This window comes from Pseudomonas asgharzadehiana, from assembly GCF_019139815.1.
Classification (GTDB): Bacteria; Pseudomonadota; Gammaproteobacteria; order Pseudomonadales; family Pseudomonadaceae; genus Aquipseudomonas; species Aquipseudomonas asgharzadehiana.
Genome location: NZ_CP077079.1, coordinates 3,777,966 through 3,889,827, shown reverse-complemented (window position 1 = coordinate 3,889,827; position 111,862 = coordinate 3,777,966). Strand labels below are relative to the sequence as shown.

The 111,862-nt window shown below is 60.5% G+C and carries 111 protein-coding genes and 3 pseudogenes (2 of these 114 only partly in view); 66 read left to right on the top strand and 48 right to left on the bottom strand.

Features of this window, described 5'->3' with window-relative positions:
* From tnpC (KSS96_RS17525) to KSS96_RS17505, 4 genes and pseudogenes are all read left to right on the top strand, one after another.
* Positions 1 to 309: pseudogene (gene tnpC / locus KSS96_RS17525) on the top strand (IS66 family transposase); its annotated part reaches 351 nt to the left of the window's first position; the annotation flags it as partial.
* Between the two features lie 138 nt (positions 310 to 447).
* Positions 448 to 1,036: pseudogene (locus KSS96_RS17520) on the top strand (B3/B4 domain-containing protein); the annotation flags it as partial.
* A 483-nt stretch (positions 1,037 to 1,519) separates the two neighbouring features.
* Positions 1,520 to 4,093 carry a YobI family P-loop NTPase gene (locus KSS96_RS17510; RefSeq protein ID WP_217855153.1) on the top strand — a complete coding sequence of 858 codons (2,574 nt, stop codon included), beginning with the start codon at positions 1,520 to 1,522 and terminating at the stop codon, positions 4,091 to 4,093.
* A 51-nt stretch (positions 4,094 to 4,144) separates the two neighbouring features.
* Positions 4,145 to 5,307, top strand: a protein-coding gene (locus tag KSS96_RS17505; RefSeq protein ID WP_217854995.1) for an IS3 family transposase whose coding sequence is annotated in 2 segments (ribosomal slippage) — positions 4,145 to 4,400 and positions 4,400 to 5,307 — 1,164 coding nt in all. Because the reading frame shifts where the segments join, the coding sequence is not laid out codon by codon here.
* Between the two features lie 57 nt (positions 5,308 to 5,364).
* Here KSS96_RS17505 and KSS96_RS17500 read toward each other — a convergent pair.
* From KSS96_RS17500 to KSS96_RS17485, 4 genes are all read right to left on the bottom strand, one after another.
* The gene (locus KSS96_RS17500; RefSeq protein ID WP_217855151.1) at positions 5,365 to 5,958 is read right to left on the bottom strand and encodes a flavin reductase family protein; all 594 of its coding nucleotides are present in this window, start codon (positions 5,956 to 5,958) and stop codon (positions 5,365 to 5,367) included.
* Positions 5,936 to 6,901, bottom strand: coding sequence for a dCTP deaminase domain-containing protein (locus KSS96_RS17495; RefSeq protein WP_217855149.1), 966 nt, complete (start codon positions 6,899 to 6,901; stop codon positions 5,936 to 5,938). The genes KSS96_RS17500 and KSS96_RS17495 overlap by 23 nt, the downstream gene beginning before the upstream one ends.
* Positions 6,902 to 7,459: 558 nt before the next feature.
* Positions 7,460 to 8,152 carry a hypothetical protein gene (locus KSS96_RS17490; RefSeq protein ID WP_217855147.1) on the bottom strand — a complete coding sequence of 231 codons (693 nt, stop codon included), beginning with the start codon at positions 8,150 to 8,152 and terminating at the stop codon, positions 7,460 to 7,462.
* 581 nt (positions 8,153 to 8,733) lie between these two features.
* Entirely contained in the window at positions 8,734 to 9,621 is an 888-nt protein-coding gene (locus KSS96_RS17485) for a hypothetical protein (RefSeq protein ID WP_068937025.1), read from the bottom strand.
* Between the two features lie 903 nt (positions 9,622 to 10,524).
* On the opposite strand from KSS96_RS17485, the gene KSS96_RS17480 reads away from it, so the two are divergent.
* Positions 10,525 to 11,157: an ABC transporter permease gene (locus KSS96_RS17480; protein WP_065877392.1), complete on the top strand. Its 633-nt coding sequence runs from the start codon at positions 10,525 to 10,527 to the stop codon at positions 11,155 to 11,157.
* Between the two features lie 724 nt (positions 11,158 to 11,881).
* The gene (locus KSS96_RS17475) at positions 11,882 to 12,898 is read left to right on the top strand and encodes a hypothetical protein (protein WP_068937024.1); all 1,017 of its coding nucleotides are present in this window, start codon (positions 11,882 to 11,884) and stop codon (positions 12,896 to 12,898) included.
* 119 nt (positions 12,899 to 13,017) lie between these two features.
* Here the strand turns inward: KSS96_RS17475 and KSS96_RS17470 are convergent, their stop codons facing one another.
* Positions 13,018 to 13,263: a hypothetical protein gene (locus tag KSS96_RS17470; RefSeq protein WP_017527230.1), complete on the bottom strand. Its 246-nt coding sequence runs from the start codon at positions 13,261 to 13,263 to the stop codon at positions 13,018 to 13,020.
* Between the two features lie 394 nt (positions 13,264 to 13,657).
* Between KSS96_RS17470 and KSS96_RS17465 the strand changes: the two genes are divergently transcribed.
* The 7 genes from KSS96_RS17465 (at position 13,658) to KSS96_RS17435 (ending at position 21,189) form a co-directional block, all read left to right on the top strand.
* Positions 13,658 to 14,287 (top strand): hypothetical protein, encoded by a 630-nt coding sequence (locus KSS96_RS17465; protein WP_017527231.1) that lies wholly within the window; start codon positions 13,658 to 13,660, stop codon positions 14,285 to 14,287.
* Positions 14,288 to 14,687: 400 nt separating this feature from the next.
* Positions 14,688 to 15,437, top strand: a complete 750-nt coding sequence (locus KSS96_RS17460; protein WP_217855145.1) for a hypothetical protein — start codon at positions 14,688 to 14,690, stop codon at positions 15,435 to 15,437.
* Between the two features lie 155 nt (positions 15,438 to 15,592).
* Positions 15,593 to 15,859 (top strand): hypothetical protein, encoded by a 267-nt coding sequence (locus KSS96_RS17455; protein ID WP_065877386.1) that lies wholly within the window; start codon positions 15,593 to 15,595, stop codon positions 15,857 to 15,859.
* A gap of 108 nt (positions 15,860 to 15,967) precedes the next feature.
* The gene (locus KSS96_RS17450; protein WP_068937022.1) at positions 15,968 to 17,281 is read left to right on the top strand and encodes a methyl-accepting chemotaxis protein; all 1,314 of its coding nucleotides are present in this window, start codon (positions 15,968 to 15,970) and stop codon (positions 17,279 to 17,281) included.
* Positions 17,282 to 17,526: 245 nt separating this feature from the next.
* The gene (locus tag KSS96_RS17445; protein ID WP_217856489.1) at positions 17,527 to 19,638 is read left to right on the top strand and encodes a TonB-dependent receptor family protein; all 2,112 of its coding nucleotides are present in this window, start codon (positions 17,527 to 17,529) and stop codon (positions 19,636 to 19,638) included.
* A 79-nt stretch (positions 19,639 to 19,717) separates the two neighbouring features.
* Positions 19,718 to 20,257, top strand: a complete 540-nt coding sequence (locus KSS96_RS17440) for a sigma-70 family RNA polymerase sigma factor (RefSeq protein ID WP_017527236.1) — start codon at positions 19,718 to 19,720, stop codon at positions 20,255 to 20,257.
* Positions 20,257 to 21,189, top strand: a complete 933-nt coding sequence (locus tag KSS96_RS17435; RefSeq protein WP_217855143.1) for a FecR family protein — start codon at positions 20,257 to 20,259, stop codon at positions 21,187 to 21,189. The genes KSS96_RS17440 and KSS96_RS17435 overlap by 1 nt, the downstream gene beginning before the upstream one ends.
* On the opposite strand, the gene KSS96_RS17430 is transcribed toward KSS96_RS17435, so the two are convergent.
* Entirely contained in the window at positions 21,186 to 22,997 is a 1,812-nt protein-coding gene (locus tag KSS96_RS17430; RefSeq protein WP_017527238.1) for a sigma-54-dependent Fis family transcriptional regulator, read from the bottom strand. The two genes, KSS96_RS17435 and KSS96_RS17430, sit on opposite strands and share 4 nt — an antisense overlap.
* Before the next feature lie 268 nt (positions 22,998 to 23,265).
* Here KSS96_RS17430 and KSS96_RS17425 point away from each other — a divergent pair, with 268 nt between their 5' ends.
* The 11 genes and pseudogenes from KSS96_RS17425 (at position 23,266) to tnpC (KSS96_RS17375) (ending at position 33,742) form a co-directional block, all read left to right on the top strand.
* Positions 23,266 to 24,360, top strand: a complete 1,095-nt coding sequence (locus tag KSS96_RS17425) for an ABC transporter ATP-binding protein (RefSeq protein ID WP_065877376.1) — start codon at positions 23,266 to 23,268, stop codon at positions 24,358 to 24,360.
* A complete protein-coding gene (locus KSS96_RS17420; RefSeq protein WP_017527240.1) occupies positions 24,360 to 25,457 on the top strand; it encodes an ABC transporter ATP-binding protein in 1,098 nt (365 codons plus the stop codon). The genes KSS96_RS17425 and KSS96_RS17420 overlap by 1 nt, the downstream gene beginning before the upstream one ends.
* On the top strand, positions 25,454 to 26,320 hold the full coding sequence (locus KSS96_RS17415) for a carbohydrate ABC transporter permease (protein WP_017527241.1): 867 nt from the start codon (positions 25,454 to 25,456) through the stop codon (positions 26,318 to 26,320). The genes KSS96_RS17420 and KSS96_RS17415 overlap by 4 nt, the downstream gene beginning before the upstream one ends.
* Positions 26,321 to 26,330: 10 nt before the next feature.
* On the top strand, positions 26,331 to 27,131 hold the full coding sequence (locus KSS96_RS17410) for a carbohydrate ABC transporter permease (protein WP_017527242.1): 801 nt from the start codon (positions 26,331 to 26,333) through the stop codon (positions 27,129 to 27,131).
* 10 nt (positions 27,132 to 27,141) lie between these two features.
* The gene (locus tag KSS96_RS17405; protein WP_003232363.1) at positions 27,142 to 27,414 is read left to right on the top strand and encodes a DUF2160 domain-containing protein; all 273 of its coding nucleotides are present in this window, start codon (positions 27,142 to 27,144) and stop codon (positions 27,412 to 27,414) included.
* 32 nt (positions 27,415 to 27,446) lie between these two features.
* Positions 27,447 to 29,189 (top strand): ABC transporter substrate-binding protein, encoded by a 1,743-nt coding sequence (locus tag KSS96_RS17400; RefSeq protein ID WP_065877374.1) that lies wholly within the window; start codon positions 27,447 to 27,449, stop codon positions 29,187 to 29,189.
* 624 nt (positions 29,190 to 29,813) lie between these two features.
* A pseudogene (locus tag KSS96_RS17395) lies at positions 29,814 to 30,113 on the top strand (isocitrate lyase/phosphoenolpyruvate mutase family protein); the annotation flags it as partial.
* A 32-nt stretch (positions 30,114 to 30,145) separates the two neighbouring features.
* Positions 30,146 to 31,237, top strand: a complete 1,092-nt coding sequence (locus tag KSS96_RS17390) for a bifunctional transcriptional activator/DNA repair enzyme AdaA (RefSeq protein WP_217855141.1) — start codon at positions 30,146 to 30,148, stop codon at positions 31,235 to 31,237.
* A 229-nt stretch (positions 31,238 to 31,466) separates the two neighbouring features.
* A complete protein-coding gene (tnpA, locus tag KSS96_RS17385) occupies positions 31,467 to 31,799 on the top strand; it encodes an IS66-like element accessory protein TnpA (protein WP_003173944.1) in 333 nt (110 codons plus the stop codon).
* A complete protein-coding gene (gene tnpB / locus KSS96_RS28040; protein WP_003177794.1) occupies positions 31,796 to 32,131 on the top strand; it encodes an IS66 family insertion sequence element accessory protein TnpB in 336 nt (111 codons plus the stop codon). The genes tnpA and tnpB overlap by 4 nt, the downstream gene beginning before the upstream one ends.
* An 81-nt stretch (positions 32,132 to 32,212) precedes the next feature.
* A complete protein-coding gene (gene tnpC, locus KSS96_RS17375) occupies positions 32,213 to 33,742 on the top strand; it encodes an IS66 family transposase (protein ID WP_065877371.1) in 1,530 nt (509 codons plus the stop codon).
* Between the two features lie 17 nt (positions 33,743 to 33,759).
* Here tnpC (KSS96_RS17375) and KSS96_RS17370 read toward each other — a convergent pair whose 3' ends face one another.
* Positions 33,760 to 34,218, bottom strand: a complete 459-nt coding sequence (locus KSS96_RS17370) for a winged helix-turn-helix transcriptional regulator (RefSeq protein WP_003429427.1) — start codon at positions 34,216 to 34,218, stop codon at positions 33,760 to 33,762.
* A 96-nt stretch (positions 34,219 to 34,314) separates the two neighbouring features.
* Here KSS96_RS17370 and KSS96_RS17365 point away from each other — a divergent pair, with 96 nt between their 5' ends.
* The 5 genes from KSS96_RS17365 to KSS96_RS17345 all read left to right on the top strand — a co-directional run bounded on the left by KSS96_RS17365 (position 34,315) and on the right by KSS96_RS17345 (position 41,088).
* On the top strand, positions 34,315 to 35,262 hold the full coding sequence (locus KSS96_RS17365) for an aromatic alcohol reductase (protein ID WP_003173940.1): 948 nt from the start codon (positions 34,315 to 34,317) through the stop codon (positions 35,260 to 35,262).
* A 1,032-nt stretch (positions 35,263 to 36,294) separates the two neighbouring features.
* On the top strand, positions 36,295 to 37,674 hold the full coding sequence (locus KSS96_RS17360; RefSeq protein ID WP_017527247.1) for an iron-containing redox enzyme family protein: 1,380 nt from the start codon (positions 36,295 to 36,297) through the stop codon (positions 37,672 to 37,674).
* Positions 37,675 to 37,685: 11 nt separating this feature from the next.
* Positions 37,686 to 38,630 carry a methyltransferase gene (locus KSS96_RS17355; RefSeq protein ID WP_017527248.1) on the top strand — a complete coding sequence of 315 codons (945 nt, stop codon included), beginning with the start codon at positions 37,686 to 37,688 and terminating at the stop codon, positions 38,628 to 38,630.
* Between the two features lie 6 nt (positions 38,631 to 38,636).
* A complete protein-coding gene (locus tag KSS96_RS17350) occupies positions 38,637 to 39,755 on the top strand; it encodes a carboxylate-amine ligase (protein ID WP_017527249.1) in 1,119 nt (372 codons plus the stop codon).
* An 85-nt stretch (positions 39,756 to 39,840) separates the two neighbouring features.
* Positions 39,841 to 41,088, top strand: coding sequence for a zinc-dependent alcohol dehydrogenase (locus KSS96_RS17345; RefSeq protein ID WP_017527250.1), 1,248 nt, complete (start codon positions 39,841 to 39,843; stop codon positions 41,086 to 41,088).
* 51 nt (positions 41,089 to 41,139) lie between these two features.
* Here the strand turns inward: KSS96_RS17345 and KSS96_RS17340 are convergent, their stop codons facing one another.
* Together KSS96_RS17340 and KSS96_RS17335 are read right to left on the bottom strand one after the other, a co-directional pair.
* Positions 41,140 to 41,571 (bottom strand): hypothetical protein, encoded by a 432-nt coding sequence (locus KSS96_RS17340; RefSeq protein ID WP_217855139.1) that lies wholly within the window; start codon positions 41,569 to 41,571, stop codon positions 41,140 to 41,142.
* 186 nt (positions 41,572 to 41,757) lie between these two features.
* Positions 41,758 to 42,546 carry an AraC family transcriptional regulator gene (locus tag KSS96_RS17335; protein ID WP_017527252.1) on the bottom strand — a complete coding sequence of 263 codons (789 nt, stop codon included), beginning with the start codon at positions 42,544 to 42,546 and terminating at the stop codon, positions 41,758 to 41,760.
* Positions 42,547 to 42,631: 85 nt separating this feature from the next.
* On the opposite strand from KSS96_RS17335, the gene KSS96_RS17330 reads away from it, so the two are divergent.
* The 3 genes from KSS96_RS17330 to KSS96_RS17320 all read left to right on the top strand — a co-directional run bounded on the left by KSS96_RS17330 (position 42,632) and on the right by KSS96_RS17320 (position 45,947).
* Positions 42,632 to 43,630, top strand: coding sequence for a bile acid:sodium symporter family protein (locus tag KSS96_RS17330; RefSeq protein WP_017527253.1), 999 nt, complete (start codon positions 42,632 to 42,634; stop codon positions 43,628 to 43,630).
* A gap of 87 nt (positions 43,631 to 43,717) precedes the next feature.
* Positions 43,718 to 44,902 carry a sugar transporter gene (locus tag KSS96_RS17325; RefSeq protein WP_017527254.1) on the top strand — a complete coding sequence of 395 codons (1,185 nt, stop codon included), beginning with the start codon at positions 43,718 to 43,720 and terminating at the stop codon, positions 44,900 to 44,902.
* A 76-nt stretch (positions 44,903 to 44,978) separates the two neighbouring features.
* Positions 44,979 to 45,947 carry a hypothetical protein gene (locus KSS96_RS17320; RefSeq protein ID WP_217855137.1) on the top strand — a complete coding sequence of 323 codons (969 nt, stop codon included), beginning with the start codon at positions 44,979 to 44,981 and terminating at the stop codon, positions 45,945 to 45,947.
* Here KSS96_RS17320 and tal read toward each other — a convergent pair.
* The 7 genes from tal to KSS96_RS17285 all read right to left on the bottom strand — a co-directional run bounded on the left by tal (position 45,944) and on the right by KSS96_RS17285 (position 53,125).
* Positions 45,944 to 46,867: a transaldolase gene (tal, locus tag KSS96_RS17315; protein ID WP_017527256.1), complete on the bottom strand. Its 924-nt coding sequence runs from the start codon at positions 46,865 to 46,867 to the stop codon at positions 45,944 to 45,946. The genes KSS96_RS17320 and tal overlap by 4 nt on opposite strands.
* A 22-nt stretch (positions 46,868 to 46,889) precedes the next feature.
* A complete protein-coding gene (locus KSS96_RS17310) occupies positions 46,890 to 47,843 on the bottom strand; it encodes a sugar-binding transcriptional regulator (protein WP_017527257.1) in 954 nt (317 codons plus the stop codon).
* Between the two features lie 45 nt (positions 47,844 to 47,888).
* Entirely contained in the window at positions 47,889 to 48,689 is an 801-nt protein-coding gene (locus tag KSS96_RS17305) for an SDR family oxidoreductase (protein ID WP_017527258.1), read from the bottom strand.
* 9 nt (positions 48,690 to 48,698) lie between these two features.
* Entirely contained in the window at positions 48,699 to 49,463 is a 765-nt protein-coding gene (locus tag KSS96_RS17300) for an SDR family oxidoreductase (RefSeq protein WP_068935775.1), read from the bottom strand.
* A gap of 147 nt (positions 49,464 to 49,610) precedes the next feature.
* Positions 49,611 to 51,119 carry a sugar ABC transporter ATP-binding protein gene (locus KSS96_RS17295; RefSeq protein WP_017527260.1) on the bottom strand — a complete coding sequence of 503 codons (1,509 nt, stop codon included), beginning with the start codon at positions 51,117 to 51,119 and terminating at the stop codon, positions 49,611 to 49,613.
* A 15-nt stretch (positions 51,120 to 51,134) separates the two neighbouring features.
* Positions 51,135 to 52,067 (bottom strand): sugar ABC transporter substrate-binding protein, encoded by a 933-nt coding sequence (locus tag KSS96_RS17290; protein ID WP_065878697.1) that lies wholly within the window; start codon positions 52,065 to 52,067, stop codon positions 51,135 to 51,137.
* Between the two features lie 50 nt (positions 52,068 to 52,117).
* Positions 52,118 to 53,125, bottom strand: a complete 1,008-nt coding sequence (locus KSS96_RS17285) for an ABC transporter permease (protein ID WP_017527262.1) — start codon at positions 53,123 to 53,125, stop codon at positions 52,118 to 52,120.
* Positions 53,126 to 53,486: 361 nt separating this feature from the next.
* Here KSS96_RS17285 and KSS96_RS17280 point away from each other — a divergent pair, with 361 nt between their 5' ends.
* From KSS96_RS17280 to KSS96_RS17270, 3 genes are read left to right on the top strand one after another with little or no spacing between them, the layout of a single operon-like run.
* Positions 53,487 to 54,323: a transketolase gene (locus tag KSS96_RS17280; protein ID WP_017527263.1), complete on the top strand. Its 837-nt coding sequence runs from the start codon at positions 53,487 to 53,489 to the stop codon at positions 54,321 to 54,323.
* Positions 54,313 to 55,245: a transketolase family protein gene (locus KSS96_RS17275; protein WP_017527264.1), complete on the top strand. Its 933-nt coding sequence runs from the start codon at positions 54,313 to 54,315 to the stop codon at positions 55,243 to 55,245. Before KSS96_RS17280 ends, KSS96_RS17275 begins: the two co-directional genes overlap by 11 nt.
* A gap of 4 nt (positions 55,246 to 55,249) precedes the next feature.
* A complete protein-coding gene (locus KSS96_RS17270; protein WP_017527265.1) occupies positions 55,250 to 56,725 on the top strand; it encodes an FGGY family carbohydrate kinase in 1,476 nt (491 codons plus the stop codon).
* Between the two features lie 62 nt (positions 56,726 to 56,787).
* Here KSS96_RS17270 and KSS96_RS17265 read toward each other — a convergent pair whose 3' ends face one another.
* Both KSS96_RS17265 and KSS96_RS17260 read right to left on the bottom strand, forming a co-directional pair.
* A complete protein-coding gene (locus KSS96_RS17265) occupies positions 56,788 to 57,732 on the bottom strand; it encodes an aliphatic sulfonate ABC transporter substrate-binding protein (protein WP_065878824.1) in 945 nt (314 codons plus the stop codon).
* 110 nt (positions 57,733 to 57,842) lie between these two features.
* A complete protein-coding gene (locus tag KSS96_RS17260) occupies positions 57,843 to 58,691 on the bottom strand; it encodes an AraC family transcriptional regulator (RefSeq protein ID WP_217855135.1) in 849 nt (282 codons plus the stop codon).
* Positions 58,692 to 58,802: 111 nt separating this feature from the next.
* Here KSS96_RS17260 and KSS96_RS17255 point away from each other — a divergent pair, with 111 nt between their 5' ends.
* Together KSS96_RS17255 and glsB are read left to right on the top strand one after the other, a co-directional pair.
* Complete coding sequence (locus KSS96_RS17255; protein ID WP_065878705.1) at positions 58,803 to 59,213, top strand: hypothetical protein; 411 nt, start codon at positions 58,803 to 58,805, stop codon at positions 59,211 to 59,213.
* A 138-nt stretch (positions 59,214 to 59,351) separates the two neighbouring features.
* Entirely contained in the window at positions 59,352 to 60,260 is a 909-nt protein-coding gene (glsB, locus tag KSS96_RS17250; RefSeq protein WP_017527268.1) for a glutaminase B, read from the top strand.
* Positions 60,261 to 60,308: 48 nt separating this feature from the next.
* Here glsB and KSS96_RS17245 read toward each other — a convergent pair whose 3' ends face one another.
* From KSS96_RS17245 to KSS96_RS17235, 3 genes are all read right to left on the bottom strand, one after another.
* Positions 60,309 to 60,548 carry a DUF6124 family protein gene (locus tag KSS96_RS17245; protein WP_017527269.1) on the bottom strand — a complete coding sequence of 80 codons (240 nt, stop codon included), beginning with the start codon at positions 60,546 to 60,548 and terminating at the stop codon, positions 60,309 to 60,311.
* Positions 60,549 to 61,056: 508 nt separating this feature from the next.
* A complete protein-coding gene (locus tag KSS96_RS17240; protein ID WP_017527270.1) occupies positions 61,057 to 62,301 on the bottom strand; it encodes a saccharopine dehydrogenase family protein in 1,245 nt (414 codons plus the stop codon).
* 29 nt (positions 62,302 to 62,330) lie between these two features.
* Positions 62,331 to 63,428 carry a carboxynorspermidine decarboxylase gene (locus KSS96_RS17235; protein WP_017527271.1) on the bottom strand — a complete coding sequence of 366 codons (1,098 nt, stop codon included), beginning with the start codon at positions 63,426 to 63,428 and terminating at the stop codon, positions 62,331 to 62,333.
* 293 nt (positions 63,429 to 63,721) lie between these two features.
* Between KSS96_RS17235 and KSS96_RS17230 the strand changes: the two genes are divergently transcribed.
* The 7 genes from KSS96_RS17230 to metE all read left to right on the top strand — a co-directional run bounded on the left by KSS96_RS17230 (position 63,722) and on the right by metE (position 71,699).
* Positions 63,722 to 64,741: a LacI family DNA-binding transcriptional regulator gene (locus KSS96_RS17230; RefSeq protein WP_017527272.1), complete on the top strand. Its 1,020-nt coding sequence runs from the start codon at positions 63,722 to 63,724 to the stop codon at positions 64,739 to 64,741.
* Entirely contained in the window at positions 64,725 to 65,729 is a 1,005-nt protein-coding gene (locus KSS96_RS17225; RefSeq protein WP_017527273.1) for an ABC transporter substrate-binding protein, read from the top strand. The genes KSS96_RS17230 and KSS96_RS17225 overlap by 17 nt, the downstream gene beginning before the upstream one ends.
* Entirely contained in the window at positions 65,730 to 66,548 is an 819-nt protein-coding gene (locus KSS96_RS17220) for an ABC transporter permease (protein WP_065878707.1), read from the top strand.
* Positions 66,545 to 67,339, top strand: coding sequence for an ABC transporter permease (locus KSS96_RS17215; protein WP_217855133.1), 795 nt, complete (start codon positions 66,545 to 66,547; stop codon positions 67,337 to 67,339). Before KSS96_RS17220 ends, KSS96_RS17215 begins: the two co-directional genes overlap by 4 nt.
* A complete protein-coding gene (locus KSS96_RS17210; RefSeq protein WP_217855131.1) occupies positions 67,336 to 68,367 on the top strand; it encodes an ABC transporter ATP-binding protein in 1,032 nt (343 codons plus the stop codon). The genes KSS96_RS17215 and KSS96_RS17210 overlap by 4 nt, the downstream gene beginning before the upstream one ends.
* 10 nt (positions 68,368 to 68,377) lie before the next feature.
* Positions 68,378 to 69,211 (top strand): phosphodiesterase, encoded by an 834-nt coding sequence (locus KSS96_RS17205; protein ID WP_026067220.1) that lies wholly within the window; start codon positions 68,378 to 68,380, stop codon positions 69,209 to 69,211.
* A 199-nt stretch (positions 69,212 to 69,410) separates the two neighbouring features.
* Positions 69,411 to 71,699 carry a 5-methyltetrahydropteroyltriglutamate--homocysteine S-methyltransferase gene (metE, locus tag KSS96_RS17200; protein WP_068935783.1) on the top strand — a complete coding sequence of 763 codons (2,289 nt, stop codon included), beginning with the start codon at positions 69,411 to 69,413 and terminating at the stop codon, positions 71,697 to 71,699.
* Positions 71,700 to 71,767: 68 nt separating this feature from the next.
* On the opposite strand, the gene KSS96_RS17195 is transcribed toward metE, so the two are convergent.
* The gene (locus tag KSS96_RS17195) at positions 71,768 to 72,922 is read right to left on the bottom strand and encodes an acetyltransferase domain-containing protein (protein WP_065878714.1); all 1,155 of its coding nucleotides are present in this window, start codon (positions 72,920 to 72,922) and stop codon (positions 71,768 to 71,770) included.
* Positions 72,923 to 73,054: 132 nt separating this feature from the next.
* Between KSS96_RS17195 and KSS96_RS17190 the strand changes: the two genes are divergently transcribed.
* Both KSS96_RS17190 and yfcF read left to right on the top strand, forming a co-directional pair.
* Positions 73,055 to 73,591: a DUF924 family protein gene (locus KSS96_RS17190; RefSeq protein ID WP_217855129.1), complete on the top strand. Its 537-nt coding sequence runs from the start codon at positions 73,055 to 73,057 to the stop codon at positions 73,589 to 73,591.
* A 96-nt stretch (positions 73,592 to 73,687) separates the two neighbouring features.
* Positions 73,688 to 74,320, top strand: a complete 633-nt coding sequence (gene yfcF, locus KSS96_RS17185) for a glutathione transferase (protein ID WP_068935785.1) — start codon at positions 73,688 to 73,690, stop codon at positions 74,318 to 74,320.
* On the opposite strand, the gene KSS96_RS17180 is transcribed toward yfcF, so the two are convergent.
* A complete protein-coding gene (locus tag KSS96_RS17180; protein ID WP_065878721.1) occupies positions 74,295 to 74,567 on the bottom strand; it encodes a hypothetical protein in 273 nt (90 codons plus the stop codon). The genes yfcF and KSS96_RS17180 overlap by 26 nt on opposite strands.
* 130 nt (positions 74,568 to 74,697) lie before the next feature.
* Between KSS96_RS17180 and KSS96_RS17175 the strand changes: the two genes are divergently transcribed.
* The gene (locus KSS96_RS17175) at positions 74,698 to 75,342 is read left to right on the top strand and encodes an ATPase (RefSeq protein WP_065878723.1); all 645 of its coding nucleotides are present in this window, start codon (positions 74,698 to 74,700) and stop codon (positions 75,340 to 75,342) included.
* A gap of 50 nt (positions 75,343 to 75,392) precedes the next feature.
* Entirely contained in the window at positions 75,393 to 75,725 is a 333-nt protein-coding gene (locus tag KSS96_RS17170; protein ID WP_026067221.1) for a hypothetical protein, read from the top strand.
* 56 nt (positions 75,726 to 75,781) lie between these two features.
* Here KSS96_RS17170 and KSS96_RS17165 read toward each other — a convergent pair whose 3' ends face one another.
* Together KSS96_RS17165 and KSS96_RS17160 are read right to left on the bottom strand one after the other, a co-directional pair.
* Entirely contained in the window at positions 75,782 to 76,528 is a 747-nt protein-coding gene (locus KSS96_RS17165) for a creatininase family protein (protein ID WP_017527285.1), read from the bottom strand.
* Between the two features lie 30 nt (positions 76,529 to 76,558).
* Complete coding sequence (locus tag KSS96_RS17160) at positions 76,559 to 77,269, bottom strand: murein L,D-transpeptidase catalytic domain family protein (protein ID WP_017527286.1); 711 nt, start codon at positions 77,267 to 77,269, stop codon at positions 76,559 to 76,561.
* Positions 77,270 to 77,308: 39 nt separating this feature from the next.
* Between KSS96_RS17160 and KSS96_RS17155 the strand changes: the two genes are divergently transcribed.
* The gene (locus KSS96_RS17155; RefSeq protein WP_065878724.1) at positions 77,309 to 78,910 is read left to right on the top strand and encodes a L,D-transpeptidase family protein; all 1,602 of its coding nucleotides are present in this window, start codon (positions 77,309 to 77,311) and stop codon (positions 78,908 to 78,910) included.
* Here KSS96_RS17155 and KSS96_RS17150 read toward each other — a convergent pair.
* The gene (locus KSS96_RS17150) at positions 78,862 to 79,401 is read right to left on the bottom strand and encodes a P-loop nucleotide/nucleoside kinase family protein (RefSeq protein ID WP_217855128.1); all 540 of its coding nucleotides are present in this window, start codon (positions 79,399 to 79,401) and stop codon (positions 78,862 to 78,864) included. The genes KSS96_RS17155 and KSS96_RS17150 overlap by 49 nt on opposite strands.
* Positions 79,402 to 79,478: 77 nt before the next feature.
* Between KSS96_RS17150 and dapF the strand changes: the two genes are divergently transcribed.
* A complete protein-coding gene (gene dapF, locus KSS96_RS17145) occupies positions 79,479 to 80,282 on the top strand; it encodes a diaminopimelate epimerase (RefSeq protein WP_017527289.1) in 804 nt (267 codons plus the stop codon).
* Here dapF and KSS96_RS17140 read toward each other — a convergent pair.
* The gene (locus KSS96_RS17140; protein WP_017527290.1) at positions 80,270 to 81,412 is read right to left on the bottom strand and encodes a PAS domain-containing sensor histidine kinase; all 1,143 of its coding nucleotides are present in this window, start codon (positions 81,410 to 81,412) and stop codon (positions 80,270 to 80,272) included. The two genes, dapF and KSS96_RS17140, sit on opposite strands and share 13 nt — an antisense overlap.
* On the bottom strand, positions 81,402 to 82,217 hold the full coding sequence (locus tag KSS96_RS17135) for an alpha/beta fold hydrolase (protein ID WP_065878727.1): 816 nt from the start codon (positions 82,215 to 82,217) through the stop codon (positions 81,402 to 81,404). The genes KSS96_RS17140 and KSS96_RS17135 overlap by 11 nt, the downstream gene beginning before the upstream one ends.
* Positions 82,218 to 82,345: 128 nt before the next feature.
* On the opposite strand from KSS96_RS17135, the gene KSS96_RS17130 reads away from it, so the two are divergent.
* Positions 82,346 to 83,569, top strand: coding sequence for a TPM domain-containing protein (locus KSS96_RS17130; protein ID WP_065878728.1), 1,224 nt, complete (start codon positions 82,346 to 82,348; stop codon positions 83,567 to 83,569).
* A gap of 22 nt (positions 83,570 to 83,591) precedes the next feature.
* Here the strand turns inward: KSS96_RS17130 and KSS96_RS17125 are convergent, their stop codons facing one another.
* Complete coding sequence (locus KSS96_RS17125) at positions 83,592 to 84,017, bottom strand: GNAT family N-acetyltransferase (protein ID WP_017527293.1); 426 nt, start codon at positions 84,015 to 84,017, stop codon at positions 83,592 to 83,594.
* 17 nt (positions 84,018 to 84,034) lie between these two features.
* Positions 84,035 to 84,526, bottom strand: a complete 492-nt coding sequence (locus KSS96_RS17120) for a GNAT family N-acetyltransferase (protein ID WP_017527294.1) — start codon at positions 84,524 to 84,526, stop codon at positions 84,035 to 84,037.
* Positions 84,527 to 84,607: 81 nt separating this feature from the next.
* Here KSS96_RS17120 and KSS96_RS17115 point away from each other — a divergent pair, with 81 nt between their 5' ends.
* Together KSS96_RS17115 and KSS96_RS17110 are read left to right on the top strand one after the other, a co-directional pair.
* Positions 84,608 to 85,078, top strand: a complete 471-nt coding sequence (locus tag KSS96_RS17115) for a GNAT family N-acetyltransferase (RefSeq protein ID WP_065878731.1) — start codon at positions 84,608 to 84,610, stop codon at positions 85,076 to 85,078.
* 464 nt (positions 85,079 to 85,542) lie between these two features.
* On the top strand, positions 85,543 to 86,049 hold the full coding sequence (locus KSS96_RS17110) for a DUF488 domain-containing protein (RefSeq protein WP_324256287.1): 507 nt from the start codon (positions 85,543 to 85,545) through the stop codon (positions 86,047 to 86,049).
* Here KSS96_RS17110 and KSS96_RS28445 read toward each other — a convergent pair.
* Complete coding sequence (locus KSS96_RS28445) at positions 86,006 to 86,263, bottom strand: DUF8757 domain-containing protein (protein WP_065878733.1); 258 nt, start codon at positions 86,261 to 86,263, stop codon at positions 86,006 to 86,008. The two genes, KSS96_RS17110 and KSS96_RS28445, sit on opposite strands and share 44 nt — an antisense overlap.
* 151 nt (positions 86,264 to 86,414) lie before the next feature.
* Here KSS96_RS28445 and KSS96_RS17105 point away from each other — a divergent pair, with 151 nt between their 5' ends.
* The gene (locus KSS96_RS17105; RefSeq protein ID WP_017527297.1) at positions 86,415 to 86,744 is read left to right on the top strand and encodes a DHCW motif cupin fold protein; all 330 of its coding nucleotides are present in this window, start codon (positions 86,415 to 86,417) and stop codon (positions 86,742 to 86,744) included.
* A 57-nt stretch (positions 86,745 to 86,801) separates the two neighbouring features.
* Here KSS96_RS17105 and KSS96_RS17100 read toward each other — a convergent pair whose 3' ends face one another.
* Together KSS96_RS17100 and KSS96_RS17095 are read right to left on the bottom strand one after the other, a co-directional pair.
* A complete protein-coding gene (locus KSS96_RS17100; RefSeq protein ID WP_017527298.1) occupies positions 86,802 to 87,269 on the bottom strand; it encodes a copper chaperone PCu(A)C in 468 nt (155 codons plus the stop codon).
* A complete protein-coding gene (locus tag KSS96_RS17095; protein WP_003174593.1) occupies positions 87,269 to 87,874 on the bottom strand; it encodes an SCO family protein in 606 nt (201 codons plus the stop codon). The genes KSS96_RS17100 and KSS96_RS17095 overlap by 1 nt, the downstream gene beginning before the upstream one ends.
* A 181-nt stretch (positions 87,875 to 88,055) precedes the next feature.
* Between KSS96_RS17095 and KSS96_RS17090 the strand changes: the two genes are divergently transcribed.
* From KSS96_RS17090 to KSS96_RS17075, 4 genes are all read left to right on the top strand, one after another.
* The gene (locus KSS96_RS17090; protein WP_017527299.1) at positions 88,056 to 88,439 is read left to right on the top strand and encodes a DUF2946 domain-containing protein; all 384 of its coding nucleotides are present in this window, start codon (positions 88,056 to 88,058) and stop codon (positions 88,437 to 88,439) included.
* A gap of 62 nt (positions 88,440 to 88,501) precedes the next feature.
* The gene (locus KSS96_RS17085) at positions 88,502 to 89,047 is read left to right on the top strand and encodes a putative natural product biosynthesis protein (protein ID WP_065878735.1); all 546 of its coding nucleotides are present in this window, start codon (positions 88,502 to 88,504) and stop codon (positions 89,045 to 89,047) included.
* Positions 89,048 to 89,114: 67 nt separating this feature from the next.
* A complete protein-coding gene (locus KSS96_RS17080; protein WP_217855126.1) occupies positions 89,115 to 89,558 on the top strand; it encodes a hypothetical protein in 444 nt (147 codons plus the stop codon).
* Positions 89,559 to 89,635: 77 nt separating this feature from the next.
* Positions 89,636 to 90,892 (top strand): oxygen-independent coproporphyrinogen III oxidase, encoded by a 1,257-nt coding sequence (locus KSS96_RS17075; RefSeq protein WP_065878826.1) that lies wholly within the window; start codon positions 89,636 to 89,638, stop codon positions 90,890 to 90,892.
* Positions 90,893 to 90,965: 73 nt separating this feature from the next.
* On the opposite strand, the gene KSS96_RS17070 is transcribed toward KSS96_RS17075, so the two are convergent.
* From KSS96_RS17070 to KSS96_RS17020, 11 genes are read right to left on the bottom strand one after another with little or no spacing between them, the layout of a single operon-like run.
* Positions 90,966 to 92,420 carry a nitrite reductase gene (locus KSS96_RS17070; RefSeq protein ID WP_065878736.1) on the bottom strand — a complete coding sequence of 485 codons (1,455 nt, stop codon included), beginning with the start codon at positions 92,418 to 92,420 and terminating at the stop codon, positions 90,966 to 90,968.
* Positions 92,417 to 93,241, bottom strand: a complete 825-nt coding sequence (gene cobA / locus KSS96_RS17065) for a uroporphyrinogen-III C-methyltransferase (RefSeq protein ID WP_017527304.1) — start codon at positions 93,239 to 93,241, stop codon at positions 92,417 to 92,419. Before cobA ends, KSS96_RS17070 begins: the two co-directional genes overlap by 4 nt.
* A gap of 45 nt (positions 93,242 to 93,286) precedes the next feature.
* The gene (nirJ, locus tag KSS96_RS17060; RefSeq protein WP_135196932.1) at positions 93,287 to 94,468 is read right to left on the bottom strand and encodes a heme d1 biosynthesis radical SAM protein NirJ; all 1,182 of its coding nucleotides are present in this window, start codon (positions 94,466 to 94,468) and stop codon (positions 93,287 to 93,289) included.
* Positions 94,469 to 94,480: 12 nt separating this feature from the next.
* Complete coding sequence (ahbB, locus tag KSS96_RS17055; protein ID WP_017527306.1) at positions 94,481 to 94,981, bottom strand: siroheme decarboxylase subunit beta; 501 nt, start codon at positions 94,979 to 94,981, stop codon at positions 94,481 to 94,483.
* The gene (locus tag KSS96_RS17050) at positions 94,956 to 95,399 is read right to left on the bottom strand and encodes an Lrp/AsnC family transcriptional regulator (protein WP_017527307.1); all 444 of its coding nucleotides are present in this window, start codon (positions 95,397 to 95,399) and stop codon (positions 94,956 to 94,958) included. The genes ahbB (KSS96_RS17055) and KSS96_RS17050 overlap by 26 nt, the downstream gene beginning before the upstream one ends.
* On the bottom strand, positions 95,392 to 95,880 hold the full coding sequence (gene ahbB / locus KSS96_RS17045; protein ID WP_017527308.1) for a siroheme decarboxylase subunit beta: 489 nt from the start codon (positions 95,878 to 95,880) through the stop codon (positions 95,392 to 95,394). Before ahbB (KSS96_RS17045) ends, KSS96_RS17050 begins: the two co-directional genes overlap by 8 nt.
* Before the next feature lie 23 nt (positions 95,881 to 95,903).
* Complete coding sequence (locus KSS96_RS17040) at positions 95,904 to 96,362, bottom strand: Lrp/AsnC family transcriptional regulator (RefSeq protein WP_017527309.1); 459 nt, start codon at positions 96,360 to 96,362, stop codon at positions 95,904 to 95,906.
* A gap of 1 nt (position 96,363) precedes the next feature.
* Positions 96,364 to 97,533: a cytochrome D1 domain-containing protein gene (locus KSS96_RS17035; protein ID WP_065878742.1), complete on the bottom strand. Its 1,170-nt coding sequence runs from the start codon at positions 97,531 to 97,533 to the stop codon at positions 96,364 to 96,366.
* A complete protein-coding gene (locus tag KSS96_RS17030; protein ID WP_135196930.1) occupies positions 97,530 to 97,847 on the bottom strand; it encodes a c-type cytochrome in 318 nt (105 codons plus the stop codon). Before KSS96_RS17030 ends, KSS96_RS17035 begins: the two co-directional genes overlap by 4 nt.
* 16 nt (positions 97,848 to 97,863) lie before the next feature.
* Complete coding sequence (locus tag KSS96_RS17025; RefSeq protein ID WP_068935796.1) at positions 97,864 to 98,178, bottom strand: c-type cytochrome; 315 nt, start codon at positions 98,176 to 98,178, stop codon at positions 97,864 to 97,866.
* A 24-nt stretch (positions 98,179 to 98,202) separates the two neighbouring features.
* Entirely contained in the window at positions 98,203 to 99,876 is a 1,674-nt protein-coding gene (locus KSS96_RS17020) for a cytochrome D1 domain-containing protein (protein WP_017527313.1), read from the bottom strand.
* Between the two features lie 195 nt (positions 99,877 to 100,071).
* On the opposite strand from KSS96_RS17020, the gene KSS96_RS17015 reads away from it, so the two are divergent.
* From KSS96_RS17015 to KSS96_RS17005, 3 genes are read left to right on the top strand one after another with little or no spacing between them, the layout of a single operon-like run.
* Positions 100,072 to 100,848, top strand: a complete 777-nt coding sequence (locus KSS96_RS17015; protein WP_017527314.1) for a CbbQ/NirQ/NorQ/GpvN family protein — start codon at positions 100,072 to 100,074, stop codon at positions 100,846 to 100,848.
* A complete protein-coding gene (locus KSS96_RS17010) occupies positions 100,832 to 101,395 on the top strand; it encodes a cytochrome c oxidase subunit 3 (protein ID WP_026067224.1) in 564 nt (187 codons plus the stop codon). Before KSS96_RS17015 ends, KSS96_RS17010 begins: the two co-directional genes overlap by 17 nt.
* Positions 101,396 to 101,402: 7 nt before the next feature.
* Positions 101,403 to 101,651, top strand: a complete 249-nt coding sequence (locus KSS96_RS17005; protein WP_017527316.1) for a cytochrome C oxidase subunit IV family protein — start codon at positions 101,403 to 101,405, stop codon at positions 101,649 to 101,651.
* Here the strand turns inward: KSS96_RS17005 and KSS96_RS17000 are convergent.
* Entirely contained in the window at positions 101,628 to 102,308 is a 681-nt protein-coding gene (locus tag KSS96_RS17000; RefSeq protein ID WP_065878749.1) for a Crp/Fnr family transcriptional regulator, read from the bottom strand. The genes KSS96_RS17005 and KSS96_RS17000 overlap by 24 nt on opposite strands.
* 218 nt (positions 102,309 to 102,526) lie before the next feature.
* Here KSS96_RS17000 and KSS96_RS16995 point away from each other — a divergent pair, with 218 nt between their 5' ends.
* A complete protein-coding gene (locus tag KSS96_RS16995) occupies positions 102,527 to 102,964 on the top strand; it encodes a carboxymuconolactone decarboxylase family protein (RefSeq protein WP_068935799.1) in 438 nt (145 codons plus the stop codon).
* Between the two features lie 4 nt (positions 102,965 to 102,968).
* On the opposite strand, the gene KSS96_RS16990 is transcribed toward KSS96_RS16995, so the two are convergent.
* Positions 102,969 to 103,739 (bottom strand): AraC family transcriptional regulator, encoded by a 771-nt coding sequence (locus KSS96_RS16990; RefSeq protein WP_065878751.1) that lies wholly within the window; start codon positions 103,737 to 103,739, stop codon positions 102,969 to 102,971.
* A gap of 98 nt (positions 103,740 to 103,837) precedes the next feature.
* Here KSS96_RS16990 and KSS96_RS16985 point away from each other — a divergent pair, with 98 nt between their 5' ends.
* A complete protein-coding gene (locus tag KSS96_RS16985; protein ID WP_065878753.1) occupies positions 103,838 to 104,968 on the top strand; it encodes an MFS transporter in 1,131 nt (376 codons plus the stop codon).
* Here the strand turns inward: KSS96_RS16985 and KSS96_RS16980 are convergent.
* Positions 104,958 to 107,102, bottom strand: coding sequence for a TonB-dependent siderophore receptor (locus KSS96_RS16980; RefSeq protein WP_065878755.1), 2,145 nt, complete (start codon positions 107,100 to 107,102; stop codon positions 104,958 to 104,960). The two genes, KSS96_RS16985 and KSS96_RS16980, sit on opposite strands and share 11 nt — an antisense overlap.
* A 439-nt stretch (positions 107,103 to 107,541) precedes the next feature.
* Entirely contained in the window at positions 107,542 to 109,404 is a 1,863-nt protein-coding gene (locus KSS96_RS16975) for a sigma-54-dependent Fis family transcriptional regulator (RefSeq protein WP_217855124.1), read from the bottom strand.
* A gap of 308 nt (positions 109,405 to 109,712) precedes the next feature.
* Here KSS96_RS16975 and KSS96_RS16970 point away from each other — a divergent pair, with 308 nt between their 5' ends.
* The 3 genes in view from KSS96_RS16970 to KSS96_RS16960 are tightly spaced (at most 26 nt apart) and all read left to right on the top strand, a layout consistent with a single transcriptional unit that may run on beyond the window.
* Complete coding sequence (locus KSS96_RS16970; protein ID WP_017527322.1) at positions 109,713 to 110,690, top strand: thiamine pyrophosphate-dependent dehydrogenase E1 component subunit alpha; 978 nt, start codon at positions 109,713 to 109,715, stop codon at positions 110,688 to 110,690.
* A 26-nt stretch (positions 110,691 to 110,716) separates the two neighbouring features.
* Positions 110,717 to 111,736, top strand: a complete 1,020-nt coding sequence (locus tag KSS96_RS16965; RefSeq protein ID WP_017527323.1) for an alpha-ketoacid dehydrogenase subunit beta — start codon at positions 110,717 to 110,719, stop codon at positions 111,734 to 111,736.
* Positions 111,733 to 111,862, top strand: the 5' portion of a protein-coding gene (locus KSS96_RS16960; protein WP_065878759.1) for an acetoin dehydrogenase dihydrolipoyllysine-residue acetyltransferase subunit. 974 nt of this gene lie beyond the right edge of the window; 130 of the gene's 1,104 nt are visible here — the first part of the coding sequence; it begins with the start codon at positions 111,733 to 111,735; its stop codon lies off the right edge, out of view. Before KSS96_RS16965 ends, KSS96_RS16960 begins: the two co-directional genes overlap by 4 nt.

The window sequence follows — 111,862 nt, the reverse complement described above, 5'->3', positions numbered from 1 at the left end:
AAGGCTTTGGACTACAGCCTGAAACGCTGGGTAGCGATGATGCGCTATCTGGAGATGGTGCTGTGCCCATCGACAATAACCCGGTCGAAAACACGATCAGGCCATGGGCGCTCGGGCGCTCCAATTGGTTGTTCGCCGGATCTCTGCGCAGTGGCAAACGAGCGGCAGCGATCATGAGCTTGATCCAATCGGCACGCAGGAACTGGGGATGAACCGTATGCCTATCTCAAAGATGTGCTGATGCGGCTACCGACGCAGCGGGCCAGTGAGATCGGACGATTGCTGCCGCATCAGTGGGTACCGGTCTGACCTGTGTTACGTAAGTCAGGCTACAGCTTACAATTTGGTGTCTGCCAAGTCAGATGAAGTACTAGAGTGGCGAACAACGCGAAAGGCAGTCCGATTCCCAGCGATATTTTGTGAGCCAAAGTGCTCCTGCACCACCATGCTCAGGCAGCCCTGGACCGTGCTTGCAAGGCTGTGCAGGAAGGCGGGCCAAGCTGGGGAGAAGCTCACCTGGCCGCATGGGCGGAGACATTCCGAAAGTTCGGCGCCAAGCCGCAGCGTACGCCTTGTTCAGCTGAGGCGCTGCGTAAACGGGTTTTGCGTGACGGAAGCTTGCCTAGCCTGGATCCCATAGTCGATCCCTACAACGCAATCAGTATTGAGTGCGCCATCCCTGTTGGCGGGGAAAACATTGAAGCGTATGTGGGCTCCCCACGGCTGGTAGTCGCAGATGGCACCGAGCCTTTTGACACCATGAAAGAGGGAGCTCCTGCTTTCGAATATCCAGACCCCGGCGAGGTTGTCTGGCGCGATGACAAAGGCGTGACCTGCCGTCGCTGGAATTGGCGGCAAGGTGTCAGAACCCGTCTCGATGCTGACGCGAAGAGCATGTGGTTCATTTTGGAGAGTTTGCCGGCGATGCCGCTTGGAGCCTTGACGGAAGCGGGGGACAAGCTGATCGAAGGGTTGCAGCAAATGATGCCAGGCGTCCAGCATCGAATGCTCACTGATTGGTCCTGGGGCCAAATAGTCGACAAGCCACTGCAAGGAGTGATGACGATGTTCACCGGTCTTAGTGTATTTCCTAGGACGCCTATGGATGAGCAGGGTGTTGACGAAAATGCTATTACCCGTCTTGTGCCGCAACTGGTGGCGGCGAAAGTAGATTCCATCGGGGCGCTTGGGTCCACCGGAGCTTGCAAGGTGTCTAAACAATCCGGGGCGATTCAATGCGAGACGCGTTTGAAGTCAAAGTCGAACTCAGGCTGTTTCATTTCAGTTGCCCTACGCGAGCCGTGGCGTTGATGTCGTCCTTGAGCAGGGGTGGACGAAAAACTGTCATCACTGAGGTCGTGATAATGCTGAATATCTAGGCGTGTAAAGCATTGCTGGCTCAGAGCGTGCTAATTATGGCATATAGCCGCTATAGAAGATGGCGCTGGCCTAGCTGGTGCTCAATTACTTTGCAGATACCCAAGCCTAAAGGTATGGATGTCTAAAGCCAGGATTACCAATGTCACAGGGACTGTCAGCCAGTATCAAACTAAAATATTCCGCTTTTTTGGTTGCTGCTAAAGAAGGGATCCGCATCTTCCAATCTTTGTGCTCCGCGTCTTCGCCACCAGGGTCTTTTGAGCCACTCACACCAGTCCTCATCGATAGTGACCACTTTGATCGCTATGAGCGCGAATTGCTTGGCGCACTGGGAAAGGATGAGGTTCTGAACATCGCACTTACCGGTGGATATGGGGCAGGTAAGAGCAGTGTCCTGAAGACCTTTTTTGAGCGGCATCCAGAATTTCAAACGGCTTATGTTTCACTCGCAACTTTCAGCAAAGATGCACCTCCACCGTTGACGGTTTCGGACGCTGAACGCTCTGAGACTTCAGCCAGAAGCTCCCAGTCAGTAAAGGATTCCGGCGAGAGTAATACCTCAAGCGATTTGATCGCAAGGATCGAGGAAACGATTGTCCAGCAGCTGCTTTACGCCGTGCCAACTGCACGCGTACCCAAAACCAGGCTCAAGCGAATTGTCCAGACATCAGGGCGTAGCATTGCTAGGCGCACGACTTTTTGGGGAGTAATGCTCATTGCGTGCCTGCGGCTTTATGTCCCTACATTGAAGGAGGTACCTACTTTAGATCCTGCTTGGTTGCTGACGAGCCTGTTAATGATCCCGGGTTGGCTGGCAGTCTCGGTAACGGGGCTGGGTGGTTTGTATCTTCTGTACTCGGGACTCAAATTTCTATCTATGTTCAGTATCGACGGCTTAACCTTGAAGGGTGGAAAGCTCGAGGCCGTGAATCACGGATCCGTACTCCACAAGAACGTAGATGAAATTATCTATTGCTTTGAACGAAGCGATGTCCGCGTCGTGGTGATTGAGGATCTGGATCGTTTTGGAACTCAGGAAATATTTTTTCGCTTGCGCGAGATCAACTTCACTATCCGGCACTCGCCCCAAATAACTCGACCTGTTCACTTCATTTACGCTATTCGTGACGAGCTGTTTACCGTCACCGACAAGACGAAATTTTTTGATCTGATTATCCCGGTGATCCCTGTCGTCAATTCTGAAAACTCTAGGGAGAAGCTTCAAGAGCTCATGATGACTCGGGCTGTTGATGGCAAAAAGCTGGGTAATGATCTTGACCCAATTCTCGTGGAGACCGTCTGCTATTACATAGATGAGATGCGGCTGATAAAGAACATCGTCAATGAGTACGACATTTTTGCGAGCCTGCTGTCCCAGGGTGGCCTCAAGCTGGATCAAAACAAGTTGTTTGCCATCGTGGTGCTCAGGAACCTCTACCCGGAAGAATTTGCAGAGCTGGTTAAGCGGAGAGGGAAGGTGTACAGCTTGCTCACCGGATTGCCTGCTTGGGCTAACCAACCATCGCAGGCACTCGCTGAGCTCGAGCGATTAATCGAAGAAAAGTCCCAGCGTGAGCAACGCGGTGAAGAGCGCGTAATCGATCTTCGGTTAAGTGTCTGGTTCGAGGTGCTCAGGGCGAGCGGAATAGACAATGCAAATTACGTTTTAGTAAACGGTTCTGAGCGGGTAAGCCTCAACGAATTTCTACAGGACGACGTCTTCACTAGAATCTGTGAGGCTGAGCAACTCAAAGGCACCCTCTTTTCACAGTGGGCACATCACAACCCAGTAGGAAATATTGTTCGTCCAAATGACGCGCTTACACAGGCATCTTATCGTACGCGTCTCGCATGGATTCATCAGTCCATAAAGTCTATGGATGAGGCCATTGGGGCGGCAGAGAGGAAGCTCACCGAGATCAAGACGATTTCCTTCCGTGAAGCTGCCCGTGGTGATTATGGAGCAATCATTGACCAGCGGCTGGGAGGAATGGAGATCGTCGTTTACCTAATGCGCGCTGGCTACCTCGACACCGATTACACAGATTATCTTGGATTTTTCTACGAAGGCTCGCTGACTCGCGACGATCAGAATCTGATTCTCGCACTCAGGCGCCGTGCCACCCTCGACGTCGCCTCGCCAGTCCGGAATCCTGAGCGAGTGGCCGCCAAATTGGAACACGATGCTCTCGGGGATGGCAAAGGCATTATCGCTGACCTAATTGTCCAGCTCTCACTATCGGCGCAACTCACTGAGTTGTCCGACACAAGAACGCAAAAGCTGGATGTCATCCTGCAAAGCGGCCATCAGTATGCGGGCCGATTCGCTGAGGCTGTATCTATCATCCTGGCAGGGGATGCTAGGTTACCGCTCGTTCGCGCTGTGTATGCACTCGCCCCTGAGTTGTTCGCCGTGATCTTGAGCACTGAGCGATTCAAGGTGGCTGACGCTCGACAGGCTTTGGTGTGCGGGATCATGGACGCGTTGTCTCAACAACAACTTGAGGCTATGGCTTATCGGCAGCCGTTGCTTGAAGGTATTTCCACTCTCACAGGTGTTAACCACCTGATCACAGGTATGGCCTCGAACATCAATGGCTGGGCGTGGCTTCGCGGCGAGCCTGTTCGCTTCAATAGTCTCTCCGCAGAGGTTGGTGCGAGTACGCTGGAGCAATTGATTGGCTGGGGCTGCTTGCAACTTGTAGTGGTCTAATGAAACCGGACACCCATTTAGGCGAGAATGCTCGCCAGATCGAGGTGTCAGATGACCAAACAACGCCGCTCCTTTACTCCTGAATTCAAACGCGAGGCTGCCGACCTCGTGCTCAAACAAAACTACAGCTACATCGAAGCCAGCCGTTCACTCGGCATTGGTGAGTCGGCATTGCGCCGCTGGGTTGACCAGATTCAGAAAGAACATAAAGGCATCACCCCGCAGAGCAAGGCTCTGACTCCGGAACAGCAAAAAATTCAGGAGCTGGAAGCCCGGATTGCTCGGCTTGAGCGAGAGAAATCAATACTAAAAAAGGCTACCGCGCTCTTGATGTCGGAAGATCACGAGCGTTCGCGCTGATTGACCAGTTGAGTGCACATGAGCCGGTTGATTGGCTGTGCAAGGTGTTTGACGTCACGCGCTCGTGTTACTACGCCCAGCGCCTGCGGCGCCGCACGCCCGATGTTGAACGGCTTCGATTGCGAAGTCGCGTCAGTGAGCTGTTCTCGCAAAGTCGCAGCTCTGCGGGCAGTCGCAGCATCTTGTCGCTGATGCGTGAAGACGGTGAGCAACTCGGTCGATTCAAAGTGCGTAGCTTGATGCGCGAGCTTGATTTAGTCAGCAAACAACCTGGCTCCCATGCCTACAAACGAGCAACAGTAGAAAGACTGGATATCCCGAACACATTGAACCGCGAGTTCGACGTGCCAGCGCCCAATCAAGTCTGGTGCGGCGATATCACCTACATTTGGGCGCAAGGAAAGTGGCATTACCTGGCTGTCGTCCTGGATCTTTGTACGCGTCGGATCGTGGGCTGGGCGCTGTCGGAAAAGCCAGACGCTGAGCTGGTGATCAAAGCGCTGGATATGGCTTACGAGCAGCGTGGCAGGCCTTCGGATCTGCTATTCCACTCGGACCAGGGATCGCAATATGCAAGCCGACTCTTTCGCCAGCGGTTGTGGCGATACCGCATGCGCCAGAGCATGAGCCGACGAGGAAACTGCTGGGATAACGCACCGATGGAGCGCGTATTTCGCAGCTTGAAAACAGAATGGATACCGACCGTGGGCTATCGAACTGCGCAGGAAGCACAGCGCGATATCAGCCATTTTTTGATGCATCGCTATAACTGGATTAGGCCTCATCAATTCAACGATGGGTTGGCCCCAGCGCGGTCCGAGGAAAAACTTAACGTCGTGTCCGGGATTAGTTGACCACTACAGTCTATCAAGAATTAGTTATAAGGATAAGTAAAACGGAAATCTGTTTAACTATGAAAGTATTCGATCTAACTTGAATCCATCGATGAAATCATCACTATGGCCTTGGATTACCGCGATGCGGTGAAGTCCCTTGCGCACTAACAATTTATAGCCTTGAATATTAGGGCCGATAGCTAATAAATTTTTCTCTACGTTTTTGGGGTTTACATGGTATCCGATAACTCGACCTATTACAGTTAGATGGTCTCCTGTGATGAGTCGAGACTCTACAGATAGTTCGATGTTGGCTATTGCCTCAGATATTCCAGGCACGTTAGTGTGGGGGAGTTGTTGCTTGGTAAAGTTACATTCATGAAATTTATTTGCCGTCCTTCCGCTGAGTAAGCCACACTTCATGGCCTGCTCGGCCAGTGACTCTCCTGGAACCGCTAATACAAAATTTGAAGCGGACTTCATTAGTTCGTATGAAAAATTTTTCTTTTCGAATGATACGGCAATCATGGGTGGCTTATAAGAGCAAGTCATGGTGAAGCATAGCGCTATTATATTGAATTCACTTGGAGCGTCTGTGGGTATAATTCCAAGAAGCAATTTGCTAGGTTGGTACAGCGCTCTAAATTTATTTCTTTTTAGTTCTTGCATTTTGGTAGCTTCCCAGAAGAAAGGAAAATATTGGTGTGGCCGCCACTGAGCAAGTAATGTTAACGACGATATTGAGCCAGTAGGTTGGTTTTGTGTTATCGCTACCTATGGTTGTAATGGATTGCACAACCCACTGGGTAAATCCTAATTTATCTAGCCAAAGGGCAACGGCAGTAGCGAGTGCAAAGGCAGCAAGGCGCTGGCTGCGTTTTAATAATTTATCTTGGAGGTTGAATGTTTCATCGTGAATACGAATTTGCTGGCGGCTTGTGCTAACCTCCTCGGCAAGCTTTATATAAGCGCGTGTTAATGCAATGTCAGTTCGTATCGATTTTTTCTGAATGGCTTCAACGCTGATTGATGTTTCAATTTGTTTTAATAAAACAAGCAGGTCTAATGCCTTGTAAGTATCTGCTGAACTTGAATCAATCGAAGGAACTACCTTGGACTTGCGAACACCTGCTCGGCCCGAATGAGTTTTTTCTGGTTTTTTAGATAGCTTGATAAATTCGACTCTAGCTAAAGGCGCCCCCTGCTCCATCGAAAGTACGCGGCTTGAGTTATTTATAAGTGTAATTGAAATTTGGCCCTGGAAACCAGGATCAACGTAGGTGTTTTCAGCCGAAAATCCAGCTAAAAAAATCTGACCCACTGTATTCACTCGAGCATATACATTATGTGGTAATGAAAAATACTCCTTTGAAAAAACAAGTACTGTTTCGCCTGGGGCCACTGCAATGATGCCATTGTCAGGAGATCTATCAAGTCTTTCAACTTCTCCTGCGTTTGAATATTGTATTACTTGAAATCCTTTGTCGAGGACGATTTCATAAGTTGAATATTTAGCGCGTACTGCATCGGCGTGTTTAGAAAATAAAACATGCAGTGCTTTCTTGATATCTGTGTCAGTTAACATGCCAACTGGGTATGATTCGTCAAGCATATATTGATTCTTTATGGTTGCGTGTGTTTATGGGGCCTGTGCGCAAGTTTGGCATAAATTTGATAATTTGCGGGGTTTACTGGGCCGCATTTTCAAGGGAGGGGTGAATAATCGGTCCAATCCATGATAGGAGCGAGGGATTCGCTGGCACTTAGCGGCCTGTGCTGCATGGGAAAGGGATTCGAATACCTATTCCCAGACCGCTGAACGGGAAGCTTGATAGGACGAGCCGGATGGTTTCCCGACTGCAGGCCACGAAGCATAAAAAATCAATTCCGCAACGGAAATAGAACCTCCCGATTTCATAGGGCTCCAGCGAGGAAGAAATGTTGACGGTGCGGAATTGATATTGACATAACTTATTGAAAATATTGAGGATATTCGTGGATTGCAAATCAGCCTACGCTGGTACGATTCTGGCCTCGACCTCCACTCTTGAAAGACCGTAGATTAACGTCTACGGTCTTTCTATTCATTTAAACTCGTGAAGTGTTCCGCAACCGCGGTGTGAACTGCCCCCCTTAGGGGCTTAACGGTGGGGCAAAGGCGTATACAAGCTCAGTGCTTTTTCAACTCATCCAGAATCTTTTGAATCTGGAAATCTCCATCTGCTTTAATATCGTCAGCGGTTCCTAATATTTTGTCGGAACCCGCAAAAATAATATCGTATTTTTTTTCTTTGTTAGCTTTGAAGCTTACAGGCTCCCTGCCAATTTTTGCATGTAGATCTCCTACTTGGGAATCGAAGGCTATCAGTTCTTCAATCGATTGGGGCGCTCTAGAATGTTTGTAGAAAAAAGATGATGTTAAATTTTGTATGGATGCGCGGGTCGACATGTTTTTCTGAAAGTCTGTGATTCCATTGGCGAGCCCCAAATGATAGGTAAGTAATAATGAAATAAACATGAAATGACCCAGCGGTTGCGCGGATAAACAACCCTGAATTAATTTTGTGTTAGTTCGTTTGTTTTGGCTTTTCTTGCTTTCTATCCAGTCTTTATGAATCAATTGTTCAGTGAGAGTGTCGAATGCAAGCAGGATGATGAAGGCAAATCCCGCGTATGTGAGTCCTGCACCTAACTCAATTATAGCGTTGTTACTTAGCTTTAGCGCTGTGACAAATGTTCCGGCCGCTGTAAGGTAAGCCAGATCAAGCTTCTGGTAGACTCTAGAACTTTCCCTGAGTTCTAATAAGGTTTCAGAGTCAAAATACTCTGTAGTTGGAGAGGCTGGGTCGGATGCGCGCTTCATAGGTTTGATGATTTCCATATGCGTTGTGAGAAGGTTGCATTATATCCAGCAAACAAACGAGCGAACGTTGGACAACAAAAAAACCTGGTATGGCGCCGACTCATACCGAATATAAGCACAGGCATTGTACTGGTAGTGCCCTTGTCAGGCAGTAATTTCAACTTACTTAGAAATTGTTACAGCGCCAATGGATGGTAGCGAACTAGCCCGTAGGGCTGGGCGTTTGGGAAGAGCTTTCTCTTCCTTAGTAAGCATGCTCAGACCAAGCGCAACGATAATGGTAGACTAGCCTGCCGGGTCTGGGTTCGTTCTGGCGCAAAGAGCCCACCGGAGCGGGCCCTGCTGTGGGGAGCATTAAACATAAACGGCGTTATTTGCATCCTGCGTTCAGTCAATCTGTACTCAACGGCCGTAAAAGCCCCCTGAGGTCATACAGGAAAACAAAGCTTAACCTCCGGAGATCACGCCTTAGCGGTGAATCCTCCCTCACGTCGACAAGGATTCATCAACGGCCGCTCGGGTTCATAGTTACGTACTCCGTTCAAGGAAGTATCGAAGGCTACCTACACTGCGTTTGTGTTCTACGATGGATCTATGACAGTGCCGTCCTCGGTACGCGCTACCCACATACCGTTCTCAACGGTGAAATTGAAAGTCTCCATGGAATTTAAAGTCCACTGCCTCGGGCGACCCAGCCATTTTATATGTTCATCCTCAAAATTGGTGCTGAAATCGATCTCTCGCACGGTAAGTGACTCAGCTTGGCGTTCCGTAACTTCAATTGCACGGACATCGGAAAGCCGCAGACATGACTGTGCTACTAACGTTTGAATCGCAATGTTATCGGAGCGCGAGGTGTGTGCAACCGATGGATATACAACAGCTCCAAGAGGCCGCCCTTTAATCAGTTCAGGAAGGCCCAAGACGTTACCAGTTGACAATTTCTCGGTAATAGCGGCAGTCAATTTGTACTGTGCTGAAAATGTCTCATGAATAGGTTGAGCGAACCGCGTCTCAAAAAACGTTTCAATTTTTGAGAAAGCGAAGTCCTCCTCCATTCCCTCGCCTGCACCCGGTGGGATTCGAAAGTAAAAAAACTCTCGATCAACAATCCAGCTTGATAGATAAACTATATTGCCAACGTCCGCATTTAGTTCGGAGAATACTGCAGCGATATTGACGCTTGCATAGAACATTGGTTTACCGGGACCATTGCAACGTTGAAAATTGATCACAAGTTCAGCGGGTGGACTACCTAAATAACTCACTTCACTGGGCCGCTCGGAGTAAATCACCCCCCGATAAAGCGTGGTTCCTACAGGCACAGATTGCACCTGCATAGGAGTGCCCTTGATCAATATCCCCACCTGAGTCAGGAGATGCTTGTAATCGATGGTAGTCAGATCGGCACGGTTCAGTGCAGTGACTATTTCACGTATTTTGGTTGTGCTCGTGCGTTCAATAGTCATAGATCAGCATCATCAAAAAGGCGAGGTGGTAATCTTATGCTGGTTGGCTATATCAATGCCAATGTTCCTGTTCAGACTGTAACTCACTCGTAACTCCCTGCAACGAACGTTCACGAACCGTCATCCCACCACCTGCATCATCGTCCTATTTGGCAAGAGCAGTCGCCAAAAATATTCGCGAGCGTCTGTCCATGACCGAAGGTAGCCACAATATGGGCGAGCCGTTTGCAGCCAGATGAAATGCCCCCAAACACTCGGTCATTGGCTCTACTTTCCGCACCAAAATAGCGCGCCAGTCCCATGGTGGTCCCATGGCGCTATTTTTTGGACGTCAAAAACCACAAGAACCCCGGCTTTCTCTAGTAAAATCAGTGGTTTGCGTTTTCGTAATTTGGCGGTGAAGGAGAGATTCGAACCCTCATCACTTCAGGCGTCGACAGCGTCCGATTCAGCGCCTGCAATGACTGCTATTGGCCGAACCCGGCCATACGATTTGTCTCACGACTCGTGGGCTGTTGGTGGTTTTTGTTCGGTCGGCAGGACGCCGGGGGAGGGGCAAAAACAGTTCCCAAACCAAAACCGCACCCCTTGCAGAATACGGCCTGTAGGTTGGTTGGTCGATGCGAGTTAAGGAACGCCGACGACCACCAAGGTACCAGCCCGCTTTATTTTGCATAGCGGTCTTGAAAACCGGCGAACGTTAATAGCGTTCCCAGGGTTCGAATCCCTGGTTTCCCGCCAAGATTCAAACGAAAGCCCCGCAATGCGGGGCTTTTGTGTATCTGGGGTTTGGGTGGAGCACGACGGTTACTCCTAAATATATGAGAAGGCCCAATGCCTCTTGGTCCGAATGTCTGGCGGTAGTGGTACTGTCTACGCAGCCCCCCCCCTGGAGCCTGCTAGATGAATCGTCAACGTTCACCTCACCGCGCCGCAGCGTCTCTAGTCGCATCAAGCAATGGCAGCCCCGCCGCCCATCCCCCTATTTGGCATCGCGGCCCGGACTTACTGACCTTTGGCAGCACGGGTGCGGCCATTCTGGGTTTCTGCTTTGTGGTGCTTGGGTTGTTGCCGGGCTTAGTACTGATGATTTTGCTCCTTCTCGGGTTCGAAGCGATGCAAGGCGAACCGAGCAGCGATGAGTCGGGTCTCACAATGTCGACGCTCATTCTGGGGCTGATTGGTTGTGTTGTGCTCATGGGGCTGGTCTTCGCGTGGGTTTTCTCTGCGGCTAGAGTGCTGGCCTTCACATTCGATGAAAACCAACAACTGCTTACCCTCACTGTCACCCGTCGCGGCCGTAAACCAACCGAAGTGCAGGTGCCATTTGACGACATTATTTGTATTTGTCCTTACGTGTTAGCCAGTTATGACCGTGATGGCTATTTTAGCGTTGTGTGTCAGGGGCCGAGGGACAAGGAGTTCGTATATCGATTGGCTGAGGGAACTTCTCTGGAAGACATGGAGTTTCATGCCGCTTGGTTGCGAGGAATCATTGGCGTGCGGATGCAGGAACTACTGAATATGGACAAATGAACTACTACGCCGTCTGATACAGGCTATGCGGCACATAAAGTGGTGCTAGGGATCAGCGGAATATTCGACCGTAACGCCTCTTATGGGAAAGGCCTCGACTTTGGAACAGTACGCTTTGGTGGGGGAGACGCGACTGGAGCCTCTAAGGGGTTGGACGCACCTGCAGCTCGCATGTGCCATCAAGGAACGTCGTATCGAGCCACGACTCGGGTTCGCGACATCCCATGCTCAAGCGCTCTATCGCCTGTTAGATCGCTGAAATCTGCGCTTGGCTGATGCTGCTGAAACAGTAGATCCACTTTCTGACTGTCGGCACAGAACCGGCCAGGCTTACATTGGACAACTTCGCAATGAGCGGACCCATTCTCGAAGTACTCGACGGAGGGAAGCAGCCATCCGGCATCTACAAAAAGGCGGAGCGATTGAATCTGTTTTTTGCGTCTTCTTTAAGCTTGGTCAGGACTGATCACGGCATCAGGCGGGCTTCTGTCGATTCACTCTCGTAGGGTTTCTGGTGAGTAGTAGGCCGATTCAAGGGGGGCGCGCAGTTGATTGCGGTTGATCTACGTGATACATGACGTAGCGACTTACCGGAGGTGTGCCCAGGCGGAGCCAGGGTACGATCCAAAAAAGCATGTCAACACTGTTTCTACGGCGTGAAAATTGATTTTAAATCAGTTGTTACGACGTGTACGGCTAGAAAAATGATATTTAAGGGAATGAAATGAGCACATGGTTCAGTAATATCCAGCTTGGCTTTGATATGGCGACAAGCTTGACAATTGTAGGTGCGGCAATTACTTGGAGTGTTCGTCAAAAGAAACAAGCCGAAGCTGAAAAGATTCGTGGAATCAATCAGCACGCAAGATCAACAGGTCTTCAAAAAGTTCAAGATGTGCTTTTTGAAATAGAAGATAAGTATTCGATACTGGTTAGCAAGACACAAGCCTTTGAAAAAAGTATCGACCTGCGCGTGCTCTGGTCTAACGATGTATTGGACTTCACTCGCTTGAATAAAGCGATAAGAGATGACAGTAATTTTTTAGCAGCGTCGGTGGAGCGCTTGCAAGATATTCGTGAAGAGCTGGGCCAGTTTTATGAGCTGATACAGGTTAGACGCTACAGCTTGATTCCTCTCCTTGATGCTATTAAAGAGGGTGATAAATATATTGGCGTATTCAAACGTAATATTGATGAGGTTGGCGAAGCATATAATGAAATGGGCTCTGGCAATGTATCCCTGCTCAAAGAGCTTCACGCAATGATCACCTTGCTTAATAATGAATACGGCGATGAATTGATTGACGTGTCTGATGAGTTCGCAGCCGTTATATTTAATAAAATAGCTACCAATGAAAAAATATTAAACGCCATCAAATCCATTATCTTCGATGAATCCTATTTTTATTGGGTTCAAGAATTTGTCCCTGCGGGTAAAGAAAAGGATTTTTTAGAAAAGGTTGTTAGGCCGAAAGAAATCGAAGATATGGATTTGTGCTATAAGGTAACATACAATTTTATTGTGTGCCTGATTGAAAAGAATCATGAATTGCTTTCTCAAGTTCTCACAACCGCCTCAAGTTCAGTCATGCAAGCACGTATTGAATGTAAGGATATCTTAATTGCGCTCAGCGCAATCTCACACAAATTGGTAATGGACAATAACCACGAGACCTTGGAGCAAGTGATCGGAAAGTATGACGCCGAGCAATACTTCGGTAGGGACATCACTATCCGCTAAGTGGGACTGTTAATAGCGTTCCCTGGCTCCCCGCCAAGATTCAAACGAAAGCCCAACGAAAGCGGGGCTTTTGCGTTTCTCGTGTCCAAAACACGCGCGCAACTCAGGCAAAGGGAACGCTACCCAACTCTCCCTCCCTTGGACATATCAATCTCGAAAACCAATTCGTCAGCAAGCTTCTGAATGCTTGAATTGTCTGTCAGTTGGGCCAGGTTGATTCCCGTCGTGCAAAACATTGAGTCATGTTCGAGCTGTCGGACGAAGACGGTAGCGTTCCAGCCGTTGATCAGGATGCAATCGACCTGATGCCCCGGCAGGCTCCGCTGCAGATCTTCGGTCAGCGAGATTTTCTTCCAGCTGTGCATGATGACGTACTACTTCGGCCGTGATGTGCGATTGACAGGCGGCGGTTGAAAAAGTGCCAATTGGCCATCACTTTGCCGCTCAACGCTTAGATATCATCGTCCCGGCTCAATGCTGTCAGTGCAAACGGTGCGCCTTGAGCCTGACACAGCTGGGAATAGGTATTGGCCTGATGCCATAGAAAATCGCGGACAAAGAAAAGCCCGCGATGGGGGGGAGCGGGCTTAAAGGGATGTTCACTAGGAGCTGGAAATGACCATAAGCGCCCGGCTGTGAAAAGAATGTGAAAGAGCCACAGTCGCCAAGGCCGCCCCTCAAGCGTAAATCATCAACGGCTGCCGATACCCGCGATCCATCAGTGGTACTGTCTGCGCTGCAAACCCCGGAGCCCGTCAGATGGATCGTCAACGCCCACCTCGTCTTGTCGCAACGCCTTTAGCCGCGCCAAGCACCGAAACCGTTGCTACCCACCCACCTGTTTGGCATTACGGCCCGAGTATCCCGATCATTGGCGGCAATGGCTACGCAGTTTTTGGATTCTTCCTTGGGCTGCTTTTGCTTTTACCGGGCTATGGGTTGGCGATGTTGCTTGTGGGGATGGGCGATATACACGGTGAGCCCCCCAGCGCTGGATCGAAGCTCAGCGAGTCGTCGTTCATGCTGCTCATGCTGGGTGCTGCAGTGTTCATTGCCGCGATGTTTGCGTGGGTGACGTCTGAGCCTCAAGTGCAGGCGTTCACGTTCGACGAAAACCAGCAACTGCTCACCCTCACGGTCACGCGTCGTGGCCGCAAACCCATGGAAGTGCGTGTGCCTTTCGACCACATTCTTTCCATCCGCCCCTACGCGGTCGCCCTGTTTGACCACGATGGCCATTTTTACGTGACGTATAAGGGCCCCAAGGGCAAGGTGTTGGGATATCAAATGGGTGACGGGACTTCTCTGGCAGACATCGAGTTTCATGCCGCATGGTTGCGAGGAATGATAGGCGAACGTATGCAGGAACTGCTGAACCTGGACAAATGAAGACGGGCCCCGCCACGCCCGCAGCCCTTTCAAAGGCAGTTTCCCCTCCGGATCAGCAAAAAAGCTGAGCCACCGAAAGCAGGCAAATCACCTGGACAAACATTTGTGCTCGAATTGGATGTTTCATTGCCGTCACCTCATTTACAGCGGCTGCTGATAGTGCCGCGGGCGCTGCGAACCACCCGCAAGGCCACGTAAAAGTGAAAATGCCATCCTGGCTCGCCAACAACGCACGCAACTGAAGTATAGGCGCTGAAACGAATTCGTCACGCGGCGCTCTGGCAGGCACCTCTTACAACTATCTGCTGCTGTCTTTCGCACTTTTTTAGATTTATCCGCTCTATTTCTGTCCCAGCCCCACCGATTTCCCGCGTGGGCAGAAGAACAAGATCGGGTGCCGATGGATCGCACGTTTCCTTTTTTCCGAGTTCGCGCCAGGCGCCGGCTGTTGCTCCTGGCCGCTGCATTAGTGTTTTTTGCTACCGGCTGCACTCAGCAACAAGGCCGCGATATTGCCAAGCAGTTCACCAATGGCAAGCCCGACGAGTTCTTTCAAACCAGTGTCGATCGCATGGCCACGCTGGGCATGCGCGACAACCTGCAAAGCCTGTACGTGCTGATGAGCAAGCTTTACCTGCGTAACCCCAGCCAATGGCGGCAGTCGGGTTACCCGGATGCGGCGAGTGCCGAGCGGGAAATTCGCCAGGCGATCGAGCAGCGCCGGCCGCTGCCAGCCTTGGGTGAACGTCGCGACCTGGTGGCCTTGAGCTATTCCTTGAGCCCGGAATTCCAGGGCGATCGGGTCGGGGCGTTTATCTACGCGATCGGCAGCATGCTGGTGACCGCCCACGGTGGGCGCACCGAGTTCTATATGACCGACTCGATCAACCCGCAATTCGTCAGCAACGCCGCGCGCAATATCGAGAAGGCCACGTGGTTGCTCAGCAAGCGTCAGGATGCCAATGGGGTGCTGCTGTTGTTTTCCAACGAGATATCGGAGGAGGGCAGTAACCTCAGTTTTGCGGTGGAGTTCGGCAAGATTGTCGCGCGGCTCGACCTGTTGACGCAGATGCTTGACGAGCGCTACCGGCGCATTGGTCTCAATTATGCGCAAAGTCTGTTGCTGATGAATTTCCTTCCGGTGCAGTGAGCGCTATTGGCAACGCAAAGCGGCAGCACAGCTATCCGTACAGGTACAGCGTTTCGTTTTCCTCTGTAGGAAGTGGCCTATCTTGCCTTCCCTTGCTTGAATCGCCCCGGCGTCGGCAATAGCCTCGGACTTTTCTGAAAAATGAGGCCCTACCCTTGAGTAAGCAAAAAACGGTGTGGCCTACGGATCGCGAAATACGCCTGCGCTTTATTCTCTTCGCGGTAATCGAGACCGCCAGTGCCGAAGGCGTTGCTGCCGAATTGTTATTGCCTGCACACAAGCTGCTGCGCGCCTCGCCAAGCGAGCCGCAGTTGCTTGAGGCACTTGGGCAGATACTCGCGGCAGATGAGATGTATGGTTTCCGGTTTCCCGCGGGCTCGGAGGCGCACGAGCTGATGCAGGGGGTGGAGCTGCCCGGTTAGGTCAATCACTTGCTTGGGGTCAGTGGCGCCGGCGTGACCGTTCGTCGTCTATGCTCAGCTTGCCGGCCACCTGGCCGATGCAGTGATGACCACAGCAGGGACGCCACCATGTTCAATCGCCTCTTGAAGAAAAATCTACAGGACCAGGACGACGAGCTTTTTCATTTGCGACAGCTCGTTGCGCAATTTGACCGTGGCAGGCTTTCCATCGCCCTGGATGCGGAGTACCGCATTACGGCGGTCAATGACGCATTCGCGCGGGTGCTTGGTTATCCCCCAGAGCACTTGCAAGGTCGCTTGCTGGGTGAAGTCGTTCCCCCTTACGTCAAGGACTTGCCCTGCTTTCGCAATTTTCACGCAGCGGTTGAGCGCTTTGAACCGGTGACTGACGACTACCGCTATTTGCGCAGCGATGCCAGCCTGGCCTGGCTCAACCTGACCTGGTGCCCGATCAAAGGGCGTGACGGTCGGCTGTCGCATATCCAGGGCTACGGTGCCGATGTGAGCCGTGTCATTGAGCAATCCAAGGAAAACGAGGCGTTCATCAACGCGTTGATCCGCTCGACTGCCGTTATCCAGTTCAAACTGGATGGGACGGTGGTCACCGCCAATACTCAGTTCCTCGATGCCATGGGGTATAGCCTGGATCAGATCGTCGGCAAAAAACACAGCATGTTCTGCAGCCCGCAAGAGGCGGCATCGAGCGGCTACGTTGATTTCTGGCAGACCCTCAATCGTGGAGAGTTTGTCGCCAGCCGCTTCAAGCGGGTGGACAGCCGCGGTAACGATGTATGGCTCGAAGCCACTTACAACCCGGTGCACGACGCAGAAGGCAATCTGTGCAAAGTGGTGAAGTTTGCCAGTGTGGTCACCGGCCAGGTGTTGCGCGAGTCCGAGGTCAAGGCCGCGGCCGGGGTGGCTTACGAAGTGTCGCTGCAAACCGATGTCACGGCCGAGCGCGGCGCGGCCGTTGTACAGAACACGGTACAAACCATGCAAAACATTGCCGTGCAGATGCAATCGGCTACCGGCAGCATCGAAGCACTGGGTAAGCAGTCATTGCTGATCAGCGCGATTGTGCAGACCATCGGGGGTATCGCCGCCCAGACCAACCTGTTGGCGCTCAATGCGGCCATCGAGGCCGCCCGCGCCGGTGAACAGGGGCGGGGCTTTGCGGTCGTGGCCGATGAGGTCAGGCAGTTGGCTAGCCGAACCAGTACGGCAACCGAAGAGATTGTCAGCGTGGTCCAGCAAAACCAGCGTCTCGCCGACGAAGCTATTACCGAGATGTTCAGCAGCCGCGAGCAGGCAGAGCAAGGCTTGACCCTGGCCAACCAGGCCGGCGCGGTGATCACCGAGATCCAGGGGGGCGCCAAACAGGTGGTGAGCGCGGTCGGGCGCTTTGCCAATGAACTGCAATAACGTGCTGGGTTAGATCGTTTGTTTGCTTAAGGGGGGCTTCACAGTAGGGGCACTGTTTGTTTCGTCGGATATTGAGTGTGCATGCGCGGACTCGATGTAGGACTTAATAAAAAAGCAGCTTGGCGTTGGTGTAGAAAGAAGCGGGTCCGTTAACAAAGCGTGACTTGGTGGGCCGCGTTGGCTTCCCATCACTGTTCGCGTGGTGGGCCAGGCCCTTCATGCCCCCGACTCCCAAGGACCTGCCCATGCTGTTGCGCCAACCTCCGTTGCTGTTTGCCGCCCTGACCTTAAGTTCGCTGGTGCACGCCGAAGACGTGCAACTGGCGCCGCTCGAAGTCACCACGGCCGAGGCCAGTGCCGGCGAAGTGGCCCAGGCGCAGCTGAAGAACGTGCCCGGCGCCACCAATTACATCGACATGAGCAGCGTGCAGCAGGGGCGGGTGAGCACCAACGAAGATGTGTTCAAGTACCAGCCGGGGGTGTACGCCAAGGCGGCGAATAACGAAGGGGTGAAGTTGTCCATTCGCGGTTCGGGCCTGAACCGCAGCCCCGGCGCGCATGCTTCCGGGCTCTATGAGATGTTCGACGGCCTGCCCCTGACCGGGCCTGGCGGCACACCCTACGAACTCAAGGACCCACTGTGGCAGAGCCGCGTCGAAGTGCTGCGTGGCGCCAACGGTTTTGATCAGGGCGCGCTGGCCCTGGGCGGCGCGGTCAACTACGTGACCCGCACGGGTTACGACGCGCCCAAGCTGCAAGTGCGCTATGAGGCCGGCAGCCGTGGTTACGCCCAACGCGAAATCAGCTCGGGCCAGGTACTGGGGGATGCCGATTACTACATCAGCCTGACCGACTCGGAATCCGACGGTTATCAGCACCAGAGCGCCGCCACCGGCAAGGGCGTGGCCGCCAACTTCGGCTACCGCTTCAATCCGAATCTGGAAACCCGCTTCTATTTCCGTTACCGCGAGACGACCAACGACACCCCCGGCAAACTCACCCGCAGCCAGATCAGCCACGACCCGCGCGCAGCCAACAGCCTTAACGCCAGCCGTGACTCCAAGCGCCTGCAACCGGGATCGACCTGGATCGCCAATAAAACCACCCTGCAACTGGACGACAACTCGCGCCTTGAAGTCGGCCTGGCCTATCACGATTACCCGATGGACCTGCGCGAAGGCACCAACCGCCTTAAAGTCGCCTACACCGACCTCAGCGGCACCCTCAATTACATCCGCCAGGACATGTTGTTCGGCCACGACAGCAAAATCACCGTTGGCCTGCGCACCACCCAGGCGATGCCCAACAATGGCGCGTCGGAATATGTACGCGTACCTGCCGGCAACACCGTCACCTATGCCCCCGGCACCAAGACCCGCGACTACAGCTACCTGGGCTCCGACACCGTGCTGCACATCGGCAACGAGCTGGAACTGGTGCCGGACCTCTGGCTGACCACCGGCCTAGCCGCGATCTACACCCGCCGCGAAACCCAGGTCACGTACCCTCAAGGCCAGGCGCCGCTCAGCCAGCATGATTGGGACTACGCGCCGCGCATCGGCCTGCGGTATGACGTCAACCCGCAATTGCAGGTGTACGGCAACGTGAGCCGCTCGGTCGAGCCGCCGCATGCGTGGTCGATGATCTGGGGTTCCAACAAATACTTCGCCGGCGGTGCGGCCACGGGGTTGGCGCGAGAAGGTGTCAGTTTGAAAAACCAGACCGCCACCACCCTGGAAATCGGCGGGCGAGGAGAGGCATGGCTTGGCCAATGGGACCTGGCGCTGTACCGCTCCGAAGTACGTCACGAACTGCTCAGCGTGGAAACCCAGCCCCAGACCCCAACCAGCAATGCAATCATCGCCGAATCCAACGCCAGCCCCACCGTGCACCAGGGCGTTGAACTGGGCCTGCTCAGCCCGCTGTGGGACGGCGGCCACCGCGGCATACTCAACCTGCGCCAGGCCTACACCTACAGCGACTTCCACTACCGCGACGACGACCGTTTCGGCGGCAACGCCTTGCCCGGTATCCCCAAGCACTACTACCAGGCGCAACTGCGCTACGACCACCCGACGGGCTTCTACACCAGCCTCAATACCGAGCATGCTTCACGGGTGGCGGTGGACTACGCCAACTCCTACTACGCGGCGCCCTACACCGTTTATGGTGCGACGTTCGGTTACGACGCGCCCCAACAGGCCTGGCAAGCCTGGGTCGACCTGCGCAACCTTGCCAACCGCCGCTACGCCAACACCGTTACACCGGCTTACGACGACAAGGGCGCGGATTTAGCCCGTTCTACACCCGCGGAAGGTCGTGGCATCTACACCGGCGTGTCGTGGAGTTGGCGTTAATCCGGCCCTTGCCCCGTCATCGTTTTACTGGCATTGTTTGCGCAATTGGTAACATTTCCCATTTGAGAAATTTTTGCGCATGCATGACATTCCGGCCGCGCTGGGCGACTCCGTGCGCCAGCAGACCCTTACGGCGATGTACCGCGAGCACCACGGCTGGTTGCATGGCTGGCTGCGCAGAAAACTCGGGTGTTCCCAGCACGCCGCCGACCTGGCGCACGATGCGTTCATTCGTGTGCTGATGCTGGCCGAGCCACAACACATCCAGGAACCTCGGGCCTTCCTGGCCACCACGGCGGGGCGCCTGTTGATCGATGGCGCGCGTCGACGCCGTATCGAAAAAGCCTACATGCAAGCGCTGGCCATCCAGTGTGAAGACGCCGGCATGCCCGACCCGGCCGCGATCCACGTGGCGCTGCAAGCGTTGGAGCGTATCGCGGAAATGCTCGCCGGTTTGCCAGCCAAGGCCCGCGAGGCCTTCCTGTTAAGTCGCCTCGACGGGCTGACCTACAGCGAAATCGCCAGCCGCCTGGGCGTGTCCTCCGGCACCGTCAAAAACTATATTTCCAGCGCCCTGGTGCACTGTTACCACAGCCTGCATGCGGCCGACCCGCTGTGATGAGTTCCGAACAGATCATTGAGCAAGCGGCGAATTGGCTGACACGCCTGCACGACGAAGACGTCACGGAAGCCGAGCGCCAGGCCTTCAACACCTGGTGCCAGGCCGACCCGCGTCACGCGGTGGCAATTGAACGCATGCGCGGCCTTTGGTGCAGCCTCGATACCTTGCCCGCGCAGCCGACGCGCGTGGCCCTGAATCGCGCGTTTAGCGCGCAACGCCCACGCAGTGCCCAAGTGTTGGGCTTGCTTGGCGTGTTGCTGTGCGGTTGGTGGGGCCTGGAGCACCTGCCGGTGTGGATGGCCGACCAGCGTACCGGCGTCGGCGAGCGTCGGCAGATCGCCCTCGAAGACGGCAGCCAATTGCAGCTCAACAGCAACTCTGCAGTGGATGTGCAATTCGACGGCCACCAACGGGTCCTCCAATTGCTGCAAGGCGAACTCTGGGTGGACGTGGCCAAGGATGCCCAGCGGCCGTTCGTGGTTCGCACCGACCAGGGCACGGCGACCGCGCTGGGTACGCGTTATCTGGTCAAGCGCGCGGCAGACGGCAGCACGGTGGTCACGGTGATCGAGTCCACCGTGGCGGTCAAAGGTCAAGCGCAGGACGCAGTCAAGGTCACCGCCGGCCAGCGCGCCGTGCTCAAGGATGGCCACGCCATGCCCGCGCAAAACACCGGCAATGCCGACCCGGACGCCTGGACCCGTGGCCTGCTCAAGGTCAACGACCAGCCCCTGAGCGAGGTCTTGCAGACGCTGGCCAGCTACCGTCACGGGGTGGTGCGCTTCGACTCCCAGGCCTTGGGCGATCTGCGTGTGTCCGGCGTGTTCAAGCTGGACGACACGGCGGCGGCGCTGGCGGCCCTGGCGGATAACCTGCCGATCCAGGTGGAGTACTTCACCGACCTGCTGGTGGTGGTCAAGCCGCGCTAACCTTGGCGCAACCGCTTGTACAAGGTGTTGCGACTCACCCCCAACTCGCGCGCCAGGTGGGAGATATTCCCGCCCGCCGCCTTCAGGCGCTCGTTCAGGTCGATGCTGTCATCCAGGTATTCACTGGCAGTTGGCGGCGGGGCCACATTCAAGTCCACAAAAAAATCATCCGGCAGATGCTCCGGGCGGATCGGTTGTTCCTCGGCCATTGCCAGCGCCACCTGCAGCACGCTGCTGACCTGGCGCAAATTCCCCGGCCATGGATGCTGTTCAAAAAGCGCCAGCACCTCGCTGCTCAGGCCGGCCCATTGGGTCGGTTCGCGGTGTTGCTGCCACAGTTGCTGAAACAGCGCCTGCTTGTCGCTGCGCTCGCGCAAGGGCGGCAACTCCAGCGTCAGGCCGCCGATGCGGTAGTACAAGTCTTCACGGAAGCGCCCGGCCTGCACCCATTCGCGCAGGGCGCGGTTGGTGGCCGAAATAATGCGCAGGTCCACCGCAAACAACTCGCTGCTCCCCACCGGTTGCACGCAACGCTCCTGCAATACGCGCAGCAAGCGGGCCTGGGTCGGCAGCGGCATATCGCCGATCTCGTCGAGAAACAATGTGCCCTTGTCGGCCTTGCGGATCAGGCCGATGCTGCCTTTTTGGTTGGCACCGGTGAACGCACCTTTTTCATAGCCGAACAGTTCCGATTCCACCAGTTCTGCGGGAATCGCCGCACAGTTCACCGCGATAAAGGCCTGCCGGCTGCGGGAACTGGCTTGGTGCAGGGCTTTGACGAACACCTCTTTGCCCACGCCGGTTTCGCCGTGGATCAGCAGCGGGATGTCTTTTTCCAGCAGGCGCTCGGCCTGACGCACGGCTTTTTCCACGCGAACATCGCCGAAATGCAGGGTCTTGAGGCCAATCGCCGCTGGTTTTGGCGCAGCAGGCTCGCTGAATACCCGCGCCTGCACCGGCATTTGCTGGGGGCGTTTCAACACGCACTGGAACCGATTGCGTCCCGCCGCCTGCAACGAAAACGGCAAGCCTTCCGGCTGGTTGAGCAACTCCAGCAATGACACCTTGAATAAACTGTCGATCATCACCCGCGACAGACTGATGCCCAGCAGGTTGTCGGCGCGCCGGTTGGCCGACAGCACCTGGCCGCTTTCATCGAAGATCAACAGGCCGGCCCACTGGCTGTCGAGGTTGCTCAAGCCGGTGTTGAAGGTCAGTTGAAAATGCTCGTCGCGAAACAGGTTGAGGATCAGCCGGTTTTCCACGGTCTGGCTCATCATCTTGACCATGCCCAGGGTGTGGGAGGGCGGCAGGTAGCTGTCGCTGGACACATCCAGCACCGCAATGATTTCACGTTGCGCATCGAAGATCGGCGCCGCCGAGCCGGTCATGAAGCGGTTGGCCTTGAGGAAGTGTTCGTCGTGTTCGATATGCACTGCCTGGGCGCAGGCCAGTGCGGTGCCGATCGCGTTGGTGCCGCTGCAGCGCTCCTTCCAGCTGGCGCCGGCGCTGAAGCCACGGGCCAGTTTAGGCTCGATAAAGCGTTGAGTGCCCCACGACGTCAGCACCTGGCCCTGATTGTCGGCCAGCATGATCAGGCAATTGGAATTACTGAGGATGTTCTCGTAGTAGGGCAGCACCTCCTGGTGGGTGGTCTGCACCAGGGAGTGCTGGCTTTCCAGCAATTGGCTGATGCCCTCGGCCGGCAACTGGTCGAAGCTGGGCGTGCTCTGGTGGTCCAGGCCAAACGCGCGGCAACGGCGCCAGGAGTCCTGAATGATGATGTCGTGGGGCAGCGGTTCGGCCATGGTGACCTTCTTTTTATTGTTATGGGGCTTGCACGATCTACTGGTTGGATCCGGGGCTTGCCCCTCCCAGTTGTGCTCCAGTGCCCATAAAGTGTTGTTCAGAAGTGTTCATTGTCAACCCCCAACCTGTTCAGTTGTTCAGCCAGATTGTTCACTCTCGAACACCGCTTTTACCCCATTTCCTTACGGATCAAGCACCTGCCGTTTTTGGCATGAAATTCGCTCTGACGACTGGCCAGTTTCATTCCAATAATAAAAAGGTCGTGTCATGTCATTGACCCTGGAACATGTCTCCCGCGTCGTCTCCGGCCAAACCTGGATCGACGACGCCACCCTGCGTTTCGAGCCCGGCTCCTTCAACGTATTGCTTGGCCGCACCCTGTCCGGCAAGACCAGCCTGATGCGCCTGATGGCCGGCTTGGACAAGCCCGACAGCGGCCGCATTCTGATGAACGGCGTTGATGTCACCCACAAACCGGTGCGCCTGCGCAACGTCTCGATGGTGTATCAGCAGTTCATCAACTACCCGACCATGACCGTGTTTGAAAACATCGCCTCGCCGTTGCGCCAGGCCGGTGTGTCCAACGAGATCATCCAGAGCAAGGTGCAGGAAACCGCCAGGATGCTGCGCATCGAGAAATTTCTCCAGCGCCACCCGCTGGAATTGTCCGGTGGCCAGCAGCAGCGCACGGCCATGGCTCGCGCACTGGTCAAGGATGCCGAGCTGATCCTGTTCGACGAGCCTCTGGTAAACCTGGACTACAAACTGCGCGAAGAGCTGCGTCAGGAAATGCGTGAGCTGTTCCAGGCCCGCCACACCATCGCCATCTATGCCACCACCGAACCCAACGAGGCCCTGGCATTGGGCGGCACCACCACCATCCTTCACGAAGGCCGGGTGATCCAGAGCGGCAAGGCCGCCGAGGTGTACCACCAGCCGCAGACGGTGCTGGCGGCCGAACTGTTTTCCGAACCGCCGATCAACCTGATGCCGGGACGTATCAGCGGCAACGAGGTGAGCTTCGCCAACTTTGTGCACTTCCCGCTGAATGTCGACCTGCGCCCCATCGGCGAAGGCGAATTCCGCTTCGGTGTGCGCCCCAGCCACATCAGCCTGGTGCCGAGTAACGACGACGACCTGGAGTTGGCAGTCACCGTGGAAGTCGCCGAGATCAGCGGCTCGGAAACCTTCCTGCATGTGCGCAGCGAGCACTTCCTGCTGGTGCTGCACTTGCCGGGGGTGCACGAATACGACGTCGACGCGCCGATCCGCGTGTATATCCCCACCCATAAACTGTTTGTGTTCGATGGTCAGGGCCGTTTGGTCCAGGCCCCCGGACGCCGTGTCGCGAGGGTTGCCTGATGGCCGAGATCCACTTGCAGAACCTGGCGCACAGCTACAGCCCTACGCCGAATGGTCCGGAGGACTACGCCATTCGGGAAATGAACCACGTGTGGGAGCAGGGCGGCGCCTACGCATTGCTCGGCCCGTCCGGCTGCGGCAAGTCGACCCTGCTCAATATCATCTCCGGCCTGCTCAGCCCGTCCGAGGGCCAGGTGCTGTTTGACACCCAAGTGGTCAACGACCTCACGCCGGAGAAACGCAATATCGCCCAGGTGTTCCAGTTCCCGGTGGTGTACGACACCATGACGGTGTTCGACAACCTGGCCTTCCCGCTGCGTAACCAGGGCATGGCCGAGGCGAAAATCCACAGCAAAGTGCAGGAAATCGCCGAAGTCCTCGACCTGCAAAACCTGCTGACCAAAAAAGCCCGCAACCTCACCGCCGATGAAAAACAAAAAGTCTCCATGGGCCGCGGCCTGGTGCGCGACGACGTATCGGCGATCCTGTTTGACGAGCCGCTGACGGTGATCGACCCGCACCTGAAGTGGAAGCTGCGGCGCAAGCTCAAGCAGATTCACGAGCAGTTCAATATCACCATGGTCTACGTCACCCACGATCAGCTTGAGGCTTCCACCTTCGCCGACAAGATCGCGGTGATGTACGGCGGGCAGATCGTGCAGTTCGGCACGCCACGGGAACTGTTCGAGCGACCCAGCCACACCTTTGTCGGTTATTTCATCGGCAGCCCTGGGATGAATCTGATCGAAGTGCGGGCCGAGGCGGGCGGGGTGCAATTTGCCGGTACCCATCTGCCGTTGCCCGAGGCGTTGCAGCGACGCATTGCAGCGACGGACTACACCAAGCTGCAGGTGGGCATCCGCCCGGAATTTATCCACGTGTGGGACGAGCATAACCCCGACGCCATGCAGGCCAACGTCACGCACCTGGAAGACCTTGGCACCTACAAGATCATGACCCTCGACCTCGACGGCGCAACGCTCAAAGTGCGCCTGGCCGAAGACAAACCGGTGCCCGAGGGCCAGGCCTCCATCAGCTTTCCCGCGCAATGGCTGATGCTGTATGCCGACGACTACCTGCTGGAGGTGCAGCCATGAACAAGGTGCAGAACAACAAGGCCTGGTGGCTGGTATTGCCGGTATTCCTGCTGGTGGCATTCAGCGCGGTGATCCCGATGATGACCGTGGTCAACTACTCGGTGCAGGACATCTTCGACCAGTCCAGCCGCTACTTCGTCGGTGCCGACTGGTACAAACAGGTGCTGCTCGACCCGCGCCTGCATGACTCGCTGCTGCGCCAGTTCATCTACTCGGCGTGCGTGCTGTTGATCGAAATACCGCTGGGCATCGCCATCGCCCTGACCATGCCCACCAAGGGCCGCTGGTCGTCGTTGGTGCTGATCGTGCTGGCAATTCCGCTGCTGATCCCGTGGAACGTGGTGGGCACCATCTGGCAGATCTTCGGCCGTGCCGATATCGGCCTGCTGGGTTACAGCCTCAACGCCCTGGGCATCAGCTACAACTATGCGGCCAACACCATGGACGCCTGGGTCACCGTGCTGGTGATGGACGTGTGGCACTGGACCTCATTGGTGGCGCTGCTCTGCTACTCGGGCTTGCGCGCCATTCCGGACGTGTACTACCAGGCCGCGCGGATTGATCGGGCCTCCGCCTGGGCGGTGTTCCGACATATCCAACTGCCGAAGATGAAGAGCGTGTTGCTGATCGCGGTGATGCTGCGCTTTATGGACAGCTTCATGATCTACACCGAGCCGTTCGTCCTTACCGGCGGCGGGCCGGGGAACGCCACTACGTTCCTGAGCCAGACATTGACCCAGATGGCCGTAGGCCAATTCGACCTGGGCCCGGCGGCGGCGTTTTCCCTGGTGTACTTCCTGATCATCCTGTTGGTGTCCTGGCTGTTCTACACCGCCATGACCCACTCCGACGCCAACCGCTGAGGCCGCCAACATGAGTAAGCGCAAAGTCGTACCGCTGCTGATCTACATCCTGTTCCTGCTGGTGCCGATCTACTGGCTGCTGAACATGTCCTTCAAGAGCAACACCGAAATCCTCGGCGGGCTGACACTGTTTCCGCAGGATTTCACCCTGGCCAACTACAAGGTGATCTTCACCGACCCGAGCTGGTACACCGGCTACCTCAACTCGCTGTACTACGTGAGCCTGAACACGGTGATCTCCCTGACCGTGGCGCTGCCGGCAGCCTATGCCTTCTCGCGCTACCGCTTCCTGGGCGACAAGCACCTGTTCTTCTGGCTGTTGACCAACCGCATGGCGCCGCCGGCGGTGTTCTTGCTGCCGTTCTTCCAGTTGTATTCGTCCATCGGCCTGTTCGATACCCATATCGCGGTGGCCCTGGCGCATTGCCTGTTCAATGTGCCGTTGGCGGTGTGGATTCTGGAAGGTTTCATGTCTGGCGTGCCCAAGGAAATCGACGAAACCGCCTACATTGACGGCTACTCGTTTCCCAAGTTTTTCGTGAAGATTTTCATCCCGTTGATCGGCTCCGGCATCGGCGTCACCGCGTTTTTCTGCTTCATGTTTTCCTGGGTCGAGCTGCTGCTGGCGCGCACGCTGACCTCGGTCAACGCCAAGCCCATCGCGGCGGTCATGACGCGCACGGTGTCGGCATCGGGGATCGATTGGGGCGTGCTGGCGGCGGCGGGGGTGTTGACCATCCTGCCCGGCATGCTGGTGATCTGGTTTGTTCGCAACCACGTGGCCAAGGGCTTTGCCCTGGGCCGGGTCTGAGGAGTCGATGATGGAATGGATGGCCTGGACCACCCCCACTGCACTGTTCTTTGGCGGCATCGCGCTGATTCTGGCGGGCATGACCACCTGGGAACTGCGTTCGCCGAGCATCCCTCGGCGTGGGTTTCTACCGATCAGCACCACCCGTGGTGATCGCCTGTTTATCGGTCTTCTCGGCAGCGCCTACCTGCATTTGCTGGTTATCGGCGTTACCGACTGGAGCATCTGGGTGGCGTCCGCGCTGTCCCTGGTATGGCTGTTGAGCGTGATGCGTTGGGGCTAATGCCCTTATGAATAAACCCCCAGGAGGTCTCTATGTTGAATAAAAACAATAAGCTGCGACATAGCATTTCATTGGCCGCCGTACTGGCCCTCAGCGGTTTGAGCGCCACGGCATGGGCCGATGCGTATGAAGATGCCGCGAAAAAATGGATCGGCAGCGAGTTCAAACCGTCCACTCTCACCGAAGCCCAACAGCTCGAAGAGTTGAAATGGTTTATCAAAGCGTCGGAACCGTTCCGTGGGATGAAGATCAACGTGGTGTCGGAAACCCTCACCACCCACGAGTACGAATCCAAGGTGCTGGCCAAGGCCTTCACGGAAATCACCGGGATCAAGCTGACCCACGACCTGCTGCAGGAAGGCGACGTGGTGGAAAAGCTGCAAACCCAAATGCAGTCCGACAAAAATATCTATGACGGCTGGGTCAACGACTCGGACCTGATCGGCACGCACTTTCGCTACGGCAAGACCGAATCCATCACCGACCTGATGGCTAACGAAGGCAAAGACTTCACCTCGCCGACCCTCGACCTCAAGGACTTTATCGGCCTGTCGTTCACCACCGCGCCGGACGGCAAGATCTACCAGTTGCCCGACCAGCAGTTCGCCAACCTCTACTGGTTTCGCGCCGACTGGTTCGAGCGTCCGGAGCTCAAAGCCAAGTTCAAGGCAAAGTACGGCTACGACCTCGGCGTGCCGGTGAACTGGTCGGCCTATGAAGACATCGCCAAGTTCTTCACCGAAGACGTCAAGGAAATCGACGGCAAGCGTATCTACGGGCACATGGACTACGGCAAGAAAGACCCGTCCCTGGGCTGGCGCTTCACCGATGCGTGGTTCTCCATGGCCGGTGGCGGCGACAAGGGGTTGCCCAACGGCCTGCCGGTGGACGAGTGGGGCATCCGCGTGGAGGACTGCCACCCGGTGGGCTCCAGCGTCACCCGCGGCGGCGACACCAACGGCCCGGCCGCTGTATTTGCCACGCAAAAATACGTGGATTGGATGAAAGCCTACGCGCCACCGGAAGCGGCGGGCATGACCTTCTCCGAATCCGGCCCGGTGCCGTCCCAGGGCAATATCGCCCAGCAGATCTTCTGGTACACCGCGTTTACCGCCGACATGACCAAAGCAGGCCTGCCGGTGGTGAACGCCGACGGCACGCCGAAATGGCGCATGGCACCATCGCCTGTCGGACCTTACTGGGAAAAGGGCATGAAGAAGGGCTATCAGGACGTAGGCTCCTGGACCTTCCTCAAGTCGACGCCGGAAAAACAGAAACTCGCGGCTTGGCTGTATGCGCAGTTCGTGACCTCCAAAACCGTGTCGCTGAAGAAAACCATCGTCGGCCTGACGCCGATTCGTGAGTCCGACATCAATTCCCAAGCCATGACCGACATGGCGCCCAAACTCGGCGGCCTGGTGGAGTTCTACCGCAGCCCGGCACGGGTGGAATGGACCCCGACCGGCACCAACGTGCCGGACTACCCGCGCCTGGCGCAACTGTGGTGGAGCAATATCGCCGCCGCCGCCAGCGGCGAAAAAACCCCGCAACAGGCGCTGGACAACCTGGCCAAGGAACAGGACGCGATCATGACGCGCCTGGAACGCTCCAAGGTGCAACCGGTGTGTGGCCCGAAAATGAACCCCGAGCGTGACGCGCAATACTGGTTCGACCAACCGGGTGCGCCGAAGCCGAAACTGGCCAACGAGAAGCCTAAAGGCGAGACGGTGACCTACAGCGACCTGCTCAAATCGTGGGAGGCGGCGCGTAAGTAAACGCGGCGGGAAAGGCCTGAATGGCACGCTAGCGTGCCGTTCAGGCCAAGTTGCTGGCTTGGAGAAGCTGGCAGAAATCTAAATGTGGGAGCAACTGTCTGGATGACCCTAACGTTGGCATCGCTTTTTAAGACAGCCAAGCTCCCACAGCTCTCAAGCCGTGTGACCTTCAACCACACATCGCTGCCGATTTAGGCTAGCCGCCGTAAATGAGCCCGATGCCCTTAACTGAGCAGGCGTTCGACCTTTTCGCGGTCTAGCCTGTTGACGCTTTCGCGAATCAGCTGCTCTATCGCGTTCACAGCCTTGCTCAAGTAGTCGATATGGCTCTGCAAAGCCGGTTACTTCGCCGCAGGAGGCTGTTTTCAGGCGCCTTTTGTTATCGTCCCTCTGCTGAGCGAAGGTAAGCGTCCGGGGAAGTCATCTATCCGATCCCTGCGATGACTGGATGTGTACGGCAACGTCTTTCAGCACGCTTTTGCTTAGGTATTCACCCCTCCCTAACCCGCAAAAACTATATTCGCTAGCTCTTAAATCACTGTCGATTTCTCGGTGGAGACGTCGCTGCAGTCAGCTTACGATAGCGCGATCTGCACCTGTCTTCTCTCACCGGGGTACCACTGAATGACGCCACTAAGTGCGGTTTTCCGCAAACTTCACCCCGCTAATTTGTTGGTACTCGCCAACGTGAGCGATGCTGGCAGCGCACGTATGGTCGAAAGTGTTGGGAGTAAGGCAATCGCGACCAGCAGCGCCGCCGTTGCTTGGGCGCATGGATACCAAGATGGCAATCAACTTCCCCTAAAACTGCTGACTACTACAGTTGAGTCAATGGTTCGAGTGCTTACAGTTCCCCTCACGGTCGATGTCGAAGGGGGCTATTGCGACGACCTCGCCGCTGTTTCCCGCATCTCGAAAGCGATTTTTACACCCATTCGATGACGAGGCTACGGTCTATGAGATCTTACAATCACGCTCTTCCGCCCAGAAGCGAGATGGTGAATGCGATGCTATGCAGTGATACCGCCTATGAGGGCGTTTTTTTCACTGCTGTCAAAACTACAGGTATTTTTTGCCGCCCTACATGTAGTGCACGTAAGCCAAAGCCCGAGAATGTAGAGTTTTTTTCGCAGGCTAACGAAGCGATGGCAGCAGGTTATCGGCCTTGCTTACGATGCAAGCCATTGGATCTCGCAGCTTGCGCGCCAGATTGGGTCAAGGCGCTACTGGCCTCTGTATCTGCATCACCTGACGCTCGCTGGAGTGATGCTGACCTAACTACGCGTGGTATCGATCCGTTACGCTTACGCAGGTGGTTCAAACAAAATTTTGGCATGACTTTTCATGCATGGATCCGTTCTAGAAGGCTCGGTGTTGCCCTAGGCCGGATTTCTTCGGGCGAAACGCTGGATAACACCGCATTTGACTTAGGGTACGAGTCATTGAGTGGCTTTAGAGATGCTTTCAAAAAAACATTTCAGATGCCCCCTGGTAAGGCAGCTGAAACGTCGCTCCTGCTATATCGCCATTTGACTACACCGTTGGGCCCAATGATCGCCATGGCAGAGGAGCGAGGTTTGGTACTCCTCGAATTTCTTGACCGCCCGGCCCTAACCGCTGAATTAAACGAACTGCGTGGGCGTCATGGGTATTCAATCGCACCGGGTGAGCATGTCTACATCAAGCAGATCGAAGTTCAATTAAAACTTTATTTTGATGGAAAGCTAAAAAGGTTTTCAGTACCGCTCTATATGCCAGGCAGCTCTTTTGACAGGCTTGTGTGGGCAGAGCTTCTAAAAATCGACTATGGAACTATTTCAAGCTACGGTGCCATCGCTAGGGGCATCGGTAAGCCAGGTGCAAGCCAAGCAGTGGGCAATGCAAATGGACACAATCGCTTATCCATTGTCGTCCCCTGTCACCGTGTCATAGCGGCAAATGGTGCACTCGCCGGATATGGCGGAGGACAGCCCCGGAAAGAGTTTTTACTGCATTTGGAAAAAACTGCTTTGCAGATGACTCAACAAAACGAACTCCTGTTGAGTTAGTTGCTAGTCAGAATATACGCAGACACAAAGACTCCTCAGCGCGTCTTTTGTAAAGCTCCTTGGGTGTCGACCTTGGGCATCAACTGCGCAGCCAGTGTGCGCAGTTGTTCGGGGTCGAGTTCGACCGTAACCGTCCGAGCAACACATCTTCCTGATGCCATCGGTTAAGGCGATGGTGTCCACCTAAATTTAAGTGGACACCATTTTTAGCCTTTTTAAGCGGACGCCCATGCCACAAGAACGCCGTTCCTATTCCAAGTCCTTCAAGGCCCAGGTCATTACTGAGTGCGCCCATCCTGACACTTCAATTGCCAATGTCGCCTTGACCCACAACCTCAATGCAAACCTCGTCCATAAATGGATTCGGGTGCATGCGCAGAAAAACCTGGCACTGCAAACTGCCTTCATCCCGGTCAAGACTTCGCCGCCGGTGCCGATGCATCAGGCCCTTCCTGCCACGATCCGAATCGAAGTGCCGCATCCAAAAGGTGTAGTCGTGGTGAGTTGGCCAGCAGAAAATGCAGCGGCGTGTTCTGCTTTCCTACGAGACCTGCTGCGATGATCCGCGTCGATTCCATCTGGCTCGCCACCGAGCCCATGGACATGCGCGCCGGCACTGAAACCGCGCTCGCACGAGTCGTGGCGGTGTTCGGTGCGGCGAAGCCGCACTGTGCCTATCTGTTCGCCAACCGCCGCGCCAATCGAATGAAAGTGCTGGTGCATGACGGCGTGGGGATTTGGCTTGCCGCCCGGCGTTTGAATCAAGGACGCTTCTTCTGGCCGGGTGTGCGACACGGCTCCGAAGTTGAGTTGGATGCCGAGCAACTTCAGGCCCTGGTGCTCGGTTTACCTTGGCAGCGCGTCGGTGCAGGCGGAATCATCTCGATGCTTTAACATCTGCCATGGCGTGCTTGCCAGCGCAATTGGCCCATCAGTCTATCGTCGCCATCAGCCCTCTCTGGCAAAATCGGCGGCATGACTTTGCATCCAAATCTCGATCAATTAAACCCTGAACAACTGCGTGCCCTGGCGGCGCAGTTGATCCAGCGCGTCGAGACAATGGACAAGCAAATCACTCATCACAAGTCGGTCAACGAGAAACTGGCCCACGAGATCGCGCTGCTCAAACGCTTCAAGTTTGCCAAGCGCAGCGAGCAGTTGAGCCCGGATCAAGCCAGCCTGCTCGACGACTTGATCGATACGGATATCGCCGCTATCGAAGCCGAACTTGAGGCGCTGCAACCGGCACCTGTCGAAGCCAAAGTGCGCCAGCAACCCAAGCGCGCACCGCTGCCACCGCAGTTTCCTCGCACACTGATCCATCACGAACCGGACAACAGCCACTGCCAGTGCGGCTGCGCCCTCAAGCGCATCGGCGAAGACGCCAGCGAAAAGCTCGACTACACGCCCGGCGTATTCACCGTCGAGCGTCACATCCGTGGAAAGTGGGCCTGCGAGCAGTGTGAAACGCTAATCCAGGCGCCGGTACCGGCGCACGTCATCGACAAAGGCGTCCCGACCGCAGGCCTGCTGGCCCACATCATGGTGGCCAAGTTCGCCGACCATCTGCCGCTGTATCGCCAAGAGAAAATCTTCGGCCGCGCCGGGCTGCCCATCGCCCGTTCGACACTGGCGCAGTGGGTGGGTCAAACCGGCGTACAACTGCAACCGCTCGTGGAAGCACTGCGCGAGGCAGTGCTGGCCCAGCGAGTCGTCCATGCCGATGAAACACCCGTGCAGATGCTGGCACCGGGTGAAAAGAAAACGCACCGAGCGTATGTCTGGGCCTACTGCACGACACCATTCTCGGCACTGAAGGCGGTAGTCTACGACTTCAGCCCGAGCCGTGCTGGCGAACATGCGCGCAACTTCCTGGGCACTTGGAACGGCAAGCTGGTCTGCGATGGCTTCGCAGGCTACAAGGCCGGCTTCGAAGGGCGCATCACCGAAATCGGCTGCATGGCCCATGCTCGCCGCAAGTTCTTCGACCTGCATGTGGCGAACAAAAGCCAACTGGCCGAACAGGCGCTGCACTCAATCGGCGGCCTATACGAGGTTGAACGAAAGGCCAAAGAGATGAGCGATGAAGATCGCTGGCGATTACGTCAAGAAATGGCGATTCCTATCGCGGAGAAGTTGCATGAGTGGATGCTGGCTCAGCGCGAACTTGTGCCCGAGGGCTCGGCCACAGCCAAGGCTCTGGATTACAGCCTGAAACGCTGGGTAGCGCTGACGCGCTACCTCAATGATGGTGCTGTGCCCATCGACAACAATCGGGTCGAAAATACGATCCGGCCTTGGGCCCTTGGCCGTTCGAATTGGCTCTTCGCCGGATCACTGCGCAGCGGTAAACGAGCGGCGGCAATTATGAGCTTGATTCAATCGGCACGCATGAATGGGCATGATCCGTTCGCGTATCTCAAGGATGTACTGACGCGGTTGCCGACACAGAGGGCCAGTGCAATTGACCAATTACTACCGCATCAATGGGCACAGGGCTCCTAACACGCTATGAGCTACATTCAGTCCGACGCGTCTGAATCTAATGGTGTCGATGGAGGTATTTGCCATGCGGGTTTTTTGTCATCCTGACTGTCGAAAATACGCCGCGCCTTGCGGAAATCCTCAACGTTCTCGACAACCCAAGTCCAGATAGGTGACATGCGGATCAACAGTCCCATACCCAGCGGCGTCAGCTCATACTCGACACGTGGCGGAATCTCACCGAACTCCCGCCGAACCACTAGCCCATCCCGCTCCATGGAGCGTAGCGTCTTGGTTAACATCCGCTGAGTCACCCCAGTCATCTGCCTTTTTATTTCGGCATGGCGCATCGTGCCGTAAACCCCCAGGGCATGCAGAATACCTAACGACCAGCGGCTACCTGCGTGAGCAAGCACTTCTCGTCTGACGCCATCATCGTCTTCTCTAAGCGTTCGGCAAATTGTTTCTGCCTGGCTGAGAGCCTCCTGATCGGTCATTTCATTCTCTGGTATCACAGGTGTGCCTTCTTACGAACGTTGCCTAATCGTGCAAGCATTTGTTCATCTTACAGGCAACAGGTCTCAGGAGAAATCATGACCGAAGTGACCCAGCTTTCCCCCCAATCCATTCTCGTTCTAGGCGCCGGTGAGCTTGGGCTGCCGGTTCTGCGCAATCTTGCGCGAGTAGCAAAGCGCGCGCCCGGCTCCACAATCAGCGTCCTGCTCAGGGATTCGACCATCAACACTCAGGTGCCCGAGAAAAAGGTCGAAATCGATGAGCTTCGAGATCTTGGCATCCAGATGGTGGCCGCAGATCTCGTGAATAATTCAATCGATCAGTTGGCTGAAGTGTTCGCACGGTTCGATACCGTAATAGGCTGCGCAGGCATGGTTGCAGGCCGGGAAACCCCGATGAAGCTGGCTACAGCAGCTCTCAAGTCCGGTGTGAAGCGCTACTTTCCTTGGCAGTTTGGTGTCGACTTCGAGGTAATCGGTCGGGGCAGTCCTCAAGATCTGTTCGATGCTCAGCTTGATGTACGCGAATTGCTTCGCGCCCAGGATAAAACTGAATGGGTAATCATCTCGACGGGTATGTTCACCAGCTTTCTATTCGAGCCAGTATTCGAGGTGGTTGACTTCGAAAACGATACCGTGAACGCGCTAGGCAGTCTTGAGACCAGCGTGACGCTCACGACTCCAGAAGACATTGGTGCGTTGACAGCGGAAATTGTTTTCTTCGAACCTCGCTTCCGCGATCAGATTGTGTACCTCTCGGGAGATACAGTGACGTACGGAGAGGTTGCGAGCCTCCTCGAACGTGTACTGGGTCGCCCGTTCAAACGTAACGTGTGGACTGTTCCGTACTTGCTCCAAGAATTGGAGAGAGACCCAACGCATCACATCAAGAAGTACCGCGCTGTGTTCGCCCAGGGCAGAGGCGTGGCCTGGCCTAAAGCAGGCACTTTCAACGCGCAGCAGTCGACTCAAGTCACGACCGCTGAGGAGTGGGCCCGTGCAAATCTGGCAACCTCATCAGCATAAGGGCAGTAGCTGAACGAACGTTCTCGCGCTCGGAGTTGACCCGCTAAAAAGCTCCTCAGTCTGATAATGGGCGCTGATAACCGAAGCTAAGGCGCGGAGAATGGGTCTGGTAATCCAAGACGACCGAATCTTTATCTTATCCGCACCATCTGCCGAGGTCTGAGGCGTCCCACTTCACTATCTATTGAGTTTTCTAAGCGCGAATTCCGAACCACGGTGACTTAACCAAGCGCTTACTAAAGCCTTGCAAATGAGCGTGGTTTTGAGGAGCACGGGGGAGAATGGTGTGGTCAAGGTGTGTCTGCCGGACGCTTACTTAATGGATTTCGTAGTGCGATGTTAACCGACAACCAAACAGACAAACAGACGCGTTTAAGGCCTCGTCAAGGCGTATTCACCACCCGCTTACCGTTAGCGCAATTTACCCCAACGTCAACCTGATGAACTCGAGCTTCAAGGCTGTCCTTGGAAACATCAATGCCTGGTGAATAGGAAAACATAGCCAAACCCACTTGCTCCCGATGGCTGCTTGTCAGGCGCCTATTTTTTGGATCTGACTGAGTACATATCCGTTGCTGCGGTAACGGCTGATATGGGTTCCGCTTTTACAGCGGCTCACTTTTGAAAAGTGCAAAAGTAAGCAAAACGCTCTTGCCCCAACACTCGGCACCTCGCCCAGGCTCGGTGTGCCCGTAATCCGACATTGATTTGAGGGGCCGCCACCACGCGCCATTCATGGCGCGGGGCGGCTAAACCGGCATCCCTGCCGGTTTACCCCAAATCAATGTCGAATTACGGCCAGCGTGTTTGACGGGGCGCCTGAGATCACAATCAAAAGCAACAGCCAAAGCAACAGCAAACAGTCCCCTGCGCGCTTCACCCATTGACCGCCTATCCCCACCCTCCCAAACCCAATTGAATTTTCCCCACCTGCCCATGCTCTTTCCTATAGAAGCGCCGCACGGCGAGCGCTCTTGCGGGGCCTTCATGCAAGAAGGCCGGGTTGTATAGGACATTGCGGGAACTGCCATCATGACGCTACTAACGGCGCTGTCGGGCCAGCCGGCCTCTGTGCATCACTCGGGCTACGGTGAGTATCAGCGAGTCTATCAACAGCTGTATGACGAAGTGCCGGACGCCGGCGCGCTGGCGCGCGAGTTTCTGCAAGCGCAGTTGGCGCAGGTTCGGCACGCGGCCAACGAGCTGCCCGACGAACCGCAGCATTTGTGTGCCTGGGTCGAACAGCGCTGCGCCGTCGTCGCCCAGGCCTACGCCGAGTACCTTGAACAACGCCAGCAAGGCCGACCACGTCGTTACTTTCGCAACAAAGCCCATGCGCTGTATGTGCTGCAACGCGTGGCCCCGACCAAACAGGTGGATGGCGCCTGGCTGTACGGTTTACTGCACCACTGGCAAGACCAGCGTTTCGACGGCCTGATCACCACCTATCTCGAAGAGTTGGGCGACGGTGAGGCCGCGCAGAATCATGTGGTGATCTACCGCAAGTTGCTCAGCGAACACGATGCTGACAGCGATGCCGGCCTTGAGGATGAGCACTATGTGCAAGGCGCCCTGCAAATGGCCTTGGGCCTGTGCGCCGAAGAGTTCTTGCCGGAGGTGATCGGCTACAACCTGGGCTACGAACAGCTGCCGCTGCACCTGTTGATCAGCGCGTATGAACTGAGTGAGTTGGGCATCGACCCTTATTACTTCACGCTTCACGTGACCATCGACAATGCCAGCAGCGGCCACGCCTGCAAGGCGGCGCAGTCGGTGCTGAACCTGCTGCCGCTGGGCGAGGGCAGGGCGCAGTTCTATCAGCGTGTGGCCCAGGGCTACCGTCTCAACGATCTCGGGCCGGGCACCACGGCCGTGATCGAGCGTTTCAACCTGCACGACGAAGTGGTGGCGATGCTCGAACGCAAGCGCACTTTCGGCCAGCACATGCATTCGGACTATTGCCGCTTCGAAGGCAAGACCGTCAATCAGTGGCTGACCACGCCGGGGCAAATCCCCGGGTTTCTCCAGGCCCTGCAAGACAAGGGCTGGATCCGACTGAACCAGGACCCCGCCGACAGCCGTTTCTGGCAGTTGATCGAGGGCGCCGGCGCGGCGATGTTCGGCGTGTTCAGCGGCTATGAAAAACAACTGCTGCACGATTGGATTGCCGGGGAGTGGGCCAGCGACCAACGCGTGCCACCCGCCAGGCCTGGACGCGGCAGCCCGTTTTCCCGCGAGCAACAGCGCCCCACCGACCCGGACACCCAGGCCTTGGTGAACGCGCTGTACAACCTGACCGACGAGCAGCAGCTGCAGGCGCTGATCCCGTGGCTGTCCGCCCGCCGTCATTGCACCCCGGCCGGTCTGTACGCCACCCGCCGTTTTATCCAGCTGCGCACGCGTCTACGCTAAGGAGCGACCCCATGTCCGCACAACAACTCGCCGACCGCGCCTTACTGAACCTGGGCAGGGGCTTGAAAGAAAGTGGCTACCGGTTCATCACCCCCACCCCTTTGACCCACGAGCGGGTGTACCGGCGCCTGGGGACACCGCTGGCGATGAACGTGCGCGATGTGTTCGGCTGGTCGATGCCGTTTGACAATGACCTGCTGCCCGCCGCGTTTCGCGATGAGTTGCAGCAAGCGGATGTGATCGAAAAACACGACGCGCTGTGGCGCAGTAACGTGCGCTGGTCGAGCCTTGGGGACCTGCTGTTCGCCCATTCGCCGTACCCCACCACTCAAGCGGACGCGGTGTTTTTCGGGCCTGACAGCTATCGTTTTGCGCAGGTGATCGAAGCCCATCTGCAACAGCGTTTCGAGCCGCTCAAATGCGCGGTCGACATCGGCTGCGGCGCGGGCGTGGGCGCGCTGGTCATTGCCCATGCACGGCCTGATGCGCAGGTGGTGGCGGTGGACATCAACCCGCGCGCCCTGCGTATGACGGCGGTGAACGCCGAGTTGGCCGGCCTGGGCAACGTCAGTGTGTACCAGAGCGACCTGCTGGCGAGCCTGCAAGGTTCATTCGACTTGATCGTCGCCAACCCGCCCTACATGAACGACGATCGGCAGCGCGCCTACCGGCATGGCGGCGGTGCATTGGGGGAGCAACTGTCGGTGCGCATCGTCAGTGAATCCCTCGGGCGCCTGGCCCTGGGTGGCAGCCTGGTGCTGTATACCGGCGTGGCGATGGTCGCGGGCGAGGATCCGTTCCTGGAGGCGGTCAGGCCCTTGCTGGCCAGCGACGCCTACGGCTGGACCTACCGCGAACTGGACCCTGACGTCTTCGGCGAAGAACTCGATAAACCTGGCTATGAGCGCGTCGAACGGATCGCCGTGGTCGCGCTCACCGTCACCCGGTTGCGTTGACGGCCCATGCTCACCTTCGGCATCGAAGAGGAATACTTCATCACCGACCTGCACAGCCGCCGAATGCTCAGCGAGCCGCCGGCAGCGGTGTTGACGGCCTGTCAGCGGGCGATAGGCGCGGGGTTTGCCTTCGAAATGTTCCAGGGGCAGATCGAAGTGGCGTCGCCGGTGTTCAAGGCCAGCCGCGACGCCGCCGATTACCTGGCGACCGTGCGGCATAACCTGGCGCAATCGCTCGGCGACTTCGGCCTGGGCATCGTCTGCGCCGGCAGCCATCCGCTGGCCGCCTGGCGCGAGCAGACGCCCACGGTGCACGCGCATTTCGAGCAGTTGTTCGAGGACGTTCAGCAGGTGGCGCGCCGCAGCGTGTTGTGCGGTTTGCATGTGCATGTGCAGGTGCCGGAGCAGCTCGATCGCATTGCGGTGATGAACGAGGTCTCGCCGTGGCTGCCGTTGTTATTGTTGCTCAGTTGCTCGTCGCCGTTCTGGGAGGGGGCGCCCAGTGGCTTCATGAGTTACCGCCAGGCCGCTTGCGATGAGTGGCCGCGCATGGGGGTACCGGAGCATTTCGAGGACTGGGCGGCCTACCAGCGGTATTTGGGATTGCTGCGGCGCATGGGTGTGATCAAGGCCGACGGCAACGGCTGGTGGGGCATTCGCCCGGCGGCGCGTTATCCCACCCTTGAGTTGCGCATGACGGATGCATGCCCCCGGCTGGAGGATGCGCTCACCCTGGCCACGCTGTTTCGTGTGATGGTCACCCATGCCTGCGGCATGGCTCGGCCCGGCGCCACGTTTACCGCGCAGACGCGTTGGCTGCTCCAGGAAAACCGTTGGCAGGCCAAGCGCTATGGCGCGCAGGGCGCCTTCGCGCTGGACGACGAGGGCGCCACTGGCACTGCCGAGCAATGGTTGGAGCGGGCCTCGCGACGGTTTCGAACGACCGCCGCCAACATGGGTGAACCCGCCGTGTTCGACCACGCCCTGGCGCTGTTGCGTCGGGGCAGCAGCGCGGTCGATCAACTGCGGTGTTTTGCGGACGCCTCGGCCAAAGGCGCGGATGCGCATGCCGGCCTACAGGCGGTCGTCGACCGCTTGCTCGCCCAGAGCCGTGGCGACCTTTGATCGGCTGCCCGCGAACGCCAACGGAACACTCGCCATGAGCGCTGCCCCTAATGAATGACGCTACTCAACAACCGGAGTGCAGCCCATGCGAGCCATGACCTATCAAGGCGCCCATAAGGTGCAGGTGGACACCGTTCCCGACCCCATCATCGAGCAACCCGACGACATCATTCTGCGGGTCACCGCCACCGCTATCTGCGGTTCGGACCTGCACCTGTACCGCGGCAAGATCCCCACCGTGGAGCATGGCGATATCTTCGGCCATGAATTCATGGGCATCGTCGAAGAGACCGGGCCAGGGGTGACGGCGGTGCAACGTGGTGACCGCGTGGTAATCCCGTTCGTGATTGCCTGTGGCGAGTGTTTCTTTTGCCAACTGCAACAATTCGCGGCCTGTGAAACCACCAACGACGGACGCGGTGCGATTCTGAATAAAAAGGCGATCCCACCGGGCGCCGCGCTGTTCGGCTACAGCCGCCTGTATGGCGGCGTTCCGGGTGGCCAGGCCGAACTGGTGCGGGTGCCCAAGGCCAACAGCGGGCCGTTCAAAGTGCCCGGCGTGCTGGCGGATGAAAAAGTACTGTTTCTCTCCGACATCCTGCCCACCGCCTGGCAGGCTGTGACCAACGCCGGCATCGGCCAAGGCTCCAGCGTGGCGATCTATGGCGCCGGGCCGGTCGGGTTGCTGAGTGCGGCGTGCGCGCAAATGTTGGGCGCCGAGCAAATCTTCATGGTCGACGATCACCCGTATCGGCTGGCGTATGCGCAGCAGATGTACGGCGTGATCCCGATCAACTTCGAAGACGACGATGACCCCGCCGACACGATCATCCGCCAGACCGCAGGCATGCGCGGCGTCGACGGCGTGGTGGATGCGGTGGGTTTCGAAGCCAAGGGCAGCACCACCGAAACCCTGCTCACCACCCTCAAGATCGAAGGCAGCAGCGGCAAAGCGTTGCGCCAGTGCATCGCCGCCGTGCGCCGGGGTGGAGTGGTCAGTGTGGCGGGGGTGTATGCCGGGTTTATTCACGGGTTCATGTTTGGCGACGCCTTCGACAAAGGCCTGACCTTCAAGATGGGCCAGACCCACGTGCAGCGCTTTCTACCGCAGTTGCTGGAGCATATCGAATTGGGGCGGCTGAACCCGGAGGCGATCGTCACCCACCGGCTGTCTCTGGAACAGGCGGCACGGGGTTACGAGGTATTTGATAAAGGCGAGGAGCAGTGCCGCAAGGTGATTCTGGTGCCGGGCATGGAGGATCGGCCGCTGACCGAGCCGCTGGAGCCGGAACCGACCCCCGGCCTTCGCGTACAAGGCGTACCCGGTTTCTAGGCCAAATACCTCTGAATGTGGGAGGGCCTGCTCCCACATCGGGGCCTGGTGTCAGGCCGTCGCTTGCGGCTGCAGGCGCAGCTCACCGTCCACGTCCTTGACCAACCCGCTGGCCAGGAACAACGGCGCCAGGCGTTTGTGCAGTTGCGGCTCGACGAATTCCCTCACCGTCTCCAGCACCAGAACGCCACTGAGCGGCAGCTCGGCCTTGGTGTATGACAACCACGCCTTCTTCAACGCCAGCAGCACATCGCTGCCCGCCGTGGAGGCAAAGCGGCGGTGGGTGGGTTTGCCGTCGAAGTTGAACGTGTGCTGGAACTCATAGCCGCTTTCATCACCGCCGCCGGCGGTGCAGCGGATGCAGGTGCAGGTGCCGTCGCCGAAAGCGCTGCGTAGGTAGGCGTTGAAGTCCATCACGGGCTTGAGTGACAGGCGCTTATCCACCTCGAACAGGTCCCCGGTCATTTTTTCGTCAGTGTTCAACGTCCATTTCCTCGCAGGTTTACCGCAGTTTTTCTAAGCGCGGCACAATACCAGCCACGCGCGGGTTTGGGGATTATTTGCATAACCATTGAGACGCCGGCGGTGGGTCAGTCGGCTTATTTTCAACTGACCCACCGCTATCGGGAGCAAGCCCCCTCCCACAGGGGGGCGTCATCGTCTGTAAGGTCAGCGAAAGAACTCCCCCGGCGTCGCCTCAAACTGCTGGCGAAATGCATTGATAAACGCCGACGTCGATTCATACCCACAGTTCAGCGCCACATCTGTCACCCGTTCGCCTTGTTCCAGGGCGGGCAGGGCGCTGAGCAGGCGCAAGCGCTGGCGCCAGGCGCGGAAGGTCAGGCCGGTGTCTTTCAAAAACAAGCGGCTGAGGGTCTTTTCGCTGAGCCCCAGTTTTTCGCTCCATTGCCCCAAGGTGGTCTGCTGCTCGGGGCGCAGGTTGAGGCTGCGGTAGATCTGCCGTAAACGGGCGTCGTGGGGCAGGGGTAGCATCAGGTCCACCTGGGGCGCGGCGGCGAGTTGGTCGAGGATCACCTGGGCCAGGCGCCCGTCCGGGCCGTCCTCGGCATACTCCACCGGCAGTTCGCTGAAGCTGCGGATCAGCTCGCGCAACAGGCTGCTCACCTCCAGCACATGACACTGCTCGACCGCCCAGGCGGTCACGCTGCAATCCAGATACAGGCTGCGCATCTCGGTATGGGGCGCGCTGTAGACGCGGTGCGGCATGCCCGCTGGAATCCATACCGCGCGTTGCGGCGGCGCGACAAAGCGCCCGGCGCTGGTCTGGATCTCCAGCACCCCGCTAATCGCGTAGGACAATTGCACCCACGGATGGCTGTGGCGACGGGTCAACGCGCGGTTGGGCAGCGATTCGGTACGCCCATACACCGGGCGTGGCAGGCTGGACAGCCCGGGAATGCTGCGGCGCACGGTCTTGTCATGTCCTTTGGGCGGCATTTACTGGCTCATTGGCGTTAGTCGGTAACAAGCGGTTACGTTAGAGTCGCGGTGACGCTCTTGGCAACCCCTGGAAGATTCGCTCATGACTCGCCCCCGTTTCCTGCCCGACAACTTCACCCTGACGCTGATCGCCACGGTGATCCTGGCCTCCCTGCTACCCGCCAGCGGCCAGACCGCCGTGGCGTTCGGCTGGGTGACCAACCTGGCTATTGCGCTGCTGTTTTTCCTGCATGGCGCCAAGCTGTCACGCCAGGCCATCGTCGCCGGGGCCGGCCACTGGCGCCTGCACTTGCTGGTGTTCAGCCTGACCTTTGTGCTGTTCCCGCTGTTGGGCCTGGCGCTCAAGCCGGTGCTGTCGCCGCTGATCGGCAACGACCTGTACATGGGCATGCTCTACCTCTGCGCCTTGCCGGCCACGGTGCAATCGGCGATTGCCTTCACCTCGCTGGCGCGCGGCAATATCCCGGCGGCGATTTGCAGCGCGGCGGCGTCGAGCCTGTTTGGTATCTTCCTCACGCCGTTGCTGGTGACGCTGTTGCTGAATGTGCACGGTGACGGCGGCAACACCCTCGACGCCATTGTGAAAATCAGCGTGCAATTGCTGCTTCCATTTGTCGCAGGGCAAATCGCTCGTCGTTGGATTGGCGAGTGGGTAGGCCGCAATAAAGCGTGGCTCAAATTCGTCGACCAGGGCTCGATCCTGCTGGTGGTCTACGGCGCCTTCAGCGAAGCGGTCAATGAAGGTATCTGGCACCAGATCCCGCTGTGGGAACTGGGCGGCCTGGTGGTGGCCTGTTGCGTGTTGCTGGCCCTGGTGCTGATGGCGTCCGCCTTGCTGGGCAAGGCTTTGGGCTTTAGCCAGGAAGATCGCATCACCATCCTGTTTTGCGGCTCGAAGAAGAGTCTCGCCACCGGCGTACCGATGGCCCAGGTGCTGTTTGCCGGTGCAACCATGGGCGTATTGATCCTGCCGTTGATGCTGTTTCACCAGATCCAGTTGATGGTCTGTGCGGCGTTGGCGCAGCGGTATGCCCAGCGACCGGAAGCGATTTCGGAGCTGATGGGGCAGGTCGATCCTTGAAGCGTCGTGTTACTATTTTTCTGCGCTGCTCAAGGGCTGGCATTGGGCCGGATTGATCAGCGCAGGAACTGAGTACGACGCCCGTCAATGAGCATTTCTGCCGCAACTCCCCAAGCCAATTGGCAACCGGTCATCGCCCTCGCGCTGGCCGCGTTCGTCTTCAATACCACTGAATTCGTGCCGGTCGGGCTGCTCAGCGCCATCGGCGCCAGCTTCGACATGCAGGTGTCCAGCGTCGGCCTGATGCTGACTATTTATGCCTGGATCGTGTCCCTGACCTCGCTGCCGGTGATGTTGCTGACCCGCAACGTCGAGCGCCGCAAGTTGCTGATCGTGCTGTTCGGCCTGTTTATCGCCAGTCATATCCTCTCCAGCGTGGCCACCAGCTTTGGCCTGCTGATGGTCAGTCGCGTCGGCATTGCGTTGTCCCATGCGCTGTTCTGGTCGATCACGGCGTCGCTCGCGGTGCGCCTGGCGCCGGCGGGCAAACAGGTACAAGCCCTGGGGCTGCTGGCTACCGGCACGTCATTGGCGATGGTCCTGGGCATTCCCCTCGGCCGCTTGCTGGGCGAGGCCATGGGCTGGCGCACCACCTTTCTGGTGATCGCCGCGTTTGCGGGCGGGCTGGTGTTCTGGCTGGCGCGCACCTTGCCGCTACTGCCGAGCCAGAACTCCGGCTCGCTGCGCAGCCTGCCGCTGCTGTTCAAGCGCCCGGCGCTGGTGGCGCTCTACGTGCTCACCGCGATGACCGTGACCGCGCAATTCACCGCCTACAGCTACATCGAACCTTTCGTCGAAGGCGTCGCCGGCCTGGGGGGCAGTGCGGTCACCTTGATCCTGTTGGTATTTGGCGGCGCGGGCATTATCGGCTCGCTACTGTTCAGCCTGGTGCACCGCTTCAACCCCCACCTGTTCGTGGTGGGCGCGGTGTTTATCCTGGCGGCGTGCCTGGCGCTGTTGCTGCCCTTGAGCGGCGCCGAATCCTACCTGGTGATCCTGAGCATGTTCTGGGGCATGGCGATCATGGGCTTCGGCCTGGCCATGCAGTCCAAAGTGCTGGTGCTGGCACCGGACGCCACCGACGTAGCCATGGCAATGTTCTCCGGCATCTACAACATCGGCATCGGCGGCGGCGCCCTGATGGGCAGCTGGGTCGGCAGCCACTTCGGCTTCGCCTGGATCGGCGCGGCGGGTGGGCTGCTGGCGGCGGTGGCGTTAGGTGGGTATTGCCTGGCGATTCGCCGGTTTGGGACGGGGGTGGCCGCTGCTTGAGTGCGGCACTCGCGGATAGGCCCCGACAATAGGATGCGAAAGCGAGTCATGGATTTTTAGAGAGAGCGTGGTGGATATGGATAGGCAGGAACAGGAACTTAAGCGTTTTCTTGAGGCGCAGACCCGCTTTTCGTTTGCGGATGTAGGGACTGCCTATACGGCAAAGGATTTTTGGACGTGGGCCTTTTCCAACATGGAGGTCCCTGTTCTACGAGGTGTGTTGATCGAATACCTAGTGGCCCGCCACCTGATCGCCCACAACGACGCAATCGTTGGGGACACGGTAAGGTCACTCACTACCGAAACGCCTGGCCCCGGTGATTTGACCAAGAGTATCGAGCGATTCTACCGGCAGCAGCCCCATGGCGATGTGTTTGATCTGCAACTGACATGGGGCGTTACGCTGGAGATTAAAAGCACGGCGTCGCCAAACAGCTGGCGGATCAAGAAAACCAGTCGCTGGAACTGTATCGAGGACAAAAACCTCAAGCAGACCGTGTTTCCAGCACACTTCTACGTCCTCGCCCATATGGCCGATGACGCGGTGATCAAGGACGGTAAGCTCGATTTGGGCGCGGTGGTTTTTCACGTCCGAACCGGTCGTGAAATGGACGCGCTCGCGGGCACGCATGAGTCGGTGGGGTTTTCCACGTTTGTTGGAGAGGGTGCAGGTGTTCGCTCGTGCAGTTTTGATCAGCTTCCCGACGTATTGCTTGCGCTGCAAACCCAGCGGCTTGCCGATATCCGGGCAAAAATGCTGCCCGACTGGCAGCTTGAGCCTCTCAAGCAATGCCACGATCAGGTTTACCTCCCGCTGGCGGTCGAGCAGGACGGGAAAGTGGAGGCTTGTTGGTATATAGAATTCAAGTACGAGCTTGGAGGTAAAAAGGGCAGGCGAGTGGTCCCTCTTGAACCCATTCACTCATGCTGGCTCCCCGGGGTGATACCCGACTGGCGCGACTGGGAGGCTGCGGGCTTCTGCTACGTCGCGCAGGGGGAAGCGATTGTAGAAGTGGGCGAACCCACTTCGGTAACGGCTTCTTAACGCCCAGCCAACACCTTCTCCAATTTCTCCTGGTCCCGCGCAAACTGGCGAATCCCTTCCGCCAGTTTCTCGGTGGCCATCGCGTCTTCATTCGAGGCCCAGCGGAACTGCGCTTCGCTCAGCGGTTGACGGGCCTCGCCCTCGGTGCCCGGCACCAGTTTGCGCGCCAGCGGGCCATGGTCGTCAGCGAGCGTTTGCAGCAGGTCCGGGCTGATGGTCAGGCGGTCGCAACCGGCCAGTTCTTCGATCTGGCTGAGGGTGCGAAAGCTTGCGCCCATGACCACGGTCGGGATGGCGTTGGCCTTGTAGTAGTTGTAGATGCGCGTCACCGACTGTACGCCCGGGTCTTCGGCGCCGGTGTAGTCCAGGCCGGTGTGCTTGCGGTACCAGTCGTAGATGCGACCCACGAACGGCGAGATCAAAAATACCCCCGCATCGGCGCAGGCCTGGGCCTGGGCGAAGGAGAACAGCAGGGTCAGGTTGGTCTGGATGCCGGCTTTTTCCAGGCGTTCGGCGGTGCGGATACCTTCCCAGGTGGAGGCCAGTTTGATCAGCACGCGGTCGCGGCTGACACCGGCCTGGTCGTACAAGGCGATCAATTGGTTGGCCTTGGCCCATAACGCGTCTTCATCGAAGGACAGGCGCGCGTCGACTTCGGTGGAGATACGCCCCGGAATCACCTTGAGGATGCCGCAGCCCACCGCCACCGCAAAACGATCGCAGGCCAGGTCGACATCGCCCTTGGACGCGCTGACAGCATTGCGCAGCAACTCGGCGTATGCCGGGATGGCGGCGGCCTTGAGCAGCAGCGAAGGGTTGGTGGTGGCGTCCACCGGGCGCAGGCGGCTGATGGCTTGCAGGTCGCCGGTGTCGCAGACCACGGTAGTGAATTGCTTGAGTTGTTCGAGTTTGGACGTCATGAGCGGCGGTCTCCAAATAAGGTTAGCGGTTGAGGGCCTGGGCGGTGTCGAGGTCGGTGACCAGGATGTCGAGGTAGCCGCCGGTGAGCGCGCCACGAATCGCCTGGACCTTGTTCAGCCCGCCGGCCAGGCCGAGCACGCGGTGGATGTTGCGCAACTTGGGCAGCGCCACCGACACCACGAACTCTTCATCTTCCTCCAGCACCGGCTTGCCCTGGGCGTCGAAGTAGCGCAGGCAGATATCGCCCACCGCGCCGCGCTCGGCCAGCAGGCGCAGCATGTCTTCAGTGTAGTAATTGCCGCTGTTGCGCAGCAGTTGCGAGGGCTCCAGGTCGCCGATGCCGACAATCGCCAGGGTGATGCTGTCAAAGCGTTGCAGCACCTCCTTGACCTCTTCCATCTGCACGATGCGCTGCTTGCTCTGCACCGATTGCTCGATACTTTGCGACGGCAGCAAATACGCCGGGCAGTTGAGCAGGGTGGCCAGGCGCTGGGTGAGCAGGGTGGCTTCGAACGCGCCTTTGTTGCCGACGCCGCCGAGCAATTGCACGACTTCCTCGGCGCCTTGCTTGCCCGGTTGCGCATGCAGGTGGCCGACCATCGCGCGAATGGTGCTGCTCCACGACGAAATGCCGATGCGGTCCTGGGGCGACAGGCTGGTTTCAAGATAGTGCGCGGCGGCTGAGCCGATGGCTTGCTTGATGCTTTCATCATTGCCGGGCTCGGTGGCTTCCACCACGATCACCCGGCGCACGCCGTAACGGCGTTGCAATTGGTTCTCCAACTCCAGATGCAGGCCTTGCAAGCGCATCACGCTGATCTTCACCACGCCTTCCTGCAACGCCCGGCGCAGGGCGCGGCTGATAAAGGACTGGGACAGGTCCAGTTGCGTGGAAATTTCGGACTGCTTGAGCCCTTCTTCGTAATAGAGGCTCGCAATCTTGGTGATCAGGCGCTGTTCTTCGATCTGGCTCATGAAAGCCTCAGTGGTTGACTCAATGGCCGTGAGGATACCAAACCCTCACGACATGATCAGGCCGCCATCAATATTGATCGCCTGGCCGGTCAGGTAGGCTGCGTCGTCCGACGCCAGGAACGCCACCAGCCCGGCGACATCCGAGGGCTTGCCGGCGCGGCGCAGGGGGATGTTCTTGACCCATTCGGCCATCAACTCACCCTTGGCGTAGCGTTTTTCGTCGGTGCTGAGGATCTCGCCCCATACGCGGTCGTTGTAGTCCCACATCTCGCTTTCGATGATGCCGGGGCAGAACGCATTCACCGTGATGTTATGCCGCGCCAGCTCCAGGGCCAGGCTCTGGGTGATGCCGATCACGCCCATCTTGCTCGCGGCGTAGTGCGGCGTGTAGATGAAGCCTTGGCGGCCCTGGCCGGACGAGGTGTTGATCAGGCGTCCGCTGCCTTGCTTGACCATGTACTTGGCCGCCTCCCGGCAACCCAGCCACACGCCGGTGGTGTTCACCTGCAGCACCTTGTCGAAGTCGGCGCGGGGCATGGTGTCGTAGTGGTCGATGGTGATGATGCCGGCGTTCTGCACCGACACGTCGATACTGCCAAACCGCGCGTGGCCTTCGCGGTAGAGGCGTTCGATATCGCTTTCGTTGGTCACGTCGATGCCGAGGGCGAGGGTGCTCACGCCATATTCACGGGCCAACTGGTCGGCGGTGAAGGTTACGCGCTCCAGGTCGTTGGAGGCCAGCACCAGGTGGGCGCCTTCACTGGCGAAGCGCTCGGCGATGCCGGCGCCGATGCCTCGGCAGGCGCCGGTGATAACGATGGTTTTACCGCTGAATCGTTGCGACATGACAGGCTCCTACCAGCACACAAAACCGCCATCGACCAACAGGTCGACACCGGTACAGAACGACGAGGCCTGGCTGACCAGAAAGATCGCCGGGCCGACCATTTCTTCCACGCCGGCCATGCGGCCCATGGGCGTGGTCTGTTCAAAGATCTTCACCTGGTCGGCGACTTCCGGGCGCGAATTCATCGGCGTCGCGGTGTAGCCGGGGCTGATGCAATTGACGCGCAGGCCCTTGTCGGCCCATTCCATCGCCAGGCTCTTGCTCAGGTGGATCACCCCGGCCTTGGAGGTGTTGTAGTGCGCTTGCAACAGGCCACGGTTGACGATGCTGCCGGACATGGACGCGATGTTGACGATGGCGCCTTTGCCACGCGGCAACATCACGGCGGCCTGGGCCTGGCAACTGAGGAAGATGCCGGTGAGGTTGATGTCCAGCATGGTTTGCCAGCGTTGCAGCTCCAGGTCCTCGGCGGCCTGGGCGTTGGCGATGCCGGCGCAGTTGACCGCGACGCTGAGTTCGCCCAGTTCGCGTTCGGTGCGTGCCACGGCGGCATCCAGCGCGGCGCGCTCGGTGACCGTGCCGCTCAAGGCCAGGGCGCGACGGCCCAGGGCCTGGATACGCTCGACGGTGCTGGCGATGCCGGGGCTGCCGGCTAGATCAAAGCAGGCCACATCGGCGCCGGCTTGCGCGAGGCCGACGGCGATGGCCTGGCCGATGCCGCTGCCGGCACCGGTAACAAAGGCGACTTGGCCCTGAAGACTGAAAAGCTGCATGCAATTACTCCATTCTTGAATTCACAGCAGATCCCCTGTGGGAGGGGGCTTGCTCCCGATGGCAATCTGTCAGTTGATAAATCAGCTGGCTGATCCACCGCCATCGGGAGCAAGCCCCCTCCCACATCGGATAGCGGTGATCTTTGGTCAGGCAGTGGCCATTTCCATTACGGAAACCGGTGTCGCCTCGCCCCGTTCCAGAATCCCCATCTGCCGCCCCCGGCTCATCACCATTACCCGATGGGACAGCCCGAGCACCTCATCCAGGTCCGAACTCACCACAATCACCGCCATGCCCTTGGCCGCGAGGTCGGCGATGACTTCATAAATCGCCGCCCGCGCGCCCACGTCGATGCCGCGTGTCGGCTCGTCGAGGATGAACACCTTGGGATTACGCGCCAGCCACTTGGCAATGATCACCTTTTGCTGGTTACCCCCGGACAAACTGGAAATACGCGACTGCGGCGCACCTTTCACACCCAGACGAGCCACCGCCGTGCGCGCGAATTCACGCAGCGGGGCAGGGAACACCCAGCCGCGCTTATCCAGCAGGTCGGTGTTGCCGTAGATCAGGTTGTCTTCGATGCGATGCTCCACCACCACGCCTTGCTGCTTGCGGTCTTCGGGCACCAACACCACACCGGCCTGGATCGCCTCGAACGGCGAACGCAACTGGCGCACTTCGCCATCCAGCAACAGATGCCCCTGGATGTCCTGGGCCGCACCGGCCAGGGTGCGCACCAGTTCGGTCCGCCCGGCGCCGACCACGCCGGCAATGCCGAACACCTCGCCAGCACGCACACTGAAGTCGATGCCGTGCAGGGCAAACTCGCGGCAACTCACATCCTTGACCTGCAACATCACCTTGTCCTGCGGGGGTTGCAGGGCGGGGAAAATCCGCTCCAGGCTGCGCCCGACCATCTGCTCCACCAGTTCCCGCACCGGCACTTGCGCAGTGGCATGCAAGGCGATCTGACGGCCGTCGCGCAGCACCAATACACGGTCGGCAATGCGCGCGATTTCTTCCAGGCGATGGCTGATATAGATAAATGACACGCCCTCGGCCTTGAGCCGCTCCACTTGCTGGAACAGCAGCTCGGTTTCCTCGCCGCCCAACGCGGCGGTGGGTTCATCCAGGATCAACAGGCGTGCCTTGAGGGTCAGCGCCTTGGCGATTTCCACCAGTTGCTGGGCCGCCACGCTCAGCCCTTCGACCTTGCGCGACGCCGGTACCTTGAGGCCCAGGCGCTCCAGCTGGATCTGCGCCTGGGCCTCGATGTAGGCACGGTCCACCCGCCCGTGACGCATGGGCAGGCGACCGACGAAGATGTTCTCGGCGATCGACAATTGCGGCAGCAGGCGGATCTCCTGGTGGATCAGGCCGATACCGGCGCCCAACGCCGCACCCGGCGAGGCGGGCGCGTAGGGCGCGCCAAGCCAGGTCATGCTGCCCCCGGCCTCCGGCTGCACCAGCCCGGCAATGATCGAGGACAAGGTCGATTTGCCCGCGCCATTCTCGCCGAGCAAGGCCAGGACTTCACCGGGGCGAATATCCACATTCACTTGCGACAACACCTGCACCGGGCCATAGGCCTTGCTGATGTTGTGCAGGCACAGCACCGCGTCGGCGGCTGTGTCCAGAGCTGCTGCGTGCATGACGACCTCCCAGGGTTACGGGTGCTGTTGCAGGAACGGCGCGACGTTTTCTTTGGTGGTCAGCACGGTGGGCAGCAGTTGCTCTTTGGGCAGGGTTTTGCCGGCTTTCAGATCAATCGCCGACGCCACCGCCAGGCGCCCCATTTTCTGGGTCTGCTGGGTCATGGTCGCATTGAGCACGCCGCTTTCCACGGCCTTGAGCCCGGCGACGTCGCCGTCGAAGCCGACGATTACCACCTTGTGATCGAGATTACCGACCTTCACCGCTTGCGCGGCGCCCAGCGCCATGGCGTCGGCGCGGCCGAAGAATACGGTGATGTTGGGGTCACGCTGGAGCAGGTCCTGGGCCACGGCGAAGCCTTTATCCTGCGCCCATTCGGCGGGTTGCTGGGCCACGACATTGAGGCCGGGGAAGGCTTTGAGGCCCTCGGCAAAACCCTTGGCACGATCGTTCTCGGGGGTGGTGCCGATCTGGCCTTGCAGGATCGCGATGCGGCCCTTGCCTTCGGTAACCTTGCCCACGTACTCGGCCAGGGTCTTGGCGCCGGCCACGCTGTCGCTGGCGATAAAGGTATCGCCCGGTGCGTCGGGGGCGTTGCGGTCTACGGCGATCACCGGGATGCCGGCGGCTTTTGCGGCCTTGACCGGTACACCGGCGGCGGTGGCGCCGGCCGGGATGTAGATCAGCACGTCGATCTGGCGGGTGATCAGGTCTTCAATCTGGCTGACCTGGGTGGAGGAGTTGCCCTGGGCGTCCACGGTGATCACCTTGATTCCCTTGGCCTTGCCCTCGGCTTCCACCGATTGCTTGATCTGGTTGAAGAAGTCGGCCTGCAGGTTGGCCACGGCCAGGCCGATGGTCAGGTCCTTGGCCCAGGTGGTGCCTGCGGCGGTGAGGGTGGCGGCTGCCAAGGCGGTGGCCAACAGCAATTTTTTGGGGCTGAACATGTCGGTGACTCCTGGTTTTATTGTTGGAGGGTGTCAACTGTCGAACAGGTTTAACGGGCAGTGCTGGAGCGGCGTCGCAGGGTGTCGATGGTGACGGCGAGGGCGATGACCACGCCGATCACCACTTGTTGAATAAAGGGCGAAACGCCCAGCAGGTTGAGGCCATTGCGCAACACGCCAATGATCAGCACGCCCACCAGGGTGCCGCCGATGCTGCCCACGCCACCGCTGAGGCTGGCGCCGCCGATCACTACGGCGGCGATGGCGTCCAGTTCCAGGCTCAGGCCGGCGCTCGGTTGCGAGGAGTCGAGGCGCGCGGCCAGGGTGACCGCGGCGATGCCGGCGAGAGCGCCGCTGATGGCGTACACCCACAGGGTAATCGCACGCACCTTGATGCCCGACAGGCGCGCCACTTCCGGGCTGCCGCCCATGGCGTAGAGGTTGCGGCCACCGGCGCGAAAGCGCAGGAACACCCAGGCCACCAGCAACATCACCAGGAACAGCCCGACAGTGGCGGATAAAAAGCCGAAATGCCGCACCGTGGCCAGGCTGGTGAACCACTCCGGGTAACCGACGATCTGCCGGCCTTCGGTGAGGATGTTCGCCAGGCCGCGGGCCACCGACATCATGGTCAGCGTGGCAATGAACGGCGGTAACTTGGCGTAGGTGATCAACCCGCCGGACACCAGACCGGCGAGCATGCCGGTGGCAATCGAGATCGCAATCGCAAAGCCCAGCGGCACCGCCTGGTCCTGATACAGCCAGCCGAGCATCATCATCGAGAAGGCCAGTACCGAGCCGACCGACAGATCGATGCCGCCGATCACGATCACCGCCGTCATGCCGATCGCCAGGATGCCCAGCACCGTGACCTGATCAAGAATGTTCAGGCCATTGCGCAAAGAGAAAAAGAATTCGGAGCTGAAGGAGAAAACCAGCACCAGCAGCACAAGCCCTATCAGTGGGCCGCCGATATTGCTGGGCAGCAGTTTCACCAGGCGGGGGCGGGGTGGCGGCTTGAGTTCGTCCGGGTGCTGGACAATCGCTTTGGCGTCCACAGTGTTCTCCTGAGTTGTTGTTTTTGGAGTGCTTTCAGGCTGCTTGAATATTTATGCGCGCCTGACTGTTAATTCAGATTCCAGTGACACCGTGGCAAAGTCAAGCGCTTAATTTTTCGGGTATGCCTCTAAAACGCCGGTTTAACGGCACGCAAAGCCACGGGGTAGACCGGCCCGTGTGGGATTTTGCCCGTTTGTCCGAGTGATATTTCTTCAGTTTTTTCATTTTTACAGCGATCGCTCCCTTGACCGCGTAGAGGATCAGCGTCTAAATAGAAATATATTGTCATTGCTGAATAAATATTCAAACACAGCTTTCGGCACTTCCAACTCACGTGGTCAGCCCCACAGGAGCCGCTGCATGAATGCCTTCCAGTACAACGCCCACCAGATCAAGGAACAGGCCCGCCTGATCCGCCGCCATGTGATCCGTCTGAACGCCGATTCCCCGGCAGGTGGTCACACCGGGGCCGACCTGTCGGAAACCGACATCCTTGCCACGCTGTATTTCCGCATCCTCGATACCGGCCCGGAACGCACCGAAGACCCCGAGCGCGATATGTATATCCAAAGCAAAGGCCACGGTGTGGGTGGTTTGTACTGCTGCCTGGCGCAGGCGGGCTACATCCCCGAGGCGTGGTTGTCGACGTATCAGCACTTCAATTCGCACTTGCCCGGCCACCCGGTGCGCCAGAAAACCCCCGGCATCGAGCTCAATACCGGTGCCCTCGGCCACGGCTTGCCGGTAGCGGTAGGGCTGGCCTTGGCGGCGAAGATGTCCGGCAGTAAAAAACGTATCTACGTGCTGACCGGCGACGGCGAGCTGGCCGAAGGCTCCAACTGGGAGGCTGCGATGGCGGCGGCCAAGTACGGCCTGGATAACCTGTTTGTGATCGTCGACAAAAACAAGCTGCAGTTGGCCGGATTGACCGCCGACATCATGCCGCTCGACCCGCTGGATGTGAAATGGGCCGCCTTTGGCTTTACGGTCAGCGAATGCGACGGCAACGATGTGGGCCAGTTGATCGAAACCCTGGAGCGCATGCAAACCCGCACCGGCGCGCCTCAGGTGCTGATCGCCCACACAGTCAAAGGCAAGGGCGTGTCGTTTATCGAAGCCCGCCCCGAATGGCACCATCGCGTGCCCAAGGGTGATGAAATCAATGCAGCACTGGAGGAGTTGAACCATGGCGAGTGAACATTTGGCGAGCGTCATGGTGCAGGCCTTTATTGACGCGGTCGACGCCGGGTTGGACCTGGTGCCGGTGGTCAGCGACTCCACATCGACGGCCAAGATCGGCCCGTTTGCCCAGCGTTTTCCCGAGCGCTTGATCAACGTTGGCATCGCCGAGCAGTCGCTGGTCAGCGTCGCGGCGGGGCTGGCCCTGGGTGGCAAGATTGCTGCCACCTGCAACGCCGCGCCGTTTCTGATCTCGCGCGCCAATGAGCAGATCAAGGTCGACGTCTGCTACAACCAGGCCAACGTGAAGATGTTCGGCCTCAACGCCGGGGCCAGCTACGGCCCGCTGGCCAGCACCCACCACAGCCTCGACGATATTTCGGTGATGCGGGGCTTTGGCAATGTGCACATCTTCGCCCCGGCCGATGCCGCAGAGTGTCGGCAGATCGTCGATTACGCGTTGCGCTACCACGGGCCGGTGTATATCCGCCTCGACGGCAAAGCGTTGCCCGACCTGCACGACGCGAACTATAAATTCACGCCCGGCCAGGTGGATATCCTGCGCCAGGGGGCCGACGTGAGCATCGTGGCGCTCGGTTCGGTGGTGCATGAAGCGGTGGACGCCGCAAATTTGCTGGCCGAGCAGGGCATCCAGGCGCAGGTGATCAACCTGTCGTCGATCCGGCCGTTGCAGCGCGATGTGTTGCTCAGCGCATTGAGTGGCACCCGCGCCGTGATCAGCGTGGAAGAACACAACATCAACGGCGGCGTCGGCAGCCTGGTCGCCGAAGTGTTGGCCGAAGCCGGGCTGGGCATTGCGTTGGTGCGCCTGGGCATCGGCGATGGCGAATACGCCGCCGCCGGTGCGCGCGAACCGACGCGCGCCTTGCATAACATCGACGCGGCTGGGATTGTGGCGGCTGCCACTCGGTTGCGGTGACCCCATGAATAACCACACTCCGCTGATCCTGGCGATAGACGAAGGCACCAGCAATGCCAAGGCGGTGCTGGTCAACGAACAGGGGCAGGTGATCGCCCGCGGTTCGCGGCCATTGAGCGTCAGCCACCCCCAGGCCGGTTTTTCCGAACAGGACCCGCTGTTTATCTGGCACAGCACCCTGGCCGCGATGGAAGACTGCCTGGCCCAGGTGGATCGCCCGATCACCGCGCTGGCGATCAGCAACCAGCGCGAATCGGTGGTGGCTTGGGACAGCCGTACCGGCGAGCCGCTGTCGCCATGCATCAGTTGGCAATGCCGACGCTCCACCGTGTTGTGCGCCCAGTTGCATCAGCAAGGGCACGAAGCCCTCATCCTGGAACGCACCGGGTTGGCCCTGGACCCCATGTTCTCGGCCGGTAAATTTCGCTGGATCCTCGACCACCTGGACAACGGCCACGCCCGCGCCGCTGCCGGTGAGATTTGCCTGGGCACCGTCGACAGCTGGCTGCTCTGGCAACTCAGCGGCGGCCAGGTGTTTGCCACTGACTATTCCAACGCGGCGCGCACGCAGCTGTTCAACCTGCACACCTGCGCCTGGGACCCGGTGCTGTTGGACCTGTTTGCGATTCCCCTGGCAGCGCTGGCGCCGATCCAGCCCAGCGCGGGGTTCTTCGCCGAAACCGTCGCGCTGGGCGGCTTGCCCGCCGGGATCCCGATCATGTCGATGGTTGGCGACTCCCACGCCGCGCTGTACGGGCAGGGCGGTTTTGCGCCGGGGTTGGTCAAGGCCACCCTGGGTACCGGCTCCTCCTTGATGACCCCCATGAGCGGCGCGATTGCCTCCACCCATGGGCTGTCGACCACCCTGGCCTGGCATGACGGCGTGAAACCCACGTTCGGTATGGAGGGCAATATCGTCCACACCGGCGCCGCCGTGCAATGGGCCGCGCGCCTGGTGGCCGGCGGTTCCCTGGACGCCTTGACCGAGCAAGCCGCGCAACTGCCGGATAACGGCGGTGTGTACTTTGTGCCGGCACTGTCCGGGCTGGGCGCGCCGCATTGGCAAGCCGATGCGCGAGGGTTGATGTGCGGGCTGACCGAGGCCACGTCCGGCGCGCATATCCTGCGCGCGTCGCTGGAGTCCATCGGCTATCAGATTCGCGACGTGTTCGACGCGATGCAGCAGGACATCGGCAGCCCGTTGAAAGAACTGTGGGTAGACGGCGGCGCCACGCGAAATAGCTGGCTGATGCAGTTTTTGGCCAACCTGCTGCAACGCCCGGTGGTGCGTAGCCTGTCACCGGAAGTCTCGGCGCTGGGCGCGGCGCATCTGGCCGGGCGGGCGTTGGGGCTGTGGGCTGATGATCAAGCGCTGAGGCAGTTGGAACGCCAGCGCGAGCGCTTTGAGCCGCAGGATGACCCGGCGATGGCAGGGCGTTATTTAGAATGGAAAAAGGCCCTGGCCCGCACGCTTCTCTAAAGACCGGTGGAGGTCAACTGTGGGAGGGGGCTCCCTCCCACATTTTCTAACCGCGTTCGGTCTCAAGGCTTCCACGTCTGCACATCCTTGGCATCCACGGCTCTGGGCAACAACCCCGCCCTGAAGAACGCATCGGCAATCTTCTGCTGTTCCCCCAACTGGTCCACCGTCACCGGCTGCACCTGATAACTGCGGTGCGTGTTCGCCGCTTCCACCGTGGCCACATCCAGGTTGCCCCACAACGGCCCCAGCACTTTCGCCGCCTCCTGGGGATGGGTTTTAACCCATTGCCCGGCCTGCTCCAGCTGCGCATACACCACCTTCAATACCTGCGGATGCGCCGTGGCGTAAGGCGTGCCCGTGAGGTAATAGCGCTTGTAACTCGCCAGCCCCGCGCCATCGGCCAGGGTGCGCGTGGGCAGTTGCCGCTGAACGCTGGTGAGGAAGGGCTCCCAGGTGACCCAGGCGTCGACCTTGTTGTTTTCGAAGGCAGCGCGGCCGTCGGCGGGAGACAGGTACGCCGGTTCGATATCCGCGAAGGCCAGCCCGGCTTTATTCAGCGCGGCGATGAGCAGGTAGTGGGTGCCGGCCGCCTTGGTCACTGCGATTTTCTTGCCTTTCAAATCCGCCAATTGCTCGATCGGCGAGTCTTTGCGCACCACGATGGCCTGGGCCGAAGGCGAGGGCGCTTCCTGGGCAAAGTAGGTGAGCTTGGCCTGGGCGGCCTGGGCGAAAATCGGCACGGTGTCGGCCACGTCGGCGCTGATGTCCACGTTGCCCACGTTCAGCGCTTCGAGCAACGGCAGGCCACTGGGGAATTCGTGCCAACTCACGTCAATGTTGTCGGCCTTGAGGGCTTTTTCCAGGGTGCCCTGGGTTTTCAGCAGAGTGATGAGGGTGGAGGATTTTTGATAGCCGATGCGCAGGGTTTCCTGGGCCTGCGCGCTCACGGCGACAGACAAGGCCAGCAACCCGAAGACAGCAGCGAGGGGACGAGGTATGGACATGGCACGCTCGATGTTCAACGAAATTTGGCCAAGCATAAGGTTCTAAAAACCTTTAGATAAATAATCTTTAGGCCTGAGCTTAGGTCGCTTTTTTGCGCATTTCGATGAAGTCAGTGGGCGTCTTTCAGCGCAATGGTCTGGACGCTCGCGCTGAGCACCCCCGCACGTTCCGCCAGGTAGCGCGCCGGCGGCTGGCCCACCGCCTTGCGGAACATGGTGATGAAGCCGCTGGCATTTTCATAACCCAGGTCCAGCGCCACCCGCTGCACACTCTCACCCTTGGCCAGCCGTTGCAGGGACAGGATCACATGCAGCTGCCGGCGCCAACGGCCGACACTCAGGCCCAGCTCCTCCAGCAACAGGCGTGTCATGCTGCGTTCGCTCATGCCGATGCGCACGGCCCACTGGCCCATGGTGGCTTTGTCGGTGGGATCGGCCAGCAGGCTGTTTGCCAGGCGGCGCAAGCGTGCGTCCTGGGGCATGGGCAGGTGCAGGGCTTCGACCGGCGCGGCGGCCAGTTCATCCAGCAACGTATTGATCAGGCGACCTTGGGGGCCGGCCTCGTCATACAACTGCGGGAAGCTCACGGCCTTGCTGATCAATTCATGCAGCAGGCTCGATACCGCCAGGGTGCAGCAGCGCGGAGCGAGGGCCTGGGCGGCGCTGGGCTCGATCAGCAGGCAATACACGTGCGCTTCGCCTGAGCCGCGCGCCGAATGGGGCGTGCCGCCGGGAATCCACAGTGCGCACTGGGGCGGCACGATCCAGATTCCCGCTTCGATTTCACAGTGGATGACCCCACGCAGGGTATACATCAACTGGCCCTTGCGGTGGGTGTGCTGGGCATGTTCCCAGGAGTCCGACGTGCTGGTGGCGCCCACGGCCACCACGGCTCGGGGGAGCAGGTCGGCGTCCTTGGCCATCAGCGGGTCGAGCAGGTCGAGACGGCGGTGCTTCATGGTGGGGCTCGCAGGCTGGCCGGATTGCGAAACAGTCTGGCTATTCTGTGCAATGCCGTCCAGTGGTTGCGGCCTTAATATTGAGATCTACTCTCATTAAGGAGCTGTGCCATGCGACTAGACAGTACAACGTTCCCGGTGGTGAAAATCGTCTTCGATGCGCCGAGCCAAGACGGGCCGGAGGATGCCTTCCGACTCTTTGAAACCCTGCTGGCACGGCGGCAATCCTTCCTGCTGCTGCATGAAAAAGCCGTGGACGAAAGCAATCACGAACATTCCCATGAGCAGCGCAAGCAAGCCTCGATCTGGATGAAGAAACACCGCGAGGCGCTGCGCACGTTCGTCAAGGGCATGATCCAGGTGGAACCCAGCGCGGCCAAGCGCCTGGCGCTCAAACCGTTTGCGGTGATGGTCGGCAAGGCCTGGGGGTATCCGTTGCTGGTGGTGGAGTCCAAAGACCAGGCGTGGGCGCTGGCGCGGGATGTGCTGGATGAGCGGGTGTCGGATGTGGCGCATTTTTGAAGGCGCACACCACCATCGGCGGCCCTGCTGGCAAACGATCCGAGAATGCAGCTTAGATTGTGTGGGGCTTGCACGCCCATTGAAGTATCCTGCGCGCCCCGCTTTCCACTGACTCAAAGACAGATGACAGGACAAGACATGCAGGCGCTGCTGGAGTCGATCCTCGACGAAGTGCGCCCACTGATCGGCCTCGGTAAAGTCGCCGACTACATTCCCGCACTGGCCGACGTGCCCGCCAACCAACTCGGCATCGCCGTGTACGGCAACGACGGCTCGGCCTTCCGCGCCGGTGATGCCGATACGCTGTTCTCGGTGCAGAGCATTTCCAAGGTGTTCAGCCTGGTGCAGGCCATCGACCATGGCGGCGAAACCATTTGGGAGCGCCTGGGGCATGAACCGTCGGGGCAACCGTTCAACTCCCTGGTGCAGCTGGAATTCGAACGCGGCCGCCCGCGCAACCCGTTCATCAACGCCGGTGCGCTGGTGATCTGCGACATCAATCAATCGCGCTTCGCCGTGCCGATTCTGTCGATGCGCGACTTTGTAAGGCGCCTGTCCGGCAACCCGCAGATCCTGGTCAATAGCGTGGTCGCCGACTCCGAAGCCCAACATGGCGCGCGCAACGCGGCCATGGCGTATTTGATGAAGTCCTTCGGTAACTTCCACAACGACGTCGACGCGGTGCTGCACAGCTACTTCAACTACTGCGCGCTGCAGATGAGCTGCCTGGACCTGGCCAAGGCGTTCAGCTTCCTCGCCAACGAAGGCACCAGCGCCCACAGCGGAGAACAGATCTTGACCGCGCGCCAGACCAAGCAAGTCAACTCGATCATGGCCACCAGCGGGCTGTACGACGAGGCGGGCAATTTTGCCTATCGCGTAGGGTTGCCGGGCAAGAGCGGCGTGGGCGGCGGGATTGTCGCGGTGGTGCCGGGGCAATTCACCGTGTGCGTGTGGTCGCCGGAGCTGAACGCGGCGGGGAACTCGCTGGCGGGGATCAGGGCGTTGGAATTGTTGAGCGAGCGGATTGGGTGGTCGGTGTTTTGAGTGGGTTGAGATCGCTCCCACGCAGAGGGTGGGAACGATCATCGGGTGTCATGCGGCTGGATGGGCGTCATCCAGTGCTTTGTCCACCAGCAGTTGCACACCTTCCAGCATACGGCAGATGCCCAGCGCCACATTGCGTTGTGCACCCTCGATTTCAAAGGCCAGGTGGGTGGCGATGTCGGTGATGGAGGATAGATCCTGGGATGCGTTGACCAGCAGGGTTTCGGTGCCCAAGTTAGGGCGTACGGTGAAGAGTTTATCTGGGGGATTTGGGGTGTCTTTAATCATGGTGGAACTCCGTCGACAAGTGGAGCCGCCAGCGTTCGCGGTCAAACGAAGAGGGTGGCAGCTGTACGCGGGTTGACCGACCGGTTGTCAACGAACCCGGCATACCCGAAGGTATCCCGCGCACAACTGCCGCGACACGATACCTCAGGCACAAAAAAAACGCCTGGGATAGGTGCAGGGCGTAGCAGTTCGTTAACAAGGCCGGACGGTCAAATCCGGTCGCTGAATTGGCAGCGACGGGGGAAGAGGTTAGTCAGCGAAGTTCCGGGCGGCAACCTGAAACAGTCGTGGGAAAACTCTGAGAGTTCGGGGCGAAGTGCTATCCCTGTGGGAGGGGGCTTGCTCCCGATAGCTGTGGATCAGTGACAAATGTATTGACTGACACACTGCTATCGGGAGCAAGCCCCCTCCCACATTTGGATTTTCATTGTTCTTTGGGATTTATGTGAGCCCAAACAAAAAATGCGCCCCTTCGGGCGCATTCTTTTGTTCGGTCAGCTATCGCCTATCAGGCAATCGCATCCCAGGCCCGATCACCTTTCTCGTCCTTGATGCGAGTCGGCAAGCCCATCACGTCCAGCGCCTTCAGGAACGGCTCAGCCGGCAGTTCCTCGACGTTGGCCATGTGTTTCACATCCCACTCGCCACGGGCAACCAGCAGCGCTGCGGCCACCGGTGGAACGCCGGCGGTGTAGGAGATGCCCTGGCTGTCGGTCTCGGCAAAGGCTTCTTCATGGCAGGCCACGTTGTAGATAAACAACTCACGTGGCTGGCCATCCTTGGTGCCTTTGACCAGGTCGCCGATGCAGGTTTTGCCGGTGTAGCCAGGGGCGAGCGACGACGGGTCGGGCAGCACGGCCTTGACCACTTTCAGCGGCACCACTTCCAGGCCTTCGGCGGTCTTGACCGGCTTTTCGGAGAGCAGGCCGAGGTTTTTCAGTACGGTGAACACGTTGATGTAGTGTTCGCCGAAGCTCATCCAGAAGCGCACGTTCGGCACGTCGAGGTTTTTCGACAGCGAGTGCACTTCGTCATGGCCGGTGAGGTAGAGGTTCTGCGGACCGACGACCGGCAGGTCGTCGGTGCGTTTGACTTCGAACATGGTGTTGCTGGTCCACTGGCTGTTCTGCCAGCTCCACACCTGCCCGGTGAATTCGCGGAAGTTGATTTCCGGATCGAAATTGGTGGCGAAGTATTTGCCATGGGAGCCGGCATTGACGTCGAGAATGTCGATCGAATCAATGCGGTCGAAATGCTGTTGCTGCGCCAGCGCGGCATACGCGTTGACGACACCCGGGTCGAAGCCCACGCCGAGGATGGCGGTGATGTTCTTCTGTTTGCATTCTTCCAGGTGGTTCCATTCGTAGTTGCCGTACCACGGCGGGGTCTCGCAGACCTTGCCTGGCTCTTCGTGGATGGCGGTGTCGAGGTACGCAACGCCGGTGTCGATGCAGGCACGCAGGACCGACATGTTCAGGAACGCGGAACCTACGTTGATGACGATCTGCGATTCGGTCTCGCGGATCAGAGCCTTGGTCGCTTCCACGTCCAGGGCGTTCAGCGCGAAGGCTTGGATATCGGCGGGCACCTTGAGGCTACCCTTGGCCTTGACGCTGTCGATGATGGCCTGGCATTTGGAGATGTTGCGCGACGCGATAGCAATACGACCGAGTTCGTCGTTGTGCTGCGCGCACTTGTGGGCCACCACCTTGGCGACACCTCCTGCACCAATGATAAGAACGTTCTTTTTCAATTGCTTTTACTCTCCTAATATCCGCCAGCTTACGAAAGGCTGGACAGGTAGTCGTCGTAACCAAATTCACGAACCACTTCGACTGTACCGTCGAGTTGTTTCACTACGATGGACGGCATTTTCAGGCCGTTGAACCAGTTTTTCTTGACCATGGTATAGCCCGCGGTGTCGATGAACGACAGCCGATCGCCGATGGCCAGCGGACGATCAAATTGATATTCGCCGAAGATGTCCCCGGCCAGGCACGATTTGCCGCACACCATGACGGTGTGTTCACCCGCGCTGGGTGCCAGCTTGGCGTTGAGGCGGTAGATCAGCAGGTCCAACAGGTGGGCCTCGATGGAGCTGTCGACCACGGCGAGGTTTTTGCCGTTGTAGAGCGTGTCGAGCACGGTGACTTCCAGCGAGGCGCTGTTGGTGATCGCCGCTTCGCCGGGTTCCAGGTAGACCTGCACGCCGTACTTTTCGGAGAACGCCTTCAAGCGCGCGCAGAACGCGTCCAGCGCGTAGCCTTCGCCGGTGAAGTGGATGCCGCCGCCGAGGCTGACCCACTTGACCTTGTGCAGCAGTTCACCGAAGCGTTCCTCGATGGTGCCGAGCATCTTGTCGAACAGGCTGAAATCGCCGTTCTCGCAGTTGTTATGGAACATGAAGCCGGAGATCTGTTCGATCACGCCTTCGATCTTCACCGGGTCCCATTCGCCCAGGCGGCTGAATGGGCGCGCCGGGTCGGCCAGCAGGTAATCGGAACTGCTCACCTGCGGGTTCACACGCAGGCCACGGGTCTTGCCTTCGCTGCGTTCGGCGAAACGCTGCAACTGGCTGATCGAGTTGAAGATGATCTTGTCGCAGTTCTCCAGCATCTCTTCGATTTCATCGTCGGCCCAGGCCACGCTGTAGGCGTGGGCCTCGCCTTCGAATTTCTGGCGACCGAGCTTGAGCTCATACAGCGACGACGACGTGGTGCCGTCCATGTATTGCTGCATCAAGTCGAACACCGACCAGGTGGCAAAGCACTTGAGCGCCAGCAGAGCCTTGGCGCCGGACTGTTCGCGCACGTAAGCAATCTTCTGCATGTTGACCAGAAGCTTCTGTTTATCGATGAGGTAGTACGGCGTTTTGATCATTTTTGAGAGCCTGCGGCGGTGCCTGCCAAAAAAGGACACGCATTGTGCCCGCACTTGGTCAGGATCGAAAGGTTAGCCGGCGGATTTTGCGCACCCGGTCTCCCAGCATAGTCCTCGAGTATGACTATCCATGGATGTACACCGGTCCAGTGTGGGAGGGAGCAAGCCCCCTCCCACAATTGATTCTCTGTGCATCAGTTACATTGACATCAAACCGTCATCTCTCTACCACCGTCCTGCCATATTGCCCCGTTACTGTCCTGGCCAATGAGATCGATCTCAAGCGAGTGACAATGACTGACCTGAAAGACGTTGCACGCCTGGCTGGGGTATCCCGCGCCACCGCCGCGCGTACCTTTGCCTCCCCTGAGCAGGTGCGCATGAGCACCCGTGAACAGGTGTTTGCCGCCGCCCGTGAGCTGGGTTTTCGTCCCAACCTGCTGGGCCGCCAGCTGCGCCTGCAAACCACCAACCTGATCGGCGTGGTCGTCCCAAACCTGCTCAACCCAGTGTTCGCCGAACAGTTCCAGGCCATGGAGCGCGCGGCGCGGTTGCGCGGCTACAGCCTGGTGTTGGCGACCACCGACTACAGCGCCGAGCGCGAGTGCAGCGTGGTCGAAGAACTGCTACGCCAGCGCGTCGACGGCCTGGTGCTGACCGTCACCGATGCCGAGAGCAACAGCGTGCTCAGCAGCCTCAATACCGAGAAAACCCCGTTCGTGCTGGCCTATCACCAACCGAGCAACCCCAACTACAGCGCCGTGTCGGTGGACAACCGCGCCGGCATGGCCATGGCCACGCGGTATCTGCTGGAAGCAGGGCACCGGCGCGTCAGCATGGTCGCCGGCCCCGCGTTGCAGTCCGACCGTGCGCGCCTGCGTTACGCCGGGTATTGCGACGCCATGCAAGCGTTCGGCCTCAAGAGCCGCCCGGTGATCGAAATGCCGGCCCACACTCAGGCTGAATTCGTCGCCATCCAGCCGTACCTCGAAGGCCCCGAGGCGCCCACCGCGCTGCTGTGCTCCAACGATTTCCTGGCCATCAGCCTGATCGCCGAGTTGCGTCGCAACGCCTGGCACGTGCCCCAGCAACTGTCGGTGATGGGCTTTGACGGCATATCCCTCGGCACCCAGACGCACCCGACCCTGTGCAGCGTGGTGCAGCCCATCGCGCTGCTCGCCAGCACAGTGATTGACCAATTGCTGGCGCAGATCGCCGGCAACGCCCCGATTTCCCATTGTCTGCCTTGCCATATCCGGCCGGGCGAAAGCAGCCAACCCCATGAGGAGTCCCTTGATGCGCGCATTCCGTAAAACCCTGGCCGCCGTGCTGCTGTGTGGCATGGCCAGCCTGGCCCAGGCCGCCGACACCGCGATTTGCTACAACTGCCCGCCGGACTGGGCCGACTGGGGCACCCAACTCAAGGCCATTGCCGCCGATACTGGCGTGCAAGTGCCGCTGGACAACAAGAACTCCGGCCAGTCCCTGGCGCAACTGGTGGCGGAAAAAGCCGCGCCGGTGGCCGACGTGGTGTACTACGGCGTGACCTTCGGCCTGCAGGCGCAAAAAGCCGGCGTGGTCGATGGCTACACACCCAAAGGCTGGGAGCAGATCCCCTCCGGTTTGAAAGACCCGGCGGGGCAGTGGTTTGCGATCCACTCCGGCACCTTGGGCATCATGGTCAACGTCGATGCCCTGGGCGGCCTGCCCGTACCGCAAAGCTGGGCTGACCTGCTCAAGCCCGAATACAAAGGCATGGTCGGTTACCTCGACCCGTCCAGCGCGTTCGTCGGCTACGTGTCGGCGGTGGCGATCAACCGCGCCCTGGGCGGCGACCTGGACAACTTCACCCCGGCCATCGACTACTTCCAGAAACTGGCGCAAAACGCCCCCATCGTGCCCAAGCAAACCGCCTATGCGCGGGTGCTGTCCGGTGAGTTGCCGATCCTGGTGGACTACGACTTCAACGCCTACCGCGCACGCTACAAAGACAACGCTCACGTCGACTTCGTGATCCCCAGGGAAGGCAGCATCAGCGTGCCGTATGTCATGAGCCTGGTTGCCAACGCGCCGCACCGCGCCAATGGCGAGAAGGTACTGGACTTTGTGCTGTCCGACGCCGGCCAGGCATTGTGGGCCAAGGCGTACCTGCGACCGGTACGCCCGGTGCCGATACCAGCCGAAGTCGCCGCGCAATTCCTGCCGGACAGCGACTACGCCCGCGCCGGCGTGGTGGACTACCAGAAAATGGCCGCCGTGCAGGAAGCCTTCGCCGCCCGTTACCTGAACGAGGTCAAGTAAGTGGCCACATCCGCACGACACGCCGCCTGGGCCCTGGCCCCGGCGTTTGCGGTGCTGTTGGCGTTCTGGCTGTTGCCGCTTGCGCACTTGATCGTGCTGGGCAGCGAAAGCCGTGACAGCAATGGCAGCGGCTATTGGCAAGTGCTCAGCAGCGCACAGTACGTGGGCAGCCTGGTGCAAACCTGCGTGCTGGCGATGGTCGTCACGGGCGCGGCCTTGCTGGTGGGCGGTATCAGTGGGGTGTTCCTCGCGCGGCAGCGGTTTTTCGGGCGCTCGGCGCTGGTGGCGTTGCTCACGTTTCCGCTGGCGTTTCCCGGCGTGGTGGTGGGCTTTCTGGTGATTCTGTTGGCGGGGCGCCAGGGCCTGCTGGCGTCTCTGGGCCTGCACCTGGCCGGTGAGCGGTGGATCTTCGCCTACTCGTTGGCCGGGTTGTTCGTGGGTTATCTGTACTTCTCGATCCCACGGGTGATTCTCACGGTAATGGCCGCCTGCGAAAGCCTTGACCGCAGCCTGGAAGAAGCCGCGCATTCGCTGGGCGCCGGGCACTGGCGCGTGGTGTGCGACGTGATCGTACCCGGCCTGGCGCCGGCGCTGGCGTCGTGCGGGGCGATCTGTTTTGCCACGTCGATGGGCGCCTTCGGCACGGCCTTTACCTTGGGCACGCGGCTGAACGTCACTCCCGTGGCGATCTACAACGTATTCACCAATTACGCCAACTTTGCCGTCGCCGCTGCGTTGTCGGTGGTACTGGGCGCGGTGACCTGGGCGGTGTTGCTGCTCACGCGGCGCCTGGTGAAAAACGCGGGGACGGTCCTGTGAAGCGCTCATCACTGTTTGTTGTGCAACTGCTGTTTACCTTGCTGGTGTGCGCTTTCATGTTGGTGCCGGTGTTGATGTCGTTACTGGCGGGGCTCACACGCAACTTCTTTGTCGGCCTGTCCAGTGGCCTCACGTTCGATTGGCTGGTGCAGGTATGGCAGGCCTATTCGCCAACCGTGTGGCTGTCGCTGCAACTGGCCGTGGCCTGCGCAGTGTGCGTGTGTGTGGTCGGCGTACCGGCGGCTTACGCCCTGGTGCGCATGAACAACCGCTTCAGCCGCGCCTTCGAGAAACTGATGGTGCTGCCGGTGGCGATGCCGGGCCTGGCCAGTGCGCTGGCCTTGCTGCTCACCTACGGCCAGTTCGGCGCGTTTCGCAGCAGTTGGCTGTTCATCCTGGTCGGTCATGTGCTGTTCACCCTGCCATTTTTGGTACGCCCGGTAATGGCGGTGATGCAGCGCCAGCAACTGCCGGTGCTGGAAGAGGCGGCGGCCAGCCTTGGCGCCGGCCCTATCAAGCGCTTTTTCAGCGTGGTGGTGCCCAACTGCCGGGCGGGGATTCTGGCGGGGGTGCTGATGGTGGTCACCCTGTCCCTGGGTGAATTCAACCTGACCTGGATGTTGCACACACCGATGACCAAAACCCTGCCGGTCGGCCTGGCCGACAGCTATGCCTCGGCACGCCTGGAAATCGCCAGTGCCTACACCCTGATCTTTTTGCTGATGATCGTGCCGCTGCTGATTGCATTGCAGGCCATCAGTGCCCGTTTATCCCGTGGAGAGCGTCGATGACCGCTATCACTATTCGCCTGCAGGGCTGTCGCAAGGCATTCGCCGACGGCACCGTGGCCGTGCATGCCATGAATTTGACCGTCGAAGGCGGCGAAACCCTGGCGATTCTCGGCCCGTCCGGCTGTGGCAAAACCACCACCTTGCGCCTGATCGCCGGTCTGGAGCGCCCGGACGTTGGCCAGGTGCTGTTCGGTGACCGGGATGTGACGCGCCTGCCCATCGAGCGTCGCGACGTGGGCATGGTGTTCCAGAACTACGCGTTGTTTCCCAACCTGGATGTGGCGGGGAATATCGTTTATGGCTTGAAGGTTCGCGGTATGTCGCCGCTGGAGCGCAACAAGCGCTGCGACGAGTTGCTGGAACTGGTGGGGCTGCAGGACCACGGCGCGCGCAGCATCCACGAGTTGTCCGGCGGCCAGCGCCAACGCGTGGCACTCGCCCGCGCCCTGGCGCCGCGCCCCAAAGTGCTGTTGTTGGATGAACCGCTGGCCGCCCTCGATGCGCAACTGCGTGAGCGCCTGCGCAGTGAGCTGAATGAACTGCTGCGCGGCCTCGGCATCACGTCGGTATTTGTCACCCATGACCAGGGCGAAGCCATGGCCCTCGGTGATCGCATCCTGGTGATGGAGCACGGCCGCATCGCGCAACTGGCCAGCCCACGGGAGATCTACCAGCAACCGGCGAATGCCTTCGTCGCCGGTTTCGTCGGCAACCTGAACGCCTTTGAAGTCATCGAACCCTCCGTTCACGGTTTGAAAGTCTGCGGCGGCGAGTTGCCGTGGCACAAGGCTCATGTGCCCAGTACCGTGTACTGCCGCCCCGAACACCTGCGGGTGATGGAACACGAAGGGCATCTGCAGGGGCATCTGCTCGCGCAGTTTTTCCAGGGCGCGCACAGCCGTTTGCTGGTCGACGTCGGCGGCCCACAACCGCTGCTGGTCGACAGCAGCGACAACCACCTGTACAGCGTCGGCGTGCCGATGGCCCTGGCAATTGCGCCGCATACATTGTTCACCCTCAATGCGTGAGAATTTGCCTGTGAATCGTCCGTTTCTAGTCGCCCACATCAGTGACCTGCACCTTAAAGCCGGCCAGCGCCTCACCTATGGGGTTGTGGATACCCTGGGCGCACTGCGCCGCGCCATCGACCATCTGAACGCCAGCCGGCCGCGGCCGGATATCGTGGTGGTCAGCGGCGACCTGGTGGACTTCGGCCGCGCCGATGAATACGCCGTGCTGCACCCGCAACTCGCGCGCCTGCACATGCCGTGCTACCTGGTGCCGGGCAACCATGACAGCCGTGGGCCGCTGTTGGATGCATTCAGTGACCACGCCTATTTGCCGCGTTCGGCCGACGGCCCGTTGGATTGGGTGGTGGACGCGCACCCGCTGCGGCTGATCGGTTTGGATTCCACCATTCCCGGCGGCCATGGTGGCCAGTTACTCGACAGCCAAGTGCAGTGGCTCGACGCACAGTTGGCGTTGCGCCCTGATGTGCCGACCTTGCTGATCCTGCACCATCCGCCCTTTATCAGCGGCATCGGCCATATGGACCGCGAACCCTTTATCAATGCCACCGCCCTGGAAGCCGTCGTCGCCCGGCACCCCCAAGTAGAACGCCTGTTATGCGGGCACCTGCACCGACCGATGCAGCGACGCTTCGGTGGCAGCCTCAGCTGTGTGTGCCCCGGCACGTCCCATCAGATCGTGCTGGATTTGCAGGCAGCGGCACCCGCGCATTTCAACCTGGAACCGGCGGGGTATCTGTTGCATCGCTGGGACGCGCAACAGGGGCTGATCAGCCACAACGGCGTGTTCGGGGACTACCCGGGCCCGTATCCGTTTTATGACGCGCATGGCTTGATTGACTGAGGCTTTACACAGGTTTCAGTCAGTGAGTAAGTGATTTTGAGCTGCTGCGCGATCCAGTGGGAGCACGCTTTCCGGCCAAACAGGCTTGTCTGCGTACATGAGCAAAACTCGTGATGATCTAAAATAAAATGAGTTTGTCTCACTATCGTCGCCCGCCGACAATGGCTGCCATTGAATATTGGCAGTGGAGTTATCAGTCATGGCAGTCGCTCATTCCCTTGGATTTCCGCGTATTGGACGCGATCGTGAACTGAAAAAAGCGCAGGAAGCGTTTTGGAAGGGCGAACTTGACGAAGCCGGCCTGCGCGCCGTGGGCCGTGACTTGCGCAAGGCCCATTGGGATCTGCAGAAGCAGGCCGGTATTGAGCTGTTGCCCGCCGGTGACTTCGCCTGGTACGACCAGGTACTCACGCATTCGCTGATGTTTGGCGTGATCCCCGAGCGTTTCCGCCCGGCTGACGGCCATGTCACCTTGCACACGCTGTTCGGCATGGCGCGTGGCGTCAGCGACAGTTGCTGCGGTGGTGCCCACGCCCAGGAAATGACCAAGTGGTTCGATACCAACTATCACTATCTGGTGCCGGAATTCAGCGCCGACCAGCAGTTCCACCTGGGTTGGGACCAACTCTTCGAGGAAGTGCAGGAAGCCCGTGAGCTGGGCCACAGCGTCAAGCCGGTGATCATCGGCCCGCTGACGTACCTGTGGTTGGGCAAGGCCAAGGGCGCCGACTTCGACAAACTCGACCTGCTGGAGCGCCTGCTGCCGCTATACGGCCAGATCTTCCAGCGCCTGGCCGAGCTGGGTGTGGAATGGGTGCAGATCGACGAGCCGATCCTGGTACTCGACCTGCCGCAGGCATGGAAAAACGCCTTTGAGCGCGCCTACAACCTGATCCAGCGCGACCCGCTGAAAAAACTGGTGGCCACCTATTTCGGTGGGCTGGAAGAAAACCTCGGCCTGGCCGCCAACCTGCCGGTCGATGGCCTGCATATCGACCTGGTGCGTGCCGCAGATCAATACCCGACCATCCTTGATCGTCTGCCTGCTTACAAGGTGTTGTCCCTGGGGGTGGTCAATGGTCGTAACGTGTGGCGTTGCGACTTGGAACAGGCCCTGGCGACCTTGCAGCATGCTCATGAAAAACTCGGCGAGCGCCTGTGGGTGGCGCCGTCTTGCTCGCTGCTGCACAGCCCGGTGGACCTGGGCCGTGAAGACCAATTGGACGACGAGTTGAAAAGCTGGCTGGCCTTCGCCGTGCAAAAGTGCGCCGAAGTGGCGGTGCTGGCCCAGGCGGTCAGCCGGCCCGAAGCCCCCGACGTACGCGCGGCCCTGGCTGACAGCCGCGCCGTGCACGCCGCCCGCGCCGCATCACCGCGTATTCACAAACCCGCCGTACAAGCGCGTGTTGCAGCCATCAGCGCCAAGCACAGCCAACGCCAGTCGCTGTTTGCCCAGCGTATCGACAAACAGCGCGCCGGCCTCAACTTGCCACTGTTCCCGACCACCACCATCGGTTCGTTCCCGCAAACCGCATCGATCCGTCTGGCGCGTCAGTCTTACAAGGCCGGCAAGTTGAGTGAAGCCGACTACGTCGAAGCCATGCACAGCGAGATCAAGCACGCCGTACAGGTGCAGGAAAACCTCGGGCTGGATGTGCTGGTGCACGGTGAGGCCGAACGTAACGACATGGTCGAGTACTTCGCCGAGCAACTGGAGGGCTACGTGTTCACGCGCTTCGGCTGGGTGCAAAGCTACGGTTCGCGCTGCGTGAAACCGGCGGTGATTGTCGGCGACTTGAGCCGCCCGAAGGCCATGACTGTGGAGTGGATCCGTTATGCCCAAGGCCTGACCAGCAAGGTGATGAAAGGCATGCTGACCGGCCCGGTGACCATGCTGATGTGGTCCTTCGCACGTGAAGACGTGAGCCTCGAAGTGCAGGCTCGCCAGTTGGCCTTGGCCATTGGCGACGAAGTGCTGGACCTGGAAGCGGCGGGTATCAAGATCGTACAGATCGACGAGGCCGCATTCCGCGAAGGCCTGCCGTTGCGCCAGGCGCAGTGGCGGCATTACCTGGACTGGGCCACCGAAGTGTTCCGCCTGTGCGCCTGCGGTGTGCGTGATGAAACCCAGATCCACACGCACATGTGCTACAGCGAGTTCAACGATGTGATCGAGTCCATCGCGGCGATGGATGCCGACGTGATCACCCTCGAAACCTCGCGCTCGGACATGGAACTGCTGGACGCGTTCGAAGCCTTCGCTTACCCGAATGACATCGGCCCGGGCGTCTATGACATCCACTCGCCACGGGTACCGGATGCCTCGCAAATGGCCGGCCTGCTGCGCAAGGCAGCCACACGCATTCCGGCCGAGCGGTTGTGGGTTAACCCCGATTGCGGGTTGAAGACACGGGCTTGGCCGGAGACGGAGGCGGCGTTGATTCATATGGTGGCGGCCGCCCGGCAACTGCGAGCTGAACTGGCTTGATTGGCGAGTCGAATGCAATCCAAATGTGGGAGGGGGCAAGCCCCCTCCCACATTCAGTCCCTATCGCGTCAGAGGTATTTGAGCCAGGCCAGGTCCCGTCGCCGTGCTTTCAGCCCGGCGAACCAACGCACGGGCGCGTACAGTGCCAGCGGCAGCAGCAACGCCGCGAGCCACACGGCGCCCATGCCATCAAACCCAAAGTAGTTGCCGTGGTTAAGCCCAAACAACGCAACGCAGGCGATATACAGCACTTTGAGCACATAAAGATGCAGCAGGTAGAAGAACATCGGCACGGAACCAAACACCGCCAACACGCCGATCCAACGTCGATGCCCCGCGCGTTCCAACGCCAGCAACAGCAACAACCCAACCCCCAGCGTCAATGCCAGAAACAGTAGCGAAGGCGGGTACTTGGTTACATTGAAAAAGCTCATCAACGTCTGCACGCCGCTTTCGTAGGCCTGCCAAGGTTTCTCGCCATACCCGTTCGCCGCGCGCACCAGCACAAAGCCCACCAGCGCGCTCACCCCACCCACTAACAGGTAGCGCTGGCGCAACGCCGGCGGCATGCCGTTGGCAAACCAGGGGCCGATGCCATAGCCCAGGGCGATCACCCCGATCCACGGCAGCACCGGGTAGGTAATGCGCAGGCGCAGGGTATCGGACGCTTGAATCCAACTGCGTTCATGCAGGATCGACCACAACGTTTGCGCCGGCGAACCGGGCGTGAAGTGCAGCCCATCCAACAGGTTGTGCCCGCCGATGATCACCAGCGCCAGCGCGATCAAGAGCGGGCGCGGCAACCAGACCAAGGCGGCGAGGGCGAGCATGCTCACGCCGATCGCCCAGATCACCTGCATGTAGACCACGCTGGGCGGCAGTTGGAAGGTCCAGGCGAAGTTGACCAAGGTGAATTCCAGCACCACCAGAAACAACCCGCGCTTGAACAGGAACGCCGACACGTCGCGCCGGCCCTGGTATTTCTGGCCGTATAAAAACGCCGACAGCCCGGTGAGCAGCACGAACACCGGCGCGCACAGGTGGGCAAGGGTGCGGCTGATAAACAGCGCGGGTTCGGTGGTGTCGATGCTCATGGGGTCGCCGACCTGGCGGTGCAGCAGGAAGGTTTCGCGCACGTGGTCGAGCAGCATGAACAGGATCACCAGGCCGCGCAGGGCGTCGATGCTGAGCAGGCGTTGGCGCAGAGGGGCAGCGTCAGTCATGGAAAAGGTCGCAGGGCAGGGCGGAAAGAGGGCGTTATCCTATAACATTAATCGGCGCGAGGTGTCGCCATTTGGCTTTCGCCCGGCCAGGATTCTGCTACCGTCAGCCCATCCGCTGTCAGAGGACCTAGCATGCAGACTGTGCAATCCGTCATCGATTTCTGGAAAAACGCCGGCCCCAAACGCTGGTTCGCCAAGGACGATGCCTTCGACGCCAGGTTTCGCGATACCTTCTACTCCACTCACCTGCAAGCCGCCCGGCGTGAGCTGGAAAGCTGGTTGGGCTCAGCCGAAGGCGCGTTGGCCTTGTTGATCCTGCTCGACCAGTACCCGCGCAATGCGTTTCGCGGCACGGCGCATATGTTCGCCACCGACCCGCTGGCGCGGCTATATGCCCATCGCATGGTGGGAGCCGGCCTGGATCAACAGATCGAACCGTCTTTACGCGCGTTCTGTTATTTGCCGTTCGAACACTCGGAATCTCCCAGCGACCAGCAGCGTTCGCTGGAACTGAACCGGCATCTGGATAAAAACACGTATCACTGGGCCAAGGAGCACGCCAACATCATTGAGCGCTTCGCACGGTTTCCTCATCGCAACGAGGTCTTGGCCAGGGTCTCCACCCCCGCGGAGCAGGCCTTTCTCGCGGCAGGCGGGTTTGCCGGCTAGTGCGCTATTCCCAGCAGGAATGCCCCCATAAAAACCCTGCATTGTCTTTATCCGCGAACATCTCGTAGCGTGAGGGCTCATTCAAGGAGATTGCCCATGAGCCAGAGCCCGTTGCGCCTTTATGTGGATTCGTTGTTTACCAGCCCTTACGCGATGTCAGTGTTCGTCACCCTGCGGGAAAAGGGCCTGGCCTTCGATCTGGTCACCCTGGACCTGGACGCTGCGCAAAACCAGACCCCCGACTACGCCCGACTGTCTGTGACCCAGCGCGTCCCGACCCTGATAGAAGGCGACTTCGCGTTGTCGGAGTCTTCGGCGATCACCGAGTACCTGGAAGCGGTCTACCCGGAAACAGCGGTGTACCCGGCCGACCCCAAGCAACGGGCGAGGGCGCGCCAGGTGCAGGCGTGGTTGCGCAGCGATCTGCTGCCGATCCGCCAGGAACGCTCCACGCTGGTGGTGTTCTGCGGGCAGAAGAAACCGCCGCTGTCGGCTGAGACTCAAGCGGCCGCGCGCAAGTTGATCAATGCGGCGCAGGCATTGTTGGCGGGCAACCCGCCGTACCTGTTTGGCGCGTGGTCGATTGCCGATGTGGACCTGGCCGTGATGCTCAACCGCCTGATCCTCAATGGCGACGAGGTGCCGCCTGAGCTGGTGAAATACGCCGAGCGGCAATGGCAGCGGCCCTCGGTACAAGAGTGGGTCAATCAGCCACGTCCGGCGCTGTAGCCTTTGCGGTGATGTGCTCCACCCGCCGGTCCAGGTCTTCCCAATCGGCCATGCCCAGCACCCGCGTGGTGTTCAAGCCGCGCAGGTAACCGCGCAGTTGCTGGGCGTTGGCGTTGACCTGGTCCGCGTCTGCCGCTGCGTCCAGCAGCACCTGTTCGTACTCGATCAGGTAATCGGCGACGCGGTCACGGTACTCCGGCAAGACGGCTTCGCGGATGCGGTCGAAGGTTTTCTGGTGGGGCTTCATGGCAAGTCCTTATAGGTTTTGTCGTGACACTATCGCTTCAGATAATAGTCACCATCACGTAACGCAAGTTCTGTTTTTGCCGGGAAAGCGCAAAATCGCCCCATCGAAACGCTGTTCAAGGAAATGCGCGATGAGGACGATTATTCAATGGGCTTTGATGGCCCTGATGCTGGGCACTGTGGCGCTGAACAACGCGGCCATGGCCGGTGATCTGCGTACAGGCCATTTGCTACCTATCGGCACTGGCGTAAACTCCTTGCAGCACGCGCAATCGGTGGGTGTGTTGTTGAGCGACAATACGCGCGACAACCTCAGCTACCTCGAACGCTACCACGCCATGGCTATGAATGGCGCCAAGGATGCCCTCGACGGGCGTATCCGCCAGGCATTCATCAACAGCTCCGACCCGGAACTGGCGATTGATTGGTTAATGAACTCGCTGCAGGGAACCTTTGCGTCCGTCACTGTCTACGACACGCTGGATGCTCTTGTGCAAGCTCATCCTGACGTGGTGGTGATGCTCGATACCCATAACCAATTACTGACCCAGCGTAACGACGAGGTCGAGGCGCGGTTTATTGCGCGGTTCTATGACGCCGATCTGCAATACATCGCCAAGGCCGAAGGCTCGGTGCACAAGCAGGTGGCGTCGGTGTGGGTACGCGACAAGGCCGCGCCGGAGATTGCCGCGCAGATCGAGCAGCAGCGCGATGTGCAGCTCGATGCCTTGAAGCAGTTCGATGCGTCGCTCAAGGCGCTGGTTCGCGCAAGTTGATGTGAGCTTTTATTTTTTTGGCCTTTATCTTTTCGACCCAGGATTTGTTCATGCGCGCTTTTTTCGTACCGGCTGCGGCCTTGTTGATGACCGGCTGTGTGTCCGCCCCCAATACGCCAACCTTGACCTTGCAAACCAGCAAGGCCCCCGAAGCCTATATGCAGTGCGTGCTGCCCAAGCTGGAAAAACACGGCATCACCTCCACCGTGACGCAGAATTCGCGTCATGCCAGGGTGGTGCTGACCAGCAAGATCGCCGCCGACGATGTGCTGGAGGCCTACAAGGCCGGAGAGGGCGCCAAGGTGTTTTTGTATGAGCGCAAACCGCTGGCATCGACCATTACGCCGTCGCGGCTTGAACTGGCCGCACAGGACTGTAAGTAACACACCCATCCTGTGGGAGGGAGCAAGCCCCCTCCCACAGTGGATTTTTGTATGACTTAAGGTCGTGCTTCGTTGCTGAAGTTTTCGACTACTTTGACCAGGCCGCCGGCCGCCAACGCCACCAATTCACCGCCTTTCTCCACCGTCGCCAGCGCCGGGTCCGAGCCCATGCGCCCGTCCGGGAAGCGCGCCCGGAAGTCCAGGGCTTCGCGGATCGGCCCGGTATTGGCGATTTGTGGCGAATAGTCGGCCGACTTGATCGCCTCCGGGTAGGCCCATTGCGTCACGGCAATTTCCGATGGCGTGGCATGGCTGCCATGGCCCACCGGGAACTGGCGGTGCGCCAACTCGTTGACGCCGTCCAGGTCCCACCAGTTCACCAACTTCAATGCGAACCCGGCCGGGCGGCGGGCGAAGCTGGCTTCGGCGTACAGCTCGGAAAAGGCCGCTTCAATCGTCGCGATGTTGCCGCCGTGGCCGTTGAGGAACAGGATCTTGTCGAAACCATGCCCGGCCAGCGAGCGCACCCAGTCGCCAATCGCGGCAATAAAGGTGGACGGGCGCAGGGAGATGGTGCCGGGAAACCCCAGGTGGTGCTGGGCCATGCCGATATTGAAGGTGGGGCCGATCAGGATGTCGGCGTTTTTTTGCGCCTCATGGGCGATGATTTCCGGGCACATCCAGTCGGTGCCCAGCAGGCCGGTGGGGCCGTGCTGCTCGTTGGAGCCAATGGGGATCACCACCGTGCGGCTGCGCTCCAGGAATTGCCCGATCTCGATCCAGGTCGATTGATGTAGAAGCATTCGAAGCTCTCTTTTATCTGTGGGGACAGGCTAACCGCCACGGATTGTACGACTACTGGCCACCTGTTGGGGTTTGCAATTGAGGTACGTCGAGGACTTCAACCAGCGCTGGTCGGGGTACCACGAAAACATGAACTGCCCATCCTTGAGTTTGTCCACCACTTGGCGCGCCACCTGCGGACGTACCGCCGGGCAACCCTGGCTGCGGCCGATACGGCCTTCGCGCTTGCTCCACAACGGGCTTACGTAGTCGGCGGCATGGATCACGATGGCGCGGTCGCGGGCCAGGTCATTGAACCCCGGCTCCAGGCCGTCCATGCGCAGCGAATAACCATGGGTGCCCAGGTAGCTTTCCTGGGTGCGGAACAAACCCAGGCTGGATTGGTGGCTGCCTTCGAGGTTGGAGAACTGGGTGGCGAAGTTTTCCCCGGACTTGGCGCCGTGGGCCACCAGGTCACGCAGCACGAGGGTTTTCTTGCGCAGGTCGAAGATCCATAGGCGACGGGCGGTCGAGGGCTGGGAGTAATCAATCACGGCCAGGCGCTCGGAGCGTTCCTCACCATTGCTGACCGCGCACTGCATGGCGTTCAGGGCGCTTTTGAGTACAGTGGGATTGAGTTCTGGAGCCGAGCGCGCCAGGCTGTTATACAAGGACGGAGGATTGCCGTTGGCGGCGAGCGCAGAGTTGCTCAATATAGCCAGTACGACGACCGCGCCGAGGCGGCACATAAAAGTCAGCATCTACAGTACAACTCCCCACTGTGGATTGGAGCAAAGTCATTGTTCAAAAAACACGCATGTTACTTGAGCATTTGCTTGCTCGTTGCACCATTGGTCGCCACAGCCGAAGCGCTGCCGGTGCAGCCGTTGCCGGTCAGCACGCCGGCGCCGTTGGACCTGGCGCCAGTGCAACAGGCCCTGGCGCAGTTGCCCAGCGTGTGTCCCGATCTGGCGCAGCATCTCGATGCGCCAGCGCTTGCACGCTTGCAAGCCCTGTACCAGCAGCAAGGCGATGTCCCGTTGTGGTCAGACGAGACGCGCCGCCAAGCGCTGCACACGCAATTGCTGATGCTCGCCGATGATGGCCTGGACCCCACCCACTATAGCCTGCCTGCGCCACACGCCACGCAAAACGTGCTGTGCAGCGATATCGGCAGCAGCCAGCACTACCTGCAGGCCCTGCAGGATTTGCACTTCGGGCGCCTGCAGCAATCGCGCTTCGAACCGCTGTGGCATTCGCAGCCGCCCGCCGGCGACCCCAACGCCGCTGTGCTGGCCCTTGCCGCCGTCGGCCTGCACGACATGGCGCAAGCCTTCGACCAGGCGCGCCCCAGCGCCGATCTTTACCGCAGCCTGCGCAACGCCTATGCCAGCGTGCGCCAGCAACCGCTGCCGCATTGGGACCCGGTCGGCAGCGGGCCGTTACTGCGCCCCGGCATGGAAGACCCGCGCGTACCGGAACTGGCGCGCCGGCTTTACAGCGGCGGCTATTTGCCCAGCGAACCCAAGGGCGGCGACAGGCAATACCGCGCCGAACTGGTCGCGGCGGTCAAGGCTTTCCAGCTCAGCCACTCGCTGCAATCGGACGGCGTGATCGGTGCCGGCACCGTGGCAGAACTCAATATCAGCCCGGCGATTCGCCGCGAACAACTGCGCATCAACCTTGAACGTTTTCGCTGGCTGGCACAGGACCTGGAGCCCGAAGGCGTGTTGGTCAACGTTGCCGCCGCGCAACTGAGCGTGTACCAGAGCGGTATCCCCGTGTGGCAAACCCGTCTGCAGGTGGGGCGAGCAGAACGCCAGACGCCGTTGCTCAAATCGCGCATTACCCGGCTGACCCTCAACCCTACCTGGACTATCCCGCCCACCATCATGCGCGAGGACAAACTCCCGGCCATCCGCCTCAACCCCGAATACCTGCGCCAGCAAAACCTGCAAGTACTCGACGCCGAAGGCCACCCGCTGGCGCCCGAGTTGATCGACTGGGCGCGCCCCGGCAATATTCTGCTGCGCCAGGAAGCCGGCCCGCGCAACCCATTGGGCAAGATCGTGATGCGTTTCCCCAACCCGTACTCGGTGTACCTGCACGACACCCCCAGCCAGCCCCTGTTCACCAAAGGCCCACGTGCGTTCAGCTCCGGCTGTGTGCGGGTCGAGCAACCGTTGCTGCTGCGCGACCTGCTGGTCAGCCCGGCCGAACGCGCGCGCACCGATGAACTGCTGGCCACCGGCGTGACCCACGAATTCAGGCTGGCCACGCCGGTGCCGGTGTTGTTGGGGTATTGGACGGTCGAAGTCGACCGCGAGGGTGGGCTGGTGTATGCGCCGGATATCTATGCGCGGGACCTGGTGTTGATGAAGGCGATGGGGAGTGTGCTCTGAGTACAAGACAAATGCCGGGTGATGGTTTCCACGGCGTGCGCTGATGTGATGTGTGCGGTGTCGATGGTCATTGGCGCCTCGTCCCAGTCCTCGTACTCATGGGCCACTACCGATTGCCAGGTGGGTGGCGTGTGCCCTGGAATGTCGCTCACCCGGCTTTCGACACGGCGTTGGTGTTCCTGGACGTCTGAGCAAACCACTTGGATATCGAGCAACGCAACGCCTGCCGCTGCTGCGCTTGCCGTGAAGGCTGCGCGGCTTTCGCGCACGGGGTTCACGCAGTCGGCAATCACGGTATGCCCCACCGTCAAGTTACTCAGCGCCAGCGCATTCGCCACCCCATAGCCGCTGGCGCCCGGCAACATACCGGCATCGCGCAGCGCTTGTTCGATCACATCGATGCGCAGGTAAACCGCACCGATCCGGCACGCCAACTCGCGGGCAATCGTGGTTTTGCCGGTGCCGGGCAGGCCGCTGAAGACGATAAGCATGCTGCGATCCTTCGATAGGTCAGTGGGCGGCTTCAGGGTATCCTCCCATTCCCCACCGGTCGATCCCAGGACAGCCCATGCCCTTGCCGTTCGTAAAAATGCATGCCCATGGCGACGACTTCATCATCGTCGACCGTCGTGGCCAGGACGACCCGATCACCGCGCCAATCGCCCGCCGCCTGGGCAACCGCCACACCGGCATCGGTTTCAATCAGTTAGCGGTGGTGCTCGACTGCGAAGACGCCGCCGCGCGCGTCAAATTCTGGAACGCCGACGGCACACCGCTGGCCGCCTGTGGCAGCGCCACCCGCGGCGTGGCCGAGCGCTTGATGCATGAAACCGGCAGCCATTCGATTGTGCTGCGCACCGACCGTGGCTTGCTGACCTGCGTGCGCGAGTCGGGCCGCCGGGTGTCGGTGAACATGGGGGAACCTTCACTGGATTGGGCGAGCGTGCCGCTGGCCGGGGCCATGGACACGCGCACTTTGGCGATCGCAGGCGACCCGGCGGCGTGCAGCATGGGCAACCCGCATTGCACGTATTTTGTGCACGACATGGCCGCCGTCGATGTGGCAGTCGCGGGCCCGGCCCTGGAAACTCACCCGTTGTTCCCGGCCAGGACCAACGTGCATTTTGTGCAGGTGCTTGACCGTGGGCAGATCCGCCTGCGCATCTGGGAACGAGGCGGCGGTGTGCCGCTGGGTTCCGGCTCATGTTGCTGCGCGGCGGTGGTCAATGGCATCCGCCGAGGCTTGTTGGATGCCACGGTGCAGGTGCTATGCGACGGCGGCACGCTCACGGTGCAGTGGGACGGGCAGGGCGGCGTGGTGTTGACCGGCAGTGTGGAACCGATCATGCAGGGCAGCGCCTATTTGTACTGAAACGTCACCGTAAATGTGGTGCCGCCCGTGGCACAGGAGCGTACCGCCACGTCACCGCCGTGCACCTTGGCCAATTCGCGCACGATATACAGGCCCAGCCCCACACTGCGCACCTCACTGCCCTGGTCGGTGCCCCGGGTCATGGGCTCGAACAGCACCGCCAGCAGCGCTTCGGGAATCACCGCGCCGTCGTTGTGCACGGCCACCTCGCATGCGCCACCACCCAGCCGCGAGGTGATGGTGATCGGCCGTTGCAGGTCGCCATAGGCCACGCTGTTGGCCACCAGGTTGCCGATGATCTGCTGCACGCGGTCGGCGTCCAGGCAGGCGTCGCCCTGGCCTTCGGCGTGATGCACCAGCGTCGCCTTGGGGAATGCCACGCGCAGTTCGTCCACCGCGTGGGCAATCACCTGATGCAGCGCCAACGGTGCCGCCTTGATGGTGATGCCGTGGCCGACCCTGGCCTGGGTGAAGTCCAGCAGGTCGGCGATCATGCGCTGGGCGCGTTCGGACGATAGGCCGATTTGCCCAAGCAACTGGCGCTCCTTGGCGGTGCGCTCGCCACGGCTGAGAAAGTCCGAGGCCAGGCGGATGGCCGTGAGGGGGTTCTTCAAGTCATGGCTGACAATCGCCACCATCTGCTCGGCAAACAGCGCGCGGCGCTGGGAGATGGCATAGGCCTCTTTCAGCTCGGCCTGGGCCTGATGCAGCGCAGCTTCGGTGGCGGTTTTTTCCTGCAGCAGGGCTTCGGCCAGGTTGCGTGCGTTGAGCAGTTCGCGCTCGTACTTGTCGCGGTCGGTGGTGCCGAACAGCGCCAGGTCGTACACCACGGCGTCGGCCTGTTCACGCTTGTTACCGTTGAGCAGCACGGTCACCTTGTGCCCGTCGCGGTGCAGCATGTCCAGCTTCACTTCGGTCACGCTGCCGTGCATGCGCAGCATGGGCGCCAAGTGGGTCTGGTGGAAAATCCGCCCGCCCATGGTCAGCAGGTCCTGGAAGCGCCGGCTGCACAGCTCGCTGAGGCTGAACCCCAGCCAATTGCTGAAGCGCGCATTGGCTTGCAGGATGGTGCCGTCCTCGGCGGTGACGGCCAGGGCGCAGGCGGCGCTGTCGAACACTTCAGCCGACACGCGCGGCCATCCAGGGCGCGAGGAAAGCGGCCATGGCGGCCGCACAGGCTTGCGGCGCGCTCATGTGCGGGCAATGGCCGACGTTGTCCACCAGGCAATAGGTGCTGTTGGGCAACACGCTGTGCAGGTATTCACCCACGGCGATGGGGGCAATCAGGTCGTCGCTCGATTGCAGGATCAGCACCGGCGTGGTCAGGCCGATCACGTCCTGGCGGTTGTCCGACAGGAAGGTCACCCGCGCGAATTGCTTGGCGATGTCCGGTTCGGTGCGGCAGAAGCTGTCGGTCAACTGCACGCCCAGCGCGGGCTGGTCAGGCGCGCCCATGATCACCGGGGCCATGGCGCTGGACCAGCCGAGGTAATTACCGTCGAGGGTGTCGAGCAGTTCGTCGATGTCGCTGCGCTTGAAACCGCCCACGTAGCCGTCTGCATTGATGTAGCGCGGCGACGGGCCGATCATCACATGCGCCGCGATACGTCCCGGCACCAGGCGGTCGGCAAGGGCACCGATCATCGCGCTGACCGAGTGCCCCACCAGAATCACCGGGCCTTCGGCATAGGCGTCGATGATCTCGTTAAGGTCGCGGGCATAACCGTCCAGCGCGCCGTACTTGGTTTTATCGAAGGCCTTGAGGTCGGAAAGACCGGCGCCTACCAAGTCGTACATCACCACGCGAAAACGCTCTTTGAACGAGGGCGCCAGGTAATTCCACATGGCCTGGTTGCAGCCAAAGCCATGGGAAAACACCAGGGTCGAGGTCCCGTTGCCCATCACGTTGACGTTGTTGCGGTGGCGTAAGTCCATGGTGATCTCGACGTATTGGCGTATTGCTGGATGTGGCGCAGTTTAGATAGCCGACCGCTTTGGGTCACGCGTTATAGCGCTGATAGGTTACAGTCGGCGCCTTCAGGAAGACACTTCAGGTAACAAACATGATGCGGTGGTTGCGGCAATCTGTCTTGAGTCTGCTGGTGCTGGCGTGCGCCAGCCTGTTTAGCACCGTCCAGGCTGGCTCTTCGCCCATTGGCGTGGCGCTCGACCAGCGGGTGATTGACCTGACCAACACGCTGGATGCCGACACCACCACCCGTCTGGCAGACCAACTCGCCGCCCTTGAGCAGCGCAAAGGCGCGCAAGTGGCCGTGTTGCTGGTGCCCACCCTCGGCGACGCGAACCTCGAGGAGTACACCAACCAACTGTTCCGCGCCTGGAAACTGGGGCGCAAGGACGTCGACGACGGCATTCTGCTGCTGGTGATCAAGGATGATCGCAAGGTGCGCATCGAAGTGGGCTATGGCCTGGAAGGCACCGTCACGGACCTGTTGTCCCACCGCATCATTGAAGAACGCATCAAGCCGGCGTTTCGTCAGGGCGACTATGCGGGCGGCATCAGCCAGGGCGTCGATGACCTGGTCATGCTGGTGGACGGCGGCGACTTGCCCGAGGTCGCCAAACCTGGGGTAAACCTCCAGATCATCGCGATGCTGCTGGCATTTATCGCGGGCGCCGTCGGCGGTGTACTGCTCGCCGCCGGCAAGCTGCATTGGCGCCGCGCCTTGATTGCCGCAGTGGCGGTTACGCTGTTGCTGGCGATTTTTGGCGGTGGTAGCGAATGGCTTTTGTGCCTGCTGGTGATGCCGCTGGTCATGCTGATCGGCGGCGCGACGTTCGGCGCGTTGTGGCTGGCGCGCGCGGTGTTTTATGGCGTCATCGGGTTGCTGGCCTACATCCTGGGCCTGGTTGTGGTGAATCATCAGTTCGCCGAGGTCAATTTCAGCCATTGGCTGGCGTATCCGCTGGGTGTGTTGGTGGTGCTGGGGCTGTACCTGGTGCTGTTCGCGGTCATGCGGGCGGCCTGGAAGCAAAGCCGCGCGGGTTTTATCGCGCGGTTGCTGGCGGCGGTGGCGGTGTATGTAGCGGCGGGAACGCTGATGGACCTAGGGCGCAACAGCTGGCTGTTTGCATTCCCCATCGCCTCGTTTGCGGCGCTGTTCATCTTCATCAAGACCAGCGGCGGGTCGGGGTCGAGTTCGGATTCGGATTCAAGCTCAAGCTCTAGCTCAAGCTCGGATTCCAGCTCGAGCTCCAGCAGTTCCAACAGCTCTTCTGGTGGTGGCGGTTCCAGCGGCGGCGGCGGGGCTTCGGGGAGCTGGTAGTAACGCGCTTTTCCGCTCGCCGTTACAGCCGCTTGGACATAAACACCCGGCTGCTGCCCTCTGGCGCACAGGGTATTTCGCCGAACCGCACCCAGCCGTTCTTCTCGTAAAACCCCGGCGCCTGGAAGCTGATGGTGTACAGCACGGCATTCAGGCAGCCTCGGCGCCGGGCTTCGTCCTCAAAGGCTTGCAGCAAACGGCTGCCCAGGCCTGTGCCGCGCAGGGTGGCGGGCACGTGGAACAGGTCGAGAAAGGCCATGCCCAGCGTGGTTTTACCCGTGATGCCGCCGATGACCTGCCGGGTCTCGGGGTCCTTGATCAACACGGTGAGCGGCAGGCGGTCGTTGTAGCCGGTGACACCTTCGTTGAACGCGGCCAAGCCACTGCCCAGCACGCGCTCGGCGTCGGGGTTGGCGTGGTCGCTGATTTCAATAATCGGTGCGGTCATTACGAACTCTCCGTCTGTTAGAGCGCCATCACCATCTCATGCCACGCCATGCCGCCATGATCCGAGGGTGAAGGCCGCACATAGGTGTAGCCCATATGTTCGTACAACGGCACATGCCGCGCCTTGCACATCAAGTGAATCGTGCGCTTGCCCAGCGCCTGCATGCGCCGCACAAACTCGCTCATCAGCCGCTGGGCGTAGCCGTTGCGCTGATGCGCGGGGTCGACCACCACCGACATGATCACCACATTCGGCGCCTCGGGCGCATGCCCCACCAACTCCTTGAACGCCTCGTCGGACATCACCACTTCGTGGGCGCAACCACTGTTGATAAACCCCACCACCTCGCCGTCGGCTTCCAGAATCAGAAAGCCTTGCGGGTACTGCGCAATGCGCGTGGCGATTTTTTCCAGGGTCGCGGCTTCGTCGCCTTCATAGGCGCTGGTTTCAATCTCGAAGCAGCGGGCGGCGTCGGCGGGGAGGGCGTTGCGCAGGGTGAGGGCGGGCATGCGGGTTCCTGGGGGGGAGGGAAAGGCCATATGATAAATACAAACCGACAGGGCACCAAAAACAGATAAAGGAAGGACCCCTTGCTGAAAATAAAACGCGCCACACCCGAGGATGCCGATGCCGCTTTCAACATCCGCCGCGAAGCCATACGCGGCCAATGCATCGGCGCCTACACCGCTGAGCAAATGGCGCTCTGGACCCGAGGCCGGGCCGAGGATGGCTACAGCGCGTTGATGGATAAACCGTTCTACCTGGGCTGGATAGACGATGAGCCTGTTGCCACCGGCATGCTCGACCTTGCCAACAACGAAGTGGGCGCGTTGTTTGTGCTGCCGCAATTCATCGGGCGCGGGTACGGCAAGGCGATGCTTGACCACCTTGAAGACGTTGCGCGGGCATTGGAGATAAAGGAAGTGGTGCTGGATGCGACATTGAATGCCGCGAGCTTCTATCGGGCGTGTGGATATGTGGGCGAGCGGCAGGCTATTTACCATTCGCCCTCGGGGTTGACGTTGGCGTGTATCCCGATGGCTAAGCGACTAAGTGCGTAAGGCACTCTTTCAACGACGCAGGAGCCCATCGGTGTGAGCGCTCGAGCTTTGGCGAGGCCGCGATGGAGGCGCTACAAAAAGGACGACCACCTTGCCGCTGCGATACAGTCTGGGTGGCAGCTGTGCGCGGGTTTGCAGACCAGGAAGAATCACCCCCGGCAGACCGGAAGGTCTCCCACGCATAGTAGCCATAAATCGAGACGCAGGCGGGCTCCGCCTGCGGGTCTGATGACTGTGCAGGTTGATTCTAGTGTGTAGTGCTGCGAAACCCCGTCGCTGACCAAAATCGGCGACGGGGCGAACAAAAAGTGCCCTCCGTCGAGGTGCAATCAAGAGGATGTAACCATGCTACTGGCGAACCGCGTCCGTCCGCACACTTGACCGTAAACCTTCTGCTGCGCCCGTCATTCTCAAAGCCTGACCCATTGTCACCGATGATATAGTCCCGGCGTTTTTTACCCTTAATCGCGCCGGGAGACTCCAGGAGAATCTGCATAAACCTTTACACCGCAGGCTATGAGGGCCTCAGTCTCAATGCCTTCATCGCGCGCCTGAAGCAGGCCGGGATCGACAAGGTGCTGGATGTGCGTGAATACCCGCTATCGCGCAAAAAGGGCTTCTCCAACAATGCCTTTGCCCAGTGTCTGGCCGCTGAAGGCATCGCCTACGAACATAGTCGTGCGCTGGGTTGCCCTAAACCGATACGCAAGCAATACAAGGAGGACGGAGACTGGGCTGCGTATGCTTGCGGCTTTCGAGCGTATATCCGCACTCAAGGCACGGTGCTCAAAGCGTTAGTGTGCAGCACGGCTGACCAGCGGATCTGCATGGTCTGTTATGAGGCGGACGCTGCTTTTTGTCATCGCAGCCTGATCGCTGAAGCAGCCCAGGGGCTGGACAGTTCGCTGCAAACCCAGCATCTACCTCTCAGAACAGAGCCATTTGCTGATCGCCTGCTGTCGGTCGCCTAGGCGGATAAATCAGGCTGACAATCAGCCACTGTCCCGGAAAACGATGGAGGGTGCCCATTAACAGCATTAAATCCTTGGTGGTTAGTTCGGTTTCCAATTTGTGTCTGAACGGGACTTCCCAGCCGTTTGCCCCGTGTTTGCGAAACACATTTCGATAGAGCTGGCTGGCTTCCCAGTCATCGAAGAGCTGCCAGAAAGACTTGTAACTACACATGGATAGATCACGCGAGGCGCCTAGATCCTTGTCGGCGCAAACTCCGAAAAGTCCCCACCGCCTGTATCCCAAAAAACCCTGCCATCTGTGCCTATCGCCCATCGCTCGGGGCGACTAGCCTCACACCACGCTAACTGACGACCGAGCACCCATGGACCTCACCGCTGTCCCCTTTGGTACCACCGACTGGTCCACCGTCGACCCCGTCGTTCATCCCGGCGTCACGGGCAGCGCGCTATGGCGTACCCGCCATTTCGGCACCACCCGCGTACGCACAGTGGAATACACCCCAGGCTACCTGGCCGATCATTGGTGTACGCGTGGGCATGTGCTGTTGTGCCTGGAAGGCGAGTTGCACACGGAGTTGCAAGACGGTCGCCGGTTCACGCTGACGGCCGGGATGAGTTACCAGGTGGGCAATGACATGGAGGCGCATCGCTCTTCGACGAGCGTTGGGGCGAAGCTATTTATCGTGGATTGAGGGCCTGGATACCTGTGGTAGGGAGCAAGCCCCCTCCCACAGTTGAACCGTTGTGTGTCAGTGCATCTGGCTATGGTCCATGCCATCCAACCCACGCGCGGTTGCAGTCACGTCAACCGTCTGTTTTTCCCCCTTGGCGTTTTCCACGGTCAAGGTCAGTGGCACCTGGTCGCCTTCCTTGATCTGCCCGGTCAGGCCCATCAGCATCACGTGATAACCGTTCGGGTCGAGCTTGACCGCTTTGCCGGCCGGCAGCGCAACCGAGTCCACCGGGCCCATGCGCATTACGTCGTCGCGCATGCTCATTTCATGGATCTGTACGTCTTTGGCCACCGGCGAGGCCACACGCAGCAATTTGCTGTCGCTGTCGGCGGTGACGGTCATGAACGCGCCGCTGGATGGCTGGCCCGGCACCGAGGCGCGTACCCAGGCGTCGGTCACTTGCACCTGGGCGCTGGCGTGTGCGGCGAAACCCAGCAGGGCGAGGCTTAAGGTCAAGCGCTTGAGGTGTTGAACGGCAGTCATTAGCAGACCTCCATGACGGTGAGCAGGTCTTCTGCGCACTCTTTAGCGGTAAGGGACGCCTGCAGGCCCAGGCGCAGGTTGCCACGGGTGTCGAAGACAAAACTGGTGGCGGTGTGCGACAGGGTGTAGGTGTCGCCGGCGGGGATTTTTTCATAAAAGATCCCGAACTCCTTGGCGGCCACGGCGATTTCTTCCGGGGTGCCGTAGAGCGCTTCGAAGCTGGGGTCGAAGGCCTTGACGTACTTGTCGAGAATTTCCGGTGTGTCGCGCTCCGGGTCCAGGGTGATGAAAATCACCTGCATGATCTCGCCGTCACGGCCCATCAGCTTCTTGGCCTGGGCGGCGCGAGCCAGTGTGGTGGGGCACACGGCCGGGCACTGGGTGAAACCGAAGAACACCACCGGCATCAGGCCACGGTAGGAACTGAGGGTGACGGTGTCGCCCTCGGTGTTCTTGAGCTTGAAGGTGCGGCCCATGATCTTGTCGCTCAAGTCCTTGCCGTACTTGAAGTTCAATCGGGGGCTGTTGTCACAACCGGCCAGCAGGCCCAGACCCAGCAGGCTCATGCCGGTGAGGACCTTGCGGCGGGTGAATAACGTACTCATCAACTGTGCGTCCTGTGAAACGCCTGCATTGCTCTGGATCTACACATCAGGCTTTGAAAAGGAGTAAACGAGGAGGGCGCCCAGTCTACCAACCCAGGCCTGCGTGCGTAATCTGCGACGTTCTGCCACAGGGGCGCGCTGCGTTTCGTCCCTTTGCGGCTTCGGTGGTAGAGTCGCCGCCATGAATTCAAGCCACCCCGACCGTTCACTGATCGCCTGGACCCTGTACTTCTGCGTGCTGATGAACCTGTTCGCGTGCGGTTTGGGCCATGGCCGGATGATGGGCCAGGAGCTCAACGGGATCGGTGGGGCGTTCTGTTCGGTGAGCGGTAAACAGGCGCCACTTTCCGACAAAGGGTTAAACGACGCAGCCTCCAGCAACATCTCGAACTACTTTGCCTGCCCGGTGTGCGCCGCCTTGACCGTCGCCCTGGTGTTCCTGATCGGCCTGGCCTGGCTGCTGGGCCTGGGGCAAACCCCACGCCGTGCCTGTGCCCAACGCAACAAGGCGCCGCCGCGTTACGCCTGGCCCTCGGCCAACCCCCGCGCTTCACCCGCATTCTGACGTGTGCCCTGTGCCTCCTGTGATCAGGCGGCGTTCTATCGTCACGACTGTGAGTGCATGTTATGAACCCTCAATTGCCTGCAGGTGCCCGTCACTTGGTGAGCAAGGCATCCCGTCGCCCGCGCGCGGAACCGGCGCGGGCGGAATACCCAAGCAATGCCCGTAGCTTCGTGCACCTGGATGCACGCCTGTTGCCGTACTGGCACAGCCTGTTCGACATCTGCCCGGCCTTGCTCAAGCTCGACCCGCCCGACGGCTTGAACCTGTTTCGCAGCTTCATGACCTGGGCCTATCGCAACCGGCCGGCGCGGGATTGGACCTACCACCTGAACGTCTGCCGCTGGCTGCTCGGCTCGTCGTATCGCATGCAGGTCGACGACGAACCGATCGAAGCCTTCATGGCCGCCGCCGCTGCGTGCTGGGCCAACACCGATGACAGCCCGGCCCATGGCGTGGTGCTCGCCTGGAAAGGGCTAAAGGTGTTCGATTGGAAAAACGCCCCGCCCCCCCACGCCGAACAACGGCCTTTGCCGCCCTCGGAGGGGGACTTCGCCTGGTGCCCGCTGGCGGCGCGCGGTGGTTTCAGCGGTTGGCTGCCGGTGCCTTGACCGGCATCAAGGCGCACGCTGACGCCGGCCCTCACACTGGAGGCCCGGCGCGACCTGCGAGGCCATCATGCTTTATCTGTTGTTTCTTCTGGCCCACCTGTTTGCTGCGCTGATTTTTATCGGCACGGTGTTTTTCGAGGTGCTGATCCTGGGGCATTTGCACTGGCTGTTGCCGGCCCGCGTGATGGTGTTGGTGGAGCAGGGTGTCGGTCGGCGCGCCCGGGCGCTGATGCCTTGGGTATTGCTGGTGCTGTTCGGCGCGGGGCTCGGCATGGTCTGGTTGCGTTACCGGCCCGTGCTCGCCGCCCCCTGGGCCTCCTCATTCGGCACCTTGTTGACGCTCAAGCTGGTCCTGGCCGCCAGCGTGCTCGCGCATTTTTTGCTGACCATGGCGCGCATGCGCTGGGGCAGCGTCAGCGCGCGCTATATCCGTCTGGTGCACCTGAGCCTGTTCGGCCATATGGTCGCCATCGTGCTACTGGCCAAGAGCATGTTCTACCTCACCTGGTAGCGCCCTTGATGCATATCAAGGTGCGCCGTGGCGTCGCACCGGACAATGGCTCACCGTCGCCTGATCCGGAGTCCGTCATGCACACTGTCATTCCACTCGCTCGCGCACCCCAGGCCCAAGGCGTGCTGGACCTGAATGGGCAGGCCGACAGACGCAGGTTCCACGCCGGTGTTGGTTCCCTCGACGTGTTGCGCGCCTTGCGCGGCAGCCGCCAGTGTCAACGCCCACTGGCGCTTAACCTGCACTGGCCGGCGAGCCCGCCAAGCGATGCTTACCGCCGCAGCCTGGCCCAGGAAATCCAGTTGGTCGGCTGCCACCTGGGCCGGCGCCAACCGGTGGACTATTTGCAGTGGCGCGGGGCGGCGCCGATTGAGGATGTGCAGGCCCTGATGACCGCCCTGCGCGAGCGTTTCAACGTGCTTGAGCATGGCCGTGGCGACTACGGCATCGACCTCGACCCGCGCCGCACCGACTGGGCCACTGTGGGCCTGCTGCGCGAGTTGGGGTTTAACCGCGTTTGCATTGGCGTGCCCGATGCGCGTGTCGAAGATCCCCAGGCCGATTACCGCGACCCGGCACCCATCCAGTCGTTGATCGACGCGGCGCGCACGTTTGATTTTCGCTCGGTGAGTGTCGACCTCGGCTACGGCAGCGCCTGGCAGACCCTTGCCAGTTTCGAGCTGAAACTGGCCAGCCTGATCGCCCTGGAGCCGGACCGCCTGCACCTGTTCGACTACGTCCAACCGCCCAGCCGTTACCGTGCGCAGCCGCACCAGGCCGCTTGCGGCGAGGCGGATAAAACCGCCATGCGTCAACTGGCCTTCGAACGTCTCGACGCAGCCGGCTACCACTACATCGGCCTCGGCCAATTTGCCCGTGGCGACGACGACCTCACCCAGGCCCAGGAGCGCGGTCGGCTCAGCCGCACCTGCGAAGGCTTCAGCCTGCATGGCTATTGCGATCACATCGGGCTGGGCCTGGGCGCCATCAGCCAGATCGACACCTTGTGTGCGCAAAACAGCAGCGCCGAACACGCCTACGCCCAGGCCCTGGGCAACGGCCAACTGCCGACTTGCCAAGGCTGGCGGCGCGAAACCGGCGATGCGCTGCGTGAGCAGGTGAGCGAGCGCCTGGCCTGTGACCTGGAGCTGGATATCCAGGCGATCGAGCGACGTTACGGGCTGATCTTCAGCCGGTATTTCTCGGCGATCTGGCCGCTGCTGGAGCAGTGGGACCGTGACGGCTTGATCGAATTGTCGGCGCAGTTCCTCTGCGTGCTGCCGGCCGGGCGCCGGCAAGTGGATGAGCTGTGTGCGGCATTCGCCGCCCCCTAGACCCCGCGATCCCACTGTGGGAGGGGGCTTGCTCCCGATAGCGTCCCAACACTCGGTGCCCCGCCTGACGCCCTCAGTGAGACGTCCCCTCGGCAAATTCAATCTTGTTGCCCACGTTGTATTTGCCCGATGGCTTGTTCATGGGCAGGCGCTTGATCTCCTTGAGGGTCTGGCTGTCATACACGATCAGCGCACCGTCGGTGGCCCAGATACTCAGCAGCACATAACGCCCATCGCGGGTGAATTCCACATGTGCGGCGGTCTTGCCCGGTACCGGGCGCAAGGTGTGGGCGATCTCCAGGGTCTGCTTGTCGATCAGGTGGATCGCATCGTTATCCGGCCCGAAAAACACATCGCTCCACACATAGCGCGAGCGCACATGGCTGCGCATGAAAAAGCCGGGGCCCAGGGTGGGGATCTGCTTGATCGGCTTCCAGGTCGCCACGTCGAGCACGCTGATTTGCCCCTGGCTGATATTCGGCGTGGCGAACACCCACTTCCCATCGCGTTGCCAATAGGTGCCGGAGCCCAGGTGCGGCATGCCCGCCAGGGGGATATCGCGGACCACCACGCCGGAGTCCAGGTCGATTACCTGGCCGCCACCGGCCTTGCGCGACGTGGCCAGCAACTGGCGGTAATCCGGGGTGAACGAGAAGTCATCGAGCACATCGCGGGCGGCAATGCGCCGGGGTTCGAAGCTCGGCTGCGCGGCGGCGTAGGGTAATTCCCAGACTTCATTCACGTCCTTGAGCGCCACGATAAAACTGTCGCGCGGCGGCGCTGTGTACACCGCGCTGACCCGTGAGCCGGTGGGCAGGGTCTTGACCAGTGACAAGTCGCGGGCATCGAGCACCACCAGGTTACCCGGCAGGTAGTTGCCCACCAGCACCCAGCGGCCGTCCTTGCTCACCGCCAGGTTGCGGGTGTTGAGCCCGGCACGGATTTCGGCGATCAGCTTGAGGTTGTGCAGGTCGTACAGGCTGATCCAGCCGTCCCGCGAGGCGAAGTACACAAAGCGCCCGTCCGGGGAAAACTTGGGCCCGCCGTGTACCGCGAAATGGCTGGCAAAGCGGTCGAGGACGGTAAAGCGGTCGCCGTCGAGAATGTCGATGTGATGGTCGCCCGATTCCACCACCACAAACAGGTTGAGCGGGTCGGCCGGGTGTTGCGGCGTGGTCGGTAGTTGGCTCAGGTCGGCCAGCAGGCGATGGCTGCCGCGGATGTCCGGCTCGTTCCAGGTCGCCGGCGTGACGGGCGGCTGTTGCAGAAAACTCGCCAGGCCGTCGATCTGTGATGCGCTCAGTTGGGGTGAAAAAGCCGCCATCTGACTGGCCGGGCGGCCTTGCGCGATGACCTTGCGGACCTCGTCCGGCTTGATTCGCCCCAGGCTTTCTGGAAGCAACGCCGGGCCGGTGGCGCCGATGCGGTTGAGCCCGTGGCAGCCTTCGCAATAGCGCTGGTAGTCCTCGGCGGGTGTGCCGTGGGCGGCGCCGGCCCACAGCAGCGGCACCAGCAGCAGGCGTTTCATACCGTCACCGGTCGGCGCGGCGCCGCCAGGCTGGCCGGGTAGTGCAGCGCGGCGTCGGCAAACAGGTTGACCACCTGGCCGATCACCGTGAGGGTGGGTACGCCCGGCTCACAGTCGGCGGCCAGGGTGGGCAACTGGCGCAAGGTGCCCCGGGCCACGTGCTGGTCGGCGCGCGCGCCATTGCTGATCAACGCCGCCGGCGTGTCGCCCGGCAAACCGGCGGCCACCAGGTGTTCGGCGATCAGCGCCAGGTTCGACAAGCCCATGTAGAACACCAGGGTCTGGCTCGGCTCGGCGAGGCTGGCCCAGGGCAGTTTCAACGCGCCATCGCGTTGCAAATGGCCGGTGACAAAACGGCAGGAGTTGACCAGGTCGCGGTGCGTCAACGGGATACCGGCATAGGCGCTGCAACCGGCCGCGGCGGTGATGCCCGGCACCACCTGGCAGGGAATGTCCCGCGCCAGCAGGTACTCCAGCTCTTCGGCGCCGCGCCCGAAAATAAACGGGTCGCCGCCCTTGAGCCGCACCACGCGTTGGCCCTCGTCTGCCAGCTCGGCCAGCAGTTCGTTGAGTTGAGCCTGGGGCAGGCTGTGGTAACCGCTGGCCTTGCCCACGTAGTGGCGGGCGCAGCTCAAGGGGATCAGGGCCAGCAGCTCGGCGCTGATCAGCCGGTCGAATACCACCGCGTCGGCCTGCATCAACAGGCTCCAGGCGCGCAGGGTCAACAGGCGTGGGTCACCGGGCCCGGCGCCGACCAGGGCGACTTCGCCGGGGTGGAAGGGGCTGTGCAAACTGGCGGGTAAGGGTGTGGGCGTTGGCATGAGACATCCTTGGTTCATCATCAGGTTGGGCGGCCCCCGGTTGTGTCACTGGGTGGTCGAGCAAGGGATCAGGTTGACCGGCTGGCGGGCGATTTCGGCATCGGTGAAGTAGCAACCGGGGTCCGCGCCCCAGAGGTCGCCATCGGCCCAGGCGCGGGTGCGCGTATTGCCGTTGCAGATCGCCAGCCAGCGGCAATCGGTGCAGCGCCCGCCGATGGCGCGCGGGTGTTCGCGCAGGCGCAGCAGCAAGGGGTCGGGCTGCTCCAGCCAGAGCTGGCGGAACGGCGTGTGGCGCACATTGCCTACCGAGTGCTGCCACCAGTAGGTGTCCGGGTGCACTTCGCCGGTGTTGTCGATATTGGCGATGCCGCTGCCCGACGCATTGCCGCCCCAGCCATGCAGCAGGTGTTCGAGCTGCGGGTAATGCTCGGGCAAATGCTGGTGCACCCATTGCAGCAACAGGATGGCGTCGGCGTCGTTGTTGCCGCTGACAAAGTCGCTGTACACACCGTTTTCAATGTCGCTCCAGGCCTGGCGAAAAATCAGTGCCATGGCGTCGCGGCTCATCTGACGGTGCGCATCCAGCTGGCGGCTGCGTTTGCCGCGGCCGCTGTAGTTGAGGTGCGACAGGTAGAATTTTTGCACGTCGTGGCTGCGCATCAATGCCAGCAATTGCGGCAACTGCGCATGGTTGGCCTGGGTCAGGGTGGTGCGCAGACCCACACGAATCCCGGCCTCGCGGCACAGGCCAATGGCATGCATCGAACGCTGGAAACTGCCGGGCATCTGGCGGAAGGCATCGTGGGTCGCTTCCAGGCCGTCGATGCTGATGCCCACATAGTCGAAGCGGGCGTCGGCGATCTGCTGGATATTGCCCTCGTCGATCAACGTGCCGTTGCTCGACAGCGCCACGAAAAACTTCAGCTTTCGCGCATAGGCACTGAGTTCAAAAAGGTCTTCGCGCAGCAGCGGCTCGCCACCCGAGAGGATCAACACGCGCACGCCGGCCGCGTGCAAGTCATCGATCACCCGCAACGCCGCCGGGGTGTCCAGCTCATCGCGAAACACGCTGTCGGCGCTGGTGGCGTAGCAGTGCTTGCAGGTGAGGTTACAGCGGCGCAACAGGTTCCAGATCACCACCGGTGCGCGCGGGCTGCCGGGAGCCGGGGTGCGGGGTGGCGCGCATTGGCCGGCGAGGGTGCGCAGGTACTGACTGATCCGCAGCATGGGGCATTCCTTCTAGTGCGAGGGGGGCAGGCGCAAGCCGGTTTTTTTCAGGATGCGGCTGCTCACCAACATCTCGTCGGTGCGGCAGGCATCCCCCAGCAAAAACCGCAGGTGCTCGCGGTAGCTGTCGATTTCTTCGCGGCTGCGCCCGTGCACCATGGCGAACAGGTTGTACGGCCAATCCACGCGCCGTGGGCGGCGGTAGCAATGGCTCACGAACGGCTGCGCACCGATCAATTCGCCCAGGCGCGGCATCTGCTCATCGGCCACGTCCCAGACGGTCATGCCGTTATGGCGATAGCCCAGGCGGTAGTGGTTGGGCACCGCGGCAATGCGCCGGATCGCGCCTTCGGCCTGCAGGCGCTTGAGCAGGTCAAGGGTCGACTCGACGCCCAGGCCCAACTGCTCGGCCAGCCACGCCCAGGGGTCTTCCACCAGCGGCAGGCCGCTTTGGGTCAGGGCGATCAGGCGCAGGGCCAGCGGGGTTTCAGACTGGGAAATACACACCGACATGGTACGTTTGCTCCTTCGGCAGGTTGAGCACCGCCAGCCCCGTCAGGGCCTCGATGCGAGACAGGGTGGCGGCCAGTTCCGCCTCGCTGGCGCAGGCCAGCACAAACCACATGTTCCAACGGTGATCGCGGCGGTAGTTGTGGGCCACCTGCGCCAGTGCGTTGAGCTGCGCGGCCACCGCGTAGAAACGTGGCTCGGGCACCGCCAGCGCGGCCAGGGTGAAGGCACCGCCAAGCTGCTCAATATCGAACATCGGCCCGAAGCGGGTCAGCACGTCGTCCTCCAGCAACGCATGCAGGCGGTCGAGCAACTCACCGGGGTGGCTGTGCAGTTCCTCGGCCAGTTGCCGCCAGGGTTGGCGCACCAGCGGCAAGCCGCGTTGCAGGCGGTTGATCAAGCGGCGGTCGAGATCATCCATGGGCCCATACCTGTGAAGGCGGCGGCGCAAATCGCCCGCCGCATTGTTTGAACGCCTGGGTGCTGAACAGCAGTTGGTAGGGCAGGTCGCTGAGTTGTTGCTGGTGCAGCAACGCGTGGATATGCACGGTGACGGCCTCGCGCTCGCGGCCATGCACCATGCAGAACAGGTTGTAGCGCCACTGCGGCAAGCGCCGTGGCCGCTGGTAACACAGGTTGACCCCGTTGGCGCGGCCCAGGCGTGTACCGACTTCATTGACCAGCGCATCCGGCACATCGAGCACCAGCATGGCATTGGCCACGAAGCCCAGGGCGCGATGATTGAGCACCAGGCCGACGCGGCGGAACAGGCCTTGCTCGTGCCATTGGCGCATCTGCTGTAAAACCTGGTCGTGATGGGCGCCGATCTGCTCGGCCAGGTCGTCGTAGGGCCGTTTCACCAGGGGCAGGCCGCGTTCCAGGCATTGGCGCAGGTCGAGCATTTGTTCCTGGCTCAAGGGCGTGATCACGGGTGTGCCCCCAGGGAAAAGCCCAGGTCGATGCGGTAGGCGGTGAGCATCGGCAAATCCAGCGGGGTAAGGCCGGTGTCTTTTTCCAACTCATCGAGTATTTGCTGCAGGTGTTGGCGATGCGGGCCGGTCAATACAAACCACAGGTTGTAGTGGTGCTCGCGGGCATAGTTGTGGTTGACCTCAGGGTACTGGCTTACGCGCCGTGCCACGTGTTCCAGGCGCTCGACCGGCACCGCGAGCGCGGCCAGGGTGCTGGCGCCGGCGCGGGTGTGTTCGAACACCGGGCCAATGCGCGAGAGGGCGCCGGCCAGTTCCAGGCGTTGCAGGCAGGCCATCAACTCGGCCTCGCCGCAGCCCAGCACCTGGGCCATTTCCCGGTACGGTTCGGCGCACAGCGGCATGCCGTGCTGGTAACGCTCGATCAACTGTTGGCTGAGCAGGTCAAGGTCCATCTCAATACCCCATTTTTTGTGCGCGGCTGCTGAAGAAAATTCCGCTGGGACTCAAGGCCGGCAAGGTCTTGAGCAACGTCAGGCGATACGGGTCCCAGACCTGCACCTGTTCGCCGTCGCGCACCGACAGCCACAGCTGTTCGCCACGCCCGGTGAACTCCATGTGCAGCACGCCGGGGCCGGGGCGCAGGTCGGCGACGATCTGATGGGTTTCACTGTCGATCACCTGGACGCGGTCGTTGTCCGGGTAGGCGAAGTTGACCCACAGCTGGCGCCCATCCGGCCGCGCGGTGACGAAGATCGGCTGGCCGGCCACGGCAATCGCGGCGCTCTGTCGCCAGCTGCGCGCGTCCATTACCAGCACCTGGTGGCGGCCCACCGCCGGCACGAACGCCTGGTTGTCGGCCACGGCCCAGCCTTCCAGGTGGGGCATCTTGTAGACCGGCAGCCTGGCCTGGCCGCGGCCATAGTCGGCCAGCACGCGCTTGACGCCTTTTTCCGGGTGCCACAGGTCGAGTTGCGCCATGCCGTCTTCACCGAACAGCCCGGCCATGTAGTAACGGCCATCGGCGGTGATCAAGGCGTCGTAGGGTTGCTCGCCGATACCGGTGAAGCGGGTGATGTGCGGCGTGTCGCCCTGGCTGAAATCGGCGCTCCAGATTTCGCCGCTGTCGAACAGGCTGAACACGAAACGTTGACCGGGCGCATCCACCAGGCCCACCACCCGCGAGCGTTTACCGTCGGGCAACTGGCTGGCGGGGATATCGGCGACCAGCGCCAGGGTGGCGGCATCGAACACCTTGACGCCGCCGGGCTGATAGTTGGAGACGGCAATCAGGCGCCCATCCTGGCTGATGGCGCCGCCGATACTGTTGCCGCCCTGGAGGATGCGTTTTTCAATGCGCAGGCGGAGCAGATCGACTTTGCTCAGCCCGCCGTCACGGCCAAAAATATAGGCCATGCGCTGGTCGCGGGAAAACACCACCGAGGCATGGGACAGATCGCCCAGGCCCTCAATGCGCGCCAGCGTGGTCATGCCGCTGGTTTCAATGATTTGCGCGCTGGCGTTGGCGCGTTCGATCACCAGGCCCAGGTCGCCGCTGCCGCGCAGCGGTGGCTGGGTGCAGGCGCCGAGCAGCAGGCAGAAGGTTAAGAGCGTAGGGCGGATCATGGTGCCGGGCTTCCTTGCAAGAGGCGGTCGACCAGCCAGGCGATGTCGTCCGTGCTGAGCAATGGCGCCCAGCCCGGCATCGCGCGGGTGGGGCGGCCGTCAGTGACGGTGGCGATCAAGCTGTCGCGGCTTTGCCCGGCCAAGGCCTGGGGCGTCAGCGCCGGGCCCAGGCCGCCGGTGAGGTAGAGGCCGTGGCAGGCGCCACAGTCCTGGGTCAGCAGGTGCTCAAGGCGGGCAGCGTCGGGTGTCGCGGCTGCCCGTGTGGCAATCAGCAGGAGCAGCGCCATGGCGGTACCGATTATTGATGCTTGCATGGCGCGCTCCTCGTGCTTATTTCAGGCTCAGGATCCACTCGGCCAACACCTTGGCTTCGTCGTCCGTCACCGGGTTCGGCGGCATCGGGATAGGCCCCCAATTGCCCTGGGTGCCGTTCTTGATATGGCTGGCCAGGGTGGTGGCGGCGTCCTTCACACCGGTGTTCTTTTGCGCGACGTCTTTCAACGCCGGGCCGACCCGCTTGCTGTCGACGCTGTGGCAGGCGGCGCAGGGTTTGCTGTTGAACAATGCCAGGCCGTCTTGCGCCAGCGCCGGTTGCAGGCTGAGCGCGGCGGCGGATACCAGCAGTGCCAGGAGCCTATTTTTCATGGGGAGACCTCGTGTTGATGGGGCTCAATAAATGTCGTGTTGGGTGTTGTAGACATTGAATTTTCCGGTGGGCGTGATCAGGCGCTTGTCCCTGATCACCTGCTTGAGCTTCAAGGTCTTGTCGTCGATCACCACCAGCGCCGACTCTTCGGTCTGGCCGTTCCACACCGAGAACCACACCTCGTCACCGGCCTTGTTGTATTCAGGTTGCACCACGCGCAGCGCGCCTTGCTTGATCCCCGAATACTCGGCGATCGGCAGTACGCTGTAGCCCTTGTCCAACTGGTTTATGTCGAACACCGCCACCGATTGGCTCAGCTTGGTGTCGGGGTTCAGGGTGGTGTCGACGTACAGGTGATGGGAGTTGGGATGGGTCTTGATAAACAGCGAACCACCGCCTTGGCCCTTGAGCGATTCGACCTGTTTCCAGGCGTACTGCGCGTGCTTGACCGGGTCGGTACCGATCACCGAAATGCCGCCGTCGCCCAGGTGGCTGGTGGCCCACACCGGCCCATAGGTGGGGTGGATAAAATTGGCGCCACGCCCTGGGTGTGGGGTCTTGCCCACGTCCACCAGGGCGGTGAGCTTGCGCTCCCTGGAGTCGATCACCGCGACCTTGTTGGAATTGTTCGCAGCGGTCATGAAGTAGCGATGGGTGCTGTCCCAACCGCCGTCATGCAGGAACGGCGCGGCGTCGATGGTGGTGATGGTGAGGTTCTTGATGTCCTGGTAATTAACCAGCATCACCTTGCCGGTTTCCTTGATGTTGACGATAAATTCCGGCCATTCATGGGAGGCAATGATCGCCGCCACGCGCGGTTCGGGGTGGTACTCCTGCTTGTCCACGGTCATGCCGCGGGTCGAGACGATCTGTTTGGGCTCCAGGGTTTCGCCGTCCATGATGGTGAACTGCGGCGGCCAATAGGAACCGGCAATCGCATACGTGTCTTCATAGCCTTTGAACTTGGACGTCTCTACCGAGCGCGCTTCGATGCCCACCTTGATTTCGGCGACCTTGGTCGGCTCGGCTGGCCACAGGTCGATCATGTCGATCTTGGCGTCGCGGCCGATCACCAGCAGGTAGCGCCCCGACGCCGAGATCCGCGAGATGTGCACGGCGTAGCCGGTGTCGATGAGCTTGACGATCTGCTTGGTGTCGCCATCGACCAGGGCGATCTTGCCGTCGTCGCGCAGGGTCACGGAAAACAGGTTTTCCAGGTTGAGCATGTTCAGCTGTTTCTTCGGTCGGTCGGCGGGTTTGACCAGCACCTTCCAGGTCTTCAGGGTCTCGGCCATGCCCCATTCCGGCGGCGTGGGCGCGGTGTGCTGGATGAAGGTGGCCATGCTGGTGATCTGTGCTTTGGTCAGCGCGTTGGAGGTGCCCCAGTTCGGCATGCCGGCGGGGGAACCGTAGGTGATCAGCGCTTCCAGGTAGGCCTGGCCACGGGCCTGGGTGATGTCCGGCGTCAGCGGTTTACCGGTGGCGCCTTTGCGCAGTACACCGTGGCAACCGGCGCAGCGTTCGAAATAAATCTGCTTGGACGTATCGAAATCGGCCTGGCTCATATCCGGCGCGCCCGCCGTCTTTATCAGCGCGGGTTGTGTGTTGCCATGGGCGGTCAAGGGCAGTGCCAGGGCCAGCGCGCAACTCAGTGCGGCGAGGCTCGGGATGAAGGTGGTTCGGTTGCGAGTCAGCATTCCATTTACTCCTCAGGCAAGACCTTTGCGATGCCGCACAACAGGGTGCGGGGCGCAGGTTCTTAGTGCCCGGCCAGACTATGGCGCAGCGTTGCAATGCTCGCTTGACGGCGATCAAGTTTGCCTCGGGTAGCGCTTGCCAGGTTGTCGCAGGCGCCCTTAGCGTGGCGGTCAAACCCGCTTTGGAAAACGCTAATGACTGAGCCTTTCTATCAACCGCTGGCCAACGAACAGCAGCTGTTTGAACACGCCTGGCACCACCGTATGCCGGTGCTGATCAAGGGCCCCACCGGCTGCGGCAAAACCCGTTTCGTGCAGCACATGGCGCACCGTCTCAACCTGGCGCTGTACACCGTGGCCTGCCACGACGACTTGAGCGCCGCCGACCTGGTGGGTCGCCATCTCATCGGCACCCAGGGCACCTGGTGGCAGGACGGCCCACTGACCCGCGCCGTGCGCGAAGGCGGCATCTGCTACCTGGACGAAGTGGTGGAAGCGCGCCAGGACACCGCCGTGGTGCTGCACCCGGTGGCCGATGATCGCCGCGAGTTGTACCTGGAACGCACCGGTGAGGTGGTCAAGGCACCGCCGTCGTTCATGCTGGTGGTGTCCTATAACCCCGGTTACCAGAACCTGCTCAAGGGCATGAAACCCAGCACTCGCCAGCGCTTTGTCGCCATGCGTTTCGACTACCCGGCGGCGGAACTGGAAACGCACATCGTGGCTCGTGAGGCCCAGGTGGACACCGCGCTGGCGGGTGAGGTCGTGCGGTTGGGCCGGGCCTTGCGCCGTCTCGACCAACACGACCTGGAGGAGGTTGCCTCCACACGCCTGCTGATCTTCACCGCCCGCCTGATCGCTGCGGGCATGCCGCCGCGCGACGCCTGCCTGGCGTGCCTGGCCCAAGCCCTGAGTGATGACCCTCACACCGTCGCGGCGCTGATGGACGTGGTGGATGTGCACTTTGCCTGAGCCCCGACGCTTGCCTGGGGACCTGGCGATGTGGTTGTTCATCCTCGCCGAACTGACTGTATTTGCGCTGCTGATCCTCGCGTTTGCCACCGCCCGGCTGTTGGCCCCGCAGGTCTTTGCCGAAGGCCATGCGCAGTTGGACACCTCTACCGGGCTGGCGATGACCCTGAGCCTGCTGACCGCCGGGTTGCTCGCGGCATTGGCGCTGCAGCAGGTACGCCAGGGCTGCCCAAGGCGCGGCGCCGGCTTATTCGTGGCGGCGTTGTTGGCGGCGTTGCTGTATGCGCTGATCAAACTGGCCGAGTACGGCCACCTGGCCGCTGCCGGGTTGGGGATGGAGCACAGCCGGTTTTTTACCTTGTACTGGGTACTCACCGGCTTTCATTTCCTGCATGTGCTGCTGGGAATGCTGATTCTGGGGTGGCTGGCGCTGGGCTGTTGGCGTGGGGGCCTCTCGGTCGGTGGCGTGGAGTCCGGCGTGTTGTATTGGCACATGGTCGATCTGGTGTGGGTGGTGTTGTTTCCCGTGGTGTATGTGATGGGGTGAGGGCGCGATGACGGCTTTTTGGGGGTTGGTGGCGTGTTGGCTGGGGTTGGTCGGGTTGAGCGTGGGCACGGTCCTGGCGGGTGCTTCCGGCGGCGGGTGGGCCGTCTTGCTGCTGGCGGTGGTCAAGGCGTGGGTGATTGTCGACGGTTTCATGGAACTGCGGCATGCGCCTCGGCGGTGGCGTGCGCTGCTGTTGGGCTGGGGTTGGCTGCTGGTATTGCTGGTGGGGATATCAGTTGGCTTGATAGGCCATTAACCCGTCCTCGCTGAGGATGCGGATGGTGCGCCGCTGTACTTCGATCAGGCCACTGTCCACCAGCCGGTGCAGGATCCGCGATAACGTCTCCGGCTGGATGCCCAGCTTCGATGCCACCAGGCGCTTGGGCACTTGCAACACCACGTCGCCGCTGAGGTTGTCGCGCTCCTGGAACATGAAATTGATCACTCGGCGGCTGGCATTGGCCAGGGTCAGGGTGTCAATGTCCTTGAGGCGTTGGTGCAAATGAATGCTCATGCTGGCCAGGATCGCCAGGCAGATTTTCGGTTGGTCTTCCAGGGCGCGTCGGTAGTGCTGGCCCTCGATACTCACCAGCACGCAGTCCTTGAGCGCGGTGGCGCTGACCGGATAGGTCTTGGCCTGGGTGAACAGCAGGGCTTCGGCGAACGTCTGGCCGGGATGGATGACTTCCACCAGGTGCTCCTGGCCTTCGCCGGTGACGCGGTGCAGTTTGATCTGGCCGCTGACCAGCAGGAAGAACCGCTCGGCCGGGTCGCCCTGGTGCATCAGCGGGGTGTGGTTGGGCAGGCGCTTGAGATTGGCCAGCGTACACACATCCTGGAAGGTTTTTTCCGGGAGCTGGCTGAACAGATGATGACGGCGCAGGGTCAGGACGATGTTGGGATGAGTAAGCATGGGAGCCTCCGTGGTCGGCATGGTAGAGCGCGACCCGCGCGTGGGGATATGCCTCTGTGGGGGTACCTCTTACGGCGCGCGCGTTAGGCACACAAACCGATATGGCCGCGAAAAAACCGGCGCCATTGGTCACCTCATCTTCGCTGGAATTGGCTATTTCTCGCGCCCTCACCGCTGGCTAACCTAGCCCCCAGTTATCACCCTTGAGGAGTATCACCATGCAACCCCGTACCGACTTCTACACCGCTTCGCCCGACGCCATGAAAGCCATGCTCGCCCTGGAAGCCGCCGTCGGCAAACTGTCCATCGAGCTGCCTCTGTTGGAACTGATCCGCCTGCGGGTCTCCCAGATCAACGGCTGTGCCTTCTGCCTGGACATGCACACCGCCGATGCGCGCAAGGGCGGGGAAACCGAGCGCCGCCTGTACACCTTGTCAGCCTGGCGGGAGACGCCGTTTTTCACCCCACGTGAACGCGCTGCACTGGCCTGGGCCGAGAGCCTGACGCTGATCAGCCACACCCATGCACCGGACGAAGATTTCAATGCACTGGCCGCCGAGTTCAACGCCCAGGAGCAGATCGACCTGAGCGTGGCCATCGCCACTATCAACAGCTGGAACCGCTTGGCGGTGGGGTTTCGCAAAATGCCCAAGTAAGCCATCAACGGGCTTTGAAATAACCCCGTGGCGTGGTGCCGGTCATGTGCTTGAAAAAAGCGATCAACGCGCTGTCGCTGGTAAAGCCCAGCTCAAAGGCGCAGTAGCTGATACTGCGCCCGGTGGCGAGCAGCTCGATGACCCGCATCAGTCGCCACTGCTGACGCCATTGCTGGTACCCCAGGCCGGTTTCCCGTTGGAAAATCCGGCCGATGGTCTTGGCGCTGGCGCCTACTTGCTGTTCCAGGGCCTGCAACGAGGGCGGCAAGGTGTCGAGGCTGCTCATCAATGGGGCCAGGCGTTTGTCCTGGGGCAGGGGCAGCAGCATCGGTTGCTCGGCGGCGTCGCAGATCTCGCTCAGGCACAGCGCCAGCAGATGGGCATATCGGCCGCGGGACCAATCGGTATCGAACGCCGCCATCGCTATCGGCTCCAACACCGCCCGCAGCAATGGGCTGACCTCGATCACCCGAACCTGGGACGGCAACTGCCGCGCCAATGCAGGGCTCAAGTACACCGAACGATAATCCACGGTCCGCTGCATCACCGCACGGTGCGGCAACCCGCAGGGGATCCAGGCTGCACGGGTGGGTGGCAGCAGGCACAGCTGGTTGTCCAGGGTGATGCGCGTGCAGCCCTCACGGGTGAACAGCAGCTGCCCACGCTGGTGTTGGTGCAACCCGGAATCGTGATCACCCAAGAGGGCAGCGATCCCGATAACCGGCGCAGCCAGGTGGTCGGGATCGAAAGATGCGTCGGCGGCGAGCCAGGCCATAAGTTGTCCGATTTCATCGATAAAATGTCGAAGTCCGGATAATAGTGCATTCGACGCTGTTTAAAATTCTTCCACTATTTTCCTGGAAGGACGCGTCGATGACCCTCAAAAATCTACTGGTCCTGGCGGTGGCGTTGCTGATGTTTCCGCAACTGGCCCAAACCCTCTACAGCCCCGCCCTCGGCGATATTGGCCAGGCCTTTGCGGTGGGGCCCGAGCGTGCGGGGCAGACGCTGTCGGTCTATTTCCTGGCCTTTGCCCTGGGTGTTGTGGTGTGGGGGCGGGCGTGTGATCACCTTGGGCGCCGCCCGGTCATGCTGGCCGGGCTGACGCTATACGCGTGCGCGTCGGTGTTGGCCTTGAGCGTCAGCACCTTCACAGGCCTGCTCTTGGCCCAGGCGTTGGCGGCTTTTGGCGCTGCGGTGGCGTCGGTGGTCACGCAAACGGTGTTGCGCGACCGCTTCCATGGGCCGGAACTGGCCCAGGTGTTTTCCGTGGTGGGCATTGCCATGGCCGCCAGCCCGGCGATTGGTTTGTTCAGCGGCGCGGTTTTGGTGCAGTTATTCGGTTATCGCGGCATGCTCTGCGGTTTGTTGGTACTTGTGTTGCTCCTGTGGGGCTGGTGCGTATGGGCCCTGCCGGAAACGCGCCCGGCGTCGCTGCCCGCCACCTCAATGCACAAAACCGTGGGCCTGATGTTCAAGGACTTGGGCATATGGTGTTCGGTCGGGCTGGTGGCGGTATTCAATATTGCCGTGTTCGCTTATTACAGCGTGGCGCCGTTCATCTTCGCGCAACAGGGGTTGTCCTCCGCCGAGTTCGGCTACAGCGGGGTGCTGTTGGCCTTGGGGTCGGGGCTGGGGGCGTGGTTGAACAAAGCGTTGCTCAAGCGGGGGATGAACGGCGATCAGTTGGTACTGACCGCGGCCGGTATCGCCGTATTGGGCAGCCTATTGGTGCTGACGCTGCAACACACAGGGTTATTCGTATTGCCGATGCTGCTGGTGGTGTTGGCGTTCGGCATGGCGATCCCCAACGTGCTCGGGGCCGCGTTGATGGCCTATCGCGACCGTTTGGGCACGGCGGCAGCGGTGTTCGGTTTGTTGTATTACCTGGCGATTGGCGGCGGGCTGACCCTGGTGGCATGGGCGCAAGATCTGGGTTGGAGCTTGCTGGTATGCGCAATGACGGCGCTGTGCCTGGCAACGCCGCGTGTGTTCAGAAGTTGACCGAGGCACTCAGGCGCGCCGTCAGCGGCGCGCCCTGGAACAGGTAATCATCGCCCATGTATTCGCCCGCGTCGCGCCAGTAGCGCTTGTCGAACAGATTATCGACGCTCAGGCGAAATACCGTCTCATACCCCTCGACGCGGCTGGTGTAGCGGCTGCCGACATTCACCACGGCATAATCCCCCACCTCCACATTGCCGCTGCGGTTGGCGTACTTCTTGGCGCTGTATTGCACGCCGCCCAGCACGGCCAAGCCGTTGAACCACGGCAGGGCATAGTCGGCGTACACACTGGCGCGCAGCTTGGGGACGTTGATCGCCTGGTGTTCTTCGTAGGCCGGCGTGCCGCTGCCGCTCACGCGGGCGCGAATCGCCGCCACGCTGGTGGCGATCTGCAGACGCTCGGTGGCCCAGCCGTTGGCCGACAGTTCCAGCCCGGTGTTTTTCTGTTCGCCCTGTTGCACATAGGTGAAGTTGCCGGCGCCATCCGGCTTGGCGTACTGGTAAGCCTGGCGCGTCTGGAACACGGCAGCGGCGAAGCTGATGCGGCGCCAGTCGTATTTGACCCCGGCTTCGATCTGCCGTGAGGTGGTCGGCGCCAGGGTGTCGTCCGCGTTGCTGGCGAACCACGGCGCGGTACCGCCCAGGGACAGGCCCTTGCTGTAGCTGGTGTAGAGCGAGATGCTCTCAATCGGCTTGTAGATCAACGACGCCTGGGGCAGGAACACGTATTGCCGGGTATGGCGGGTCTCGTCGCCGGTGCTGTCGAAGGCCTGTTCATCCAGGCGCACTTCGCGGCCGCCGAGCAGGGTTTGCCATTGCTCGTTGAAGCGAATGCGGTCGGTGACGAACAGGCCGTACTGGCGGCTGTCGAGGCTGCGGTGGCTTGGGTTCAGCAGGACGTCGGCGGGCGCAAACGTCGGCGCGTCGGCGTCGATGTTGCCGCTGCCGAGCCACTCGTTGACGGCCTTGCGCTTGTCGATCACCCGGCGAAATGCGCTGGTGCCGAAGGTCAGTTCATGGCCCAGCCCGGCGGTGTCGAACAGGCCGGTCATGGCGGCCTGGACTTCATCGTCGCGGCGGGTGTCGTCGGGGCTGCGGTAGTCGTAGATGTCGTAATTGCCCTGCGGGGTGAAGGTATTGCCGACACCGCTGGTGTCACCGCCCCACGCAAACGCACTGTAATCATCAATCACCACCTTGCTGCGCGCCGCGCTGACACTGCCTTTCCACTGATCGCTGAAGCGGTACTCGAAACTGCCGTTGAGGTTCAGCGAGTCGATGCCGACCTGTTTGGACCCGCTCTGATGGCCCAGCAGCTTCTTCGGTGAGGCGTCATGGGGCACTTCGGTGCCACCGAGCAATTGGTAACCCGGCACCGAGCGTTGCTGCTTGTTCTGGTATTCGGCGTCGAGTTTCAGCACGGCGTCCGGGCTGATGTTCCAGTCGAAGGCCAGGGACACAAAGTCGCGCTGGCCGTTGGCGTGTTCCACGTAGGAATTGAGGTCCTCATGGGCCACGTTGGCGCGCAAGCCCAATTGCTGCTCGCTGCCAAACCAGCCGCCAACGTCGGTGGCGATATAGCCGCTGCCACGATCATCGCTGGAGACCGTCACCGAGCGCACATCTTCCGGGCGCTTGGTCACGTAGTTGATCACGCCGCTGGGCTCTGAAATCCCGCTTTGCAGGCCCGCCAGGCCCTTGAGCACTTCGACTTGCTGCTTGTTTTCCAGGGCGACGTTCTGCTCGCCAGTGATGGTGCGCCCGTTGATCTTGTAGCTGCTGGCCGCGTTCAGCGAGAACCCGCGCACCACGAAGTTCTCGTAGTAGCCAATCGGCGCGTAGCTGTCGCCCACCGACGCGTCGTTGCGCAGCACTTCGCTGAGCAGGCGCGCCTGCTGGTCCTTGATCAGGGTGGCGTTGAGCACGGTGATCGACGCCGGGGTATCCAGCAGTGGCGCCTCATTGAAGCCGCCGACGGAGGCGGTGTCCACGCGATAACCCGATTCATCCTGGCCCTGGACGTTCACCGCCGGCAGTTCGAGGCTTTCCGCGAGGCTGTTGCCGATCCCACCGCTGAGCAGCAGGCCGAGGGCCAAACGTGACGTGACGACAGGACGAAAACGCAAAACCATGGGAGCAGTGCCTTAAAGCGCAGGGGCAGGGGGCGCATAAGCTAGGCATTCGCGTGCACTTTTACAAGTTCCCTGGGGCACTGTGGGACGGGGCTGCCCCCGATCGCGGTGTGTCGGTACGGGATACATCGACTGACCCACCACTATCGGGCATAGGTATTTACACAACTTTTAAAAGCTGAAAAACCTCTCTGTGGTGAGCGGGCTTGTCCCGCGCTGGGTTGCGTAGCTACCCTAAAACCTGCGCCTCGGTTAATCCTGACATTCGGTAGCGTCCTTGTTGGGGCTGCTGCGCAGCCCAGCGCGGGACAAGCCCGCTCACCACAACAGCATCTTGGCTATAGATTTTTCGCTCATCGGGAGTTGTGTAGATACCTATGGCTATCGGGGGCAAGTCGAATCGTCGCACCGCCCCTCCCACAGGGTTGACCGCGTTGTGTCAGGTGGTCTTGCCAGGCATGTCGATGCCCAGTTGGTTCACCCGTCTGTAAAGCGTTGCACGTGAAATCCCCAACGCCTGTGCCGTCGGCAACGGCTTCCAACGATGCCGAATCAACGCATCCAGCACCACCTGGCGTTCCGGGCTGACGCTCGGTTCTGCCGGCGCCTCGACCAACTCGCCCCGCACCTCCATCGGCAAGTCTGACAGTTGCAGTGTACCGCCCTCACACACCGCGCAGGCATACGCCAACACATGGCGCAGTTGCCGCACATTGCCCGGCCAGGCATAACCCAGCAGTCGTTCCAGCGCGGCCTGGCTGATGCCCGGCGACACGCCGCTGGTACGCGCCTCCTGCTCCAGCAGCCGGTTGATCAACGCCAGTTTGTCGGTGCGCTCGCGCAAGGGCGGCAGGCAGAACCTCGCGCAGCCGAGGCGAAAGTACAGGTCTTCGCGAAAGCGCCCCTCGTTGACCAGCGCCGCCAGGTCGCGGTGGCTGGCGCAGATCACCTGGATATCCACGGTACGGGTCTTGGCCCCGCCCAGCGGCGCCACTTCACCCTCGGCCATCACCCGCAGCAAGCGCGTTTGCAAGGCCAGGGGCATGTCACCGATTTCATCCAGGAACAATGTGCCGCCATCGGCCTGCACCAACAGGCCCGGCATGCCTTTGCTGGACGCGCCGGTAAAGGCCCCGGCCACGTAGCCGAACAGCTCGCTTTCGATCAGGTTTTCGGGAATCGCCGCGCAGTTCACCGCCACAAAAGGGCCGTCCCGCCGGGCGCTGCGCTCATGCAGTTGGCGGGCGAAGACTTCCTTGCCCGCGCCGGTTTCCCCCTGCACCAGCACCGGCAGGTTACGGTCCTTGACCCGCACGGCCAGGCGCAGATGCTCATCCACACGCGGGTCGACCTCCGTGTTCGGCAGTGCTCGTGCTTGTGCGCGCCGTGGCGTGTTGACCCGTACGTGCAGGGCTTGCGATTGCCCCCGCCAGCACAGTTGCCGGGTCGACTGGTCGGTGACCGCGCGCAACGCGTCCAGGTCGAACACCTCGCCGATATGCTCCGGCACTTGCCCAAAGCGCAGGCGCAGGGCCTGGCGCGCCTTGCTGTTCAAGGCCTGCAGGTGTCCGTCCTGGTCCCACGCCAGCAACAGGTCGGGCTGGCTGTCCACATAGCCCGGCGTGCTGTGCGCCTGCAGTACCCAGTGCTGGCGAGCGCTGTGCATGAAGAAGGCGTTCTCGATGGCCTGGGCACTCTGCGCCACCATTTGCCGCACCAGGTGCTGGCTGCGCCGGTCATCCGGGGATTTGAGCGCCGAGGCGTCCATCACGCCCAACAGGTTGCCCTGCGGGTCGAAGATCGGCGCGGCGGAGCAGGTGAGGCCGATGAACGCCGCGCGAAAGTGGTCGCGCTTGTGCACGGTCACGGCGGCTTTGCTGGTGAGCACGGTGGCTACGCCGCAGGTGCCTTCTTCGGCTTCCGACCAGCAGGTGCCCAGGTACAGGCCGGCCTTGCGGCAGTCGCTGCGAATCGCCGTGTCCACGCGGTGGTCGATGGTCTGGCCCTGGGCGTCGGTGAGCATCACGCAGTAATCGGCCTGGCGCACGCGGTGGTGCAATTGGCCGACGGCTTCGCTTGCAATGCGCATGAACAGCTCGGCGCGTTCGCGGCATTCCTTGAGCAGGGGTTCGGTGAGGATGCGCGGCCCTTGCAGCGAGCCAGGGTCCAGATGGTGTTGTTCCATGGAGCGGCGCCATGAATCGAAAATCAACGACGGCACCGGCGCCTGGGGCAGGCGTTCGGCATTGCGGACCACGCGACTGACGCAGTCGACGTGCTCTCTGGAGTTCACGGCGAGCATAAGGCCTCCGGTTCTCGATCTTTGTTGTTATGCCCGCCATTAAGCGCCCACGGGCACAGCGGAACAAGAGCGCCCTGACCAAGGGCTCGGGGTGAGACGCTGCGTCTCACGCGCGCTGAGACACAGCCTGCACGCTGCAATGGCCGGTCTCATTCTGTGCTGTGGCGCAGCCTGCGCACAACCGCGCGGCACTGCTCTGGATCAAGGCTTTGCCAGGTTTTTTGATGATTTGGCACAGGCTGTGCTGAGGGGCTTACAGCTGGCCGCAGCCAGCCTTCTGTGTGTCGAGACAACCGGAGAACAACAAGATGTCCACTCACCTGTCCACCGATCAATTGCTGCATGCCTACACCGTGATGCGCACCATCCGTGATTTTGAAGAGCGCCTGCACGTGGAGTTCGCCACCGGCGAGATCCCCGGTTTCGTGCACTTGTATGCCGGCCAGGAAGCCAGTGCCGCCGGGGTCATGGCCCACCTCAACGATGACGACTGTATCGCCTCCAACCACCGTGGCCATGGCCATTGCATCGCCAAGGGCGTGGACGTGTTCGGCATGATGGCCGAAATCTATGGCAAGAAAACCGGGGTGTGCGGCGGCAAGGGCGGCTCCATGCACATCGCCGATCAGGAGAAGGGCATGCTCGGCGCCAACGGCATTGTCGGTGCCGGTGCGCCGTTGGCCGCCGGTGCAGCGCTGGCCTCCAAGCTCAAGGGCAGCCAGGGCGTGGCCGTGGCGTTTTTCGGCGACGGCGGCTCCAACGAAGGTGCGGTGTTCGAGGCGATGAACCTGGCCGCGATCATGAAACTGCCGTGCCTGTTCGTCGCCGAGAACAACGGCTATGCCGAAGCGACCGGCTCCGGCTGGTCGGTGGCGTGCAAGGACATCGCCGAGCGCGCCGTGGGGTTTGGCATGCCCGGCGTCATCGTCGACGGCAATGACTTTTTTGCCGTGCACCAAGCCTTGGGCGTTGCGGTAGAACGTGCGCGCAACGGCGAGGGGCCGACGCTGGTGGAGGTCAAGTTGAGCCGCTTCTACGGCCACTTCGAAGGCGATGCGCAAACTTATCGCGGCGTGGACGAAGTGAAAAAACTGCGTGAATCCCAGGATTGCCTGGTGCTGTTTCGCACGCGTTGCCAGGCCGAAGGTTGGCTTGACGCCGGACAGTTCGAGCGCATCGACGGCGAGGTCGCCCAGTTGATCGAAGACGCGGTGCGCCTGGCCAAGTCCGATCCCAAGCCCCAGGCCGCCGACCTGCTCAGTGACGTCTACGTCGCCTACCGCTAATAACAATAAATTTCGGAGAGAATTTCATGGCTCGCAAAATCAGCTATCAGCAGGCAATCAACGAAGCCCTGGCCCAGGAAATGCGCCGCGACCAGAGCGTGTTCATCATCGGCCAGGACGTGTCCGGCGGCACCGGTTCCCCCGGCGAGCAGGACGCCTGGGGCGGTGTGCTCGGGGTGACCAAGGGCCTGTACCCGGAGTTTCCCGAGCGCGTGCTCGATGCACCGTTGTCCGAGGTCGGCTACGTGGGCATGGCCGTCGGCGCCGCCACCCGTGGCATGCGCCCGGTGTGCGAATTGATGTTCGTCGACTTTATCGGCTGCTGCCTCGACCAGTTGCTCAACCAGGCCGCCAAGTTCCGCTACATGTTCGGCGGCAAGACCACCACGCCGCTGGTGATCCGCGCCATGTACGGTGCCGGCCTGCGCGCCGCCGCCCAGCATTCGCAGATGCTCACGTCGATGTGGACGCACATTCCCGGCCTCAAGGTGGTGTGCCCGTCCACGCCCTATGACGCCAAGGGCATGTTGATCCAGGCGATCCGCGATAACGACCCGGTGATCTTCCTCGAACACAAGATGCTCTACAGTCTGCAAGGCGAGGTGCCGCAAGAGCTGTATACCGTGCCGTTCGGCGAAGCCAACTTTGTGCGCGAAGGCCGCGACGTGACCTTGGTGACTTACGGGCGCATGGTGCATATCGCCCTGGAAGCCGCCGCCAACCTAGCGCGCCAAGGCATCGACTGCGAAGTGCTGGACCTGCGCACCACCAGCCCGCTGGACGAAGACAGCATTCTGGAAAGTGTGGAGAAAACCGGGCGCCTGGTGGTGATCGACGAGTCCAACCCGCGCTGCTCCATCGCCACCGACATCAGTGCGCTGGTGGCGCAGCAAGGCTTTGCATTCCTGCGGGCGCCGATCGAGATGGTCACCGCGCCGCACACGCCGGTGCCGTTCTCCGATGCCCTGGAAGACCTGTACATCCCCAATGCCGCGAAGATCGAAGCCGCCGTGCTGAAAATCGCCGACAAGAGGACTGCCGCATGATCCACACCTTGACCATGCCCAAGTGGGGGCTGTCGATGACCGAAGGTCGCATCGACGTCTGGCTCAAGCAACCCGGTGATCGGGTAGAGAAGGGCGAAGAAGTGCTGGACGTGGAAACCGACAAGA

Coding starts and splice junctions, on each gene's coding strand:
- KSS96_RS17255 (WP_065878705.1), top strand. CDS start 58,803: ATGCGACTAGACAGTACAACGTTCCCGGTGGTGAAAATCGTCTTCGAT.
- KSS96_RS28445 (WP_065878733.1), bottom strand. CDS start 86,263: ATGTGTAGTTACAAGTCTTTCTGGCAGCTCTTCGATGACTGGGAAGCC.
- KSS96_RS17400 (WP_065877374.1), top strand. CDS start 27,447: ATGTTGAATAAAAACAATAAGCTGCGACATAGCATTTCATTGGCCGCC.
- nirJ (WP_135196932.1), bottom strand. CDS start 94,468: ATGCTGCGGATCAGTCAGTACCTGCGCACCCTCGCCGGCCAATGCGCG.
- KSS96_RS17070 (WP_065878736.1), bottom strand. CDS start 92,420: ATGAAACGCCTGCTGCTGGTGCCGCTGCTGTGGGCCGGCGCCGCCCAC.
- KSS96_RS17470 (WP_017527230.1), bottom strand. CDS start 13,263: ATGCACAGCTGGAAGAAAATCTCGCTGACCGAAGATCTGCAGCGGAGC.
- KSS96_RS17050 (WP_017527307.1), bottom strand. CDS start 95,399: ATGGATGATCTCGACCGCCGCTTGATCAACCGCCTGCAACGCGGCTTG.
- ahbB (WP_017527308.1), bottom strand. CDS start 95,880: ATGCTCGACCTGCGCCAATGCCTGGAACGCGGCCTGCCCCTGGTGAAA.
- KSS96_RS17270 (WP_017527265.1), top strand. CDS start 55,250: ATGAATAACCACACTCCGCTGATCCTGGCGATAGACGAAGGCACCAGC.
- KSS96_RS17225 (WP_017527273.1), top strand. CDS start 64,725: ATGCGCGCATTCCGTAAAACCCTGGCCGCCGTGCTGCTGTGTGGCATG.
- KSS96_RS17265 (WP_065878824.1), bottom strand. CDS start 57,732: ATGTCCATACCTCGTCCCCTCGCTGCTGTCTTCGGGTTGCTGGCCTTG.
- KSS96_RS16980 (WP_065878755.1), bottom strand. CDS start 107,102: ATGGTTTTGCGTTTTCGTCCTGTCGTCACGTCACGTTTGGCCCTCGGC.
- KSS96_RS17010 (WP_026067224.1), top strand. CDS start 100,832: ATGTGCACTTTGCCTGAGCCCCGACGCTTGCCTGGGGACCTGGCGATG.
- glsB (WP_017527268.1), top strand. CDS start 59,352: ATGCAGGCGCTGCTGGAGTCGATCCTCGACGAAGTGCGCCCACTGATC.
- KSS96_RS17035 (WP_065878742.1), bottom strand. CDS start 97,533: ATGATCCGCCCTACGCTCTTAACCTTCTGCCTGCTGCTCGGCGCCTGC.
- KSS96_RS17150 (WP_217855128.1), bottom strand. CDS start 79,401: ATGCTTATCGTCTTCAGCGGCCTGCCCGGCACCGGCAAAACCACGATT.
- KSS96_RS17415 (WP_017527241.1), top strand. CDS start 25,454: ATGAACAAGGTGCAGAACAACAAGGCCTGGTGGCTGGTATTGCCGGTA.
- KSS96_RS17015 (WP_017527314.1), top strand. CDS start 100,072: ATGACTGAGCCTTTCTATCAACCGCTGGCCAACGAACAGCAGCTGTTT.
- yfcF (WP_068935785.1), top strand. CDS start 73,688: ATGAGCCAGAGCCCGTTGCGCCTTTATGTGGATTCGTTGTTTACCAGC.
- KSS96_RS16985 (WP_065878753.1), top strand. CDS start 103,838: ATGACCCTCAAAAATCTACTGGTCCTGGCGGTGGCGTTGCTGATGTTT.
- KSS96_RS16995 (WP_068935799.1), top strand. CDS start 102,527: ATGCAACCCCGTACCGACTTCTACACCGCTTCGCCCGACGCCATGAAA.
- KSS96_RS17100 (WP_017527298.1), bottom strand. CDS start 87,269: ATGACTGCCGTTCAACACCTCAAGCGCTTGACCTTAAGCCTCGCCCTG.
- KSS96_RS17405 (WP_003232363.1), top strand. CDS start 27,142: ATGGAATGGATGGCCTGGACCACCCCCACTGCACTGTTCTTTGGCGGC.
- KSS96_RS17235 (WP_017527271.1), bottom strand. CDS start 63,428: ATGATCAAAACGCCGTACTACCTCATCGATAAACAGAAGCTTCTGGTC.
- KSS96_RS17080 (WP_217855126.1), top strand. CDS start 89,115: ATGCTTTATCTGTTGTTTCTTCTGGCCCACCTGTTTGCTGCGCTGATT.
- KSS96_RS17425 (WP_065877376.1), top strand. CDS start 23,266: ATGTCATTGACCCTGGAACATGTCTCCCGCGTCGTCTCCGGCCAAACC.
- KSS96_RS17320 (WP_217855137.1), top strand. CDS start 44,979: ATGGATAGGCAGGAACAGGAACTTAAGCGTTTTCTTGAGGCGCAGACC.
- KSS96_RS17275 (WP_017527264.1), top strand. CDS start 54,313: ATGGCGAGTGAACATTTGGCGAGCGTCATGGTGCAGGCCTTTATTGAC.
- KSS96_RS16965 (WP_017527323.1), top strand. CDS start 110,717: ATGGCTCGCAAAATCAGCTATCAGCAGGCAATCAACGAAGCCCTGGCC.
- dapF (WP_017527289.1), top strand. CDS start 79,479: ATGCCCTTGCCGTTCGTAAAAATGCATGCCCATGGCGACGACTTCATC.
- KSS96_RS17120 (WP_017527294.1), bottom strand. CDS start 84,526: ATGCCCGCCCTCACCCTGCGCAACGCCCTCCCCGCCGACGCCGCCCGC.
- KSS96_RS17160 (WP_017527286.1), bottom strand. CDS start 77,269: ATGCTGACTTTTATGTGCCGCCTCGGCGCGGTCGTCGTACTGGCTATA.
- KSS96_RS17490 (WP_217855147.1), bottom strand. CDS start 8,152: ATGAAGCGCGCATCCGACCCAGCCTCTCCAACTACAGAGTATTTTGAC.
- KSS96_RS17435 (WP_217855143.1), top strand. CDS start 20,257: ATGAGTTCCGAACAGATCATTGAGCAAGCGGCGAATTGGCTGACACGC.
- tnpC (WP_065877371.1), top strand. CDS start 32,213: ATGACTTTGCATCCAAATCTCGATCAATTAAACCCTGAACAACTGCGT.
- KSS96_RS17350 (WP_017527249.1), top strand. CDS start 38,637: ATGCTCACCTTCGGCATCGAAGAGGAATACTTCATCACCGACCTGCAC.
- KSS96_RS17090 (WP_017527299.1), top strand. CDS start 88,056: ATGAATTCAAGCCACCCCGACCGTTCACTGATCGCCTGGACCCTGTAC.
- KSS96_RS17245 (WP_017527269.1), bottom strand. CDS start 60,548: ATGATTAAAGACACCCCAAATCCCCCAGATAAACTCTTCACCGTACGC.
- KSS96_RS17190 (WP_217855129.1), top strand. CDS start 73,055: ATGCAGACTGTGCAATCCGTCATCGATTTCTGGAAAAACGCCGGCCCC.
- KSS96_RS17180 (WP_065878721.1), bottom strand. CDS start 74,567: ATGAAGCCCCACCAGAAAACCTTCGACCGCATCCGCGAAGCCGTCTTG.
- KSS96_RS16970 (WP_017527322.1), top strand. CDS start 109,713: ATGTCCACTCACCTGTCCACCGATCAATTGCTGCATGCCTACACCGTG.
- tnpA (WP_003173944.1), top strand. CDS start 31,467: ATGCCACAAGAACGCCGTTCCTATTCCAAGTCCTTCAAGGCCCAGGTC.
- KSS96_RS17085 (WP_065878735.1), top strand. CDS start 88,502: ATGAACCCTCAATTGCCTGCAGGTGCCCGTCACTTGGTGAGCAAGGCA.
- KSS96_RS17325 (WP_017527254.1), top strand. CDS start 43,718: ATGAGCATTTCTGCCGCAACTCCCCAAGCCAATTGGCAACCGGTCATC.
- KSS96_RS17465 (WP_017527231.1), top strand. CDS start 13,658: ATGGATCGTCAACGCCCACCTCGTCTTGTCGCAACGCCTTTAGCCGCG.
- KSS96_RS17040 (WP_017527309.1), bottom strand. CDS start 96,362: ATGGACCTTGACCTGCTCAGCCAACAGTTGATCGAGCGTTACCAGCAC.
- metE (WP_068935783.1), top strand. CDS start 69,411: ATGGCAGTCGCTCATTCCCTTGGATTTCCGCGTATTGGACGCGATCGT.
- KSS96_RS17125 (WP_017527293.1), bottom strand. CDS start 84,017: ATGACCGCACCGATTATTGAAATCAGCGACCACGCCAACCCCGACGCC.
- KSS96_RS17330 (WP_017527253.1), top strand. CDS start 42,632: ATGACTCGCCCCCGTTTCCTGCCCGACAACTTCACCCTGACGCTGATC.
- KSS96_RS17030 (WP_135196930.1), bottom strand. CDS start 97,847: ATGCAAGCATCAATAATCGGTACCGCCATGGCGCTGCTCCTGCTGATT.
- KSS96_RS17390 (WP_217855141.1), top strand. CDS start 30,146: ATGAGATCTTACAATCACGCTCTTCCGCCCAGAAGCGAGATGGTGAAT.
- KSS96_RS17020 (WP_017527313.1), bottom strand. CDS start 99,876: ATGCTGACTCGCAACCGAACCACCTTCATCCCGAGCCTCGCCGCACTG.
- KSS96_RS17295 (WP_017527260.1), bottom strand. CDS start 51,119: ATGCACGCAGCAGCTCTGGACACAGCCGCCGACGCGGTGCTGTGCCTG.
- KSS96_RS17335 (WP_017527252.1), bottom strand. CDS start 42,546: ATGCCGCCCAAAGGACATGACAAGACCGTGCGCCGCAGCATTCCCGGG.
- KSS96_RS17430 (WP_017527238.1), bottom strand. CDS start 22,997: ATGGCCGAACCGCTGCCCCACGACATCATCATTCAGGACTCCTGGCGC.
- KSS96_RS16990 (WP_065878751.1), bottom strand. CDS start 103,739: ATGGCCTGGCTCGCCGCCGACGCATCTTTCGATCCCGACCACCTGGCT.
- KSS96_RS17195 (WP_065878714.1), bottom strand. CDS start 72,922: ATGACTGACGCTGCCCCTCTGCGCCAACGCCTGCTCAGCATCGACGCC.
- KSS96_RS17485 (WP_068937025.1), bottom strand. CDS start 9,621: ATGACTATTGAACGCACGAGCACAACCAAAATACGTGAAATAGTCACT.
- KSS96_RS17495 (WP_217855149.1), bottom strand. CDS start 6,901: ATGCTTGACGAATCATACCCAGTTGGCATGTTAACTGACACAGATATC.
- KSS96_RS17410 (WP_017527242.1), top strand. CDS start 26,331: ATGAGTAAGCGCAAAGTCGTACCGCTGCTGATCTACATCCTGTTCCTG.
- KSS96_RS17290 (WP_065878697.1), bottom strand. CDS start 52,067: ATGTTCAGCCCCAAAAAATTGCTGTTGGCCACCGCCTTGGCAGCCGCC.
- KSS96_RS17005 (WP_017527316.1), top strand. CDS start 101,403: ATGACGGCTTTTTGGGGGTTGGTGGCGTGTTGGCTGGGGTTGGTCGGG.
- KSS96_RS17260 (WP_217855135.1), bottom strand. CDS start 58,691: ATGAAGCACCGCCGTCTCGACCTGCTCGACCCGCTGATGGCCAAGGAC.
- KSS96_RS17165 (WP_017527285.1), bottom strand. CDS start 76,528: ATGCTTCTACATCAATCGACCTGGATCGAGATCGGGCAATTCCTGGAG.
- KSS96_RS17105 (WP_017527297.1), top strand. CDS start 86,415: ATGGACCTCACCGCTGTCCCCTTTGGTACCACCGACTGGTCCACCGTC.
- KSS96_RS17440 (WP_017527236.1), top strand. CDS start 19,718: ATGCATGACATTCCGGCCGCGCTGGGCGACTCCGTGCGCCAGCAGACC.
- KSS96_RS16975 (WP_217855124.1), bottom strand. CDS start 109,404: ATGCTCGCCGTGAACTCCAGAGAGCACGTCGACTGCGTCAGTCGCGTG.
- KSS96_RS17300 (WP_068935775.1), bottom strand. CDS start 49,463: ATGCAGCTTTTCAGTCTTCAGGGCCAAGTCGCCTTTGTTACCGGTGCC.
- KSS96_RS17500 (WP_217855151.1), bottom strand. CDS start 5,958: ATGCAAGAACTAAAAAGAAATAAATTTAGAGCGCTGTACCAACCTAGC.
- KSS96_RS17445 (WP_217856489.1), top strand. CDS start 17,527: ATGCTGTTGCGCCAACCTCCGTTGCTGTTTGCCGCCCTGACCTTAAGT.
- KSS96_RS17510 (WP_217855153.1), top strand. CDS start 1,520: ATGTCACAGGGACTGTCAGCCAGTATCAAACTAAAATATTCCGCTTTT.
- KSS96_RS17305 (WP_017527258.1), bottom strand. CDS start 48,689: ATGTCGCAACGATTCAGCGGTAAAACCATCGTTATCACCGGCGCCTGC.
- KSS96_RS17130 (WP_065878728.1), top strand. CDS start 82,346: ATGATGCGGTGGTTGCGGCAATCTGTCTTGAGTCTGCTGGTGCTGGCG.
- KSS96_RS17210 (WP_217855131.1), top strand. CDS start 67,336: ATGACCGCTATCACTATTCGCCTGCAGGGCTGTCGCAAGGCATTCGCC.
- cobA (WP_017527304.1), bottom strand. CDS start 93,241: ATGCCAACGCCCACACCCTTACCCGCCAGTTTGCACAGCCCCTTCCAC.
- KSS96_RS17310 (WP_017527257.1), bottom strand. CDS start 47,843: ATGAGCCAGATCGAAGAACAGCGCCTGATCACCAAGATTGCGAGCCTC.
- KSS96_RS17450 (WP_068937022.1), top strand. CDS start 15,968: ATGTTCAATCGCCTCTTGAAGAAAAATCTACAGGACCAGGACGACGAG.
- KSS96_RS17230 (WP_017527272.1), top strand. CDS start 63,722: ATGACTGACCTGAAAGACGTTGCACGCCTGGCTGGGGTATCCCGCGCC.
- KSS96_RS17420 (WP_017527240.1), top strand. CDS start 24,360: ATGGCCGAGATCCACTTGCAGAACCTGGCGCACAGCTACAGCCCTACG.
- tnpB (WP_003177794.1), top strand. CDS start 31,796: ATGATCCGCGTCGATTCCATCTGGCTCGCCACCGAGCCCATGGACATG.
- KSS96_RS17280 (WP_017527263.1), top strand. CDS start 53,487: ATGAATGCCTTCCAGTACAACGCCCACCAGATCAAGGAACAGGCCCGC.
- KSS96_RS17170 (WP_026067221.1), top strand. CDS start 75,393: ATGCGCGCTTTTTTCGTACCGGCTGCGGCCTTGTTGATGACCGGCTGT.
- KSS96_RS17135 (WP_065878727.1), bottom strand. CDS start 82,217: ATGGACTTACGCCACCGCAACAACGTCAACGTGATGGGCAACGGGACC.
- KSS96_RS17460 (WP_217855145.1), top strand. CDS start 14,688: ATGGATCGCACGTTTCCTTTTTTCCGAGTTCGCGCCAGGCGCCGGCTG.
- KSS96_RS17475 (WP_068937024.1), top strand. CDS start 11,882: ATGAGCACATGGTTCAGTAATATCCAGCTTGGCTTTGATATGGCGACA.
- KSS96_RS17360 (WP_017527247.1), top strand. CDS start 36,295: ATGACGCTACTAACGGCGCTGTCGGGCCAGCCGGCCTCTGTGCATCAC.
- KSS96_RS17345 (WP_017527250.1), top strand. CDS start 39,841: ATGCGAGCCATGACCTATCAAGGCGCCCATAAGGTGCAGGTGGACACC.
- KSS96_RS17095 (WP_003174593.1), bottom strand. CDS start 87,874: ATGAGTACGTTATTCACCCGCCGCAAGGTCCTCACCGGCATGAGCCTG.
- tal (WP_017527256.1), bottom strand. CDS start 46,867: ATGACGTCCAAACTCGAACAACTCAAGCAATTCACTACCGTGGTCTGC.
- KSS96_RS17025 (WP_068935796.1), bottom strand. CDS start 98,178: ATGAAAAATAGGCTCCTGGCACTGCTGGTATCCGCCGCCGCGCTCAGC.
- KSS96_RS17355 (WP_017527248.1), top strand. CDS start 37,686: ATGTCCGCACAACAACTCGCCGACCGCGCCTTACTGAACCTGGGCAGG.
- KSS96_RS17000 (WP_065878749.1), bottom strand. CDS start 102,308: ATGCTTACTCATCCCAACATCGTCCTGACCCTGCGCCGTCATCATCTG.
- KSS96_RS17365 (WP_003173940.1), top strand. CDS start 34,315: ATGACCGAAGTGACCCAGCTTTCCCCCCAATCCATTCTCGTTCTAGGC.
- KSS96_RS17175 (WP_065878723.1), top strand. CDS start 74,698: ATGAGGACGATTATTCAATGGGCTTTGATGGCCCTGATGCTGGGCACT.
- KSS96_RS17075 (WP_065878826.1), top strand. CDS start 89,636: ATGCACACTGTCATTCCACTCGCTCGCGCACCCCAGGCCCAAGGCGTG.
- ahbB (WP_017527306.1), bottom strand. CDS start 94,981: ATGTCGGTGTGTATTTCCCAGTCTGAAACCCCGCTGGCCCTGCGCCTG.
- KSS96_RS17480 (WP_065877392.1), top strand. CDS start 10,525: ATGAATCGTCAACGTTCACCTCACCGCGCCGCAGCGTCTCTAGTCGCA.
- KSS96_RS17370 (WP_003429427.1), bottom strand. CDS start 34,218: ATGACCGATCAGGAGGCTCTCAGCCAGGCAGAAACAATTTGCCGAACG.